The sequence below is a fragment of the Cyanobium sp. Candia 9D4 genome, from assembly GCF_024346155.1.
GTDB classification, from domain to species: domain Bacteria; phylum Cyanobacteriota; class Cyanobacteriia; order PCC-6307; family Cyanobiaceae; genus Cyanobium; species Cyanobium minutissimum.
In genome coordinates, this window is the sequence record NZ_JAGQCK010000001.1 from 327,524 (window position 1) to 438,851 (window position 111,328).

102 protein-coding genes, 2 tRNA genes and 1 pseudogene (2 of these 105 cut by a window edge) are annotated in these 111,328 nt (G+C 69.3%); 52 read left to right on the forward strand and 53 right to left on the reverse strand.

Features of this window, described 5'->3' with window-relative positions; translation table 11 throughout:
- From glgB to KBZ08_RS01685, 6 genes are all read right to left on the reverse strand, one after another.
- A protein-coding gene (gene glgB, locus KBZ08_RS01660; RefSeq protein ID WP_254970843.1) for a 1,4-alpha-glucan branching protein GlgB crosses the window boundary here: on the reverse strand, positions 1-317 show its 5' portion. It extends 1,978 nt beyond the left edge of the window; the window shows 317 of its 2,295 coding nt (coding positions 1-317); it begins with the start codon at positions 315-317; its stop codon lies off the left edge, out of view.
- Positions 318-368: 51 nt separating this feature from the next.
- Positions 369-1,139, reverse strand: coding sequence for a DUF3887 domain-containing protein (locus tag KBZ08_RS01665; protein WP_254970844.1), 771 nt, complete (start codon positions 1,137-1,139; stop codon positions 369-371).
- A gap of 22 nt (positions 1,140-1,161) precedes the next feature.
- Positions 1,162-2,808 (reverse strand): CocE/NonD family hydrolase, encoded by a 1,647-nt coding sequence (locus KBZ08_RS01670; RefSeq protein ID WP_396122362.1) that lies wholly within the window; start codon positions 2,806-2,808, stop codon positions 1,162-1,164.
- 56 nt (positions 2,809-2,864) lie between these two features.
- Positions 2,865-3,239: a hypothetical protein gene (locus tag KBZ08_RS16455; protein ID WP_315861234.1), complete on the reverse strand. Its 375-nt coding sequence runs from the start codon at positions 3,237-3,239 to the stop codon at positions 2,865-2,867.
- Between the two features lie 63 nt (positions 3,240-3,302).
- Positions 3,303-3,704 (reverse strand): DUF4332 domain-containing protein, encoded by a 402-nt coding sequence (locus KBZ08_RS01680; protein WP_254970848.1) that lies wholly within the window; start codon positions 3,702-3,704, stop codon positions 3,303-3,305.
- Between the two features lie 6 nt (positions 3,705-3,710).
- A complete protein-coding gene (locus KBZ08_RS01685; RefSeq protein ID WP_106221248.1) occupies positions 3,711-4,175 on the reverse strand; it encodes a DUF2518 family protein in 465 nt (154 codons plus the stop codon).
- Positions 4,176-4,243: 68 nt separating this feature from the next.
- Here KBZ08_RS01685 and KBZ08_RS01690 point away from each other — a divergent pair, with 68 nt between their 5' ends.
- The 6 genes from KBZ08_RS01690 (at position 4,244) to KBZ08_RS01715 (ending at position 12,740) form a co-directional block, all read left to right on the forward strand.
- Positions 4,244-8,578, forward strand: a complete 4,335-nt coding sequence (locus KBZ08_RS01690; RefSeq protein WP_254970855.1) for a translocation/assembly module TamB domain-containing protein — start codon at positions 4,244-4,246, stop codon at positions 8,576-8,578.
- Between the two features lie 35 nt (positions 8,579-8,613).
- A complete protein-coding gene (locus KBZ08_RS01695; RefSeq protein ID WP_254970857.1) occupies positions 8,614-9,528 on the forward strand; it encodes an ROK family protein in 915 nt (304 codons plus the stop codon).
- Between the two features lie 8 nt (positions 9,529-9,536).
- Entirely contained in the window at positions 9,537-10,868 is a 1,332-nt protein-coding gene (locus KBZ08_RS01700) for a glutamate-5-semialdehyde dehydrogenase (protein WP_254970859.1), read from the forward strand.
- Complete coding sequence (locus tag KBZ08_RS01705; protein WP_254970861.1) at positions 10,865-11,227, forward strand: dihydroneopterin aldolase; 363 nt, start codon at positions 10,865-10,867, stop codon at positions 11,225-11,227. The genes KBZ08_RS01700 and KBZ08_RS01705 overlap by 4 nt, the downstream gene beginning before the upstream one ends.
- 737 nt (positions 11,228-11,964) lie before the next feature.
- A complete protein-coding gene (locus tag KBZ08_RS16575; protein WP_396122363.1) occupies positions 11,965-12,354 on the forward strand; it encodes a PilZ domain-containing protein in 390 nt (129 codons plus the stop codon).
- Between the two features lie 312 nt (positions 12,355-12,666).
- Positions 12,667-12,740 (forward strand) — tRNA-Pro (locus tag KBZ08_RS01715).
- A gap of 404 nt (positions 12,741-13,144) precedes the next feature.
- Here the strand turns inward: KBZ08_RS01715 and KBZ08_RS01720 are convergent.
- Both KBZ08_RS01720 and KBZ08_RS01725 read right to left on the reverse strand, forming a co-directional pair.
- The gene (locus KBZ08_RS01720) at positions 13,145-13,372 is read right to left on the reverse strand and encodes a hypothetical protein (RefSeq protein ID WP_254970864.1); all 228 of its coding nucleotides are present in this window, start codon (positions 13,370-13,372) and stop codon (positions 13,145-13,147) included.
- Positions 13,373-13,777: 405 nt separating this feature from the next.
- Positions 13,778-14,614, reverse strand: a complete 837-nt coding sequence (locus KBZ08_RS01725; protein ID WP_254970865.1) for a YihY/virulence factor BrkB family protein — start codon at positions 14,612-14,614, stop codon at positions 13,778-13,780.
- A 349-nt stretch (positions 14,615-14,963) separates the two neighbouring features.
- Here KBZ08_RS01725 and KBZ08_RS01730 point away from each other — a divergent pair, with 349 nt between their 5' ends.
- From KBZ08_RS01730 to KBZ08_RS01740, 3 genes are all read left to right on the forward strand, one after another.
- Positions 14,964-16,262, forward strand: coding sequence for a cytochrome P450 (locus KBZ08_RS01730; RefSeq protein WP_254970872.1), 1,299 nt, complete (start codon positions 14,964-14,966; stop codon positions 16,260-16,262).
- 112 nt (positions 16,263-16,374) lie between these two features.
- Positions 16,375-16,695, forward strand: a complete 321-nt coding sequence (locus KBZ08_RS01735; protein WP_254970874.1) for an MTH1187 family thiamine-binding protein — start codon at positions 16,375-16,377, stop codon at positions 16,693-16,695.
- 125 nt (positions 16,696-16,820) lie between these two features.
- A complete protein-coding gene (locus tag KBZ08_RS01740) occupies positions 16,821-17,003 on the forward strand; it encodes a metallothionein (protein ID WP_106221230.1) in 183 nt (60 codons plus the stop codon).
- A gap of 12 nt (positions 17,004-17,015) precedes the next feature.
- Here the strand turns inward: KBZ08_RS01740 and KBZ08_RS01745 are convergent, their stop codons facing one another.
- From KBZ08_RS01745 to KBZ08_RS01755, 3 genes are all read right to left on the reverse strand, one after another.
- Positions 17,016-17,831, reverse strand: a complete 816-nt coding sequence (locus tag KBZ08_RS01745; RefSeq protein ID WP_254970876.1) for an ABC transporter permease — start codon at positions 17,829-17,831, stop codon at positions 17,016-17,018.
- Positions 17,828-18,406, reverse strand: a complete 579-nt coding sequence (locus tag KBZ08_RS01750; protein ID WP_315861242.1) for an ATP-binding cassette domain-containing protein — start codon at positions 18,404-18,406, stop codon at positions 17,828-17,830. Before KBZ08_RS01750 ends, KBZ08_RS01745 begins: the two co-directional genes overlap by 4 nt.
- 1,047 nt (positions 18,407-19,453) lie before the next feature.
- Positions 19,454-20,473, reverse strand: a complete 1,020-nt coding sequence (locus KBZ08_RS01755) for a glutathione S-transferase family protein (protein WP_106221227.1) — start codon at positions 20,471-20,473, stop codon at positions 19,454-19,456.
- 352 nt (positions 20,474-20,825) lie between these two features.
- Between KBZ08_RS01755 and KBZ08_RS01760 the strand changes: the two are divergent.
- Positions 20,826-21,872, forward strand: a pseudogene (locus KBZ08_RS01760) (family 10 glycosylhydrolase).
- A 71-nt stretch (positions 21,873-21,943) separates the two neighbouring features.
- Positions 21,944-22,984, forward strand: coding sequence for a DUF3616 domain-containing protein (locus KBZ08_RS01765; protein WP_254970878.1), 1,041 nt, complete (start codon positions 21,944-21,946; stop codon positions 22,982-22,984).
- A gap of 2 nt (positions 22,985-22,986) precedes the next feature.
- Here KBZ08_RS01765 and KBZ08_RS01770 read toward each other — a convergent pair whose 3' ends face one another.
- On the reverse strand, positions 22,987-23,571 hold the full coding sequence (locus KBZ08_RS01770; protein WP_254970880.1) for an EF-hand domain-containing protein: 585 nt from the start codon (positions 23,569-23,571) through the stop codon (positions 22,987-22,989).
- Positions 23,572-23,708: 137 nt separating this feature from the next.
- Between KBZ08_RS01770 and KBZ08_RS01775 the strand changes: the two genes are divergently transcribed.
- From KBZ08_RS01775 to KBZ08_RS01790, 4 genes are read left to right on the forward strand one after another with little or no spacing between them, the layout of a single operon-like run.
- Positions 23,709-23,852, forward strand: coding sequence for a chlorophyll a/b-binding protein (locus tag KBZ08_RS01775; protein ID WP_254970886.1), 144 nt, complete (start codon positions 23,709-23,711; stop codon positions 23,850-23,852).
- Positions 23,853-23,898: 46 nt separating this feature from the next.
- Positions 23,899-24,135, forward strand: a complete 237-nt coding sequence (locus tag KBZ08_RS01780) for a chlorophyll a/b-binding protein (protein WP_106221221.1) — start codon at positions 23,899-23,901, stop codon at positions 24,133-24,135.
- A gap of 14 nt (positions 24,136-24,149) precedes the next feature.
- Complete coding sequence (locus KBZ08_RS01785; RefSeq protein WP_254970888.1) at positions 24,150-24,386, forward strand: hypothetical protein; 237 nt, start codon at positions 24,150-24,152, stop codon at positions 24,384-24,386.
- A 14-nt stretch (positions 24,387-24,400) separates the two neighbouring features.
- The gene (locus KBZ08_RS01790; RefSeq protein ID WP_254970901.1) at positions 24,401-24,844 is read left to right on the forward strand and encodes a nuclear transport factor 2 family protein; all 444 of its coding nucleotides are present in this window, start codon (positions 24,401-24,403) and stop codon (positions 24,842-24,844) included.
- A 9-nt stretch (positions 24,845-24,853) separates the two neighbouring features.
- Here the strand turns inward: KBZ08_RS01790 and KBZ08_RS01795 are convergent, their stop codons facing one another.
- Both KBZ08_RS01795 and KBZ08_RS01800 read right to left on the reverse strand, forming a co-directional pair.
- The gene (locus KBZ08_RS01795) at positions 24,854-25,057 is read right to left on the reverse strand and encodes a Nif11-like leader peptide family natural product precursor (protein ID WP_254970902.1); all 204 of its coding nucleotides are present in this window, start codon (positions 25,055-25,057) and stop codon (positions 24,854-24,856) included.
- 12 nt (positions 25,058-25,069) lie between these two features.
- Positions 25,070-25,465, reverse strand: coding sequence for a hypothetical protein (locus KBZ08_RS01800; RefSeq protein WP_254970903.1), 396 nt, complete (start codon positions 25,463-25,465; stop codon positions 25,070-25,072).
- Positions 25,466-25,598: 133 nt separating this feature from the next.
- Here KBZ08_RS01800 and KBZ08_RS01805 point away from each other — a divergent pair, with 133 nt between their 5' ends.
- The 4 genes from KBZ08_RS01805 to KBZ08_RS01820 all read left to right on the forward strand — a co-directional run bounded on the left by KBZ08_RS01805 (position 25,599) and on the right by KBZ08_RS01820 (position 27,523).
- Positions 25,599-25,991, forward strand: coding sequence for a CopD family protein (locus KBZ08_RS01805; protein ID WP_254970904.1), 393 nt, complete (start codon positions 25,599-25,601; stop codon positions 25,989-25,991).
- Positions 25,992-26,095: 104 nt separating this feature from the next.
- Positions 26,096-26,314 carry a hypothetical protein gene (locus KBZ08_RS01810; RefSeq protein ID WP_254970905.1) on the forward strand — a complete coding sequence of 73 codons (219 nt, stop codon included), beginning with the start codon at positions 26,096-26,098 and terminating at the stop codon, positions 26,312-26,314.
- 65 nt (positions 26,315-26,379) lie between these two features.
- On the forward strand, positions 26,380-27,075 hold the full coding sequence (locus tag KBZ08_RS01815) for a hypothetical protein (RefSeq protein ID WP_254970907.1): 696 nt from the start codon (positions 26,380-26,382) through the stop codon (positions 27,073-27,075).
- Positions 27,076-27,079: 4 nt separating this feature from the next.
- Entirely contained in the window at positions 27,080-27,523 is a 444-nt protein-coding gene (locus KBZ08_RS01820) for a hypothetical protein (RefSeq protein ID WP_254970908.1), read from the forward strand.
- Here the strand turns inward: KBZ08_RS01820 and KBZ08_RS01825 are convergent.
- Positions 27,496-28,542: a magnesium transporter CorA family protein gene (locus tag KBZ08_RS01825; RefSeq protein ID WP_106221206.1), complete on the reverse strand. Its 1,047-nt coding sequence runs from the start codon at positions 28,540-28,542 to the stop codon at positions 27,496-27,498. The two genes, KBZ08_RS01820 and KBZ08_RS01825, sit on opposite strands and share 28 nt — an antisense overlap.
- Before the next feature lie 67 nt (positions 28,543-28,609).
- On the opposite strand from KBZ08_RS01825, the gene KBZ08_RS01830 reads away from it, so the two are divergent.
- A complete protein-coding gene (locus KBZ08_RS01830) occupies positions 28,610-28,804 on the forward strand; it encodes a DUF2256 domain-containing protein (protein WP_106221204.1) in 195 nt (64 codons plus the stop codon).
- Between the two features lie 96 nt (positions 28,805-28,900).
- Here the strand turns inward: KBZ08_RS01830 and KBZ08_RS01835 are convergent, their stop codons facing one another.
- Genes KBZ08_RS01835 through lysA form a run of 8 tightly spaced genes read right to left on the reverse strand, consistent with a single transcriptional unit; the run spans position 28,901 to position 37,069 of the window.
- A complete protein-coding gene (locus KBZ08_RS01835) occupies positions 28,901-30,490 on the reverse strand; it encodes a M10 family metallopeptidase C-terminal domain-containing protein (RefSeq protein WP_254970910.1) in 1,590 nt (529 codons plus the stop codon).
- A 33-nt stretch (positions 30,491-30,523) separates the two neighbouring features.
- On the reverse strand, positions 30,524-31,024 hold the full coding sequence (locus KBZ08_RS01840) for a hypothetical protein (protein WP_254970911.1): 501 nt from the start codon (positions 31,022-31,024) through the stop codon (positions 30,524-30,526).
- Positions 31,021-32,049: a DUF952 domain-containing protein gene (locus tag KBZ08_RS01845; RefSeq protein ID WP_254970913.1), complete on the reverse strand. Its 1,029-nt coding sequence runs from the start codon at positions 32,047-32,049 to the stop codon at positions 31,021-31,023. Before KBZ08_RS01845 ends, KBZ08_RS01840 begins: the two co-directional genes overlap by 4 nt.
- Positions 32,050-32,053: 4 nt before the next feature.
- On the reverse strand, positions 32,054-32,998 hold the full coding sequence (locus KBZ08_RS01850) for a rhodanese-related sulfurtransferase (protein WP_261359143.1): 945 nt from the start codon (positions 32,996-32,998) through the stop codon (positions 32,054-32,056).
- Positions 32,995-33,999 (reverse strand): biotin synthase BioB, encoded by a 1,005-nt coding sequence (bioB, locus tag KBZ08_RS01855; protein WP_254970918.1) that lies wholly within the window; start codon positions 33,997-33,999, stop codon positions 32,995-32,997. The genes KBZ08_RS01850 and bioB overlap by 4 nt, the downstream gene beginning before the upstream one ends.
- Complete coding sequence (locus KBZ08_RS01860; protein ID WP_106221193.1) at positions 33,996-34,784, reverse strand: isoprenyl transferase; 789 nt, start codon at positions 34,782-34,784, stop codon at positions 33,996-33,998. The genes bioB and KBZ08_RS01860 overlap by 4 nt, the downstream gene beginning before the upstream one ends.
- Positions 34,781-35,596, reverse strand: coding sequence for a diadenylate cyclase CdaA (gene cdaA, locus KBZ08_RS01865; protein WP_254970920.1), 816 nt, complete (start codon positions 35,594-35,596; stop codon positions 34,781-34,783). The genes KBZ08_RS01860 and cdaA overlap by 4 nt, the downstream gene beginning before the upstream one ends.
- 48 nt (positions 35,597-35,644) lie before the next feature.
- Positions 35,645-37,069 carry a diaminopimelate decarboxylase gene (lysA, locus tag KBZ08_RS01870; protein WP_254970921.1) on the reverse strand — a complete coding sequence of 475 codons (1,425 nt, stop codon included), beginning with the start codon at positions 37,067-37,069 and terminating at the stop codon, positions 35,645-35,647.
- A 62-nt stretch (positions 37,070-37,131) separates the two neighbouring features.
- On the opposite strand from lysA, the gene KBZ08_RS01875 reads away from it, so the two are divergent.
- The 5 genes from KBZ08_RS01875 (at position 37,132) to KBZ08_RS01895 (ending at position 42,880) form a co-directional block, all read left to right on the forward strand.
- Positions 37,132-37,608, forward strand: a complete 477-nt coding sequence (locus tag KBZ08_RS01875) for a GNAT family N-acetyltransferase (protein ID WP_254970922.1) — start codon at positions 37,132-37,134, stop codon at positions 37,606-37,608.
- A 186-nt stretch (positions 37,609-37,794) separates the two neighbouring features.
- Positions 37,795-40,344 (forward strand): ATP-dependent Clp protease ATP-binding subunit, encoded by a 2,550-nt coding sequence (locus KBZ08_RS01880; RefSeq protein WP_254970923.1) that lies wholly within the window; start codon positions 37,795-37,797, stop codon positions 40,342-40,344.
- Positions 40,345-40,398: 54 nt separating this feature from the next.
- Entirely contained in the window at positions 40,399-41,502 is a 1,104-nt protein-coding gene (locus KBZ08_RS01885; protein WP_254970924.1) for an iron-containing alcohol dehydrogenase, read from the forward strand.
- Positions 41,499-42,410: an alpha/beta fold hydrolase gene (locus tag KBZ08_RS01890; RefSeq protein ID WP_106221185.1), complete on the forward strand. Its 912-nt coding sequence runs from the start codon at positions 41,499-41,501 to the stop codon at positions 42,408-42,410. The genes KBZ08_RS01885 and KBZ08_RS01890 overlap by 4 nt, the downstream gene beginning before the upstream one ends.
- A complete protein-coding gene (locus KBZ08_RS01895; protein ID WP_106221183.1) occupies positions 42,407-42,880 on the forward strand; it encodes a DUF1499 domain-containing protein in 474 nt (157 codons plus the stop codon). The genes KBZ08_RS01890 and KBZ08_RS01895 overlap by 4 nt, the downstream gene beginning before the upstream one ends.
- Here the strand turns inward: KBZ08_RS01895 and KBZ08_RS16460 are convergent.
- Positions 42,831-44,405, reverse strand: coding sequence for an NAD(P)-binding protein (locus KBZ08_RS16460; protein ID WP_315861235.1), 1,575 nt, complete (start codon positions 44,403-44,405; stop codon positions 42,831-42,833). The two genes, KBZ08_RS01895 and KBZ08_RS16460, sit on opposite strands and share 50 nt — an antisense overlap.
- 12 nt (positions 44,406-44,417) lie before the next feature.
- Here KBZ08_RS16460 and KBZ08_RS01910 point away from each other — a divergent pair, with 12 nt between their 5' ends.
- Entirely contained in the window at positions 44,418-44,738 is a 321-nt protein-coding gene (locus KBZ08_RS01910; RefSeq protein WP_254970925.1) for a hypothetical protein, read from the forward strand.
- A 31-nt stretch (positions 44,739-44,769) separates the two neighbouring features.
- Positions 44,770-45,417: a DUF2993 domain-containing protein gene (locus KBZ08_RS01915; protein ID WP_106221177.1), complete on the forward strand. Its 648-nt coding sequence runs from the start codon at positions 44,770-44,772 to the stop codon at positions 45,415-45,417.
- A gap of 49 nt (positions 45,418-45,466) precedes the next feature.
- Here KBZ08_RS01915 and KBZ08_RS01920 read toward each other — a convergent pair whose 3' ends face one another.
- Genes KBZ08_RS01920 through KBZ08_RS01930 form a run of 3 tightly spaced genes read right to left on the reverse strand, consistent with a single transcriptional unit; the run spans position 45,467 to position 48,349 of the window.
- Positions 45,467-46,372 carry a phosphatidate cytidylyltransferase gene (locus KBZ08_RS01920; RefSeq protein WP_106221175.1) on the reverse strand — a complete coding sequence of 302 codons (906 nt, stop codon included), beginning with the start codon at positions 46,370-46,372 and terminating at the stop codon, positions 45,467-45,469.
- A 10-nt stretch (positions 46,373-46,382) separates the two neighbouring features.
- Entirely contained in the window at positions 46,383-46,982 is a 600-nt protein-coding gene (gene cbiT, locus KBZ08_RS01925; protein ID WP_106221172.1) for a precorrin-6Y C5,15-methyltransferase subunit CbiT, read from the reverse strand.
- A gap of 5 nt (positions 46,983-46,987) precedes the next feature.
- Positions 46,988-48,349, reverse strand: coding sequence for an aminotransferase class I/II-fold pyridoxal phosphate-dependent enzyme (locus tag KBZ08_RS01930; protein ID WP_254970933.1), 1,362 nt, complete (start codon positions 48,347-48,349; stop codon positions 46,988-46,990).
- Here KBZ08_RS01930 and KBZ08_RS01935 point away from each other — a divergent pair.
- The 4 genes from KBZ08_RS01935 to KBZ08_RS01950 all read left to right on the forward strand — a co-directional run bounded on the left by KBZ08_RS01935 (position 48,348) and on the right by KBZ08_RS01950 (position 53,886).
- Entirely contained in the window at positions 48,348-50,063 is a 1,716-nt protein-coding gene (locus KBZ08_RS01935) for an AarF/ABC1/UbiB kinase family protein (protein WP_219904215.1), read from the forward strand. The genes KBZ08_RS01930 and KBZ08_RS01935 overlap by 2 nt on opposite strands.
- A gap of 66 nt (positions 50,064-50,129) precedes the next feature.
- Entirely contained in the window at positions 50,130-53,054 is a 2,925-nt protein-coding gene (locus tag KBZ08_RS01940) for a hypothetical protein (RefSeq protein ID WP_254970936.1), read from the forward strand.
- A gap of 89 nt (positions 53,055-53,143) precedes the next feature.
- Complete coding sequence (locus KBZ08_RS01945) at positions 53,144-53,623, forward strand: hypothetical protein (protein WP_159819854.1); 480 nt, start codon at positions 53,144-53,146, stop codon at positions 53,621-53,623.
- A gap of 83 nt (positions 53,624-53,706) precedes the next feature.
- Positions 53,707-53,886: a hypothetical protein gene (locus KBZ08_RS01950; protein WP_106221166.1), complete on the forward strand. Its 180-nt coding sequence runs from the start codon at positions 53,707-53,709 to the stop codon at positions 53,884-53,886.
- A gap of 18 nt (positions 53,887-53,904) precedes the next feature.
- Here the strand turns inward: KBZ08_RS01950 and KBZ08_RS01955 are convergent, their stop codons facing one another.
- Entirely contained in the window at positions 53,905-54,165 is a 261-nt protein-coding gene (locus KBZ08_RS01955; RefSeq protein WP_254970938.1) for a hypothetical protein, read from the reverse strand.
- A 138-nt stretch (positions 54,166-54,303) separates the two neighbouring features.
- Between KBZ08_RS01955 and KBZ08_RS01960 the strand changes: the two genes are divergently transcribed.
- Complete coding sequence (locus KBZ08_RS01960) at positions 54,304-54,594, forward strand: RNA-binding protein (RefSeq protein WP_015107889.1); 291 nt, start codon at positions 54,304-54,306, stop codon at positions 54,592-54,594.
- Between the two features lie 89 nt (positions 54,595-54,683).
- On the opposite strand, the gene KBZ08_RS01965 is transcribed toward KBZ08_RS01960, so the two are convergent.
- Positions 54,684-55,691, reverse strand: coding sequence for an RpoD/SigA family RNA polymerase sigma factor (locus tag KBZ08_RS01965; RefSeq protein WP_254970941.1), 1,008 nt, complete (start codon positions 55,689-55,691; stop codon positions 54,684-54,686).
- An 89-nt stretch (positions 55,692-55,780) separates the two neighbouring features.
- On the opposite strand from KBZ08_RS01965, the gene KBZ08_RS01970 reads away from it, so the two are divergent.
- Positions 55,781-56,500 carry a pseudouridine synthase gene (locus KBZ08_RS01970; RefSeq protein ID WP_254970943.1) on the forward strand — a complete coding sequence of 240 codons (720 nt, stop codon included), beginning with the start codon at positions 55,781-55,783 and terminating at the stop codon, positions 56,498-56,500.
- Between the two features lie 11 nt (positions 56,501-56,511).
- Positions 56,512-57,483: a RodZ family helix-turn-helix domain-containing protein gene (locus tag KBZ08_RS01975; RefSeq protein WP_254970945.1), complete on the forward strand. Its 972-nt coding sequence runs from the start codon at positions 56,512-56,514 to the stop codon at positions 57,481-57,483.
- Here the strand turns inward: KBZ08_RS01975 and malQ are convergent.
- Together malQ and KBZ08_RS01985 are read right to left on the reverse strand one after the other, a co-directional pair.
- On the reverse strand, positions 57,432-58,991 hold the full coding sequence (gene malQ / locus KBZ08_RS01980; protein WP_254970946.1) for a 4-alpha-glucanotransferase: 1,560 nt from the start codon (positions 58,989-58,991) through the stop codon (positions 57,432-57,434). The genes KBZ08_RS01975 and malQ overlap by 52 nt on opposite strands.
- Complete coding sequence (locus tag KBZ08_RS01985; RefSeq protein WP_396122365.1) at positions 58,988-60,175, reverse strand: Coenzyme F420 hydrogenase/dehydrogenase, beta subunit C-terminal domain; 1,188 nt, start codon at positions 60,173-60,175, stop codon at positions 58,988-58,990. The genes malQ and KBZ08_RS01985 overlap by 4 nt, the downstream gene beginning before the upstream one ends.
- 171 nt (positions 60,176-60,346) lie before the next feature.
- Between KBZ08_RS01985 and KBZ08_RS01990 the strand changes: the two genes are divergently transcribed.
- Positions 60,347-61,363 (forward strand): LCP family protein, encoded by a 1,017-nt coding sequence (locus tag KBZ08_RS01990; RefSeq protein ID WP_254970949.1) that lies wholly within the window; start codon positions 60,347-60,349, stop codon positions 61,361-61,363.
- Positions 61,364-61,377: 14 nt separating this feature from the next.
- The gene (locus KBZ08_RS01995) at positions 61,378-62,046 is read left to right on the forward strand and encodes a MarC family protein (RefSeq protein ID WP_254970951.1); all 669 of its coding nucleotides are present in this window, start codon (positions 61,378-61,380) and stop codon (positions 62,044-62,046) included.
- A 33-nt stretch (positions 62,047-62,079) separates the two neighbouring features.
- On the opposite strand, the gene KBZ08_RS02000 is transcribed toward KBZ08_RS01995, so the two are convergent.
- The 9 genes from KBZ08_RS02000 to KBZ08_RS02040 all read right to left on the reverse strand — a co-directional run bounded on the left by KBZ08_RS02000 (position 62,080) and on the right by KBZ08_RS02040 (position 79,122).
- Positions 62,080-64,245, reverse strand: coding sequence for an AAA family ATPase (locus KBZ08_RS02000; RefSeq protein WP_254970953.1), 2,166 nt, complete (start codon positions 64,243-64,245; stop codon positions 62,080-62,082).
- Positions 64,246-64,327: 82 nt separating this feature from the next.
- On the reverse strand, positions 64,328-66,436 hold the full coding sequence (gene brxL, locus KBZ08_RS02005) for a BREX system Lon protease-like protein BrxL (protein WP_254970955.1): 2,109 nt from the start codon (positions 66,434-66,436) through the stop codon (positions 64,328-64,330).
- 8 nt (positions 66,437-66,444) lie between these two features.
- Complete coding sequence (gene pglZ, locus KBZ08_RS02010; protein ID WP_254970957.1) at positions 66,445-68,979, reverse strand: BREX-1 system phosphatase PglZ type A; 2,535 nt, start codon at positions 68,977-68,979, stop codon at positions 66,445-66,447.
- On the reverse strand, positions 68,976-70,382 hold the full coding sequence (locus KBZ08_RS02015) for a type II toxin-antitoxin system HipA family toxin (RefSeq protein WP_254970959.1): 1,407 nt from the start codon (positions 70,380-70,382) through the stop codon (positions 68,976-68,978). Before KBZ08_RS02015 ends, pglZ begins: the two co-directional genes overlap by 4 nt.
- Positions 70,382-70,636, reverse strand: coding sequence for an XRE family transcriptional regulator (locus tag KBZ08_RS02020; RefSeq protein ID WP_254971673.1), 255 nt, complete (start codon positions 70,634-70,636; stop codon positions 70,382-70,384). The genes KBZ08_RS02015 and KBZ08_RS02020 overlap by 1 nt, the downstream gene beginning before the upstream one ends.
- Positions 70,637-70,700: 64 nt before the next feature.
- The gene (locus KBZ08_RS02025; protein WP_254970961.1) at positions 70,701-72,422 is read right to left on the reverse strand and encodes a GTPase domain-containing protein; all 1,722 of its coding nucleotides are present in this window, start codon (positions 72,420-72,422) and stop codon (positions 70,701-70,703) included.
- A 23-nt stretch (positions 72,423-72,445) separates the two neighbouring features.
- Positions 72,446-74,770, reverse strand: a complete 2,325-nt coding sequence (locus KBZ08_RS02030) for a GTPase (RefSeq protein WP_254970964.1) — start codon at positions 74,768-74,770, stop codon at positions 72,446-72,448.
- 4 nt (positions 74,771-74,774) lie between these two features.
- Positions 74,775-78,245, reverse strand: a complete 3,471-nt coding sequence (gene pglX, locus KBZ08_RS02035) for a BREX-1 system adenine-specific DNA-methyltransferase PglX (protein WP_254970966.1) — start codon at positions 78,243-78,245, stop codon at positions 74,775-74,777.
- A 55-nt stretch (positions 78,246-78,300) separates the two neighbouring features.
- On the reverse strand, positions 78,301-79,122 hold the full coding sequence (locus KBZ08_RS02040) for a DUF234 domain-containing protein (RefSeq protein WP_254970967.1): 822 nt from the start codon (positions 79,120-79,122) through the stop codon (positions 78,301-78,303).
- Between the two features lie 228 nt (positions 79,123-79,350).
- On the opposite strand from KBZ08_RS02040, the gene KBZ08_RS02045 reads away from it, so the two are divergent.
- Both KBZ08_RS02045 and KBZ08_RS02050 read left to right on the forward strand, forming a co-directional pair.
- A complete protein-coding gene (locus KBZ08_RS02045) occupies positions 79,351-79,590 on the forward strand; it encodes an AbrB/MazE/SpoVT family DNA-binding domain-containing protein (RefSeq protein ID WP_254970969.1) in 240 nt (79 codons plus the stop codon).
- Positions 79,590-79,997 carry a type II toxin-antitoxin system VapC family toxin gene (locus KBZ08_RS02050; protein WP_254970970.1) on the forward strand — a complete coding sequence of 136 codons (408 nt, stop codon included), beginning with the start codon at positions 79,590-79,592 and terminating at the stop codon, positions 79,995-79,997. Before KBZ08_RS02045 ends, KBZ08_RS02050 begins: the two co-directional genes overlap by 1 nt.
- 5 nt (positions 79,998-80,002) lie before the next feature.
- On the opposite strand, the gene brxC is transcribed toward KBZ08_RS02050, so the two are convergent.
- Genes brxC through KBZ08_RS02065 form a run of 3 tightly spaced genes read right to left on the reverse strand, consistent with a single transcriptional unit; the run spans position 80,003 to position 84,839 of the window.
- Positions 80,003-83,488: a BREX system P-loop protein BrxC gene (gene brxC, locus KBZ08_RS02055; RefSeq protein ID WP_254970971.1), complete on the reverse strand. Its 3,486-nt coding sequence runs from the start codon at positions 83,486-83,488 to the stop codon at positions 80,003-80,005.
- Positions 83,485-84,099: a DUF1788 domain-containing protein gene (locus KBZ08_RS02060; RefSeq protein ID WP_254970973.1), complete on the reverse strand. Its 615-nt coding sequence runs from the start codon at positions 84,097-84,099 to the stop codon at positions 83,485-83,487. The genes brxC and KBZ08_RS02060 overlap by 4 nt, the downstream gene beginning before the upstream one ends.
- Entirely contained in the window at positions 84,096-84,839 is a 744-nt protein-coding gene (locus KBZ08_RS02065; protein WP_254970976.1) for a DUF1819 family protein, read from the reverse strand. The genes KBZ08_RS02060 and KBZ08_RS02065 overlap by 4 nt, the downstream gene beginning before the upstream one ends.
- Before the next feature lie 192 nt (positions 84,840-85,031).
- Here KBZ08_RS02065 and KBZ08_RS02070 point away from each other — a divergent pair, with 192 nt between their 5' ends.
- Entirely contained in the window at positions 85,032-85,880 is an 849-nt protein-coding gene (locus KBZ08_RS02070) for a shikimate dehydrogenase (RefSeq protein ID WP_254970978.1), read from the forward strand.
- 76 nt (positions 85,881-85,956) lie between these two features.
- Positions 85,957-86,259: a hypothetical protein gene (locus KBZ08_RS02075; protein WP_254970980.1), complete on the forward strand. Its 303-nt coding sequence runs from the start codon at positions 85,957-85,959 to the stop codon at positions 86,257-86,259.
- A 90-nt stretch (positions 86,260-86,349) separates the two neighbouring features.
- Here KBZ08_RS02075 and KBZ08_RS02080 read toward each other — a convergent pair whose 3' ends face one another.
- Complete coding sequence (locus KBZ08_RS02080) at positions 86,350-86,916, reverse strand: hypothetical protein (RefSeq protein WP_254970982.1); 567 nt, start codon at positions 86,914-86,916, stop codon at positions 86,350-86,352.
- Between the two features lie 67 nt (positions 86,917-86,983).
- Between KBZ08_RS02080 and KBZ08_RS02085 the strand changes: the two genes are divergently transcribed.
- Both KBZ08_RS02085 and KBZ08_RS02090 read left to right on the forward strand, forming a co-directional pair.
- Positions 86,984-87,991: a ribose-phosphate pyrophosphokinase gene (locus KBZ08_RS02085; RefSeq protein WP_236550555.1), complete on the forward strand. Its 1,008-nt coding sequence runs from the start codon at positions 86,984-86,986 to the stop codon at positions 87,989-87,991.
- A gap of 11 nt (positions 87,992-88,002) precedes the next feature.
- Positions 88,003-89,256 (forward strand): glycoside hydrolase family 10 protein, encoded by a 1,254-nt coding sequence (locus KBZ08_RS02090; protein ID WP_254970985.1) that lies wholly within the window; start codon positions 88,003-88,005, stop codon positions 89,254-89,256.
- On the opposite strand, the gene pepN is transcribed toward KBZ08_RS02090, so the two are convergent.
- The 3 genes from pepN to KBZ08_RS02105 all read right to left on the reverse strand — a co-directional run bounded on the left by pepN (position 89,253) and on the right by KBZ08_RS02105 (position 93,101).
- On the reverse strand, positions 89,253-91,982 hold the full coding sequence (gene pepN, locus KBZ08_RS02095) for an aminopeptidase N (protein WP_254970987.1): 2,730 nt from the start codon (positions 91,980-91,982) through the stop codon (positions 89,253-89,255). The two genes, KBZ08_RS02090 and pepN, sit on opposite strands and share 4 nt — an antisense overlap.
- Positions 91,983-91,989: 7 nt before the next feature.
- The gene (locus KBZ08_RS02100; RefSeq protein WP_219903869.1) at positions 91,990-92,430 is read right to left on the reverse strand and encodes a hypothetical protein; all 441 of its coding nucleotides are present in this window, start codon (positions 92,428-92,430) and stop codon (positions 91,990-91,992) included.
- A gap of 113 nt (positions 92,431-92,543) precedes the next feature.
- The gene (locus KBZ08_RS02105) at positions 92,544-93,101 is read right to left on the reverse strand and encodes a hypothetical protein (RefSeq protein WP_254970992.1); all 558 of its coding nucleotides are present in this window, start codon (positions 93,099-93,101) and stop codon (positions 92,544-92,546) included.
- A gap of 171 nt (positions 93,102-93,272) precedes the next feature.
- Between KBZ08_RS02105 and KBZ08_RS02110 the strand changes: the two genes are divergently transcribed.
- Together KBZ08_RS02110 and KBZ08_RS02115 are read left to right on the forward strand one after the other, a co-directional pair.
- Positions 93,273-94,442, forward strand: a complete 1,170-nt coding sequence (locus KBZ08_RS02110; protein ID WP_106219789.1) for a histidine kinase — start codon at positions 93,273-93,275, stop codon at positions 94,440-94,442.
- Between the two features lie 64 nt (positions 94,443-94,506).
- Positions 94,507-94,579: transfer RNA gene (locus KBZ08_RS02115), tRNA-Glu, on the forward strand.
- A 115-nt stretch (positions 94,580-94,694) separates the two neighbouring features.
- On the opposite strand, the gene KBZ08_RS02120 is transcribed toward KBZ08_RS02115, so the two are convergent.
- Positions 94,695-95,213: an SRPBCC family protein gene (locus KBZ08_RS02120; protein ID WP_254970994.1), complete on the reverse strand. Its 519-nt coding sequence runs from the start codon at positions 95,211-95,213 to the stop codon at positions 94,695-94,697.
- A gap of 230 nt (positions 95,214-95,443) precedes the next feature.
- On the opposite strand from KBZ08_RS02120, the gene petH reads away from it, so the two are divergent.
- The 6 genes from petH to KBZ08_RS02150 all read left to right on the forward strand — a co-directional run bounded on the left by petH (position 95,444) and on the right by KBZ08_RS02150 (position 102,227).
- Positions 95,444-96,616 (forward strand): ferredoxin--NADP reductase, encoded by a 1,173-nt coding sequence (petH, locus tag KBZ08_RS02125; protein WP_254970995.1) that lies wholly within the window; start codon positions 95,444-95,446, stop codon positions 96,614-96,616.
- A 161-nt stretch (positions 96,617-96,777) separates the two neighbouring features.
- Entirely contained in the window at positions 96,778-98,301 is a 1,524-nt protein-coding gene (gene zwf, locus KBZ08_RS02130; protein WP_106219791.1) for a glucose-6-phosphate dehydrogenase, read from the forward strand.
- 70 nt (positions 98,302-98,371) lie between these two features.
- Positions 98,372-99,670 carry a glucose-6-phosphate dehydrogenase assembly protein OpcA gene (locus KBZ08_RS02135; RefSeq protein ID WP_106219792.1) on the forward strand — a complete coding sequence of 433 codons (1,299 nt, stop codon included), beginning with the start codon at positions 98,372-98,374 and terminating at the stop codon, positions 99,668-99,670.
- Positions 99,671-99,707: 37 nt separating this feature from the next.
- The gene (locus KBZ08_RS02140; protein ID WP_254970996.1) at positions 99,708-101,195 is read left to right on the forward strand and encodes a cobyrinate a,c-diamide synthase; all 1,488 of its coding nucleotides are present in this window, start codon (positions 99,708-99,710) and stop codon (positions 101,193-101,195) included.
- Positions 101,192-101,476 carry an acylphosphatase gene (locus KBZ08_RS02145; RefSeq protein WP_106219794.1) on the forward strand — a complete coding sequence of 95 codons (285 nt, stop codon included), beginning with the start codon at positions 101,192-101,194 and terminating at the stop codon, positions 101,474-101,476. The genes KBZ08_RS02140 and KBZ08_RS02145 overlap by 4 nt, the downstream gene beginning before the upstream one ends.
- Positions 101,477-101,540: 64 nt before the next feature.
- A complete protein-coding gene (locus KBZ08_RS02150; protein WP_106219795.1) occupies positions 101,541-102,227 on the forward strand; it encodes a GAP family protein in 687 nt (228 codons plus the stop codon).
- A gap of 4 nt (positions 102,228-102,231) precedes the next feature.
- Here the strand turns inward: KBZ08_RS02150 and KBZ08_RS02155 are convergent, their stop codons facing one another.
- The 4 genes from KBZ08_RS02155 to crtE all read right to left on the reverse strand — a co-directional run bounded on the left by KBZ08_RS02155 (position 102,232) and on the right by crtE (position 105,553).
- Positions 102,232-102,546 (reverse strand): hypothetical protein, encoded by a 315-nt coding sequence (locus KBZ08_RS02155; RefSeq protein WP_146134535.1) that lies wholly within the window; start codon positions 102,544-102,546, stop codon positions 102,232-102,234.
- 63 nt (positions 102,547-102,609) lie between these two features.
- Positions 102,610-104,112, reverse strand: a complete 1,503-nt coding sequence (locus KBZ08_RS02160; protein ID WP_254970999.1) for an AAA family ATPase — start codon at positions 104,110-104,112, stop codon at positions 102,610-102,612.
- Complete coding sequence (locus KBZ08_RS02165; protein ID WP_254971007.1) at positions 104,109-104,654, reverse strand: divergent PAP2 family protein; 546 nt, start codon at positions 104,652-104,654, stop codon at positions 104,109-104,111. The genes KBZ08_RS02160 and KBZ08_RS02165 overlap by 4 nt, the downstream gene beginning before the upstream one ends.
- The gene (crtE, locus tag KBZ08_RS02170) at positions 104,651-105,553 is read right to left on the reverse strand and encodes a geranylgeranyl diphosphate synthase CrtE (protein WP_181279988.1); all 903 of its coding nucleotides are present in this window, start codon (positions 105,551-105,553) and stop codon (positions 104,651-104,653) included. The genes KBZ08_RS02165 and crtE overlap by 4 nt, the downstream gene beginning before the upstream one ends.
- A gap of 220 nt (positions 105,554-105,773) precedes the next feature.
- On the opposite strand from crtE, the gene KBZ08_RS02175 reads away from it, so the two are divergent.
- Positions 105,774-108,584, forward strand: a complete 2,811-nt coding sequence (locus KBZ08_RS02175) for an EAL domain-containing protein (protein WP_254971010.1) — start codon at positions 105,774-105,776, stop codon at positions 108,582-108,584.
- Here the strand turns inward: KBZ08_RS02175 and folD are convergent.
- Complete coding sequence (gene folD / locus KBZ08_RS02180; protein ID WP_254971012.1) at positions 108,564-109,442, reverse strand: bifunctional methylenetetrahydrofolate dehydrogenase/methenyltetrahydrofolate cyclohydrolase FolD; 879 nt, start codon at positions 109,440-109,442, stop codon at positions 108,564-108,566. The genes KBZ08_RS02175 and folD overlap by 21 nt on opposite strands.
- Before the next feature lie 80 nt (positions 109,443-109,522).
- Here folD and KBZ08_RS02185 point away from each other — a divergent pair, with 80 nt between their 5' ends.
- Positions 109,523-111,328, forward strand: partial view of an HDIG domain-containing metalloprotein gene (locus KBZ08_RS02185; protein ID WP_254971014.1) — the 5' portion only. It continues 285 nt past the right edge of the window; the window shows 1,806 of its 2,091 coding nt (coding positions 1-1,806); it begins with the start codon at positions 109,523-109,525; the stop codon falls past the right edge of the window.

Sequence of the window (111,328 nt, forward strand, 5' to 3'; positions counted from 1 at the left end):
ATCCACTCGTGGCGGAACGCCCATGGGTCGTGCTGCTCGTGCTCGATGCCGCCGCGGCTCACATGGACGCGGTAGCCGCAGCCGGGGTCGGCGTCGACGCGGGCCTCGAAGATCCAGGGGTGGTGCGGGTTGGCCATGGCCAGCCGCTCGCTGCCCTGAAGCAGATCCACCGTGGAGGCGTCCGGCATCCAGACCCGCACCGCCCAGCCGCCGTCCTCGAGGGGCTGGGGCCCAAGCACGGAGAAGGGATGGTCATGGCGGCATTCCGCCAGCCGGCGGGCATCCTCAACCATCCATTCGAGGCTGGGCAGGGCCATGGAAGAGGGGGCGTGCATGCGCCGGGAGCTTACGTCGGTGGGAGGGCCGACTCAGCGTGGCGGGGAGGGAGGGGCCGGATCGGTGGGGAAATCCACGCCGATGATCCGGTTGTCCGAATCCAGGGTGACGAAGAGGTTGTCGGTGAGGCGGTTGAACTCGGTGTTGACGATCACCAGACGCATCTCCGGCGTACTCTCGGCCCGGTTGATGCGTTTCACCCGGACGAAGTTGCCGGTGATGCGCTGCAGGTTGAGCCATTTCTGCTGCAGCTGACCCTGGGGGATCTGCTCCTGCATCAGCGGCGACAGGAAGCTGCTGGCGGAGATGAAGTGGCCGCTGGCGAGGGCGGTGATGAAGTCCCGCACCACCTTCTCGGCCGGCTGGTCGGTGACGTTGAAGTGATAGCCATCGATCCGGCCCTGGTCGTCGATCACCATCAGCAGGTCGCGTTCGCCGGCGCTGGTGAACAGGGTGGCCTCCACCGTGCTCGAGTCGAAGCCGGGCTGGATGCTGCGGATGGCCCAGCGCAGCAGCTTCGGCTGGGTCTTCATGGTTTCGGCCACCATGCTGGGGCTGCTGACGCTCTGCAGGGCCGGGGAGAACTGGTTGAAGCGGGCCTGGGCGTCCCCGTTGCGGATCGTGGTCAGGATCCGCTCGGCCGCCGCCCGGGCCTGGGCTTCGCTGAGGGCGGCACTGGGCTGGCCGGTGGCGGCCGGCGCCGGGGTGGCCTGGGCCCAGGCCCCGCGCGGTGCCAGCATGGCCTGGCTGCCCAGCAGCAGCAGCAGGCCGATCAGGGCTCGGCGCGGTTGGGGGCGCGGCATGGGCGGCGGACGTCGGATCGGCTCAGTTTGCCCGAATCAGGGGCTCCAGGCTCAGGTGGGCGCCCGCCAGCTCCAGCGTCAGGCTGATCACCCGATGCCCGCTGCCGCTCCCACCCGCCGGCAGGCTGCCGTCGCCGGGGTTGACGGCGATCTGGGGCCAGGCCGCCGCCGCCAGGGACAGCCGCAGCCGCCTGCCGGCGGCCACCAGCGTGGCCAGGGGCTGCAGGGCCACGGTGCGGGGCCCGTCGACGGCCGCCGCCATGGGCCCGAAGCGGGCCAGGCCGGTGCTCAGCTGGCGCACGGACCCGCCGTCCGCAGACACCTCGGAAAGGGCGGCAAAGAGATCGAAGCTGGGCTGGTCAGCGCTCACCCGCAGCCGCAGGCGGAAGCTGCCCAGCAGCCAGAGGTCCTCCTCGAGCGGGGCGGAGGTGAAGCAGGCCACGTCGCCGCGCCGGTCGAGATCGGCGCGCTCCACCGGTCCGGGATCGGGGCCCAGGTGGCCGCCCCGGCCCGGCACCGGCCGCCAGGGGTCGTGGACGATCACGACGGTGCCGCCTGCGGCCGCGCCGTGCGCGGCCGTGCCGTCAGCCGCCGGATCCGACCCCGGCCTTGCCCCCGGAGCGGCCAGGGGCCGGAGTTCCCCCTCATCGCAGCGGATCGCCGCCAGGCCGCCGGAATGCAGCGACCAGCCGGTGGCCGCCGCCGCTGCGGGGCTGGCGGCTGCCGCCGGGTCCAGGCTGTGCCAGGTGGCCGTGGCGGCGCACTGCAGGCGGATCGGGGCCGCCGCCGCGCCCCGCTGAGCGGTGGGATCCGCCGGGCCCCGGCGGGGCGGTGGATCCTGCAGATGGCGGCGAAAGAAGGCCAGCAGCTCGCGGTCAAGCCCCCCGCCCCAGTCGAGATGGCTCCAGGCGCCGATGACCAGCTCGGGGTCGCCCCCGGCGCCGCGGGCCCGCTGCCAGAGGTCGAGAACGCCCCTCAGATGGGGATCGTGCCAGCCGCCGACCAGCAGCAGGGGCCGCCGCAGCAGGGCCGGTGCCACCGGGTGGACCGTCCAGCCCTCGGGACCGGCGGGGTCGCGCCGCAGCCAGCCCAGGCCCATGCCACGGGGATCGTGGCGTTCCAGCAGGGCCAGTCCCTCCTCGGTGAAGTCCCCGTGCTGGAGGCTGCGGCGGATCTCGCGCCAGCCGGCCCCGTCGCCCCGGCGCCGGCAGCCCTCCGCCGCCAGCTGCAGGGCCCAGCCCAGGCCCAGGGCCCACCAGTGGGCTCCCCCCTCACTGGCCCAGTGGAGTCGTTCATCGAGGCCGCACATGGCCGGGGCGAGGCAGTCCGGCAGGGCGTCGTCGTCGCCGGCCTCGCCGCCGGCGTTGAGCAGCTGGGTCAGGCCCTGGTAGGAGAAGCCGTAGGTGCCCACCCGGCCGTTGCTGCCCTCGAGGCTCCGGGCCCAGCGGATCGTGGCGGCCCCGTCGGCCGCCTCCTGGGCGAAGCCGCCGAAGTCACCCTCCGATCCACCGCGGCCCCGCACGTCCTGCACCACCACCAGAAAGCCATGGCTGGCGTACCAGCTGGGGTGGGCGTAGGTCACGGTGGAGGCGATCGCCCGCCCGTAGGGCTGGCGCATCACCAGCACCGGCCAGGGACCCTCCCCGTCGGGATGCCAGAGCCGGCTCATCAGCCGGACCCCATCCGCCAGCTGCAGGGTGGCGTCCCGGGTCCGGACCACGGGCTTCAGAACACCGTGGAGCAGTGCAGGCCGATGACGTAGGTGGCCAGCACCTCCGCATCCATGGGACTGAGGCCGCGGCTGCTGGCCAGGCTGGCGATCGATGCCTTCGATGTGGCCGAGACGCCCTGGGCGTTCAGCTGGCGGAACTGCTGGCAGAGACTCTGGGCTAGGGCGGGGTTCTGCTTCACCGATTCCAGCAGGGCGGACTGGGCCCGCACGCCGGGAACGGCAACCGCGCCCAGACAGGCGACCCCGAGAAGGGCGGTGAAGCAGCGGCGAAGACGGGTGCTCGAGCGGGTGATCAGGGTGTGGCGGCGGTCGTCGCGATGGGGGTGGTTCGTGGCTCTGGGGGGAGAAAGGCGGGCTGTTCGGGGCATCGCTGCCTCCGTCCGTTTTCCCTATTCCAGTCACCCGTGCCGGGGCGGCGCAGGAGCGGAGGGTCAGTTCGGGGAGCGACCGGAGGCCTGCCGGGCCCGGCGGACCCAGGACAGGACCAGCGGCAGGTCGACCGGGGGGACGGCCGAGCCGGTGAGACGGCGCTGCAGCCGGCCCAGCTGCTGCTGCAGCTGCGGCGGATCGGCGGCGGCGAGACCGGCCGGGCTGGCGATGCCCCCATGCAGCAGAAGGGCCGCCTCCTCGGGGGCGAGGCCCACGGCGCTCACCAGCCGGGCCTGGCCGCGCAGAAGAATCAGGCGGGCCTCGCTGGCCTCCCCGGAGGCGGCCAGGTGGCGCAGGCGGGCATCATCCAGACCGGCCAGCTCCTCCCAGCTGTCAATGCCCGCCCGGCGCAGTCGCTGCGCTTCGCGCTTCAGGTGGGGCGCCGGCCGGAACGGGTGGACCACAGGGGTTCAGGAGGCGTCGCCGGGGCGGACAGCCGCCAGATTCCGGGTGGTTTCCGCCAGCACCACGGGCCGGGCCAGCCCCGGCTCGACGGCCTCGACCCGGCGCAGCCGCACCCGCACCGTGCCGCCGCTGCCGCGCCCGCCCCCGCGCAGGTTGCGGGCCACCTGCTCCAGGGTGGGCGCCACCGCCTCACCCTCGAGGCTCGCCGGGGCGGCGGCGATGACCAGATCGGTGCCGTTGTCGAACACGACCGGCACCTGGACCGCCCCTGGCACGCTCACCCGGGGGTTGTAGCTGATGGCGAAGGCGAGGCAGGAGAGCGACAGCAGCACCGTGAAGCTGGTGATCCCCACGAGGCGGAAGCGGATGCCCCAGCGGGCGAGGAAGCCGGCGATGGTGAGCACCGCCAGCACCCCGCTGGCGGCACCCAGCCAGGTACCGGCCACGAACAGGATCGGATCAGCGGCCATGGGGCTGGGGAAGGCGTGACAAGCCCCCTATATTGCGGCCGCCCATGGACGGCAACCGACCCCGGTGGATGCGATGGAAGCCTGACAGTCGGCCCTGGCCCGCCCGCCGACGTGTGTGGAAGGGGCTTCTCGTCGTCGGTTTCCTGGGGGCGGGGCTGGGGGTCGGGGTCTTCTGGTTCGATCGCATCGTCGCCGGTCTGTACGGCCGTTTCCGGCCCACCCTGGAGCGCCAGGTGGGCAGGGCGATGGGCCGCCCCCTGCAGCTGGGCCCCTACCGGGGTCTGAAGCCCGACGGGCTCTGGATCGGCCCCAGCCGGTTCCTCCCCGGCTCCAGGGACGCCTCCACGGTGTCGGTCGAGGGAGTGCGGGTGCGCCTCGACCCGCTGGCCAGCCTGGCCCTGCGTGGGTTCGCGCTCGACCTGGGCTTCGAGCGGGCCCGGGCGGAGCTGCGCCGCAACGCCAGCGGCCAGTTCTGGGTGCTCGGCTCGGTTCCCCCGGGGCGGGAGCCACCGCGCATCGACCTGCGTCTGGGTCTGCTTCAGCCCGCCGACCTGCGGGTGCGGGGCGCCGGAGCGACGTCCCTGCCCCTCGACCTGAGGCTCTCGGGCCAGGTGGCCCTGCGCCTGCACCGCCGCGAGATCGACCTGGGCCTGCGCCTGACGCCCCCCGCCGGCGAGCGGGGCGGCTCGCTGCGGCTGGATGGGGAGGGCCAGTGGCAGAAGCAGCACTGGCAGGGCCGGCTGACCGCCCGCCGCCTGCCGCTGGCCCTGCTGCGGCCGCTGCTGCCGGCGGGGGATCGGGTCGGGGGCAGCCTCGCCGGGGAGGCCGACGGCCTGGTGGGGCTGCGGATCCGGCGGGGTCTGGCCCGCTGCGAGGGGGGTCTGGAGCTGCGGGACGTGCGCTGGCGCCTGGGAACCGGCGCCACGCCGCTGACGGCGGAGCGGCTGCCCCTCTCCTGCCTTGACCGGGCCCTGATCCTGCCCGCCAGCGTCTGGCGGTTCGGCCCCTGGGGCGGCCGCCTGACGGCCAGGGCCGATGCGGACCGCCGCCTGGCGGTCCAGCTCGAAGCCCAGCCGCCGCCCCGCCATCCGCTCGGACGCCAGCCCATCAAGGCCGATGTGCAGGGGAGCTGGGGGGAGGGCCTGCTGCGCCTCACCCGGCTCGATGGCCGGTTGGGGGGCTCCAGCGTGCGGGCCAGCGGCAGCATCGGCCGCTCCCTGGCCCTGGAGGCCCGCTGGCGCCTCGATCCCGACGACTTCGCCGCCGCCTCCCGCCTGCCGGTGTGGGCGCGCCAGCCCCTGGCCGGTCGCCTGCGGGCGGACGGCCGGCTGGCGACGCCGCGTCTGCGGGTGGAGACGGGCCAGGCCTCCCAGCGCCTCCTGGGGCCCTGGCAGGCGGCACTGGTGTGGAGCGACCGGGTGCTGCGGCTGGAGCGCTTCGGCGCCGATCGTCTCGCGGCCACGGCCCGCCTGCCGCTGGCCTTCCAGGCGGGCAAGGGCCTGGTGGCCGGTCCGCTGCAGGCCCGGGTGGAGGTGCGCAACTACCCCCTGTCCCGCCTGGACCCGCTGCTGGGCACCACCCTCCAGGGCCAGCTGGATGCGGAGGGGACCATCGCCGGCCCTCTGGCGGAGCTGCGTCCCGACCTGCAGCTGCGCCTGCAGCAGCCCGGTGCCGGCCCCCTGCTGCTGCGGGAGACCTGGCGCGGCCGCCTGCGCGACCGGTCCCTTGACCTCACCACCGTGGCCCCGACGCCGGACGGCCGCCTCACCGCCTTGCTCGACCGCCGCTGGCAGCCGGTGCGGGCCGCCATCGAACGGAACGGCGGTGTGTTCACCCTGGAGGGCCGGCCGGCGAACTACCGCTGGCTGGCACGCGCCTTCCCCCTGCGCGGCCTGGCGGTGGCCACCGGCCCGCAGCGCCGCCTGCGTCCGCTGCAGGGGGACCTCAGCGGCAGCGGACGGCTGGGGCTGCAGCCGCTCGGTTTCGATGGCCGCGTGGAGCTGCTCTCGCCTGAGTTCCTGGGGGTCGGAGGACGGCGGATCCAGGCCGACGTGCAGTACGACGAACGCCGCTACCAGGTCAAGGGCGTGATCGAGCCCCTGGGCCAGGGCACGATCGCCGCCACGGTGTCCGGCCGCTGGCGGGGCCCGTTCCGGGCCCGCTTCGAAGCGCGTCAGCTCTCCACGCTCCTGTTTCGCCAGTTCACCGACGCCTGGCCGATCTGGCGCGGCGCGCCGGCCCCGGCCCGCGGGCGGGCCAGTGACCTGGGCACCCTGGTGGTCGACACCATGGCCGGCACGGTCGCCGACCAGCTGCGCGCCCTGGCCGAGGCCGAGGAGCGGGTCGCCGCCCGGGAGCAGGAGGCCAGCCGGGCCAGCCGGGCCGAGAAGCTGGAACGGCTGCAGGCCCGGATCGATGCCGATCTGGTGCTCAGCGGCCCGGACTTCGCCCGCACCCGGGCCGACCTGCGGGCCACCGGCCACCTCTGGTTCAACCAGGGCGACCGGGCCCAGGCCCTCGCCGGCAAGCCCTTCGAGGTGCGGCTGGAGGGGCCGCTCAGCGGCGGCAGCGGTCGCTTCAGCCTCGCCGACCTGCCCCTCTCCCTGCTGGCCCTGCTCACGCCACTGCCGGACAACCTGCGCGGCAGCCTGGCCGCCAAGGGGCGCTACCGGCTGGGCGGCCCCCGTCCCGAGCTGGCCCTCGACCTGGCGCTGGTGGAAGGGCGCCTCGGGGAGCAGGCACTGGAGCTGGAGCGGGGGCGGGTGGAGCTGAGGGACGAAGGGATTGTCCTGGATCTGGCCCTGCGGGCCGAGGGGGCCTCCCGCAGCGTCGACCTGGCGGGCACGATCCCGCTGGTGGCCTCCCAGCAGGGGCTGGAGCTGCGCCTCGCCACCCGGGGCGATGGCCTCCGCTTCCTCACCCGCCTGGGGGGGCAGGCCTTCGAGTGGCAGGAGGGCGGCGCCGACCTGCAGCTGCTGGTGCGCGGCAGCCTCGACGACCCGATCGCCAACGGCTTCCTGCGGCTGCGGGAGCTCCGCTGCCGCTTCATCGGCCAGGAGGTGCGGGAGGTGGACGCCACGATCCTGTTCGACTTCGAGCAGCTGGTGGTGCAGGAGTTCCGCGCCCGGGTGGGGCCCCAGGGGCTGGTGGGCGGCGAGGGCCGCCTGGGGCTGTTCCGGCCCCTCGCCCAGGACCGGACCCTGGTGATGAAGCTGGAACAGGTGCCGTTCAAGGTGCCAAGGCTGGCGGCGGTGGGGGATGGCCAGCTGCATCTGAGCGGCAGCCTGCTGGCCCCGGTGCTCGGAGGCAACGTGGCGATCAGCCGCGGCACCATCAACGTCCAGCCGGGCCAGCTGGCGGCCAGCGAGCCCGTGTCCGATCAGCCGGTCCAGCCGCGCACCATGCCCGAGCTGCTGGAGTCGAAGTGGAACTTCCAGCAGCCCCTGGTGCTGCTGGGCCCCGATGTGGAGTCCACCACCGCCGAAGCCCTGCGCTCCTCGGTGCCCCGTTTCCCCTACCTGGCCTTCGAGGACATGATCCTGCGGCTGGGGCCCGATCTGCGGGTGGTGATCCCCAACATCGCCAACTTCACCACCGCCGGTCAGCTGCGGATCGCCGGCCGCCTGGATCCCTCCCTGCGGGCCTCCGGGGTGGTGCGGCTGCTGGGGGGACGGCTGAACCTGTTCACCACCAGCTTCAGCCTCGACCCCGACGCCCCCAACGTGGCGGTCTTCACCCCCTCTCTGGGGCTGGTGCCCTACCTCGACATCGCCCTGCGCACCCGCATCTCCGACAGCCTCAGCGTGCTGTCACCGTCCGGGGTGGGGGACGTGGGCCCCTCGGTGCAGAACGCCCCCAACCAGGCCGGTCTCTCGGCCCTCAACCAGCTGAACCTGATCCTGGTGGTGGTATCGGTGAGCGGTCCGGCCGACCGCATCGCCGAGAACCTCAAGCTGCGCAGCAGCCCGCCCCTGCCGCAGGAGCGGCTGGTGGCCCTGATCGGCGGCAACTCCCTGGCGGGTCTGAGCGGCGGCGGGGCCGGGGCCGCCCTGGCCACGGTGGTGGGCCAGACCCTTCTCTCGCCGCTGCTGTCGTCCCTGAGCGATGCCTTCGGCCAGCGGGTGAGTCTGGCCCTCTATCCCACCTACGTGAACCAGGCGATCGACACCCAGCAGGAGGGCACCACCCGGCGGCGGGTGCCGCCCCAGCTGGTGCTCGGCGCCGAGATCGGGGTGGACATCACCAACCGCTTCAGCATGTCGGTGCTGGCGGCCCCGAACCGCTCCGATGTCCCTCCCCAGGTGACCCTTACCTACAAGGCCTCCGACACCTTCAACCTGCAGACCTCCGTCGACACCGAGGGGGCCTGGCAATCGCTGCTGCAGGTGTTCCTGCGCTTCTGAGGGACGGCGGGTGCTCCGCTGGGTAGGGTGCGGCGATGGCGTCGTCCCGCGAACGACCTCCCGGTGAGGCCCAGCTGATCGGCATCGATCTGGGGGGCACGGCCATCAAGCTGGCCCGCTGCGACCAGCAGGGCACCGTGCTCGCCGAGGCCGAGGTACCCACGCCCCAGCCGGCGGTGCCGGGGGCGGTCTGCATGGCCCTGGCCGATGCGGTCGACGCGATCGACCCCGACCGCCTCGCCGACCGGGTCGGCATCGGCCTGCCGGGACCCTGCGACGCGGCGGGTCGGGTGGCGCGGATCTCCATCAACCTGCCGGGGTGGCGGGATGTGCCCCTGGCCGCCTGGCTCGAAGCCCGGCTGGGGCGGCGGGTGATCCTGGGCAACGATGCCAACGGTGCCCTGCTCGGTGAGGCCTGGCTGGGGGCCGCCCGCGGTGTGGGCGACGTGCTGCTGCTCACCCTGGGCACGGGCGTGGGCGGGGCGGTGCTGCTGGGGGGCCGGCTGTTCACCGGCCATGGCGGCGCGGCCGCTGAGCCTGGGCTGATCGGCGTGGATCCTGAGGGGCCCCCCTGTCGCAGCGGCAACCGGGGCTCCCTGGAGCAGTTCTGCAGCCTCGGCGGCCTGGCCCGCCTCAGCCCGCTCGATCCGCGCGAGCTCTGTCGACACGCCGACGCCGGCGACACCGAAGCCCTGGCGGTGTGGGAGGCCTACGGACGTCCCCTCGGGGTGGGGCTCAGCTCACTGCTGTATGTGCTCACCCCGGAGCTGGTGCTGATCGGCGGTGGCCTCAGCGCCGCCAGCCACCACTTCCTGCCGGCGGTCTGGCGGGAGGTGGAGGAGCGGGTCCTGGCGGTGAGCCGGGAGGGGTTGGCGATCCGCCGTTGCGCCCTGGGCAACGGTGCCGGCCGGCTGGGGGCGGTGCGGCTGGCGCTGGACCGCTTGGGATGATGGGGGCCATGAGCCAGACCCTCACCTCTCCCGCCAGCGTCGTGCCGGAGCCCGACCCCCAGCTGCTGCAGCGGGCCGCGGCGGTGCGCCGGGCCGCCATGGCCCTGGGCCAGGCCAGCGACGCCGAACGCCGTGGCGCCGTGGCGGCGATGGCCGACGCCCTCGAGGCCGCCAGCGACGGGATCCTGGAGGCCAACCGGGCCGACCTGGCCGCCGCGGCCGCCGAGGGGCTGGCGCCGGCCCTGGTGGCGCGTCTGAAGCTGGATGCCCCCAAGCTGGCGGGGGCGATCGCCGGGGTGCGCCAGGTGGCGGCCCTGGCCGATCCCGTGGGCCGGCGCCAGCTGCACACCGAGCTCGATGACGGGCTGGTGCTGGAGCGGCTGAGCGTGCCCCTGGGGGTGCTGGGGGTGATCTTCGAGGCCCGGCCCGATGCGGTGATGCAGATCGCCTCGCTGGCGATCCGCTCGGGCAACGGCGCCCTGCTCAAGGGGGGCCGGGAGGCCAGCCGCAGCTGCCAGGCGATCGCGGCGGCCCTGCAGCGGGGCCTGGCCGGCAGCGCCGTCGACCCCGGCTGCCTGGAGCTGCTCACCAGCCGCGAGGAGAGCCTGGGTCTGCTGCGGCTCGATGGCCTGGTGGATCTGATCATCCCCAGGGGATCGAACGCCCTGGTGCGTTTCATCCAGGACAACACCCGCATCCCCGTGCTGGGCCACGCCGATGGCATCTGCCACCTCTACGTGGATCAGGCCGCCGATCCGGCCCTGGCCCTGCGCATTGCCCTCGACAGCAAGACCCAGTACCCGGCGGCCTGCAACGCCATCGAGACCCTGCTGGTGCACCAGGCCATCGCCCCCGCCTTCCTGGGGGCGGCCCTGCCGGCCTTCGCGGCGGCGGGGGTGGAGCTGCGCGGCGATGCCGCCGCCTGCGCCCTGGGGGTGGTTCAGGCCGCCGGCCCCGACGCCTGGGACACGGAGTACTCGGATCTGATTCTCAACGTGAAGGTGGTGGAGGACCTGGAGGCGGCCCTGGAACACATCCGCCGCCACGGGTCCCGCCACACCGATGCGATCGCCAGCACCGATCCAGTAGCGGCTGAGCGGTTCCTGCGGGCTGTGGACAGTGCCGGGGTGTTCCTCAACTGCTCCACCCGCTTCGCCGACGGCAACCGCTACGGCTTCGGCGCCGAGGTCGGCATCAGCACCCAGACCCTGCCGCCGCGGGGCCCGGTGGGGCTCGAGGGGCTGGTCACCTACCGCTACCGGCTGCGGGGCGAGGGCCACATCGCCGCCGACTACGCCGACGGGACGCGGAGCTTCAGCCACCGCCCCCTGCCCCTGTGACCGAGGCGATCCACGTGCGGGGCCTGCGGGTGTGGGCCCATGTGGGGGCCTATGAGCAGGAACGGCTCCATGGCCAGTGGTTTGAGATCGCCTTCTCCCTGGGGGCGGATCTGGCCGCCACGGCCCGCAGCGACGACCTCAGCCAGGGCTACGACTACGGCCGCGGCATCGCCGTTCTGCAGGCGCAGGCCCGCACCATCCGCTGCCTCACCCTGGAGCACTACAGCGAGCAGATCCTCGACGCCCTGGAGGCCTGCTACGGGCCGATCCCCCTGGCGGTGGAGGTCAGCAAGTGCCAGGTGCCGGTTCCCGGCTTCGATGGCAGCGTGGCGGTGAGCCGCAGGCGGCGCTGGGGCTGAGAGGGGATCCGGTTGTTCTCCGGAAACGCCGCAGCACCGTGAGGTCTCTCACCTGGACCTGGGCAGCGTGAGCCCTTCCGCTGGTGGCACGTGCGTGAAGTGACGGTTCAACCGCCAGGACGATCTGCCGTGATTCCTGGTTCTGTCGAACCTTGCATCCCTGGCCTGTGGATGGAACCAACCGCGACAGGCCAGGCGCTGGCTGCAGGACTTTCCCCCGACGTCCCCCTGGCCCCATCCCAACGCCTGGCCCTTCCCTCCGCTGGCCAGTTCACCGCCGCGATGGATTCACTCTCACCTGAGCCCTTTGGGTGATCAAGCCATCCTGCCATCAGCAGAACGGCTTCAGCGAAACTGCAGCAGGGCCGCTCAACTCAACAAGGCCAACACTGTGTCAATCCCACCAGGGTTCGTGATGGCTTAGCAGATTGATGCCCTCGCCAATGATTCCGGGGTGCGTTGCTTGACTTCCTGGTTCTCCTCGGCCCCTGCGGTGGGGAGCTTCCAGACCCGGGGCGAGACGGGCGACGTCAACACGTTGGTTGTTGAAGCTGGCGTCACCGTCTTCGACCTTGATGTCGTTGCTCCCTGCAAGGCCGAGAGACTCATCATGAAACGTTAACCATTTCTTTGCCTTGAGGCCTCATTTCTGCATCAGATCGATGGCTCATCGCTCCGTTGTTGACACAGCAGCAAGCGGTGTTTACCTTGAAATTCTGAGGGAGATCCTGGATTTGATGTCATCCACACATGCTGGAGGAGAAAGGCTGTTGTTTGAGCGTCGAAGCTCGCTCCGACAGGCTCTGCCGTCAGGGGTTCCCGCGAGCCTCCATCTGCCCTCCGGGCGCACAGGATTCGTTACCTTGGGCGACATCAGCAGGGCCGGCGCTTGCATTGTTCGACGGGGATCTCTTGACGTTCAGACCAATGACCACGTTTTCCTCAATATCAGCGATTATGGTCTTTTCCAGAGTGTCTACCTCTCCGCTTGTGTGAAGTGGATGAACATTTTGAGTCATCAAATCCTTGTCGGCCTTGCGTTCACCGATGGGCCATTGCTCCCTGGAACAATTCTCGATCAATACTTCGATAAAGCCCTTTTGGCGCCTGAATCCCTTGACGTCTGACTGCCGTTCGCAGGCGTGAGGTGTTGATCCAGAGTCGTTGCGGAACAAGTCGATGTCTCCATGCTGGACCCTGGCGAGAGGGACAGTTGAGCCCTCGTGGATGGATGTCGCGTCGCTCAGCAGGATGGGGCTTCCGCACTGGCGCCGACGTCGGGTGGGGACCGGATGGGGGGGAATCCTTCATGCTGGAAGGCTTGCAGTTTCTGCGGTCACGGAGGCTTTCTCGCCCCCTGGGGACGTCGAGCCCTTGCCGTGTCGGGCTTTCCGTCACGGCAGGCCCACGCGCTCGGTCGTGGACTAAGGTGGAGGTAACGGGGCGTGGCGCAGCTTGGTAGCGCGGGTGCTTTGGGAGCACTAGGTCGCAGGTTCGAATCCTGTCGCCCCGATTGACGGTTCGGGGAATGTCAAACTCCCCCGGTTGGACCGGGGTCTGACAGAGCCTGCCTCCAGATGATTCATTCTCCGTTTTCTGTCGGGCAACTGGAATCTCCTGCCGGAACGAGTTGGCCGAACAGCGGAACCAGCCTCTGACGGACGGGTGAGGACACATCGATCCTGAGTGGCAGGTCAGGCAATGCATCGGGGCTGGTCCGGTCACGGACTTCGGCTGGCGCGAACAGTACCCGCCGGACCGCTGCACTGGCCACGTCCTCTCAGTAGCCTCCGCTCAGGCTCAAGGGGACCATCCGCGAGGCTGCAGCCGCCGCAGGAACGGCCATGCAGCCATCTCATGACTGGCCCCCGAGACTGGCCAGGGCCCTGCCTGGGGGGGCCTTGAAGGCCTGGGAGCCTATGTGCCGCTTTCCTCGACCAATTCATTGGTCATCTGATCGACCTTCTGGCCATCCTCGGCCCTGTCTTGGGTGTTTCCTTTTTTCCCCGTCTGGCCCCCGTCCCCTGTGACAGCGCCGATGGTGGATTGAAGTTTGCTGTCTGTTTCTTGCGTTGAGGCAGGGACTTTGTCTGCTTTGGCTCCGAGCAGTGTCTGAGACTGGACCATTGGATTCGAAAGGGCCATCACCGGAGCTGGAAGTAGCAGAGACGTCATCAGTAGGGCCAACGAAACAATAGACATTATGAAACTCTTCATGTCGGCTCTCCTGGGATGGACAATTCAACCCTAAGTGCTGTTGAAGGCTGCGCCGAATGATGTGCAGCGAACATGCATCGTCACGCAGCGCTGACTCATCGAATGTGTCGTCCTCCCTGCGGCTGTCACTGGCCTTTGCCAGTCATGACGTTGAAGAGCGCACGAGTCATCTGTGGCCATGATGTTTTTCCGGTGTTGTTCTGGCCATTGATTCCAACCAGTGAATGGGGCGCGGGCTTGGCGCTGGCGGTAAGGATCACGATCCCCCTTGCCGATGCGTCAGATGGCATGGGCGCCTTGGCAGCGGAACCGCCGCTCAGCCAAGGACCGTTGTCATGCCTGCCTGAGCTTCCCCTGGTTGCGTGAATAGACCTGGGTGAACTCCGCACCAATCAATAGAATCTGCGTCGAATAGAAGATCCAGATCAGCAGCACCACCAGTGAGCCGGCTGCACCGTAGGTGGAGTCAAAGCTGCTGTTGCCGATGTAGAGCCCGATGACAGTCTTGCCGAGATTGAACAGTATGGACGCGGCCGCCGCACCCACCCATAGATCCCGCCATGGTACCCGCACATCAGGTAAGTACTTGTAAATCGATGCAAACAGAACCGTGATGACGACCAACGCGATCACCAGGTTCAGGGCCTGCCCCAGGATCGGGAGCCCTGGCATCAACCGGTTGAGCGCATCTCCAGCCGCTACGAGAAGACTGGAAAGCAGCAGTGACACCAACAGCAGAAAACCAATGACCAGAACCATGGCAAAGGAAAGAAACCGGGCGATCAGAGCGTCACGCCATCCGTGCCCTGGCTTTGTCTCCACATCCCAGATCGTGTTCAAGGCTGTTTGCAGTTGACCAAACACCCCCGAGGCCCCCAGCAGCAACAGCAGGAACCCGACCACTGAGGCCAGCACGCCTTGCGATCCAGGCCGACTGGCGTTCTCCATCATCGCTTGAATCGCTTCTGCCCCCTCCTTGCCCATCAGTCCCTGGATCTGACGCATCAGCTCTCCCCGGGCGGCCTCTTCGCCGAAGACGGCTCCTGCGACCGCTATGGCGATCAGCAGGAGTGGAGCCAACGAAAAGATCGTGTAATACGCCAAGGCTGCGGCGTGGAGGGGCACGTTGTCCTTCTTCCATTCCGCCATGGTTTCCTTGATCAGGCGCATCCATCTCCTAGAGCGCATGGCCCATCCTCGGTTCCATCGCTACGTCTTGAGGGTTGAAGTGTAAGGGTGTCTGCTGCTTCGAGATGCCCTCTTGCCTGCAGCTTGTCTGCATCCATTGAGCCCATCCTGATTCACGTCGTTGGTAAGGATCGCCTGTCATCCAGTGACGGTCTCTGGTAGGCGGGGCCACCCGGTTGGTCCCGTTGTCCATCGCCGCCGCGGCAGGCTGTGGCGCTTGCCGCCAGGTCTCGCACCGCCATCACCTGGCTGCCAGCCTGGGGACCACTCCAGATGACGCGGCTTGCTCCCCGATCCCGCCAGCCTTCGACCCCTCCCCAGCACAGCAGCCGTGAGCGGCGTGCTCGAAACCCTCGCCTTCTTTCGCGATCCGGATTTCGCCCGCTCCCGCTTTGAGCGTTATGGCGATGTCTACGAAACCAGCCTGCTGGGGCAGCGGACCGTGTTCATCCGTGGTGGGCAGGCCATCGCCGACCTGTTCGCCCAGGCTGACGCGGTCGAGGGCTGGTGGCCGGACAGTGTGAGGCAACTGCTGGGGCCGCTGTCGCTGGCCAACCGCAACGGCGCCGATCACAGGGCACGCCGTCGGGTGGTGGGCCAGCTGTTCGCCTCCGCCGCCCTGAGGCGCTACAGCCCGGCGATCGCGGCGTTGGTGGAGGGTCTCAACCAGGAGCTGCTGGATGCTCCAGCGCCCGTGGCCCTGGTGCCCCGGTTGCGGCGATTTGCGTTCACCGTGATCGCCACCACGGTGCTCGGCCTGGATGGCGCCGATCGCGACGCCCTGTTCGGGGACTTCGAACTCTGGTGCCAGGGCCTGTTCTCCCTCCCGGTCGCCCTTCCCGGCAGTCCTTTCGCCCGCGCCCGCCAGGCTCGGCAGCGCCTGTTGCGGCGCCTCGGCTCCGTGCTTCAGAAGGCCCAGGTCGCCTCGGCCTCCGGAGCCCCCCTCGTGGCTGGCGGCCTCGACCTGCTGGCCGGCGGCCTCGATGAAGCCGGCCTCCCCCTGGCGGACGACGATGTGGCCGAGCAGTTGCTCCTGCTGCTGTTCGCCGGCTACGAAACCACCGCCTCCGCCCTCAGCTGCCTGCTGCTCACCCTGCTGCGGCATCCCGCCGAGCTGGCCTGGCTGCGGGAGGAACTCGACGGCCTGTCCTGGCCCCCTGCCGAGGGGGACGGCATGAGCGCCTACGACGCCGTGCGGGCCCCCCGGCTGGATGCGGTGGTGAAGGAGGTGATGCGGCTGACCACGCCGGTGGGGGGCTTCTTTCGCCGCACCCGGGAGTCCATCGCCCTGGCCGGTGTGCTGGTGCCGGCCGATCGCGTGGTGCAGGTGAGCATCACCGCCAGCCATCGCCACGGCCCAGACCCTGAGGATCTGGCCGCCTTCCGGCCCCGGCGGCATCTGGGTGGTGCCGAACCCATGACCCTGCTGCCCTATGGCGGTGGTGAGCGGGTCTGTCTGGGCAAGGCGCTGGCGGAGCTGGACATCCGTCTGCTGGCGGCGGGGCTGCTCAAGCAGCTGAGCCTTGCCCTGGAGCCGGATCAGGACCTGACGCTGCTGGTCATTCCCAGCCCCTCCCCGAAGGATGGCCTGCTGGTGCGCCCTTGCCGGAGAGCCACCCCAACGGTGTGAAGCGGCATGGCCACCCCCAGAATCCTGACCTTGGCCACCAGCCCATGGCGTCCGATGGCCGGCAACGTCACCCGAGGATGGACCCCATCCACAGGGCCTCCGGGGCATTCCGATGAAGGTGATCGTCGATCTCTGCGTTGTCCCGATCGGTGTCGGCGTCAACCTGGCGCCCTACATCGCGGCCTGTGAGCGGGTGCTGCTGGAGGCCGGCCTCAAGGTCCAGCTGCACCCCAACGGCACCGCGATCGAGGGTGAGTGGGCGCCGGTGTTCCGGGCGATCGAGGCCTGCCATACGGCGGTGCATGCGATGGGTTGTCCGCGCATCTACACCACCGTGAAGGTCAACACCCGCACCGATCGGGACCAGACGCTGGAAGACAAGGTGGCCAGCGTTGAGGCGCTGCTGCAGGGGATGCCGGAAGGGGGCCATTGAGCAGGGCGCCGGGGTCTTGCAGCCATTGATGGATCCTTCAGCCACGGTGGTCATGACGAGCCGGTGTTCCTCTCCGGCGTTGCCGGCATCAGACTGAGGCCAATGGTTTGCCACCCGGAGATCCCATGACCGCCACCCTGGAGAAACCCGCCACACAGCAGTGCGCCTGCCCTGACTGCCACTGCACGGTCCAGCTGGATACCCCGTTCCGTAACGGTGCCCTGCTGTTCTGCAGCGACGCCTGTGCCAAGGGCCATCCCAACCAGGAGCCCTGCCACGCCGGCTGTGGCTGCGAGTGCCACGGTTAATGCCTCAGATCATCACTTCCCCCGCGCCCGCACCAGTCGATCGAGTCGCAGCTGATGGTCGGCACTGGTGAGTCGTGCGTAGGCCAGGCCCACGACACCGAACACCCCCAGCGCCGTCGCCGACGCGACCATGAACAGGATCACGATCTGGTAGCGAACCGCCGCCGCCGGCGCCGCCCCCTGGAGGATCTGTCCGGTCATCATCCCGGGCAGGCTCACCAGGCCCATCACCATCATCGAATTGATCGTCGGGATCATGGCCACACGGATGGCGTCGCGCACCACCGACTGGCACGCCTCCCAACGGGTCGCCCCGAGAGCCAGATCCGTTTCGACCTGATCGCGTCCGCTGCGCAGCCCTTCCATGAAGCGATCGAGACCCAGGGAGAGGCCGTTGAGCGTGTTGCCCAGCACCATCCCCAGCAGGGGGATCAGATACTGGGGGTTGTACCAGGGCTGGGGCCGGATCAGCCCTGTCACCGCCAGCCCCGTGACCAGCGCCGAAGAGGCCATCACCGACAGCAGGCTGTTGAGGTAGATGCCGGCAAAGCGATGCCGGGTGCGCTGCACGGCGGACACCCCGGCGATCATCGCCATGGCCGCCCCCACCAGCACAATCAGAGGCGCCTGGTCCTGGCGGAACAGCCACTCGAGCACAAATCCCACCAGCAGCAGCTGCACCACCATCCGCACCGACGCCACCAGCAGGCTGCGGCTCAGGCCCAGGCGCAGCGCCGCCGACAGCCCCACATTCACCAGGATCAGCAGGGCGGAGAGGACCAGGCGGCCATCGCTGATCGACAGGGCGCCGGCGCTCGAGGGGGTCATCGCGGCAGCTCCAGGGTGCAGGTGGCAAAGCGCCCGATCTGCTCGCCGTCATGGCTGATGAGCACGCAAGCGCGCGGACCTGCAGAGAGCCAGGCGATCAGCAGGGCCTCGACGGCGGCGGTGGTGGCTCCGTCGAGGGAGGCGGTGGGTTCATCCAGCAGCAGCACGGTGGGATCGAACTGCAGGCCCCGCAGCAGGGCCAGCAGCTGCAGCTCGCCACCGGACAGCCGCTCGGCGTCGTAGTCCAGGAACGAGGGATCGCGCCCCAGGGCCGCCAGCCAGCCGGTGATGCGCTCGGGGCTCCAGCCTCCCTGCCCGCGTCGCTCCCGGAACCGCCAGGGCCCGCGAAGATTCGCCTCAACCGTCCCGCCAGTGGCGACGGGCCCCTGGGCCAGATACTGCACCATGGCCCGCCAGCGTGGCAGACCCCATGCCGCCGGAGACCGTCCCAGCAGGCGGATCGTCCCCGCCTGCTGGGGATCAAGCAGGGCCAGAGTGCGCAGCAGAAGGGTCTTGCCCGACCCCGAGGGCGCCACCAGTCCCAGCCGATCACCGCCGGCCAGAGCGAGATCCAGCTGGCTTCATAGCCGCCGTTCCCCCAGCTGTCGCTCCAGACCCGTGGCGCTCAGCAGCAGGGGGTGGTCCAGGGGAACGGGATGGCTGGGCACCCCTCACTCTGACCCCGCCCCGAACGGCGAGTGCCGTTTTGCAGCGGGTCCCTTTCGATGCCAGCCAAAGTTCCATGGAGCCGGCGGGGGCGGAGCGCGCGTTCGTCCATGCGCTCAGGTCGATGGGAGTGATTCCCGGCTTTGTGTTGCCGGATCCGGCCAGAGAGGCACCCACCGGTGTTGAGGCCGGTCTGAGGGTGTCGATCTGGGCGATCAGCCTCCTGGCCAGGTCGGTGCCGCTCTTGTGGAAGATTTGAGCGGGGGCGTCCACGGAGGGCTCGCCATTGCTGCCCTTGCCTTCCTCCTGCTTGCGCAGCGCTTCGATCGCCAGGGAGCCGGCTTCCCCGCCATGGGCCTAATGGCGGAGGCCGGGGTCAGTTTCTTGCCGCCGAGCTTCAGATGGAGATGGAAGACCTGCTGTTGGTCGCACGCATGACAGGCCTCGCTGGAACTCTGGACCAGGCGATTCAGCACCTTTGCAGCTTGGTCGACGCCATGGTTGAACGGCGTCTGGGTGGTGGATGCCAGGCGGGAATTGCTGTTCTGGGCATGGATCGACTCTTCTCCGGATGAGCCTTCCATCTGCACAATCGAGATTTTCGCCAGCAGTCATTGGTCCCTCGGTGCCTTTCCCTTCCCAGGCTCCATGTTGAGCCCAGGCTCCATGGCCAGCAGGGAGATGCCTCGGCCGAGTTGATTTGAGGTGCATTCATCGGAGAGGTCGTCAACCAGCTCGCCCTGTGTGATGGCTGCGACAGCTTGTTGACTTCGTTGTTCAGTCGTTGATCAGTCGTTGATCAGACTCTGCCATCCCCGTTGACCTGAGGCCATCGCTTTCAAGCCAGTCTCAAGGGCACTTCAAGGCGCCCAGGAGGCCTCCCAAATTCGTGACTGATGCTGTGTTTGTGAGATCGATGGCCCGGAGAGCGACTGCCGCGATTTCAGTCGCTTCCATCAGTCGCTTCCATGCGACCGATCCGCAGGATCCGTCGCCACTCCCACCAGCTCCCGGCCATGGGGAAGCAGAAAGTCGATCTCCGGGCCCACCGGCACCACGCCGGTGGGATTGATCATGGTGTGGCTCTGGTAGTAATGGCGCTTGATGTGCGCCATGTTCACGGTTTCCGCGACCCCCGGCACCTGGTAGAGATCGCGGGTGTAGGCGAACAGGTGGGGGTAATCCACCAGCCGCTTCAGGTTGCACTTGAAGTGCCCCACGTAGACCGGATCGAAACGCAGCAGGGTGGTGAACAGGCGCCAGTCGGCCTCGGTGATCGCCGATCCCAGCAGATAGCGCCTGGTCGCCAGGTGCCCATCCAGCCAGTCGAGCGTGCCGAACAGCGGACCCAGCGCCTCCTCGTAGGCCTCCTGGGTGGTGGCGAAACCACAGCGGTACACCCCGTTGTTCACCGTGCCGTAGATCCGCTCATTGAGGTGGTCGATCTGCTCACGCCACTCCACCGGATAGAGGTCGCCCTCCCGTGCGCCCAGATGATCGAAGGCGCCGTTGAACATCCGGATGATCTCGGAGGATTCATTGTTCACGATCGTGCGCCGTTGCCTGTCCCACAGCACCGGTACGGTGACGCGCCCGGAATAGCGGGGATCGGCCACCGTGTACAACTGGTGCAGGGCTTCAGCGCCTTCATTGGGATCCGGCACCACCCCCTCCCCCGCCTGGAAGGTCCAGCCCCGCTCGCCCATGAACCAGTGCACGACGGAGAGCGGGATCAGCTCTTCCAGCCCCTTGAGGGCGCGCACGATCAGGGTGCGATGCGCCCAGGGGCAGGCCAGCGACACGTAGAGGTGGTAGCGGCCGGCCTCGGCGGCAAAGCCGGACGCACCGCTCGGACCGGCCGATCCGTCCGGGGTGATCCAGTTCCGGAAGGCCGCCCGCGAGCGTTCGAAGCGCCCGGCGCTGCTGCCGGTGTCATACCACTGGTCTTGCCAGACCCCGTCCACGAGCAGGCCCATCACGGTTGCCATGACGCCCACGGACCCTAACGGGCCCGTGGCGCCACCTGATCGCCCGGCGGCGCCCGGCCGCTGCGGGACGGATCCGGCCCCATCGTGGAGAGCACAGCAGCGCTGATCCCCCGATGCCATGGCCGGCTTGAACCGACACGGCCCCCTCCGCTGGATCAGCCTGGTCCTCTGCGGGGCCCTGCTGGCCGTCGTCCTGTCGGGTCTGCCGGCGAGCCTGCCGCTCCTGTTGCCGCCCGCGAAAGCCCAGGTGCCGCCCGCGACAGTTGTGGAGCCGCCCGAGGAGCTGCGGGGGGTGTGGCTCACCGCCAACGACATGCCGGTGCTGCGGGACCGTGACCGCATGCAGGCCGCCGTGGACCAGCTGGCGGAGCTGGGCTTCAACCGGCTCTATCCGGTGGTCTGGAACGGCGGCTTCCCCTACTACCCCAGCCGGGTGAGCTAGGCGCGCCAGCTGCAGGACTTCACCTTCCGCGGCCTGCAGGGCCAGGACATCCTGGCCGAGCTGATCAGTGCCGGCCGCCACCGCGGCCTCAAGGTGATCCCCTGGTTCGAGTTCGGCTTCATGGCGCCACCGGAGTCGCCGCTGGCCCGGCGGCACCGCAGCTGGCTCACCCAGACCCGCGACGGCGGGCTCACCTCCACCAGTGCCGCCGGCCGGGTGGTGTGGCTCAATCCCTTCCGGCCGGAAGTGCAGCAGCTGATCACCGACCTGGTGCTGGAGGTGGTGAACGACTGGGGAGCCGATGGCATCCAGTTCGACGACCACATGAGCCTGCCGCGGGAGTTCGGCTACGACCCCTTCACCACGGCGCTTTACCGCAAGGACACGGGCAAGGATCCACCGGCCAATCCCGAGGACCCGGCCTGGGTGAAATGGCGCGCCGACCGCATCACCGCCTTCCTTGAGCGCCTCGCCCAGGCGGTGCGGACCGCCCGCCCCGGCGCCCTGATCTCGATCTCCCCCAACTACTACGACTTCGCCTACAAGCTGCAGCTGCAGGACTGGCGCGAATGGGTGCGGCGCGGCATCGCCGATGAACTGCTGGTGCAGATCTACCGGCCCGATCTGGAGAGCTACCACCCCCACCTCGGCCGGCCGGAAGTGCAGGAGGCTCGCCAGCGCATCCCCACCGCCATCGCCGTATTGAGCGGCCAGCGCAACCGACCCACCCCCCTGGCGTTGATGGCCCAGAAGCTGGCCGCCAACCGGGCCCGGGGCCTGGGGGTGGCGTTCTTCTACTTCGAGAGCCTGTGGAGCCTGGGCCCCGAGCCGCCCCAGGAGCGCATTGCCGGGCTGGCCCAGATGCTGGGCCCCCGTCAGCAGCCGCTGGGGGCCTCCGGGGGGCGCGGAGCTACATCGCCGCCCCTGCCGCCGCCGCCTCCCTAGCGAACGCCGGGAGCTGACGTTGACACTCCCCAACGCCCCACTACCAAGGAAAGAAGCTCCCGCCTTCCCCCATGCCCGAGCCGGCCGCCGATCTGCCCCTGGCCGTCCCGACCCACCAGCGCCTCCTGGATCTGTCCCCCGCGAAGGACACGGAAGCCGAGGAACTGCGGCAGAACCTCTCCGCCCTGGTGGCCCTCGACCGGGTGCTGTGGCTGGGGGGTGATGAGGGACGCAGCCTCTACCGGTTGGACCGCCTCGGCGATCACCACTACGGCAACCTCAGCGCCGTGAAGCTGAGGGACTTCGGTCTTGCCGGTGGCAAGGACGACGGCGAATCGGACCTCGAGGGCCTGGCCCGTGATGGTGATCGCCTCTGGATGGTGGGCTCCCATTCCCTGCGCCGCCGCAAGTACGACGCCACGGCAGGATCCCTGAAGCTCCACGACAGGCAGAGCCGCAACGCCCATGTGCTCGGCTGCCTGCGGCTGGCCTTCGATGCCGCCGAGGGCCGCGATGCCCTCACCCAGGCCCTGGCGAGCGACCGGCGGATCGCCCCGTTTCTGGCGATCCCAAGCAAGGACAACGGACTCGATATCGAAGGCATCGCCGCCCGGGGCGAGCGGGTGCTGGTGGGGCTGCGTGGACCGGTCCTGCGGGGCATCGCCCTGGTGCTCGACCTCCGTCTGGGCGGCCTCGATGGCGACGGCCCCACCTTGAGCCTGGAGGCCCATCGCTGCCGCTACCTGTCGCTCAGCGGCCTGGCGGTGCGGGATCTGGCCGTGGTCCCCGGCAGCGACGACGTGCTGGTGCTGGCCGGGCCGACGATGGACCTGGCGGGCCCCTGCTACCTGCACCGCTGGCGCAACGCCCTTGGCCCGCAGGGTTCACCCCCGAAGGACGGCGTCACCCTGGAGACCACGGAGCCCGTGCTGTGGATCCGGGATGGTCGCCCCGGTCGCCCCGGCCAGGGCAGCGACAAACCGGAGGGCCTGGATGTGCAGCGCCGTGGCGACCAGCTGCTGGCCTGGGTGGCCTACGACGATCCGGTGGCCGCCAGGATTGGAGCGAAGGGAACCAGTACCCGCCTGGATGGCTATGGGCTGCCGGACTGACGTCAGCCCAGGTCCACCCCATCGAACAGGTGGCGGCCGGGGGCGTCCGGCGAGGGATCGAACCAGTACTGCTCCACCAGCGTCAGGAAGGCCTGCCGCGGCAGGCGGCCGTGGGGCAGCCCCAGGGCGGTGAGCATCCGATCGAGGTTGGCCGCGATGCCGGTGGTGGGATGGCCGTAGGCGGCGGCGAAGGCGGCCAGGTCGTTGATCTCGAGCTGGCCATCGCCATCGAGGTCGAGCACGTCGAAGAAGCCGCCGGCGGAGCGGGCCATGAACTCCCGCGCCGCCTGGGGATCGGCACCGAAGGCGGCGAACACCCGGCCATGGGAGGCCAGGAACTCGTCCTCATCCACCGTGCCGTCGTGGTTCCGGTCGCGGCGAGCGTTCTCGTGCCGGTAGGTGTCGAGCAGCAGCCCCAGCAGATCCGGGAAGCGGCTGGGCCGGCCCTGCCAGCGCCGCGCGATCCGCACCGCCACCGGTTCGAAGTCACCCTCCAGGGTGTGGCGGCCGTCGCCGTCGCGGTCGTAGAAGCTGAACAGCCGGCGGTAGCGCCGCACCAGTTCGGCCGGCAGGGAGGCGCTCGACATCCACCGGGAGGCAGAGGATTCCGATGGTACGGGGCCGCCGTTGACTGCGCCTCTTGCCCCCGCTACCTGCCCTTGCGGCCATGCTTGACGCAAACCTTTACAACCTGTTACAATCTACGAAACAAACTGAAACACTCATGACCGACTCTTCCTCCCGCTTCGGCTTCGTCACCTTCGCCGAAACCTGGAACGGCCGTCTCGCCATGCTCGGCTTCGTGATCGGCCTCGGCACCGAGCTGCTCACCGGCCAGGGGATCCTCACCCAGATCGGCCTCGGCTGATCGACCAACGGCCCAGCCCTTTTCCTTTCCTTTCCCTGCCCAACCCATGACCAACACCCCCGCCAACGACGCCTTCCTCCAGGGCGACACTGAGCGTTCCATCCACATGGAGCAGCTCAAGCGCGTCGAACTCTTCAACGGCCGTGCTGCCATGCTCGGTCTGGTGATCGGCGTGCTCACCGAAGCCATCACCGGCTCCGGCATCGCCCACCAGATCGGCCTCGGCGCCCTGACCGACGGCTACGCCGCCTGCCGCACCCAGTTCCTGCCCTTCTGCTTCTGATCGCTCTGCTGCCGATGCTGCTCCCGCCCCCCTTGTGCCCCTTCACGGCGGCCCGGATCGCCGGCCTGCAGGCCACGGTGCTGCTGCTGCTCACCCTGCTGATCAAGGCCCGGGTGCAGATCAAGGCCGCTTCGGCCCTGGGCCTGTTCCTGCAGACCCTGGTGTTCCTGGCCGCAGCCGGAGCCCTGGGCCTTGTGGCCATCGGCGGAGCGGCCCTGGCCCTGACCCGGCCCCGGGCGGTCGCCTCCTGAGAGACCCCCCTTCCATGACCGCCCTGCTGCAGCCACCGCTGGGGGAAGACGCCCTCCGGGCTCTGTTCACCAAGCCCTACGGCGCTCCGGGGCCCACGCCGGAGCAGTGGCGGGCGCTCTACGACGAGAACGTCCACTTCACCGACCCCACCCAAGAACGGCAGGGCCTCGAGGCCTACATCGTGGCCCAGGAGGGCTTGCTGCAGCGCTGCGATGACGTCTTCCTCGAGCCTGGTGCCGTGGCCCTCAGCGGCGATGTGGCCTTCGTGGAATGGACGATGGGCCTGAAGATCAAGGGCATCGAATTCCTCTATCCCGGCACCAGCCGTCTCCGCCTGGGCGCCGACGGCCGGATCGTCGACCATCGCGACTACTTCGACTTCGTCGGCCCCACCTTCACCCCGGTGCCGCTGGTCGGAGGGTTCGTGCGCTGGCTCTACGGGCGCTTCGTGGCCTGAAGGTTCCGATCAGCGGGGCCGGCGCATGACGTAGCCGGTGCAGACGGCTCGATGCAGGGTGGTCACGCCGAAAGCGAACCCCTCTTCGGCGGCGATGGCAACCACCTGGTAAGCATCCATCCCGCTCAGCCGCGTCCGTAGCGTCTCCGAAGCTGCCGCGTGCTCCAGAAATCGCTCCAGCTGGTCCTGCTCATCCTGTTCGCCGCTGTCCATGGGATGGCAGCCTCAGCGGCCGGAGCCGGCGAGGGGGAGCTGACCCGGCCTCGCCGATCGGTGACGCCTGGACATGTCTGCCGGGCGACGCCCGGTGAAGCGCGCCAACCGGGCCAGAGGCGTGCTGGCACGGCGCAAGGCCTCCCGTTGCCGCTCGCGGTAGAGGCGATCCACCGCCTCCATGGCCGCCGGGTCGTCATGGTCATGGACGCCGTAGAGCAGGCCGGTGATGCGCTCCGCGTCCATGGCCTCCGCGGCGGCTTCCTGCCAGAGGCGCTCGCTCAGGGAACGGTCGCCCCGCCGAAACTGGGCGTCGGCCAGCTGTCGGGTGAGCGCGAACACGAGCTGCCGCTCCTTGAAGGCTGAGAAACTGCCTTCGAACTGATGGGGAAAGCTACCGCTGGCCATGGGGGGTGTCCTGCCTCTGAAGTTCTCCCCTCAACTGTATCTACTGCTACAGATTTTGACGCCACTGCCCGTCGCTCCTCGCTCGTCGGGGCGCCCGCGCCACCAGGGTGGGAGCTCCTCCTGCGTCGAGGCCATGGCCCCCTTCCCGTTTCTGGTGATCGTCCACGCCCTGGCCGCCACGGTGTGGACCGGCGGCCACCTGGTGCTGGATCTGGGTGTGCTGCCGAGGGCCCTGCGGGAGCGGAGCGCTGAACGCATCCGCGATTTCGAGGCGATCTTCGAGCCCCTCGGCCTCACGGCCCTCGCCATCCAGGTGATCACGGGCCTCTGGATGGGCTCAATCCTGCTGCCTGGTTTCGATGGACTGTTCAACCCAGCGAGCCCAATCGGCGTGCTGGTGGGCACCAAGCTGCTGCTGCTGGGCGCCACCGCCGCCCTGGCCTGGCACATCCGTGCCATCACCGCCCTCGCGATCGCCTTCGTGGTGGTGGGTGCCCTGATCCGTCTGGGTGGCGTGCTGGGCTGAGCGGGTCCATTCGTTCTTCGCAGGAGAATGGACCCCAATTCCCCATGCTCGGTGGAAGGTGGCTGCAGAACGACGTCATGTCCTTGCCGCCCATGTCCATCCCCATGATCGATCTCCCTTTTCTGGCGGAACTGCTGGTGGCCCTGTTCGTGGTCGCCACCCTGGATGGCCCGCCGCCGGTGGAACCCGCCCAGGAACCGCCTGCCAGGGAGCTGGAGCCGCCTGAGCCGCTACCGGGTGGCTGGTCGGCGGAGACCGACCTCCACGCCCAGCGCCTCCTGCGGCTCGAGAGACGCCGTGACACGTTTGCTTCCCAGCCGTGACCGGCCAAGCGGATCAGGTTCCTAAAGTCTTTCTGCGATCGGCCACGCACCAGGGAGTGGGCGCCATGCTCGAAGCTGTCGACCAGAAGGCTCTTTTCGATTACTGGCACGATCGTGTCCGGCTGAAGAACCTGCCGCGCATCGGCGCTCAGGAGCATGTGCCGACCCAGGTGTTGCGACATGAGTGCACCAACTACGACGATCTCAGACGCCTCAAGGCCGTTCAGGACCTTGATGAGCTTGAGCGCTGCCGCGTCATCGCCATCATCAAGTACGAGTGCACCGCCAAGGTGCTGCAGCGGCGCACGGGACTGCTGAGGGACTACGCCCGGCAGTGCGAAGAGAACACACGCACCCAGCAGAAGGACCGTTCCCGACTGCGCGCGGTGCTGCACCAGCTCAAAGAGGTGTTGCGGGGTAAACAGGTGATGATCGATCGCCTCGAAGCCCGCCTCCAGGCCCTGGAGGCAGAGAATGCCGCGCTGTGCTCCGAGCAGCAGCAGTCCAGGGCCGAGCTGCAGTTGCAGAAGGAGCTGCTGGCCCTGCAGCGGGCCCTCGATGCCGAGGTGGAACGTCGCCGGCAACTGGCCAGGAATAACCAGAGCCTCGGCGGCCGTGTCGCCCACACCGATCGTTACAGGCGCCAGCGCGACGAACTTCAGGAGGCCCTCAGGGCCGAACGGCAGACCACCCGGCAGCTGCGTGGGGAGCTGGAACGGCTCCGGGCCGGCGAGCAGCTGGGCCTCGGCCTGGCCGAGTAGGGCCATGGCCAGACCCCCATCCCCCCGCTCCACGCCGGCCCGACCGAAGCCTCCCGCCATCAACGAGCTGAAGCGCGAGGTCCTGACCCTGGCCGGGGTCTCCAGCACCCGGGAGCTCAAGCGCACCAACCAGGACCTGCGCCATCTCGATTTCCGCCGCAAGGCAAGTTGGCGTACCGCCCTGGAGGTGCTGCAGCAGGCGGCGGCCGCCTATCCCGACTGGGAGGCCCAGCCACCGGAGGAGTTCAGGGAGCTGTTCGCGGCCATCGATGAGGCCAGTGAGGCCTATGGCCAGTCGATCGAGGAGGGCCTGAGGCTCAGCGCCCAGCTCCAGAAGGCGGCCGACGATCTGGAGTCCCTCTCCGGCGAATTGCTGGAGGAGGCCGACGAGCTCAGGACTGTCCAGGCCGCCTCCCGCCGTCAGGCGCGCCAGCGCCGGCTCAACTGAGGGCGCCGCGTCGCGATGCGGTTCCGGTCCAGGCGGCTGAGAAAGACATAACTGGCGAAGCCGATCACGACCATGGCGAGCATGAAGCCCGGATAGGAGACACGCCAGTTGTCCGGGCCTGTGATCATCGTCCACTCGGACATGCCGCCGATGCCCGCCAGCAGGGTCAGCGGCATGAAGATCGTCGTGATCAGGGTCAGGCGCCGGACCGTGGCGTTGGTGTCGTTGGCGGCCTTGGCCATCTGATTGTTGAGCATCGACAGGTACATCTCCATCAGGCTGGTGACGATGTCCCGGTAGGACTCGGTGACCTCGTAGAAGCGCACCAGATGGTCGTAGATGTCGCGATAGTGGTAGATCGCCTTCTTCGACACCAAGGGGAAATCGCCCCGGCAGATCTTGCTGAGGATCTCCCGTTCGTGAAACAGGCTTTTGCGCAGCCGCAGAAGATAGCGCCGGAAGCGGATCAGCTCGGCCGGCTGGAAACTCGCCGGATCCGCCATCAGGGCTTCTTCCACTCCATTCAACTCATCCTCGAGCGCCTCGATGGCCACGAACTTCTGATCGACGACCTGATCGAGGATCAGGTGCATGAGGTGGGACGGACCCTGGCGGGCCTCCTCAATCCCCCTCTCCACCATCGTCTCCACCCCATCGAGATAGGAGCGATGCCTGGCATCCAGATGGCTGATGCTGACCAGAAATCGCTGGCCGAGGAAGAGGTTGATCTCACCCACCTCCAGGACGCCACGGTCGTACCGAAACGTGTTGAAGAGAATGAACGTGTTGTTGGGGAAATCGTCGATCTTGGGAATCTGATGATCATCGAAGCAATCCTCGATCGAGAGCGCGTGCAGGCCCAGCAGACCGACGAGGTGGTCCAGTTCGTCCCTGCTGGCTTCGCGGTAATGCAGCCAGGCAAACCCGTCCGCTTCGCTTGTGCCCACAGCCTCCTCGGCTGACGCCACACGCAGCGCCGGGCCGGTGCGGCCGATCCGATAGAAGCTGGGGTCAGCCATTGGCTCCATCGTGTCACGGGGGCGGGTTCACTTTTGTCAGGCTGGTGTCCCCCATCCCCCTGGCCGGATGCCCCATCACCTGGATCGCCCCACCAAGATCTGCCCGGTCTGCGGACGACCGTTCCAGTGGCGCAGGAAGTGGAAGGATGTCTGGGACGAGGTGCGCTACTGCTCCGAGCGCTGCCGCCGCAACCGCAACCGCGCCCGCCCGGATGCTTCCGCTCCCGTTCCGATCTCGAAGCGCGCCACCAGCGCCGCATGATCCGACCCCGGGTCCACGCCACGCCGATGCTGCCTTGATTCACCGCCGGAACCCCTCGGTGCCCAGCGCAGGTCTCCTCGGTTGTTCTGCTCAGCCTCAGGCCAGGATCAGGTTGGAGGCCGAGAACTGGACCGTTCCCATCAGCATCACTTCGAAGTCGCTGCTGCCGTTGCCGTCGAGATCCCCCTGCAGGAGGGCGTGGTTCTGGCGGCGGTTCTGCTCCAGCCGCAGCTGGCCCGCCTCCCCGTAGAACGCCCTGGAGCCGATCCAGTTGAAGGACTGGAGGCCAGCCCGGCGGCTGTCGGCGTCCACCCTCGAAAGATCAATCCTGTCGTCGGCGGCGAAGTCGGTGATCACATCGCGCCACTGGGGGCTGCTGAGGCTGCTGTCGGCCCGGACATAGACGAAGGTATCGCGGCCACCGCCCACCAGACCTTTCCACTGGGCCGGCACTCCGGGCAGACCGAAGAAGGCCAGGTCGCGGAAGTTGTTGGGGGCGGACCAGTTCGGGGCCAGGGGGGCGCCAGCCAGCCAGTCGGCTCCGTAGCCACCCGAGATGATGTCGTGGCCGCCAGTGCCGACGATGCTGTCCTGGCCGCTGGTGCCGATGCTGGACGGGGCCAGGGCTCCGATGGTGAGGCTGACATTGGCGATCGCGGCGACCGTGAACGTGCCGTAGTAGTCGTCCTTGGACGCCGTATAGAAGCCGACGAAGTTCGGGTTTCCGGCCGTTGGTGATGTTCCGGCGGTGTCGGGGAGTCGGCCGGCTGCCTTCTCCCGCGCCGCCTGGGAGCGGAGGATGGATGTGTAGGCATTCGATTCAAAGGAATAGTTCGGATTGGGTTTGTCCGCACTGGGATCGGCGTCGGTGTAGCCATAGTTCCATACATTCCAGTTGTGGGCATAGTATTTCTCACCCGTTGGCTGGGGCACCTGCGCACCCTGCCCGCCGTTCATGGCGCCCCAGGAGGTATTGATGGAGAAATCGAAGCCGAAGGCGGGATAGGTCTGCTGGGGATTGAGGCTGCTGGCGCCGGCGGAGCGCGGGTAGCCGAAGGGGGATGGCCCGTAGGGGACCTCCTCGAGGAACTGGATCCAGCCCGCGGGAGCATTCGGCGGCCAGTAGGCCGGTAGCCCCTTCTGCACGGCGTTGGCCATGATCACCTGCTGCTGCCAGAGCCGCATCGGGCCGACGAATCGCCGGTTCGGGGCATCCCAGAGATTCGATGCTGTCCCGACACCCTTCCCAGAGGCGGCACTGGTGGTGAATCCGCCCGGTGGCATGGCGGCGAAATCCATGGCGATCGCGGCCGCGTTCAGAAAGCCGAAATTGTGGACGCTTCCGCTGCTGTCGGTGATGCTGGTCTGGATCGGATAGGCCCAGTCATCGATATACGACATATCAGCGGAAAAGCCGCTGCCATCGATCGTGTATTCGTAGAAGGAGAAGGGCGCTGTGATGTTCCAGCCGATCGGTTCCTGGCCAGGGTTGGCGAACAGTGTGGCGGAGCTCGAGACGTAGATCCTCATCTGAGGAGCCGCCAGGATCGGAACATTGTTCAGACCCGGGGAGAGGCTGTTGCTCTGGCCGGGCTGGAGCGGCTCAACGCTGAACCCTGGCCCGACGACGTAGTAGTAGAGGCTGCCTCCCGACTGGTTGTTGATGGTCAGGGAGGCGGTGGCCATGGTCCAGCTCGATACCCGGATCCAACGTAGATGTCACCGGAGTGACGTCAGCCAGCGGGCGCTGCGGCGCAGGCCTTCGTCGCAGTCGCCCCGCATCAGCAGCCCCGCCCCGCCCCAGACCAGCCGCGGGGCCAGATCCAGCGGGCCGCCGCCCAGCTCCCGCAGCGGCGTGAAGCCGAGCCGCCGGAAGTAGCGCACCAGCCGCCGATGCTGGCGCTCCCCATCGCGGATCGCCAGCAGGCGCGCCGAGCGGCAGGGCGTTTCCTCGAGGGACCAGGCGAAGGTGGCGGCCCAGATCAGCGGCCCCACGGCTTCGCTGCGCTCCCCCTGCACCCGCATCGTGTCGAGCCGCAGGCCATCGGCCAGCGGCAGGCACCACCCCTTGAGCTCCCCCAGCAGCAGGGGCGGCTGCTCCGGCCGGGGGCGCGCCACCGCCACCCGCAGTCCCCGCACCCCCGCCATCCCCTGCACCTGCAGCCGCAGCAGCAGGCCGCGCTCCCGGGCCTGCCGCTCCAGAACCTCCAGGTTCATCATGGTGCGCTGTCCGGCGGCGGTGGGTAAGGCTCGGCGGCCAGCACCGCCTCCAGCGGCAGCGGTCCGTGGATATGGGGGAAGCTTTCGCCGCTCTCCGGGGCCGGCTCCCAGCGCAGCGGCGTGGTCAGGCGCCGCGGGTCGATGGTCAGCAGCAGCACCTCCCCCGCATCGGCGTAGAAGCGCCCGTGGGTGCCCTCCACCTGGTCGGCCCCGCTGGCATGGATGAAGCCCACCTCCTGCAGCGACTGGCCGCGGGTCGAGCGCTCGTACACCCCGCGGGTCTTGGCCTCCCGCCAGTCGTCGGCCAGGGCCAGGTGATAGATCCACTGCCCGGAGCGCCAGGGCCGCCGGGGCGCCCAGGCCCCGGCCATCACCGCGGCCAGCTCGGGTCCCTCAAGGAAGCGATGCAGCCAGCACTGCAGCGGAGCCAGATCTCCCAGCTGGTCGAACCCCTCGGGATCGGCGAGACGGAACTGGCGCACGAAGGGCAGCAGGGCCAGGTCGGCCAGGGATGGCCGCCCCCCCACCAGCCAGCCCTCCGGCCCAAGGGCGGCGCTCCAGTCCCGCAGGATCGACAGCGCGGCCCCGCGATGCTGCTCCCGGTCGGCGCCGGGATGGCGGTGGGCGTACTTGAAGCGGTCGAGATGGTGCTTGAAGGCCCCATCGTTCTGCTCGATCAGGGTGGCGATCCGGGCCCGCTCCTGCCCAGCGGCCTTGCTGCTCCCCAGGCGCCGCAGGTCGCCGGGATCGTGGCGGTCCAGGGCCCAGGCCATCACCGCCAGGCTGTCCGGCAGCACCCGGGCGCCGCCCTGGGGATCGGGGCCGGCGTCGTGCGTCAGCACCAGGGCCGGCACGGTCGCGGCGGGGGAGGCCTCCAGCAACTCGGGGGGCTTGCGCCCCAGGTGCACCTCCCGCAGCTCCAGATCCAGCCCCGGCGTGAGCCCCGCCGCCGCCAGGGCCAGCCGGGCCCGGATGGCGTAGGGGCAGCGGCGGAAGCTGTACAGGATGGGCAGGCGCGGCGCCATCCGCTCAGCCGCCCACGGTGGGCATCACCCGTCCGATATGGGCCACACCGGAAGCCTCGGCGCGCCGCATCTGGCGCTGGCGTTCGGCGAACCGCTCCCGGTCGGCGTCAGAGAAGCGATCGATGCAGTGGCGGCAGCTCACCCCGGCCACGAAGCTCTCCAGGCCCAGGTCGGCGGGAGCCAGGGGCAGGCCGCAGGCATGGCACACGTGGTAGGTCCCCGGCTGCAGGCGGTGGTCGAGGGCGACCCGTTGGTCGAACACGTAGCACTCGCCGTGCCAGCGGCTCTCCGCTTCCGGCACCTGCTCCAGGTAGTTGAGGATCCCCCCCTGCAGCTGCAGCACGTTGTCGAAGCCCTGGTTCAGCAGGTGGGCGGTGGCCTTCTCGCAGCGGATGCCGCCGGTGCAGAACAGGGCCAGGCGCTGCGGCCGCCGCTGGGCCACCAGGGGCCGCAGGTGCCGCTCCACCCAGGCGGGGAAGTCGCTGAAGTTCTCGGTGCCGGGGTCGATGGCGCCGGCGAAGCTGCCCAGGGCCACCTCGTAGTGGTTGCGGGTGTCGATGGTCAGGGTGTCGGGGTCATCCAGCAGGGCGTTCCAGTGTGCAGGGGGCACCGGGATTCCCGTGCCCAGGGCCGGTTGGGCCGAAGGTTCGGCCATCGTCACGATCTCGCTTTTGAGGCGCACCTTGAAGCGGTGGAACACCGCTCCGGTGGCCTCACTGCGCTTGACCTCCAGGCTGGCCAGGCGGGGATCGGCCTCCAGCAGCGCCAGCAGGGCGGCCACGGCGGAGGCCGGTCCGCAGACCGTGCCGTTGATGCCCTCGCGCGCCAGCAGCACCGTGCCCTTCAGGCCGGCCTCGCTGCCCAGGGCCAGCAGCCGGGCCCGCCAGAGCGGCAATTCCTCGCTGCCAAAGGGGACGAACCGGTAGAAGCTGGCGACCTGCACCCTCAGCGGCCGGCGATGGCGGTGGCGGGAGCGGCCGGGGCGGCCGTGGCGGGCTGCCCCTCCAGCTGCACCCGCACCCCGGCGGCCCGCAGCAGCTCCCGGTCGCTGGCTACCGCCGGGTTGGAGGTGGTGAGCAGGGTGTCGCCGTAGAAGATCGAATCGGCCCCCGCCAGCAGGCAGAGGATCTGGGCCTCCCGTCCCAGCTGCTCGCGCCCCGCGCTGAGCCGCACCCGGCTGTGGGGCATGAGGATGCGGGCGGTGGCGACCATGCGTACCAGCTCCAGGGGGTCGACCGGCGGCCGGTTCTCCAGCGGAGTGCCCTCCACGGCCACCAGGGCATTGATCGGCACGCTCTCGGGATGGGGATCCAGGCAGGCCAGCACCTGCAGCAGGGCGGCCCGGTCGTCCGGCGTCTCGCCCATGCCGATGATGCCGCCGCAGCAGAGGTCGATGCCGGCGCTCCTCACCCGCTGCAGGGTGTCGAGCCGCTCCTGGTAGGTGCGGGTGGAGATGATCCGGTCGTAGTGCTCGGGGCTGGTGTCCAGGTTGTGGTTGTAGGCGGTCAGTCCCGCCTCCGCCAGTCGGGCCGCCTGGCCGTCCGTGAGCATGCCGGCGGTGACGCAGGCCTCCAGGCCCAGCTCCCGCACCCCCCGCACCATGGCGAGCATGGCCTCGAACGGGGCACCATCCCGGATCTCCCGCCAGGCCCAGCCCATGCAGAAGCGGTGGGCGCCGGCCGCCTTGGCCTGCCGGGCGCGCTCCAGGACCGGCTCCACCGCCAGCTCCGGCCGGCCGCCCACGTCGCTGGGGTGGTGCATCGACTGGGGGCAGTAGGCGCAGTCCTCCTCGCAGCCCCCGGTCTTGACGCTCAGCAGCGAGGCCAGCTGCACGTGGTAGCCGGGGTTGGCGCGGCGGTGCACCGCCTGGGCCTGCCAGAGCAGATCCACCAGGGGCAGGTCGAGCAGGTCCTGGATCTCCTGGCGGGACCAGTCGTGGCGCAGGGTCATGGGGCGTTCTCCACACCGTTCTGGACGCCACCGAAGCGGCGCTGGCGCCCCTGATAATCCAGCAGCGCCGCCAGCAGGGCCTCGGTGTCGAAGTCGGGCCAGAGCACCTCGGTGATGTGCAGCTCGGCGTAGGCCAGCTGCCAGAGCAGGAAGTTGCTGATGCGCTGCTCGCCGCTGGTGCGGATCAGCAGGTCGGGGTCGGCATCGCCGGCGGTGAACAGTTCGGAGGCGAACAGCTCCTCGTCGATGCTGGCGGGGTCGAGCTCGCCGCGGGCGGCCCGATCGGCCAGGCGGCGGGCCGCCCGCACCAGCTCGCTGCGGCCGCCGTAGTTGGTGCAGACGTTGAAGTGGATGCCGCTGTTGCCGGCCGTGCGCTCGGTGGCGTCGTTGATCAGGACCTTCAGACCCTCCGGCAGGGGCTCCAGATCGCCGAGGAAGCGGATGCGCACCTGCTGACGCTCGAGGGCCTCGAGCTCCTTGGCCAGCACCCGTTCGAACAGGGCCATCAGGAAGGCCACCTCCTCGCCCGGCCGGGTCCAGTTCTCGGTGGAGAAGGCGTAGGCGGTGAGGGCGCCGATGCCCCAGTCGCTGCAGTGGCGCAGGGTGCGTTTCAGCACCTCCACCCCGGCCCGGTGGCCCATGGCCCGGGGCAGCCCCCGCTGACGGGCCCAGCGGCCGTTGCCGTCCATGATCACCGCCACGTGGCGGGGCAGCCGAGCCGGATCCAGCTGGGCGGGCAGCTGGTCGGGATCGGACGATGGAGTGGTCGCCAGGGCGCGACTCATCCGCGATGTTCCGGCGGGTCCGACGCCACGCTACGCCCCGTGGGAGCGGAGGCCAGGGCGTCGGTGAGCAGGTCGTGAAGGCGGCTGCTGGTGATCGGCCGCTCCAGCCGGCCCTGGGAGGCGAGCGACAGGGTGCCCGTCTCCTCGGAGACGACGATGCAGAAACAGCCGTCGTGGCGCTCGGTCAGTCCCATGGCGGCCAGGTGGCGGGTGCCGTAGCGGTTCAGGCCCTGGCGGGAGAGGGGCAGGATCACCCCGGCCGCCACGATGCGGTTCTTCTGGACCAGCACTGCCCCGTCGTGCAGGGGGGTGTCCACCGCGAAGAGGTTGAGCAGCAGGTCGACGGAGAGCTGGGCATCGATGCGGATGCCGGGGTTGAGGAAGTCCTCGGGGCGCAGATCACTGCCCAGGTCGAGCACGATCAGGGCCCCGCAGCGCGCCTGGGACAGACGCCCGGCCGCCTCGGTGAGCAGGCTCACCGACCCCGACGCCAGCTGGTCCCGGCTGCGGTCGGCGAACAGCACCCCAAGGCGGCCGGTGCCCAGCAGTTCCATCAGGCGCCGCAGTTCCCCCTGCCACAGGATCGCCAGGGCGAGGCTGCAGGCCAGCACCAGCGCATCCACCAGGCTGCTGGTGAGGGGCAGGTTGGCGTAACGCTGCACGAACCAGGCCAGCGCCACCAGGAACAGGTAGCCGCGCAGCAGCCACAGGGTGCGCGCTTCCGTGACCCGGCCCAGCAGGAGCAGCCCGAGCAGGGAAGCGAACAGGAGATCCAGCAGCAGGCGGAAATCGATGAGCCGCAGCCAGATCACAACACAAGGGAGGGGCAGGCCGGTTCAACGGGTGGCCGCCTGACGCGGTCAGGATACCGGCAGGAGCCGGTGGGGCAGGACGTCGTAGCGCAGTAGGTCTTCCGGCTGCTCGCGCCGCTGCACCACCTCGGCCACGCCGTCGTGGACGAGCACCGCCGCCGGCCGGGGGATGCGGTTGTAGTTGGAGCCCATCGACGCGTTGTAGGCGCCGGTGGCGAACACGGCGAGGACGTCCCCGGGGGCGGTGGCCGGCAGACGGACGTCGTGGAGCAGCACGTCGCCGGACTCGCAGTGCTTGCCGGCCACGGTGACCGCCTCGGTGGCCTCCGCCAGCGGCCGGTCGGCCAGCACCGCGGTGTACAGCGACTGATAGGTGATCGGCCGCGGGTTGTCGCTCATGCCGCCATCCACCGAGAGGTAGGTGCGCAGGCCGGGGATCTCCTTGCGGCTGCCCAGGGTGTAGAGCGTCAGCCCCGCCGTCGCCACCAGGGAGCGGCCGGGTTCGCACAGCAGCCGCGGCAGGGCCAGCTGGCGCTGGCCGCAGGCCTCGGCCACCGCCGTCGCCACCACCCGCACCCACTCCTGGATGCTCGGCGGATCATCGGAGCCCACATAGCGGATGCCGAGGCCGCCGCCGACGTTGAGGTCGCCGCAGGGGTGGCCGAGGGAACGGGCCAGGCCCAGGGCCTCGGCCATCACCCCGGCCAGGTCGCGGTGGGGTTCCAGCTCGAAGATCTGGGAGCCGATGTGGGCATGCAGGCCATCCACCCGCGCCCAGGGGCAGCCGGCCAGGTGGCGCAGCACGGCCTCCAGCTGGTCGGGGTCGAAGCCGAATTTGCTGTCGAGGTGGCCGGTGCGGATGTACTCGTGGGTGTGGCACTCGATGCCCGGGGTGAACCGCACCAGCACCCGCACCGGCGCGGGCCGCCCGGCCGCCAGGGTGGCGAGCAGGCTGATGTCGTTCCAGTTGTCGAGGATCACCGTCACGCCGCGGTCGACGGCGAGCTGCAGCTCCTCGGCGGATTTGTTGTTGCCGTGGAAGACGATCCGCTCGGCCGGCATGCCGCCCTGCAGCGCCGTGAGCAGCTCCCCGGCCGAGACCGCATCGAGGCCCAGGCCCTCGGCAGCCACCAAGGCCGTGATCGCCAGGGAACTGTTGGCCTTGGAGGCGTAGAGGGCCAGGGCCTCGCCGGGGTAGTGGGCGTCCAGGGCCTCCCGGTAGGCCCGGCAGGTGGCCCGCAGGCTGGCCTCATCGAGCACGTAGAGCGGCGTGCCGTAGGTGCGCGCCAGGTCGCTCAGCAGGCATCCCCCCACCTCCAGGCGGCCCAGGGCATCGAGGCGGGCGGTGAGCGGAGCCAGGTTGCGGTTGGGGCTGAGCGGATCGGCTCCCTGCTCGAAGGGACCTCCGGAGGCGATCGGGGCCGCGGAAAGGGGAGCGACCGGATCGGTCGCCGGGGAGGCGCTGGTCACCATGGCGGCCTGTTCGTCGGTGGGGTCAGGATGTCCGATCGTAAGGATGTTCTTGTCCAACGGCCGTGCCGGCGCCACCTCCGCCACCGCTGCCCGACCCGACCCTGTCTCCGCTGGTCCCGGCGGACGCCGCGGCCTGCCTGGCCCTCGACCGGGCCGCCCTTGGCGGCCTCTGGAGCCTGGAGCAGTGGCGCCGGGAGCTGGAGGAGGAGGGCCGGCCGGGCCTGGGGCTGCGCCGGGGGGCCGACCTGCTGGCCATGGCCAGTGGCTGGCTCGTGGTCGACGAGCTGCACATCACCCTGGTGGCGGTGGCCCCGGACCAGCGCCGCCGGGGGCTGGGGCGTCGGGTGCTGCAGGCGTTGATGGCGGCCGGCCGCGAGCGCGGCGCCCGCCACGCCACCCTGGAGGTGGCGGCCGGCAATGGCCCGGGGATCGCCCTGTACGAAGCCCTGGGGTTCCGCACCGCCGGCATCCGTCATGGTTACTACCGCAATGGGGAGGACGCCCTGATCCAATGGGTCAACCTGACCCTGGGAACCTGACAATGTGACAGGGGTGTGGATAACCGTAGATTCCTATACCTATTTCTTGTCAATCCTGGCCCTTCGTTTGTGTTCTGATTCGTCTGAGCGCCTGCGGCACGTGGGTTTCTGAGGAGTGTGCTCCCCACCTCCCACACGGCCCTTCAATCCTGATAGGTTGGTGCCACTTGCATCTGGTCCCGCCCCATGTTCGAGCGGTTTACCGAGAAGGCCATCAAGGTGATCATGCTGGCCCAGGAAGAGGCCCGCCGCCTCGGCCACAACTTCGTCGGCACCGAGCAGATCCTGCTGGGCCTGATCGGCGAGGGCACCGGTGTCGCCGCCAAGGTCCTCAAGTCGATGGGGGTCAACCTCAAGGACGCCCGGGTCGAGGTCGAGAAGATCATCGGCCGCGGCTCCGGCTTCGTCGCCGTTGAGATCCCCTTCACCCCGCGGGCCAAGCGGGTGCTGGAGCTCTCCCTGGAGGAGGCCCGCCAGCTCGGGCACAACTACATCGGCACCGAGCACCTGCTCCTGGGGCTGATCCGTGAGGGCGAGGGCGTGGCCGCCCGGGTGCTCGAGAACCTCGGCGTCGACCTGGCCAAGGTCCGCACCCAGGTGATCCGCATGCTGGGCGAGACGGCCGAAGTGGCCTCCGGCAGCTCGGGCAAGGGCTCCACCAAGACCCCCACCCTCGACGAATTCGGCAGCAACCTCACCCAGCTGGCGGCCGAGTCCAAGCTCGACCCCGTCGTGGGACGACAGAACGAGATCGACCGGGTGATCCAGATCCTCGGCCGCCGCACCAAGAACAACCCCGTCCTGATCGGTGAGCCGGGCGTGGGCAAGACCGCCATCGCCGAGGGCCTGGCCCAGCGGATCACCCAGGGTGAGATCCCCGACATCCTCGAGGACAAGCGCGTCCTCACCCTCGACATCGGCCTGCTGGTGGCCGGCACCAAGTACCGGGGTGAGTTCGAGGAACGGCTCAAGAAGATCATGGAGGAGATCCGCTCCGCCGGGAACGTGATCCTCGTGATCGACGAGGTGCACACCCTGATCGGCGCCGGTGCCGCCGAAGGCGCCATCGACGCCGCCAACATCCTCAAGCCGGCCCTGGCCCGGGGTGAACTGCAGTGCATCGGCGCCACCACCCTCGATGAATACCGCAAACACATCGAGCGCGACGCCGCCCTGGAACGCCGCTTCCAGCCGGTGATGGTGGGCGAGCCCTCCGTCGTCGACACGATTGAGATCCTCAAGGGGCTGCGGGAGCGCTACGAGCAGCACCACCGCCTCAAGATCAGCGATGAGGCCCTCGTCGCCGCCGCCACCCTCGGCGACCGCTACATCAGCGACCGCTTCCTGCCCGACAAGGCCATCGACCTGATCGACGAGGCCGGCAGCCGGGTGCGGCTGCTCAACTCCAAGCTGCCGCCGGCGGCCAAGGAGGTCGACAAGCAGCTGCGCGGCGTCCAGAAGGAGAAGGAGGATGCCGTCCGCCAGCAGGACTTCACCAAGGCCGGTGAACTGCGCGACAAGGAGGTCGAACTGCGCGACCAGATCCGCACGATCCTGCAGGCCCGTCGCGACGACGAACCAGCCAGTGCCTCCGGCGAGACCGACACCCCGGCCCTGCTGGGCGGCCCCGTGGCCGATGACGCCAGTGAGGAAAGCCGCTCCCCCCTCGTCACCGAGGAGGACATCGCCCAGATCGTCGCCTCCTGGACCGGCGTGCCCGTCCAGAAGCTGACCGAGAGCGAGTCGGTGAAGCTGCTCAACATGGAGGAGACTCTCCACCAGCGCCTCATCGGCCAGGACGAGGCCGTCAAGGCCGTGTCCCGGGCCATCCGGCGGGCGCGGGTCGGCCTCAAGAACCCCAACCGCCCGATCGCCAGCTTCATCTTCTCCGGCCCCACCGGCGTCGGCAAGACGGAGCTCACCAAGGCTCTCGCCGCCTACTTCTTCGGCAGCGAGGACGCCATGATCCGGCTCGACATGAGCGAGTTCATGGAGCGCCACACCGTCAGCAAGCTGATCGGTTCGCCTCCGGGCTATGTGGGCTTCAACGAAGGCGGGCAGCTCACCGAGGCCGTGCGCCGGCGTCCCTACACCGTGGTGCTGTTCGACGAGATCGAGAAGGCCCACCCCGATGTCTTCAACCTGCTGCTGCAGCTGCTGGAGGACGGCCGGCTCACCGATTCCAAGGGACGCACGGTCGACTTCAAGAACACCCTGATCATCATGACCTCGAACATCGGTTCGAAGGTGATCGAGAAGGGTGGCGGCGGCCTTGGCTTCGAGTTCGGCGGCGGCGACGTGGAGGAGACCCAGTACAACCGCATCCGCTCCTTAGTCAACGAGGAGCTGAAGCAGTACTTCCGCCCCGAGTTCCTCAACCGTCTCGACGAGATCATCGTCTTCCGTCAGCTCACCCGCGACGAGGTGAAGCTGATCGCCGAGATCATGCTGCGGGAGGTCTTCGCCCGCATGCAGGACAAGGGCATCGGCATGTCCGTCACCGAGGCCTTCAAGGAGCGCCTCGTCGAGGAGGGCTACAACCCCAGCTACGGCGCCCGTCCCCTGCGCCGTGCCGTGATGCGCCTGCTCGAGGATTCGCTGGCGGAGGAATTCCTCTCCGGCCGGATCGGTGAAGGCGATGCCTGCCTGGTGGATGTCGACGACGACAAGCAGGTGGTGATCCGCAAGCAGTCGGTCACCCCATCCCTCCCGGAGCTGGCCAGCGCCAGCGCCTGATCGATCGCGACCCGGATCGGCCGACTTCTACATTTCTTTGATGAGATGGCGGCCATGACGGATCCTCTTCAGACCCAGGCCATCGCCCCGGCGGTGGTCCTCCGTGGGGAGGGAGCCTGGCGCGAGGCCCTGCCCCGCATCGTTGACCTGGGCCGGAGGCCTCTGCTGCTGGGCCGCAGTGCCTCCACCTACGGGCTGCGTCAGCAACTGGCCGCCGACCTGGAGCAAGGCGGGGCCTGTCCCGTGGTCAGCCAGGACCTGCGCGACTGCTGCGACGACGACCTCGGCCCCCTGGCCCGGAACGCCGCGGCCGCCGGCTGTGATGCGGTCATCGCCGCCGGTGGCGGCAAGGTGCTGGACGCGGGCAAGCTGCTGGCCCACCGGCTCGGCCTCCCCTGCATCACGGTGCCCACCAGCGCCGCCACCTGCGCCGGCTGGACGGCCCTGGCCAACCTCTACACCCCCGAGGGCGCCTTCCTCGGGGATGTCGCCCTCGACCGCTGCCCGGCCCTGCTCGTCTTCGACCATGCCCTGGTGCGACAGGCCCCGCCGCGCACCCTGGCCAGCGGAATCGCCGATGCGGTGGCCAAGTGGTACGAGGCCTCGGTGAGCAGCGGCAGCAGTGGCGATGGGCTGATCCAGCAGGCGGTGCAGATGGCGCGCCTGCTGCGCGATCTGCTGCTGCTCGAGGGGGAAGCCGCCCTCGCCGACCCCTCCGGCGAGGCCTGGGTGCGGGTGGCTGAGGGCTGCGCCCTCACCGCCGGCCTGATCGGCGGCATCGGCGGGGCCCGCTGCCGCACCGTGGCCGCCCACGCCGTCCACAACGGACTCACCCAGCTCGCCGCCACCCACGGCTGCCTGCATGGCGAGAAGGTGGGCTTCGGCGTGCTGGTGCAGCTGTGGCTGGAGGAGCAGCTGGCGGGTAATCGCCTGGCGGCCCAGGCCCGGCGTCAGCTGCTGCCCTTCTTCCGCCGGCTGGGCCTGCCCACTGATCTGGAGGACCTGGGGCTGGCCGGCGCCAGCCTCGAGCAGTTGCGCCAGGTCTGTCGCTTTGCCTGCCGGGAGGGCTCCGACCTGCACCGGCTGCCCTTCGCGGTGGCCCCCGAGGATCTGCTTGCCGCCATGGTGGGCGCCACCGCCGAGCGGCAGCAGGCGTGACGGCCGGCCCCCCCAGTGGCCGCGAGCTGGTCGCGACCGCCGCCGCGTCGTTGCTCGATCCCCTCGGCCGCGACCTGGCCGCCCGGGTGGAATGGTGGGAGCTGCCGCAGCACCCGGGGCACTGGCCCGTGGCCGTGCTGGGGGAGGGTCCGCCCCTGCTGCTCCTGCATGGCTTCGACAGCTCGTTCCTGGAGTTCCGCCGCCTGGCCCCCCTTCTGGCGGCCCATCACCGGCTGCTGATCCCGGACCTGCACGGGTTCGGATTCTGTCCCAGGCCCGTGGAGCGGGAGTACACCCCCCAGGCCGTGCTGGCCCACCTTGAAGCGCTGCTGGAGGAGCTGGAGCGGCGTGAGTCCTGGGGGGGCCGCCGCCTCGGCCTGATCGGTGCCTCGATGGGGGGTGCGGTGGCGGTGGAGCTGGCCCGGCGCCATCCCGGACGCTTCGAGCGCCTGCTGCTGCTGGCCCCGGCCGGTCTCACGGGCCGGCCCATGCCCCTGCCGCCCCTGCTGGACGGGCTGGGGGTGCGTTTCCTGGCCCTGCCCTCGGTGCGGCAAGGCCTCTGCCGCAGCGCCTTCGCCGACCCCGAGCGGGATGTGGGTCCGGCGGAGCTGGAGATCGCCTCGCTGCACCTGCAGACGCCGGGCTGGGCCGCTGCCCTGGGCCGTTTCGCCCGCAGCGGCGGCTTCGCCGGCTGCGGCGACCCCCTGCCCCCCCAGCCCCTGGCGGTGCTCTGGGGGGCCGACGACCGGATCCTGCGGGCCCCCCAGAAGCGCGCCGCCCAGGCCCTGCTGGGTCCCCGCATCACCGAACTGGCGGCCTGCGGCCACCTGCCCCACATCGACCAGCCCGAGCAGGTCGCCGCCGCCTGGCTGGGCGTTCCCTGCGCCCCGATCCCCACCCACCCATGACCTCTGCCCCTCGCCTTTCCCTGCCGCGTCTGATCGCCGGCCTGCTGCTCGTGCTGCTGCTCGGGGTCCCCGCCCTGGCGCTTCCCGGCCGGGCCGAGGCCTCGCTCCTGCACATGGAGGGGCCGGTGCCGGAGGACCTCGGCGTGCACGGCGGCTCCCTCTCCCCCTGTGGGGCGCCGGCCCACTGCGCCAGGGTCGACTGGCCGCTCGCCGACCCTGAGGCGGCCCTGGGCGCGCTGGTGCCGATCCTGGAGACCACCGAGGGGCTGAGGATCCTCGAGCGGGACGGCGCCTATCTGCACGCCACCGCCACCAGCCGGCTGTTCGGCTTCGTCGACGACCTCGAGCTCTACGCCCCGCCGGCGTCTGGTGTGCTGCAGGCCCGTTCCAGCTCCCGGCTGGGGGATTCGGACCTGGGCGTCAACGGCCGTCGGCTGGCGGCCCTGCGGCAGGAACTGCCTGGCAGCTGAAGCTCTCGATGGCGCCGCGGCGGTGCAGGAAGCGGGGCTGGGCCGGATCCTCCAGGCTCCACCACCAGATCCCGTCGGTGTAGCTGGGCGGACCGGCGTTGTTGGTGCGCGGCAGCTGCAGGCTCAGGCCGCGCCACTCCAGCAGCACGGTGGCGCCGGGCACCGTGCCGGCGACAGTGTTGGGGATGCCCGGGGCATCCACGGCCCCGTTGTCAGCGGTCGCCAGCAGCAGGTCGCCGTCGCAGCGGTAGGGGATGGTCGTGGTCGCGGCTGCCGCCGTGGCCGTTGCCGGATTGCCCAGGGCAAGGCCGAGCAGCAGCACCAGGGCCAGCAGACGGCCCGCCAGGGCCTGGGCGCTGCGCAGGGCCCCCTCAATGCGGCCGAAGCCCGGCCCCGCGATGAAGTCGCCGCAGAAGGCCACCCGGCTGCGCCGACAGACCGTGGCGGCGGACGGGAGCCCGGGGCCCTTGGGGAAGGCGGCCCCCCAGCGCATCAGCTGACGCCGCTCCACCCCCACCAGCGTCTCGGCAGCGCCGGCCCCATCGCCCAGCCAGGGGGCCAGGGCCCCGGTGACGGCCCGCTCCAAGGCGGTGATCGCGGCGGCGTCATCGGGCTCCGCCAGAACCCCATGGGCCACGACGGCGCAGCGGCCATCGGCCAGGGGCTGGATCGACAGCCGCCGCAGCCCCCAGCGTCGCTGGGCGGGGCCGTTCAGGCCCAGCAGCCGGAAGGGCATCACCAGCCAGCGGGCGGCGGCGGTCGGCTCGATCGTCAGCATCAGGTTGGTGCGCGCTTCCATCTCCATGCTGGCGATGGCCGCCAAGGCCGCCTCGAGCTCCGCATCGCCGAGGCCCTGCGCCGCGCTCTGCAGCGGCACCTGCGGCCAGCCGAACCGCTCCCGGGCGCGGGGATGGGCCAGCAGGGTGCCGCTGAGCACCAGCCAGTCGGCCTCCCCCTGCACCGCCCCGGTGGCGTCGGCCAGGCGCCAGCCCCCGCCGGGCCGGACCTCCAGGTGGTGGATCAGGGTGCCGTAGCGGCAGGACAGGCTCCCGGGCGCCGCCGGCACCACCGCCGGCACCACCGCCGGGGCCTCCGCCAGGGCCAGCAGCCCGCGGCCAAGGTCGTCCATACCCCGGCGGCCCCGATACAGGCGGCCGCTCAACAGGGGATCCCCATCGGCTGGCCCCAGGGCCCCCTCAGCGTCGAGCAGCGCCGCCGGCTCCCGCCAGGGCTCGATCCAGCCCCCCGCCAGCAGCGGCTCCACCAGCTCCGGTTCGGGCCCCTCGCTCAGGTTGAACAGCGGTGCCCCGTGGTCGATGTGCCAGCCGGGGTCGTGGCGGGAGCGGCGGGTGGCGGCCCGGCCGCCGGGGCCCCGGCCCGCCTCCCAGAGGACGATCGATCCTGCCCAGCCCCCGCGCCGCAGCCCCGCGGCCAGGGCGCAGCCGGCCACCCCGGCGCCGATCACTGCCAGCGAGGGCGCCGGCCGCCCCGGTGGCTGGCCAGACTCGGTGCCGGATCCAGCCATGGAGCGACCCCGATGACGCCTGACGATCGAACCATCCTGGCGGCGTCCGCGCCCTGGCTGGGGGCCCTGCTCAACGTCGTGCCCGGCCTGGGCAGCGGCTACATCTACCAGCGCCGCTGGCGCGCCTACTGGATCACCACGGCCCTGGCCACGGGTTGGTTCCTGCTCGGGGCGGTTCTGGGCGGCGGCGGCCCCGGGGCGGACCCCACGGCCGCCGATCCCACCGACCAGCTGATCGGCCTGGGCGGGCTGCTGCTGCTGGCCGCGATCACGGCCGCCGAGGCCTTCCGTGCCGCCCGCCAGGCCCGGACGGAAGGGCCCCGGATGGAGTGAGAATCTGGGGAGCCCTGTCCCCTGGTGGCGGATGAGCGAGACCCCGGACGGCGAGAGACCCACCGAGGGCCCGGTGATGGGCCTGCTGGCCCGGGGGCTGGAGCTGTGGCTGCGCCAGCAGTGCGACGCCATCGAACGGCTGGAGATCCGCCTGGAGGGCTCCGGGCTGCGGCTGCTGCGGGGGCGGCTCGACGGCGTGCGGCTGCGGGCCCGGCGGGTGGTCTACCAGGCGATGGAGATCGAGGAGGTGGAGCTGCGCTGCGACGGCATCCAGGTGCGCATGGGTTCCCTGGTGCGCAACCAGGCGGTGAAGCTGGAGTCGCCCTTCCGCATCCAGGGGCAGGTGAGCTTCAGCGGCGATGGGCTGAGCCGTTCCCTCAGCACCCCGGCCTGGCGCGGCCTCGGCGACGGCCTGGCCGACGATCTGCTGGGCCTCACGCCCCTGGCGGGGCTGCGTATCCGGGAGGACCGGCTGCTGCTGCGGGCCTTCGCCAGCGGCGACCGGGATCCGGTGGAGCGGGAGGTGGTGGTGCGGGCCGACGGCGGCACCGTGGAACTGCGCTGCGCCGAGGGGACGCCCCAGGCCCGGCTGCCGATGGACCCCAACATCCGCATCGAGCGGGCCGAGCTCGGCGCCGGCCTGCTGCATCTGGAGGGGGAGGCCCGGGTCTCCCCCTGAGTCCGGAACCTGAGGGGGTCCGGCGCCCGTGGGGTTCCGTGGGAAAACTTCAGCCCCGCTGCAGCAGGGGCAGCACCAGGGTCACCAGGGAATAGACCACCGCCGGCACGAACAGGTAGCTGTCGATCCGGTCGAGGATGCCGCCGTGGCCGGGGATCGCATCGCCGGAATCCTTCAGGCCCGCATCCCGCTTCATCATCGATTCGGTCAGGTCACCCACCAGGGCGAACAGGGAGACCACCGCCCCCAGCACCGCGCCGATCAGCCAGCCCCAGCGCCAGCCCAGCAGCACCCCGCCCAGGCCCCCCACCAGCAGGGCGCAGACCACCCCGCCCAGGGCCCCCTCCACCGTCTTGCCGGGGGAGATCGGCGAAAGGGCGTGACGCCCCAGGCGCCGGCCGATCACGTAGGAGCCGATGTCGGTGGCCACGATCATCAGGCAGGCCAGCAGGGTGAGGGCCATGCCCGGGCTCCAGGGCCAGCCCAGGCCGTCGAGGGCGGGGGCCAGGGCGGGATCGGTGAGATCGCGCAGCTTGATCCAGTGGCTGGGCAGGAAGCCCAGATAGAACAGGCCGAACACCGACGCGGCGATGTCGGCGATGGTGCCGGTGACGGGCTGCAGCAGCAGCCAGCCGCAGATCACCGCCCCGGAGGCGGGCAGCACCGCCGCCGCCACGTCGCCCGCCATGCCGCTCCCCCCCCAGAGGCTGCCGGCGGCCACCTGCGTCGAGACCAGCAGCAACTGCACCGCCACCAGGGTGGTCTTCACGGCCGGCCGGATGCCCTTGAACTGGGCCATGCGGAAGAACTCCAGCAGGCCCAGGTGCACGATCACCCCCACGGCCACGGTGAACCACCAGCCCCCCAGGCCCACCACCACCAGCCCGAAGCCGCCGGCCAGCCAGCCGCTCAGCAGGCGCGGGAGGGAGGTGGCGGTGCGGGGGGCGGGAAGCAAGGGCTTGGACTCAGCGCTCGGCGGCGATCACGAACAGCGGTTCGGCGGCCGCCAGCTTGGCCTGGCTGCCGCGGCGCTGCATGCGGTGCACGGTGGCCTGCACCACCTGGACATCGTGGGCGCCCAGCTGGGCGAGGGTGTCCGTGGCCTTCACCAGGCCCTCCAGGTTGACGGTGCTGATCACCAGCCGTCCGGAGGGCTGCAGCGCCTCCCAGACGGCCCGCAGCACGTCCTCCAGGGGCCGCCCCACCTCCAGCAGCACCCGGTCCGGGTGGGGGGGCAGCAGGGCCAGGTCCTCCGGTGCCTCGCCGGCGTGGATGTGCAGGTTGTGGATGTCGAAACGCTGCCGGTTGCGCTCCAGCAGCTCGATCGCCTCCGGATCCCGCTCCAGGGTGTGCACCGCGCCACCGGGCATCAGCCGGGCGATCTCCAGGGCCAGGGCGCCGGTGCCGCCGCCCACGTCCCAGACGAGGGAATCGGCCCGGGGCCGCAGGTGGGCCAGCAGCATCACCCGCAGCTCCAGCGGCGTGGGGCTGAAGCCCGGGGCGTCCTCGAAGGCGCTGTCCGGCAGTCCGGGGGTGACGAAATCCCAGTGGAAGGGGTTCGGCAACGGGCTCACGAACCGGCCACGACGCTCACCGTATCAGCGATCTGACCGGGCCAGAGACGCCGTTGCTCCAGCAGCCAGGCGGCGCGGGCCGGATCGATCCGCTCCCCCGGCACGAGCAGCGGGATCCCCGGCGGATAGGGGCAGAGCGGTGCCGCCGCCAGCCGGCCGGCAGCCTCCTCCAGGGGGATGGCTACGGCGGGGCTCCGCCAGGCCACGCCGATCGCCAGCTCCGGCGACGCCAGCAGCGGCAGGGGGGGCGGGGTGAAGGGGGGCAGGGGTGGCCCGCCGAGGGCCCGGCGCAGATCCTCCAGCTGGCGCGGCAGGCGCCGCTCCACCCCCCGGGGCGGGTTCAGCCCCAGGCAGAAGGTGAGGGCGCCGGGTTCCGGCAGCTCGGCGATCACCCCCCGCTCCAGCAGCCAGGTGTCGGCCTCCAGGCCGTTGATCCCCAGCGGGGCGGTGGCCACCACCAGGCGCAGGGGATCGCGATTGGCCACCAGCGGCAGGCCCAGGCCCTCCAGCCGCCGGCGCAGCCGGCCTGCCCGGGCCTCGGCCCGCTGGCGCTGGCGGCGGCCGGCACAGCTGGCGCCGTGCTCCAGGGCCGCAGCCGTCGAGGCCAGCAGCAGGGCGCTGGGGCTGGAGGTCTGGAGCCACAGCAGGGCCCGCTCGATGGCGGCGGGACCCACCCGTGCGCCCTGCGCCAGCAGGGCGGCGCTCTGGGCCAGGCCGGTGCCGCTCTTCTGGACGGAGAGCACCACCAGATCGGCGCCGGCGGCCAGGGCCCCGCCGCCGCCGTGGGCCTGGTCCACCAGCACCGGCAAGCCCGCCCGGTGGCCCAGGGCCACCAGGGCCGGCAGATCGGCCGCCAGTCCCTGGTAGGTGGGATCCACCAGCACCAGGGCCGCCACGGGCCCGCCGGGGAGGGCGGCCGCCGCCGCCAGCACCCGCTCCAGCCGCTCGGGCTCCGGCGGTTGCCACAGGCCCGTGAGCGGATCGCTGGCGAGATCGAACAGCAGCGGTTCGAGGCCCCCCAGCACGCAGCCGTGCAGCAGGCTGCGGTGCAGGTTGCGGGGCAGCAGCACCCGGGAGCCCGGCGGGCCGAGGGCAAGCAGGGCCGCCTGCAGCAGCCCCGAGGCGCCATTCACCCCGAACCAGCAGCGATTGGCCCCCAGCAGGGTCGCCGCGCGCCCCTGGGCCTCGGCCACCGTCCCTTCCGGTTCCAGCGGCCCCCCGAAGCCGGGCAGTTCGGGCAGATCCCAGCGTCCGGGAGGCTGGCGCAGCAGGCGCCGCAGGTCGGGGGCCAGGGCCCGGCCGCGGCCGTGGGCCGGCAGGTGCAGGGCCAGCGGCGCTGGCCGCCAGAAGGGGCCCATGGACCGGGGAACGCAGTTCCTAGAGTCTGGCCATCGATGGGGCAGGACCCTGGCCGAGGACGTTTCCCCCACCCCCCGCTACGACCCCAACGCCGACCTGCGCTGGCTGCTGCGGCGACCCTGGGTTCTGGTCAGCCGGCTGATCGTGGTGCTGTGGCGCCTGGCGGGGCTGGGCCTGCGGCTGGCCGTGCAATCCAGCAGCACCGACGCCCGGGTGCAGCAGCGGTTGGCCCGCGCCATCCTCGAAACCCTCAACGACCTGGGTCCCTGCTTCATCAAGGTGGGCCAGGCCCTCTCCACCCGCCCCGACCTGGTGCGGCGCGACTGGCTGGAGGAACTGGCCCGCCTCCAGGACGACCTGCCCCCCTTCCCCCACCCGGTCGCCCTGGCGCTGATCGAGGAGGAGCTCGGGGCCCCCGCCCACCAGCTGTTCGAGGAGTTCCCCGACTACCCCATGGCGGCCGCCAGCCTGGGGCAGGTGTACCGGGCCCGCCTGGCGGAGGGCCACTGGGTGGCGGTGAAGGTCCAGCGGCCCGACCTGCCCTTCATCCTGCGCCGCGACCTGGTCATCATCCGCTCCCTGGCGGTGCTGGCGGCCCCCTTCCTGCCCCTGAATCTGGGCTTCGGGCTCGGGGCGATCATCGACGAATTCGGCTCCACCCTCTTCGAGGAGATCGACTACCGGCGCGAGGCCGACAACGCCGAACGCTTCGCCAGCCTGTTCCAGGACCATCCCGAGGTGACCGTTCCGGCGGTGGTGCGGCCCCTCAGCAGCCGCCGGGTGCTGACCACCAGCTGGATCAACGGCACCAAGCTGCAGAGCCGCCGCGAGCTGGAGGCCCACCACCTGGATCCGGCGGCCCTGATCCGCACCGGCGTGATCGCCGGCCTGCAGCAACTGCTGGAGTTCGGCTACTTCCACGCCGATCCCCACCCGGGCAACCTGTTCGCCCTGCCGGGCAAGACCAACGGCCTGGGCCATGTGGCCTATGTCGACTTCGGCATGATGGATTCCCTCAGCGATGCCGACCGGCTCACCCTCACCGGGGCGGTGGTGCATCTGATCAACCGGGATTTCGACGCCCTGGCCAGGGATTTCGTCGCCCTGGGCTTCCTCAACCCCAGCACCCCCCTGGGGCCGATTGTGCCGGCCCTCGAGGAGGTGCTCGGTGGGGCCCTGGGGGAGAACGTGGGCAGCTTCAACTTCAAGGCGATCACCGATCGTTTCTCGGAGCTGATGTACGACTATCCCTTCCGGGTGCCGGCCCGCTTCGCCCTGATCATCCGGGCGGTGGTGAGCCAGGAAGGCCTGGCGATGCGGCTCGACCCCGACTTCCGCATCATCCGGGTGGCCTACCCCTACGTGGCGAAGCGTCTGCTGGCCGGTGACACCGCCGAGATGCGCGAGAAGCTGCTGGAGGTGATCTTCGATCGTGACGGCCGCCTGCGGGTGGAGCGGCTGGAGAACCTGCTGGCCGTGGTCGAGAACGGTTCAGCCTCCACCGATCTGCTGCCGGTGGCCCGCGACGGCCTGCGCCTGCTGCTGGGCAAGGAGGGCACCAGCCTGCGCCAGCGGCTGCTGCTGAGCCTGGTGAGCCACGACCGGCTGCACACCGATGATCTCCAGGCCCTGCTGGGACTGGTGCGGCGTACCTTCTCGGCCCGCAAGCTGGCCACCGGCCTGCTGTCCCGCCTGAATCCGCTCGCCGCCTGAGGCCCCACGGTGCGCTGAGCGCCGGGCCAGGCGAAGCTGGGTCGTCCCCCCACGTCCGCCGGCCCCTTGAACGAGGCCCTGCTGCTGATCCTCTTGGCCCTGCTGACGGGGGGCTGGATCCTGCAGGTCCGGGCCCTGGAGCGGCGGATCCGTCGCCTTGAGCAGCAGGCCGCCTCCCTGAGCCAGCGCTTCTTCGCCCTGTCGCTGTGGAGCGAGGTGCTCCAGCAGCGGCTCGATGGCGACACCACGCCCGAACCGGCCCGGCTCGCCGCCGCTGAGGAGCTCCCTCCACCGACCCCCGAGGCCGAAGCCGAAGCCGAAACCGAAGCCACGTCCCAACCCGAGCCGGTGGCGGCGGCGGTGGCCACCCCCGCGCTCCGCCCACCGGCGCCTCCGGCAGCTCCGCGGCCCCGCGCGACGAAAAGCGGCCCCTGGAAGCGGATCGAGCGGCTGCTGGTGGAGAACTGGAGCGGCCTGCTCGGCGTGCTTGTGGTGGTGGCCGGGGTCACCTTCCTGACGATCAACGCGGGCCTGCAGCTGGGGCCCCGCGAGCGCTTCCTGCTCACCCTGCTGGCGGGCGGGGCCCTGGCGCTGCCGTCTGTGCTGTGGGGCCGGCGCCCGCGCTGGCGCGACCTCACCGACGCCATGCGCAGCGGTGGCGGCGCCCTGGTCCTGTTCGCCTGCGCCGCCGCCGGCGGCCTGCCCCAGCTCGGGCTCCAGTGGATCGATGACCCGATTCCGGCCCTGGCCCTGCTGGCCGCGGGCGTGGCCGCCAACCTGGCCCTGGCCGCCATCGCCCGCACCGCCGCGATCGCCTCGCTGCACGTGGCCGTGAGCCTGGTGCCCCTGGCCATCGGCCCCCAGGGCGGCCCCGCCCTGGCCATCGCCAGCGCCATCGCCCTGGTGGGCTCGGAGCTGCCCCTGCGGCACCGCTGGCCGCGGCACCGGCTCGTGGTCAGCTGGCTGTTCGGCGCCTTCCAGGTGGTCTGGTTCCTGCGCAACGGCCCCGCCCTGGCGGCCTCCCCCGCCCTGGCCGCTGGTGCTGTCCTGGCGGCGGCGCTGGTGTTCGGCCCGGGGCTGCTGCGGCTGCACCGCCCGGGGGCCGCGCCGGCCCGGCCTCAGGCCGTGTCGGTGGCCCTGCTGATCAGCCCGTGGGCCGGCCTCGGCCTGGCCCTGCTGCTCTATCCACCCGCGGCGGTCGTTCGCGCCGGGGCCCTGGCGGCGGCCGCCGGGGTGGCGCTGCTGCTGGGCCGCGGCGCCCGGCAACGGGGACCGCGCTGGCTGGCCCTGGGCGACGGCCTGGTGGGCCAGACCCTGGTGCTGGCGGCCCTGCTGAGCCTGGCCCCGCTGATCGCCGATGGGCCATTGCTGGCCGGGGTGGTGCTGCTGGAGTCGCTGCTGTTCCTGGCCATCGCCGTGCGGGAGGGCTCCGGGCCCCTGGTCCGCGTCGGCTGGTGGCTCAGCGCCGCCGCCGCTCTGGTGCTGGCCCTGAGCGGCCTGGGGGCCGCGCTGCTGCGCGGCGACCCGGTGCATCAGCTGCAGACCGGGGCGGTGCTGACGGTCGGGGCGGGCCTGACGGTGGGGATGCAGGTGTTGCTCCAGCGCCGCGCCGTGCCCCTGCCGCTGCCGCCCCTGCCGGGTTGGCTGGCGGGCAGCCTGGTGGCGGTCGGGACCGCCCTGGTGGTGCCGGAGGACTGGCGGTCGCCCCTGAGCCTGGTGGTGATGGGCGCCTTTCTGGTGGCGGCGGGTCGCTGGCGCCCCCCCGGCCTGCTGAGCGCCATGACGGCGGCGATCGCCCTGGCCCATGGCGCCGGCTGGCTGACCCTGCTGATCCAGGCCCCCTGGCCGCCGCTGCCCCTGCTGGCCCGCCTGCTGCCCCTGGCGGTGCTGGCCCTGCTGCTGACGGTCGCCGCTGGCGGCGGCCGCCGCCAGGGCCTCGGGCTGGCGCTGCTGGGCGTCGATGCGGGCCTGGGTGTGCTGTGGCTGCTCGAGCCGATCTCGCCGCTGCTGCCGGGGGCGGCCTGGCTGCTGCTGTCCGCCGGGGCCCTGGCCGGCAGCCGCTGGCTGCGGGGGGGCGCCGTGCGGGTGGCGCTCGGGCTTTCCCTGGCGTACCTGGCGGCCTTCGCCGCGGCGTTCCTGGTGGTGATCGGACCCAGCCAGGAGCTGGTGACGCTCGGGGTTCTGCAGGTGCGGGGCCGCCTGCTGATCGAGCTGCTGGCAATCGCCGTCGGCCTCCACGGCTGGTTCTTCCGGGCCGGACCTGACCTGGCGCGGCTGCCCAGCTGGAAGGCGGTGCAGCCCTGCTTCCTCGAGGGATCCCTGCTGGGGGTGGTGGTGCTGCTGCAGGGGGAGATCAGCGCCCCGTGGCGAGCCGTCGCCTGGACCCTGCTGGCCCTGCTCCTGGTCTGCCCGGCGCTGGTGCGGTGCTTCGCCATTCGCCTGCAGGTCTACGGGGTGATCGTCTACTGGCTGGCGGTGGGGACCCTGCTGGTCAGCCTCAGCGTCGGCCTGCCGTCCTTTCCCCCTGCCACCGGCGCGGCCCAGACCGCCGGGCTGGTGGCGATCGCCCTGCAGACGGCCTTCGTCCTGGCCTGCCGTCGCTGGCTCGACCTCGAACGGCTGCCCGAGCCAGGCGGATGGCCGCCCCTGGCCTGGGTCGGCGGGCGGGTGGCGCGCCGCCGCAACCTGTGGCTCGGCCATCCCCTGTTCATCGCCGTGGCGGTGGTGCTGGCCAGCGGCTACGACCGGGCCCTGCTGACCCTGTTGTGGACGGCGGAGGCCCTGGCCGTCTACCTGCTGGGGGTGGTGCTGCGGGAGCCCCAGTTCCGCCAGGTGGCCCTGGTGGGCCTGGGGGCCTGCCTGCTGCGGCTGCTGGCCATCGACATGGCCCAGGCCGACCTGGGGCTGCGGGGTCTGGTGTTCGTCGGCGTGGGAGTGCTGCTGCTGGCCCTGAACGCCCTGGTCCATCGCTTCCGCAGCCGTTTCGGCTGAGGGGTTCCGTCGACGGCGTCCGCTGAAGGTGCGGCTCCGGCGCCTAGGGTCGGGCGCGATCGCCCGTCCCCATCTCCGCCGTGTCCCTGCTGCTGGCCGCCCTCGACGCTGCTCCCGTGACCCTCCGGCAGGCGGGGCTGGACCAGGCCAGCGGCGACTACGGCGATCTGGACGCCCTGGAGATCCTGCTGGAGTACGCCCCGCTCACCTACCCGCCCTACATGCTGGCCGGCATCGGCCTGGCCATGGCGGTCCTGTGCGGCCTCACCTTCGCCCGGATGGTCCAGAACCGGCTGGAGGGCTGGAAGCAGGACCGGCTGGCCCTGCTGCCGATCGCCAACCTGGAGACGACCCTCCCCTACGCGGGCCTGGTGATCGGCGTCACCCTGTTCATCGGCGCCAGCCTGCAGGTGTTCGGTTTCGCCGCCGGTGCCGCCCTGCTGGTGGCCTTCGTGCTGTCGCTGCTCACCGGCGGTGCCCTGTGGGTGCAGCTGGAGCGCCTGATGGCCCAGGTGCAGGACGGCACCTTCAGCGCCGTGGACTTCGACAACTTCGACCAGTTCTTCTGAGCCCGGTGCGGATAGCCGTTCGGTCAGCATCCACCCGCCAACCGGCAACTGCTTGTAACGTTCTGATACAACGCAAGCAGGACATGCAGGCCTCCCTTTCCCTCAACCGCCAGTTCTCGATCGCGGTTCACTCCCGCGCCATCGACAGCTGCAACGACATCGAGGAACTCCGCAAGGTCGCCAAGACCCTCCTCACGGCCTGGCAGCACCAGGCTGAGTTCAGCGAGCACTACGGCGCCCAGCTGCTCGGCATCCGCAAGTAAGCCGGACTTTCGGCGGTTTCAGGGAGTTCCCGTTCCTTTGCTCCCGTCGTCCTCGCGACCGGCATTGGCTCCGCCGCCCACCCTGCGGCGCCACAGCCTCAGGCCGGCGCCACCCCACAGCAGGCTCCAGAGCAGGAAGGTGATCAGGGTTCCCTGCTGGCCCCCATCCAGGTCGTAGACGCCGGCGCCGATCAGGCCGGCATCGATCAGCGAGCCGCCCACACCCCAGCCCAGCACCCAGAGCGCCACCAGGGCGATGGCCGTTGCCTGCTCCTTCATCGGTCCGCCCTGCAAAGGTTCCCAGCCTGCCAGCCCACCCAGGCTGTACGCTTCTGGTGATTCAAAGATTTCTCTTCGGCGAGTGACAACGTCCAGTAAGGGCTTTCGACGAATCCGTTCATAATTGTTTCTCTGTTCATGACGATTTACGTTGGAAATCTCTCCTTCGATGCGGAGGTGGATGATCTCAACCATTTGTTTGCGCAGTATGGAGCGCTGCGTAACTGCAGCCTGCCCCTCGACCGGGAAACCGGCCGCAAGCGCGGCTTCGCCTTCGTGGAAATGGCCAACGAGGCCGATGAAACCAAGGCCATCGACGACCTCCAGGACGTCGAGTGGATGGGGCGGATGATCCGGGTCAACAAGGCCCAGCCCCGCACCGGTGGTGGTGGCGGCGGTGGCGCCGGCGGCGGCCGCGCCCGCTACTGAGCTGTACCTAAACGGTCGGCAGCCCCCGGAAACGGGGGCTTTTTCATGGCCGTGGCCCTGGCCTTGCCGGCGGCTGGGCCCCCGGGGGCTCAGGCCACCAGGTAGGCCTCCAGGGAGCGGGAGTGGTGGCGGATGCCTTCGAGGGCGCGCCGCTCCAGGTTGCGGGTCTTGTCGCGGCTCATGCCCAGGGTGCGGGCGATGCCGGTGAGGCTCATCGGCTCCTCGCCGTCGATGCCGTAGCGCATCTTCAGCACCCGCCCCTGCAGTTCCGGCAGCTGCTCCAGCAGCGCCCGCAGGTCCCCCTTGAGGCATTCGCCGTCCACCAGATCGGCGGGCAGCAGGTCGTCGCCGGCCAGCAGATCCAGCAGTTCGGTGTCCTCGCCGTCCCCCACCTTCGTCTCCAGGCTCACCGGCTGGCGGGCGCGGCAGAGCAGATCCTTCACCTCCTCCTCGGGCAGTTCCACCGCCACCGCCAGTTCGCTCAGGGTGGGGGTGCGGCCGAGCTCCTGGCTGAGCTCCCGCTGGCCCTTCTTGAGCTTGTTGAGGGTTTCGGTGATGTGGATCGGCAGCCGGATGGTGCGGCTCTTCTCGGCGATCGCCCGGGTGATGCCCTGGCGGATCCACCAGTAGGCGTAGGTGGAGAACTTGTAGCCGCGGGTGGGATCGAACTTCTCGACGCCCCGCACCAGGCCGATGGTGCCCTCCTGGATCAGGTCCAGGAGCTCCATGTTCCGCTTGGTGTACTTCTTGGCGACGCTCACCACCAGGCGCAGGTTGGCGGCCACCATGCGCTCCTTGGCGCGGCGGCCGGCGTGCAGGCGCTTGCGCAGCATCGCCGGGGTGAGGCCCGCCTCGGCGGCGAGCAGCTCGGGGCTGGGCTCTTCCCCACCGGAGCGCAGGGTGAGTTCCTCGCGCAGCTCCTCAAGGGTCATCAGCTCCTGGACCTGGCGGCCCAGGGTGATCTCCTGCTCATGGCTGAGCAGCGGCACGCGGCCGATGTCCCGCAGGTAGGAACGCAGCGAATCGCCGGTGGGGACCAGCAGGGACGCTGAGGCAGCCGTAACCGTGGAAGCAGCCGTGACGGTGATCGAAGGCATCGTCCCTTGTTACGAAACCATTTGGTTTCGTAAATCTACCATCACTTCACGGACTCGCTCCGACCTGGAGCGGTGCCCACAATGGAGCCATGGGCGCCGAACGGCTTCAGAAACTCGTGGCGGCCGCTGGGCTCTGCTCCCGCCGACAGGCCGAGGCCTGGCTGCGCGACGGCCGGGTGCGGGTCAACGGCGAGCGGGCCCGGCTCGGCGACCGGGCCGACCCCGCCTGCGACCGGATCAGCGTCGACGGCCAGCCTCTGGAGCTGCCCAGCACCACCCTGACCCTGCTGCTGCACAAGCCGGTCGGGGTGCTCAGCACCTGCCATGACCCCCACGGCCGCCCCACCGTGCTGGAGCTGCTGCCGCCGGAACTGCGCCTTGGCCTGCACCCGGTGGGCCGGCTCGACGCCGACAGCCGCGGCGCCCTGCTGCTCAGCAACGACGGCGCCCTCACCCTGCGCCTCACCCATCCCCGCTACGGCCATCGCAAGACCTACCGGGTCTGGGTGGAGGGGCTGCCCCGCACCGCCACCCTGGAGCGCTGGCGGGCCGGCGTGCCCCTCGACGGCCTGCCCAGCCTGCCGGTGGAGCTGCGGCGGCTGCGCCACCACCGCGGCGCCACCCTGCTGGAGCTGGTGCTGCGGGAGGGCCGCAACCGCCAGATCCGGCGCACCGCCGAGATCCTCGGCCACCCCGTGCTCGACCTCAGCCGGATCGCCATCGGCCCGGTGTCGCTGGGGGATCTGGAGGAAGGGGCCTGGCGCAGGGTCGAACCGGGAGAATGGGGCCCCCTGGCCGTCGCTCCCTGAGCCCCCCTTCCTTGCCCACTCCGGCCAAGCCCCTGCTCCAGCGCCTGCGCGAGCGCCTGCCGGGCCAGCGCCCGTCGCGTCCGGTCGTCGAGGAGCGGCCCCAGGATCCCCTCCTGGTCGCCGGCCAGCAGCTGCGGGAGGCCCGCGAGAGCCGCGGCCTCGGCCTGCGCCAGCTTGCCCTCGACACCCGCATCAGCACCGCCGTGCTGGAGGCCCTGGAGCGGGGCTGGCGGGACCGGCTGCCGGAGGCGGCCTATCTGCGCACGATGCTGCCGCTGCTGGAGCAGCACCTGGAGCTGCCCGGCGGGAGCCTGGACGGCGTGCTGCCACCGGAGCAGGACCGCCACCACGGCCGGCGGCGGGACACGGTGCTGCTGCGCTTCACCCCGGGTTCGATCGATGTCTTCACCACCTGGCAGGGCACCGTGCTCTACGCGGTGCTCTGCGGCGGTCTGATCTATGGGCTCAACCTGCAACAGCGCCGGCTGGCCGCCCAGGGGCTGCATGTGCTGCGGCCGATCCCGCCCCTGAGCGCCGAGCAAAGCGACCGGGCCGATCTGGAGGATGCGGACCGGGCCATCCTGGGGGCCTATCCCGACCTGCGCCCCCTGGGCAAGGCCGCCGCCGGCCAGGGGCTGCAGCGGCTGCGCCGCGAGACCAGGCAGAACCGCCCCGATCTCGCCCTCGGCCTGCTGCGCCTGGAGCTGGCCAGGCCCACCCGGCTGTCCCTGCGCAGCGACCGGGGCGTCGAAACCCAGCTGCCGGCGGTGCAGGGCAGCCTCAGCCTGCCGGTGCTGCCCCCCTTCAGCCTGCGGCTCGAGCCGGCGCCGCCGGCCGGGTCCGTGCGCTGGAACGGCCAGCCGCTGGCTCCGGCCGGGGCCGCCGAACCCGGCGGTGTGGCGGCCACGCCCCAGGGCCAGGCCCAGTTCCTCTACCCGCCCCCGGCTCCGGCTCCGGCCGCCGCCCCGCGCCCCCGCCCGTAGCGGGCCGCCATGGCGCCGAAGCCCTGGAGGGGCCCCGCCAGGGCGGGGACGGGGCGCGACAGCCGCCAGCTCCAGTTGCCCTCGATGGTGCCGGGGGTGTTGAAGCGGGCCTCATCGCCCAGTTCCAGCAGGTCCTGCAGCGGCACCACCGCCAGATCGGCCGGCGAGGCCAGCGCCACCTCCAGCAGCTGCCAGCTCGGCGCCCGCACCTCAGCCCCCACCACCGCCGCCACCCGGCCCCGGGCGCCGTCGTCGAGATCCCGCCACCAGCCGAGGCTGGTGGCGTTGTCGTGGGTGCCGGTGTACACCACCCAGCGGCTGCCGCTGTAGTTGGCCGGCAGGTAGGGGTTGTCGTCGTTGCCGTCGAAGGCGAACTGGAGGATCTTCATCCCCGGCAGGGCGAAACGATCCCGCAGGGCCTCCACCGCCGGGGTGATGACGCCCAGGTCTTCGGCGATCAGCGGCAGCCGGCCGTCGGGAAGCAGCCGTCCCTGGCGGCGGCAGCGGGACCGCAGGCCGCCCAGCAGGGCGGCGCCGGGGGAGGGACGCCAGGTGCCATGTTCGGCGGTGGCATCGGCGCCGGGGACGCTCCAGTAGGCCTCCAGGGCCCGGAAGTGGTCGAGCCGCAGCAGATCCATCAGCTCCAGCTGCCGCTGCAAGCGCCGCAGCCACCAGCGGAATCCCGTGAGCCGGTGCACCCACCAGCGGTAGACCGGGGTGCCCCAGAGCTGGCCGGTGGCGGAGAAGTAGTCCGGCGGCACCCCGCTCTGCTCCACCAGGCCGCCGCCGGCGCGCAGGGAGAACAGGCGCCGCTGGCTCCAGACATCGGCGCTGTCGTGGGCCACATAGAAGGGCAGATCCCCCACCAGGCGCACCCCCTGGCGGTGGGCCCGCTCCTGCAGCCGGCCCCACTGGACCTGGAGCTGCCACTGCAGCAGGGCCTCCTCCTGCAGGGCCTGGCTCCGGGCGTCGACCAGGGCCCGAAGGGCGGCGGGCTGGCGCCGGGCCAGGGGTTCGGGCCACTCCCACCAGGGCCGGCCGTCCTGGAGGCGGCGGATCACCATGAAGCGGCAGTGGTCGACCAGCCAGAAACGCTGGCGCTCCTCCCAGCGATCGAAGGCCGCCCGTCGCTCCGGCGGCTGCTCCGCCCAGCGCCGGCCCAGGGCCGTGGCGATGGCGGCCGCCCGCGCGCCGGCTGCCCCTGGATCGAGGTGATCCTCGGGTCCGGTGGGCAGGGCGTCCCGGTCGGCGGCGGTGATCAGGCCGTCGACCACCAGGTCGTCGGCATCGATCAGCCAGGGGTTGAGGGCCGAACCGCTGGGGGAGCTGTAGGGGGAGCCGGTGCCGTCGGTGGGGGCCAGGGGCAGCAGCTGCCACACCCCCACCCCCTCGGCGGCCAGCAGGTCGATCCAGTCGCGGGCGGCGGCCCCGAAGCTGCCGCAGGCCGGGGTGCCCGGCAGGGCCGTGGGGTGGAGCAGCACGCCGCAGGCCCGGGGGTCGCCGCTCACGGTGTCGGCAGGCGGTAGCGGGCCACGATCCGGCGGGCGAAGGCCGGGATGTGGGCGTCCACCTTCTCCGGGTGGTGGCGCTGCAGCCAGAGGGCGTTGCGGGTGAAGTGGGAATCGATCGAGAAGCGGCCGTACTCGAGCCCCTTCGGCCCGAAGCGCTGCACGAACACCCCCACCAGTTCGGCGAGCCACATGGGCAGCTTGAGGGCCTTTTCGTAGGCGTCGATGCCCTGCTGCACCGCCTGGCGGCGGTCGCCGGAGCTGGTCACCGGCGCCAGATCGAGCTCCGGTTCCACCAGATCCAGCAGTTCCTGGCCGAGGGGGTTGCGGACGGTGACCCACTGGCGGCCGAAGCTGGCGCCCATGTAGCCCACCACCAGATCGGCGCCGGCATTGGTGTAGTCGAAGCAGCTCAGGCAGCTGGGGGCGAACACGTCCTTGAGGGCGGGCGTGTCGAGGCCGAAGAAGGGAACGGTTTCCTCCTGTCCGTCGCTGTGGCGGAAGTGGATGCGGAAGTCCTGCATGAACTCGTAGTGCACCACCGTGTCGGGGGAGCGGCTGGCGCTCTCCAGGAAGGTCTGCAGCCCGTCCCGGCTGACGTTGTCGACGCAGGGCAGGCCGAGCACGTAGAGCTTCTGCAGGGGCAGGGTGGCCTGGACGGCCCGCAGGGCCTGGATCTGACAGCCCACGCCGATGGCCAGCAGCCGTTCGATGCCGCTGCCTGGCAGCTGCTCGAGCACTTCGAGGTTGGGGGAGAGGGTGGGCTTGTTCACCCGCGCCGCCAGCACCTCCTGGGGGGTGCGGGCCAGCACCGGCACGGGCGTGAAGCGGTCGTCCGGGCTCTGCTGCACGCACAGCACCGCATCCACCAGCCCCGTTTCCAGGGCCCGCACGCCGATGCGGCTGACGATGCCGGTCCACTGGGCCCCCTCGATCGGCTGGCGCAGGCGGGCGGTGACCATGCGCTGGTGCACGCCGAAGTAGAGCTCGTCCTCGTCGTCGAGGCGGCGGCTGCGGCCGTGGGCCTGCTCCTCCATGGCCTCGAAGCGCTGCTCGAGGAAGGCGCAGGCCCGGCGCACGTAGGCCACCCAGCGGCTGTCGCAGAGCCCGCAGTCGCTGCAGAGATCCTTGGCCGGTTTGGGGCTGCCCTTGGCCAGGGGTCGGGCTCGATCGTGCGGCGCCAGGGACGACGGCGCCGGTGAAGGAACGGAGGACAAGCGGTGGTGGGCGCAGGAGCTCGACGCTCAAGCTATCCGTCGTTGCGCTCCCATGCCGCCGCTCTGCGATGGCCTCCGGGCCGATGGGCGGCGTCGCCTGCGCGAGAGTGCCCCCAGCCCCCCTCCGTTTCGGCCCCGATGCCCGCCCGCCGGAAGCCCCGCCGCCCCGACGAACCCCCGGCCCCCGGCAACGGGACCCCCACGGCCCAGCCCCCGGCTGCGAAGCGGCGCCTGGCCACCGGACGGCTGCTCAAGAGCCTCGGCATCACCGCCGCCGGCGCCGTGGTGGGGATGGGCGTCCTGGGGCTGCTCTGGCCGATGCCTGACCGGGCCCTGGCGCCCACACCCGAGGTGGGCCCGGCCAGCCTGGCCGCCCCGCCGGCGCGGGCCATCACCCTGCTGGTGATCGGCAGCGACGCCGAGACCATCGGCGCGCCGGTCAACAAGGCCGCCCCCGCCGGGCCGGCCAACGCCGATGCCCTGCTGCTGGTGCGGGTCAATCCCGAGGGGCCCCTGCAGGTGCTCAACCTGCCCACCGAACTGGCGGTGAACCTGCCCGGGCAGAAGGGTCCGAAGCGGCTGGGGGAGGCGTTCCGCCTCGGGGGTGTGGCGCTCACCGCCGATGCGGTGCGGGAGCTGGTGGGGCTGGAGCCCCCTGCCCCCGACCGCTACCTGGTGCTCTCCCGGGGGGCGCTGCGGGATCTGGTCAACGGCCTGGGGGGGCTGGAACTCAGCCCGCCGCGGCGGATGAGCTACACCGACAGGACCCAGAAACTGACCATCGACCTGGAGGCCGGGCTGCAGCAGCTGGGGGGCAACAAGGTGGAGCAGCTGGTGCGCTTCCGCGATCCCTGGCTGGGCGACACCGGCCGGCGCAGCAACCAGCAGCTGGTGGCCAGCAGCCTCCGGGAGCGGATGCTGCAGCCGGAGCGGCTGGCGAAGCTGCCGTTCCTGGTGGGCCAGCTGCAGCCGAAGGTCCAGACCAACCTGTCGCCGGGTGAGACCCTCAGCCTGCTGGCGGCCGGGCTGGATGGCAGCAAGCCGGTGCAGTTCGCCAGCCTGCCGCTGAAGCCCGCCGAGGAGAAGCACAAGGGCCTGCGCCAGCTGGAGGCGGGTGCGCCGCCGCCCCTGTGGAAGCCGCCGGCCGCTCCCTAGCGATAGTGGGCACCATGGCCGTCCCTCCCGAGCTGCTGGTGCCGAGCACCTTCCAGCACTACCTGCTGGGGTTGTTCGCCGTGGCCAACAACTTCCCCGCCATCGGCCCCTTCCTCACCCTGAGCCAGGGGTTGCCGAGCAGCCAGGTGCGGCGGGTGATCCGCATCACCACCCTCTCCAGCCTGCTGATCATGCTGGGGGCCTTTGTCCTGGGCACGGCGGTGCTCCAGTTCTTCGGCATCAGCGTCAGTGCCTTCCAGATCGCCGGCGGCCTGCTGCTGGGCTTCAGCGGCCTGAGCATGCTGAACGCCACCGATCCCGGTGACTCCCACGAGAAGAGCTTCGATGTCTCGCGCATGGATGTGGGGCAGATGACCTCCTCGGCGATCGTGCCGATCTCCCTGCCCCTCACCACCGGCGCCGGCACGATGTCGACGATCACGGTGTATGCCGAGGCGGCCCGCACCCTCGACCACCGCCTCGAACTGTTCGGGGCCATCGTGGCGATGGCGGCCCTGATCGGCGTGATGTTCACCTTCGCCACCCGCCTCACCCGGCTGCTGGGCCATGTGGGCATGACGGTGCTGATCAAGGTGATGGGCCTGTTCACCCTGGCGATCGGGGTCCAGTTCATCGCCACCGGCGCCAGCACCCTGCTCAGCCGGGTGACCCTGAAGATCTGAGGCCGGCCGGTGGCCTCTCTCGGACCCTGACGTTCAGTCGGGCCGGGCGCGCCGGCGGAAGCTGAATCCCGCGGGCTGGGCCTCCGGGGTGCCGTTGGCCTCGATGGTTTCCCGGCAACGCTGCAGCAGCTCTTGGCGCATGGCCTCTGGGCTCTCGATGCGGATGCCGCCGCCGAAGGCGAACAGCCAGCTGCGCAGATCGATGTCGGCGGCCACGGTCCAGGGCGGCAGGTCGAGCTCCACCGGGTAGGGGTGGCTGCTGCCGGCCGGGCCGGGCTCGAGCACGTGGGGGGCTTTGGGGTGGTGCCACCAGGTGTCCCCCGGGAGCGGCCGGGAGAAGCGGGTGTGCTCGATCGGGTAGCGCTGCAGGCCCTCGCGGATGAAGGCGAAGGACCAGGGGGCGCAGCAGAAGCGCAGGGTCACCAGCGCCTGGCTGCGGCGCTGGGCCGACGGGCCGGCGATCTGCCGCTGCTGCTCCAGGTCGATGCCGAAGTAGATGCCGCCGCTGTGGTGCAGCAGCCGCTCCAGCCGCCTGAGGGCCGCCCCGTGGCTGTCGGCGTTGCGGCGCAGGTCGCCCCGGGACTGGACCAGGGCGAGGCGATCGAGCCGCTCGCAGCGGATCAGACCCTGGTCGTGGCCGAGGTGGTCCTCCTCGAACAGCAGATACCAGCCGACGTTGTGGAAGATCAGCTGCAGCGGCCAGACCCGCAGCTCCCCGCTGGGGCCGTCGGCAAAGCTCCCCATCTCCGCAAAACGCTTCAGCAGCACGCGGCGGTGCTCCACGATCGCCGTCTCGATCGCCTCGGCGCGGCGCGGCGCGGCCAGCGAATCGCGCCGCACCAGGGCCATGTCCACCACGGCGTGGCGGGCGTAGCTGCGCACAGGTGCCTGTTCGGTGGCGCTGATGCCCGACCAGCCCAGCCGCTCGTCCAGCTCGGTGAGCAGGTCCTGGGCGGAGGGGTCGGCCAGGCGCCCGGCGGTCTGGCGCACCACGTTGTGGAGCTCCCGCAGCCGCGGCGGCGAGAGCACGGCGGTGCCGAGGCAGTAGCCGTGGCGCACGTTGTCGTTGCGGTGGCGGAAGCCGTAGGGGGTGAGGATCTTCTCGAGGTCCTTGCGCAGGGTGGCCGTTTCCCCCGGCAGGTAGGCCCCCGGGATCGCCTCGGTGGCGGCGATCAGGTGCTGGTGCAGGTTGCCGCCGCGCTCGGCCGGCCGGTCGAAGGGCTCCTGGAGCAGGTGGCGCAGCAGGGTCATCACCCGCTGGAACACCGGCCCGTCGCCCATGGGCGGCAGGCCGCCATGGACGGCCCCGTGGGAGGTCCGGGCCAGGGGCGCCAGCTGGATCGGCGTCGTGCTGGGCACGGCGCTGCAGAAGCCGTTGGCCTCCAGCCAGGCCAGATCCCGCCGGATCGCGGCCGCATCGGCGTAGGCATCGCCATGCAGGCGGCCCAGGAAGGCCGCCGCTCGATCGGCCAGATCGCCCTCCGGCAACGGGGAGAGGATCGCCCCCAGCTCCTCGGCGCCGGCGGGATCACTGGCCGCCAGGTCGGGCCAGGTGCTCAGCAGCCGGATCAGGAACAGCAACCGTTCCTGATCCAGCAGGCGGGAGTAGCCGTGGCGCTGCACCTGGCGCTCCCGATTGGTGGCCGAGCGGATGCGCCGATCCAGCGCCGCCAGCTCCGCCTGCAGCACCGGCGTCAGGTCGTCGTGGTGGGTGGGCACCACGCTGCAGAGGGCGGCGAAGCCCTCGGCACGCATCGGCCCGAAGTGGGGATCGGCCAGGGCGGCCGCCATCTCCTGGATCACCGGCACCGGCACCGGCCGGCTGCGCCGGGCGTTCCACGCCAGCGAGGTGGGCAGGTCGGTGTACAGCCACCAGCCAATCCACTCCACCGGTGCCGGCAGGGGCAGGGCCTGGGTGATCGCCAGCCGCCAGGCCCGGCGGGCGTGGGTGGCATCCACGATCACCGGGATGCCGGCCGCCACGGCCTCCACCAGGCGCTGGTGCAGCCGCTGCTGGATGTCGACCCAGGGGCCCTGCACCGCCGCATCCCCGAAGACCTCCGCCCGGATCGCGTCGGTGGAGAGCACCAGGGCGGGGGGATCCCCAGGGCCGGCCAGCAGGGGCGCCAGGGCCCGGGCGAGGGTGGTCTTGCCGCTGGCGGGCTGGCCGATCAGCAGGTGGCAGCGCAGGGGCGCCATGGCGACAGCAACCGGGGAGACCCCACCACTCTTTCGCACGAGGGGTGCGCTGGTGAGCGGCTGTATGGCCCTGACACTGCCCTCAGGGCTTCACCGCGATGTAGTTGATCTCGCAACCCTTCACCAGCCGGGCCTCCTGAACAACGGCGGCGGCGTTGAAGGCGTTGAACTCAAACCACTGGAAGAGGTCGAGCCCCCGATCCAGGGTGATTTTCCAGCCTGTGCTGGCGGTGATGCTGCGGGCGTGGAAGTTGGGGCTGGCATCGATCTCCCAGGTGAAGGGGGTGCTGGTGCCGGCAAAGGAGTCCTGCACCTGGCCGAGGTTTTCGACCTGCTTTTCCATGGATTCCTGGTCGGAGCCGGTGATCAGATGCACGTTCACCTCGTCGCCGATGGGGGTGATCTCGTTCACCATGCGCAGGAACTCCACCAGGTTGCGGATCTGGTGGAAGGCACGGATGTAGGGATCCCGAATGATGATGCCACTGGCGCCGATGAGGTAGTCGCCAAACAGGCGCCTGTAACTCCAACCCCTGGAGTTTTCAGGGACCACCAGATGGCGCTCCTTGAGAGAAGGTGTGGAAAGCTCCGGTGTTTCCTGCGGGGCCTGTTCAACGGGGTTTGGGGCATCGGGCTGCTGATGGCTAGGTGATTCGGTGATGTCGTCAGCGGTGGTCCTGGACGAGAGAGGCCGGAGCCCCGAGAAGGCTGGGTACTGCTGCTCTTCCGGCGTCAGCACCAGCACCTCAATGCCGGATTGCTGATCCCTGTAGGCGAAGTCGTTGGGTTTGAAGGTGTCGTCGATCCGCAGGATCTGCTCCCGCACCCGGCGGCGACACTCCATGGCGAAGTCCAGCAATTCACCGATCTCCTGCGGGGTGGCCTTGCCGTTGGGATGAAGGATCTTCATCAGCCCGGAGAAGGTCTTCTCGAAGCCGGTCTGGTCGCGGGTGGAAACTTCGGAGGTGACCTCAAAGAAGGGCTTGTAGAGGCCGGTGTAGTCCTCGGTGCGCAGGCGCTTGAGAACCTCGGCGATGTAGTCGACCACGAAGCCATAGCCTGTGCAGAACAGCTCGTGCCGAACCGGTGCCACCTCCCAGCCGGGGTTGAAGGCATGGATGCGATCGAGAAAGGCTGAATCGATGTACTTATCGGGCAGGGGCTCGTAGAAGTGGGAGTGCTTGAGCATGTAGGCCACGGATTTCTGGGTGTTGCCCATGAACACCATTGAGGCTTCCGCGGTGAGCTGCTCGATGCCGCGCGAAAAGGTGCGGTTGGCCATGTAGTTCTTCATGATATCCACCAGCGTCTTGTCAACCTTTTTGTCTTTGCCAGCGAATTCATCGAAGCAGATGCAATCCCAATACCCCACCAGGCCGATCTTGCCGTTGGCATTGCTCACGAACAGCTTGGGGGCGGTGACCTCCGATCCGGAGATCAGCATGCCGTGGGGGGAGAACTCGGCAAAGATGTGGGATTTACCGGTTCCTTTGGGTCCCAGCTCCAGCAGGTTGTAATTGCGCTCGCAGTAAGGAATCAGCCGGATCAGGGTGAGGAGCTTGGCGCGGCGGCTGAAGTGCACGGGATTGAAGCCCACGCTCTGCATGAGCACATCCATCCATTCATCGGTGCTGAATCGAGCGCGGCCGGCGAGGAAGGCATCATGATCGACACCCGCCACCTGAATCGGTTTGACACCGGCGATCTGCCATGGGCTGGCCTTGGGGTCAACGGGGAGCTCGTACTCCACATCGGTGATCGCCCAGATGCCACCCACCAGCAGTTTGGGGTACCGCTTCACGTAGGAATCGTCGATCGGTACCTTCTTGATGCCGAGGTTGGTGAACTCCACCTCGTGGAACCCTGCCTTGTCGTTGAAGGTCACGGTGAGCTTGTCGATCACCTTATGGGTGCCCTTGTCCTTGATGGTGGATTTCACCAGCTCCGCCTGGTTGCGGTGCACGTAATGCTTGGCCAGGATGCGACGTACCGACTCCAACCCCTCGGCGATCAGGGTGGGGTCATCGGTGGCGCAGTGCTGTCCGAGCAGGTACTCGAGCACGTAGGTGGGCACCACGGCGTTCTGCTTGAGTTCGGTGGTGAGGTCCTTGCGCACCACCAGGCCATGGAAGTGCTCAAGAATCTTCTGATCCAGGGGGCTATGGGCTGCAGGGACAGTGGTGAGGGTCATGGAGAGGATCAGAAATCGTCGAAGTCACTGCCGAAGGGCCGCTGCAGCTTCATCTCGACAGTCTTGTAGGGAACGGGCGTGGCGACACCCTCAAGCTGCTGCTCCAGGCGGAGCTCCAGCACCTGGTTGTTGTAGTCGGCAGCGGCGTTGGAGAGCTCCAGGATCACCTGCTGCTCCCGCTCGCGGGCCTCGCCGGCCGCTGAATCGAGCAGCACGCTTCGATGGGCGCAGAGCAGGGCCCCATCCGCCTTGGCGTAGAGGCCGATGCGCAGCTTCAACGGCAGCCGCTTGCGAGGCTCCACCGGCTCCAGCTGGAACAGGCCGAAGGACAGCCTGCCGGTGGTGACCTTGGCGGGCACCCGCAGCAGCTCGGCTTCCACCACGCGGGTCTCGACCTTGCGCTCGCGCCTGAGCCGGATCACCGGCACCACCACCTCCTGGAGGGAAGTGCCGCCATGCACGAAGCGTGACCCCGAACCCGAGCGGGGGTAGCGATCGAGCCCGAGGGGGAAGACGGCCTCCCAGCTTGCGCCCAGGCCCAGTGCGGCGGCGCTGAACACCTTGTGGCCGGCACTGGCCTGGATGCCGGTGCCGAGGGCAAAGCGTCGGTTCTTGAAGGTGAGCTCCTTGGCGGCGGGGAACTGGGAGCGGTCGTTGGCGGCGACGGGCTCCTGCTGAAACAGGAAGCCGTGATCCGCCGTGATCACTGCCTGGCTGCCCTTGAGGCTGGCGATCTTGCGCAGGATCAGCTCAAGATCCTCGAAAGCGTGCTCCACCGCCAGGCAGGTGTCGGCTTCGCTCTCGCGCTTGTCGCCGATGCGGTCGATGCGGTTGTGATAGATCACGATCAGGTCGTGGTCGCGGGTGAGCTCGGCCCCTTCCTTGGAGGAGGTGAGGTTGAGGAAGTCCTCCGCCAGGATCGCCCTGGCGCGACCATTGGCGTAGGACTTGAGGATCTTGCTTCTGTTCTCGGTGCCGGTGGCGCTCTGGCCATCCACCAGGGCCGTGGCATCGGCGGGGTTGAGGCCCAGTTGCGCCCCGGGCAGCAGGGCCGCCATCCCCAGCTGGGTGAAGGTGGGCAGTGCTCCCAGAAGGGCGTCCACCTCGGCCTGCCAGCCCTTGCCGGCCTGGCTGGTGAGGCGATCGGCGAAGTCGCGGGCTGCCTCGTAGCGCAGGGCGTCGGAGATCACAACAAACAGGCGCTTGAGCCCCTGGGAGCTGAGGGGAGCATGCACATAACGCATGTGGAACTCCTTCTGCCGCGGCAGCACCTCGCTCCCCCAGCTGCTGAGCCCGGCCACCTGATCGCTCCAACGATTGGTGAGCGGCAGCAACACATTGTTGACGTATTGAGCCTCCAACCAGTCGCGGAGCGGCTTGAGCAGCCCGGGCTGTTGATAGGCGCGGGCGTGGTGGATGCAGCGGCGGTAGGCCTGATCCAGCCGCCACCAGCCGTTGCAGTAGCGCTGCAGGCCCTCCTCGAAACTGGGCACCTGCAGATCGGCTTTCGCCAGCAGGCCCCGGAAGGTGATGGCCAGCTCCAAGGCGCGATAGCCGTGCTGGTGCTTCTCGAACCAACACGAACTGCTGCGGTTGCGGATCGCCTCCAGCAGGTTGGCGTCTGAGGCGTTGCTCTGGAAGCGCTGCAGGAGGCGGCTGAGCACAAAACGCTCGATCAGCTCGTAACTGTCGTCGTCGTCCGGGTCGTAACTGTCGGGCGCATCGTTGAGCTGCTCCTCCACCCGCAATACGCCGGCAAGGTGGTCACTCCATGTTTCGAAGGCTTTGCGAGCGCTCAGGCTGTCCTTCCAGATGCTCTGGAAGACGCGGGCGTGGGGCAGCAGCTCGCCTGAGGGGCCGATGCCGCTGACACTGTTGAACAGGGCAACGGCGAAGTCGCGCAGGTTGGGCTCAGGGCAGCGGTAGCCGAACTTCTCGCCGACGGCCTGCCAGAAGTGGCGGCTCAGCTGATGGCTGCCGTAGAGGGCCTCCACGGGGTCATCGGCGTCGGGATTGGCCGGATCCAGCTGGCTGAAAGCGTGCAGCAGCAACTTGTCGATGTCGGGCGGCTGCTTGGCCAGCACGGCCAGCATCTTGAGCCGCACGGCCACGTCGTCGTCGTTGGGACGCAGCAGTTCCTTGAGCTTGCTGGTGCGAACCGGCGAGCGGAAGAAGGCCTTGTGCTGCTGGGCGAGCTCCTTGAACTCCAGCGTGAGTCCGGCGTCCTGGATGTCGAGTGAGGCGCGGTCGGCGGTGAACTCATGGCCGGCCAGCAGCAGATCCAGGAGCCAGTTCTGGGGCTCCGGCGGTTTGGCGGAGGGGAGGTAGAGGAGGAAGTGTTGGCTCAGCGGAGCGCGGCTGATTGCCACTTTCACCGAGAACTCGATGCCCACCACCTTCAGCTTCTCGGCGCTGGCGGGCTGATAGCTCTCGAATTCGGAGGCCCATTCCCCGTTGGGGTCGTACCAGAGCACCACGCGCCTGCGGGAGAGCGCGGCGTCGAGGCTGTCCTGGATCCTGAGGCTCGTGGGAGTGATGGTCATGGGTGGGGCTGGCCTGCCTCGGAAACCAGGTGCCGGTGGCCCGCAATCCCTGCGTTGGAGGGCATTTTATGGCTGCTGAGCTGAACCGCGGAGGTGCGCAGCCCTTCGAAGATCGGCTCTGAGACGGCCACCGGGAAATCCTTTGGAAGCTGGGCGCTGACTGCGGCGATCGCCCCTGGGGTCCTGGCGATCAAGGACTCCAGCAGGTCATCAGCACGGCCGGCCAGCCCCATGCGAGAGGCCGTGGCGATCATGTGACGTCGCTGAATCTGCAGGGGTTTGTAGGTGCGGCTCTTGGTTCCATGCCAGGCCATGGCCATGCGGATCTGCTGCTGGGCATACCGGCCCTCGCCTTTACCAATGACGGGCCAGGCCGAGAGGACGTCGTAGAGAGGGGTGAGCTGATAGCGGCCTCCCGCCTGAAGAAAGAGACTGAAGTTCTTGGCGTGGCCATCGATGGCACGCAACATCCAGAACAGCACCTGGGCCGAGAAGAAGGTTTGCAGATCCTTCTCCGGGGTGGCGGACTGGGCGAGCCATTGGCTGATTGTCACCATGCCAGGGCCCCCTTCGCTTTCGTATTTGTACCGGGGTGGGGTGGCGGTGGCCTGGCAGAAGTCTTCTGTTGGAAGCCGCAGCCAGTGGGTGCCGCTGGGATGGAGCCGGCGATCGAAGCGCTCCACGATCAGGCAGCGCTGCCCTTCAAACGCGGCGATCTGAGCGCTGGCCACATCAAGGCCGTAGGCCGCCAGCAGGCGGCCGCACAACCATTCGTTCTCCACCGAGGTGCTGAGATCGATCTGGCCGGTTCCCACCACTCCGATGGGGAGCTTGAACAGATGGCTGGTGGGGGTGCTGCGCAAGGGGCGGCACCAACGGCCGTTGTGAAACAGCAGCGCCGTTTTCTCCTGGGCGCCGGCCACCGAAAGCCGCAGCTCCTCTTCCGCCGGCCCGGCCAGTGCTGAGGCCGTCGGCGAAGCGACACCCCTCAGCAGGCGCCCGATGGCCCTGTCGGTGAGGGGATCCGCTTCGATGCGATCCAGTCCGGAGGGCTGCTCGCCAGGGGGCAGGAGTTGAACAGCCCCTGCGCAATCACGACCAACAGCCTCCAGGAGATCGAAGGCACCGGTGCTGGCGGCCTTGAAGCGCTGCTGTACGCGCTGGCGGATGGAGGCGCTGTCGGGAAGAAGATTTTCGAACCAGGCCTCCACCGCAAGGCCTCGCAACTCCGTGGCTCCGGGCACGGGCTGGAGCGAGAGGGACAGGGGGCGATGGTTCGGGGATGTCAGCCAACTCTCGGCGTAATGGAACTCCTGAACACCGCGCCCGGGCAGCACCCAGGTGCCCACCCGCTCACCATTCATCCATACCGACAGCTCACGCGATTGCCTTGGCCGCCCCATCACCACTCCGCCACGGGCTCGGCCGCACTTCTGGGGCGGACCACAAGTTCCAAGTCGAGCGCGGCGGTGATCAGCAGCAGGCGATCGAGGGTGAGGCGCTCGGGATGGAGCTCAAGGGCCGACATCCGCGCCTGGCTGATGCCGCCAGCGCTCTGGGCCAATTCCCGCTGGCTGAGGTGCCGCTGGCGCCTGAGGGCCTGCACCAGCTGACCCAGCTGGGCCGGTGAACGGATGACCGCCTCATCTCCGCCCATGCTCACTCGGATTCCGAATAAACGCACAATACTTGATTTCCGAATATTCGGCGGTTACTCGTTTTCAGAGTGCCGAGGAGCTGGGGCTGGGCTGGCCATAGAGCTCGCCCAGGCAACCCTTGAGCTCCGTGCGGTACCCGGAGAGGGCCTCCACCAGCTCCTTGTTGCTGGTTTCAAGGGCCAGCACCTCGTCGCGGGCGGCGTTGAGGCGCTCCAGGATGACGCCGATCACCGGCAGGTCGTACTCCTGTTGATAGGTGTCCTGGAGCTGGGCAGCCATGGCTTCGGCTAGCTTGCGGATCTGCGAGCGGGCCTCACTGAGCTGGTTATCAGCCTGGCGCTGGCGCTCCTCCGCTTTCGATTCCTCATTGACATGGTCATAAACCGAATAGGCAGCCAGGGCGATGCTCAGAATCCCAACCACCTGCCCGAGGCCCTTGGCGATGTTCACCGCTTCCCACGGCCGGAAATCTTTGCCAAGAAACTTTCCAACGGTGTAGACAAGCTGATGCCCGGTAGTGCCTGCGACCTGACTTGAGCTGGAAAGAATTCCACCAGGCAAGGAAAACTTTTCTGCTCCCCTGCCAAGGAGATCCTTGGCAATATCATTGATGGGATTGCTCTTCGTACCTGCTGCCTCGGCTGGCTTGGGCACAGATCCGGCGGTGCCGGCCTCGACGCTGGCAAAGTACTCTGCCACAAAGGGTTCACGCGCGAAGTCGTCGAGCTTGGTCTGGAGTTGTTCATAGGCTTCTTGGAGAATGCCGTTGAGATCATCAAATGCCGACTTGTTGATCGCTTCACATCCGGTCCGGAAGCCCGATTCGGCTTTGCTCTCCTCTTCTCCAAGCTCACCACTGAGAAGTTGTTCGCCTAGCAACCGCACGTGCTGCACCACGCTGGTGGCAATCCTGCTCACTTCTGCGGCGGTGCGTCGTTGCTGGCTCTGCACGATGCGCAGCTGCTGATTGAGCAGGAACAGTTCCGGGTTCTGCTCGAAGGTCCCATCCGGCAGGGTGGCCAGGGCCTCATCGATGCAGCTCAGTCCGAGGCGGATGGGTGGGTCCAGCCGTGCCAGCAGACCCTGCTGTTTCACCCAGTCATTGAGCCGCTGGACGAATCCTTCGAAACGACTGGAGCTCAGCAGGCCTTCATCTTCATCCGCTACCCCTTCGCGAAACTCCTCTGCATCCATGAAGGCGTGGTGGAAGCCACTCAGGTGATGGGGGGCGAGGGTGCGGTCGATCGAAATGGTCAGGTTGGCGATGTAAGCATCGGTGTCCTCCACATCCACCATCGAGAGTTTGTTGACCACCAGAAAGATCTTGGGGGCAAAGCCGTTCTCAAAGGCAAGCCGCCGGAAGTCGGCAGCAGTGACATTGTCGAACAGGTTGGTGGTGAGGCAGTAGACGATCAGATCAGCTTCACGCAGCGCTTTCTCGGCCTTGGCGGTGTGATCCGGACGATCAGCAAACAGACCTGGCGTGTCCCAGAGCTCGATGTCTCGCCAGCGGTAGGCCTGCACCTCATCGGTGGCCACATCGGCGGAGATGTGGATGTCGCTGCGGCCGGTGAGGGCCGAGATGATGGTTGATTTTCCGGCGCTGTACTGGCCGCTGAAGGCAAGGCTGAGTAATGCCCTCTCGCCCAGGGCAAGGCGCTGCTGTTGCAGGGCGTTGGCCTTCTCCTGAAGGGCGGTTTCACCACGGGCCAGCAGGAAGGCCTGGAGGCCATCGAGGTTGGATTGGATCCGGTGTTGCAGTTCGGGGAGTTGGAAGCTGGCCATGGAAAAAGTGGAAGAGGGAGTGGTCAGTCGAGGGAGGTGAGGCTCTGCAGCAGCTCGGCTTGGGTGATCAGAAGCTGCTCGCGAAAGGCCAGCAGGGCAGTCCTGCTGCCACCCAGCCCCTGGGCAATGGCTGCGGCCACCTGATCGCGCTGACTCCAGAGAGCCTCATCAAACTGCTGGCCGAGCTGAGCCCTGGGAATCCGGAGACTTTCCAGGAGCTTGTCCTTCAGAGCCCTCTGGGCCTCCCTGCGCCGTTGTTCACCGCCGGGGATGAGCCAATCCATCAGCATCGGCGCGAAGCCTGCCAGCAGACTCCCCAGCCAGGCAAATGGCTGAATCGGGCTTGGGATAAACATGAAGACGGCCATGAATCCCGACAAAATCTTGAATCCCAATTTGACGTTGCTGCGCAGAGCTTCTTCGAAGCCGATGTCCAGATCAAACTCCAGGCGGCTGCGGAGTGTTGCCGCGCCCACCTGAAACTGCAACCTGTCACGGATGTCGTTCTGAAGGGCGTCCAAGCGCATGGCCAGTTCCTCCTTGAGCCAGGCCGCCAGATCATCAACCCTGCTGGCAAGGCCGAAACGATCAAGCTCTGCTTTCCAGCGGCGCTCGATCTCCTTGCCGTTGCGGCGGTAGTTATCGGCACTGAAGCTCGTGGCGCATACGTCGAGCGCCTGGAAGATGGCTTCGATGCGGTTGCGCACCTCACGCTGCAGGTCGGCGAAGATCTCCTGCACCTGCTTGGCCGTGCTGTTCTGGGTTTCCAGGAACACTCGGGCCTGGTTCGCGAGGGACGTTTCCAGCGTTCCCAGGTCGTGGGCAATGCGTTCCAACTCCTGGCGCGGGTTGGCGCGAAGGGTTCGGCGCCGTAGCTCCGGTGCTTGTTGGGTGATTAACCCATCGAGGTGTTCGAGCACCTGATCGAGACGGCTGAGCTCGCGCCAGCTCTCCGCTTCGATGGGGTCTGCGGATTGCTTGGCCTTGAAGGCCGCCTTGGCGTGGATGGGAAGGATCGGAACCCTGGCGGCCTCTTCTTCCCCGATGGCCAAGGCGAGATCCCGCCGGATGGCGGCGATGTTGCCGCTGATCGATTGCTGACCTTCCTTGGCGAACTTGGCCTCCAGGCGGCTGCGCAGCCGATCGATTCCCCCCTGAAGGCCCACCTTCACGTTGAGCAGCACGAGAAACGCCTTGCCGCGTCGATGGAGCTGCTGCATCAGCTCCCTGGTGCACGGCACGGTGGAATCACTGTCGATCACGAAGCAGACGAGATCGGTTTCGGGGAAGATGGCGCGGGCCACCTCCGTATCGCGGAGGGCGGCTTGCTCGAAGTTTTCACCCTGCCCGCCAGCTGCACCGATGCCGGGGGTGTCGATCAGCCGGAGGCCATGGAAGTTGTAGGCGCGGTTGTAGCGGGTGAAGCCCTGCTGTCCATTGCCAATGGCTCCCTGATCCCGGCCCGTGAGGGAGGCGATCAGGGTGCTCTTGCCTGCCATGGTGCGGCCGATGGCGGCCATGCAGAACTGTCTGAGGCTGCGCTGCTTGGCGAGAAGGTCGTTGCGGAGGCCGTCGAGATCCTGCTGAACGATGCGCTCCAGGCGCTCCCGCACCGTGATGAGCAAGGCTTCGAGTTGCTCCTGGCTGTCTTTCGGCAGCTCAGAGGCCAGGAGAGTGCTGGTGATGCCCGCGAAACCCTCCTGCAGCGATTGCAGGGATTGCGCGGCGCTCTCCAGGGTTGTCTGGGTCTGGGGCATCAGCTTGGCGGTGAGCTGGCGCATCTGCTCCAGACTGGATCTGTAGGCACCGTGATTGAACAGGGTCTGGCGGCGCCAGAGTTTCACCCGCTGCCCCTGGCCAGCCTTGGCCGTGACGGCATCCACGGCGGCCACGCCGATGGTCCGCTCGGCAAATCGAAGCAGCCGCACCCGCGTCCTGGGTGGCGGCTTGGGCTGGTTGAGCTGGTCCCGTAGCGCTGTTGTTCGTTGGCGGGCTTCGCTCAGCCGGGTGGCCACTGAGGGGGGGAGCCGCTGTAGGCCTTGGGCCAGGCGGGCAAGCACCTGCTCTTCGCGTGGATCGGTGTGGTCGTCGATGGCGGCAAGGTCGGCCAACAGACACAGCAGGGATTCCTGCTCATCGCTTGTGAGGCGCCGGAGGGCCTGGATGTCTACGGTGGGATCGTCGTGGGCCGTCATCAACCGAGCGCTGAAGTCCTCGGGGTCGAGTTCGCGCCGCTGTTGGTAGCTGTGGAACCAAGGGTGCTCTGTGAGCACTTCAAGCTCATGGACATCGACCAGCTGATCGGCGAACACCATCTCGGCGATGGCTTCCTGTACTGGGTCTGTCATGGGATCAATCCTCCTTGGCGGCCAGGCCAGGGATCGGCGCCAGCACGTCCTGGAGCTTGAGGTAGTTCACCTTGACGCCGTCATCGAGATCGAGCTCGATGCGTTGTTGGGCCAGGGGCAGCAGAGAATCCTGTTCCCAGGCCTGGCATTCTTTCAGCACCTTGGCGATCTTCTCGGCTTCCTTGCGGGCGGCGGTGCGGTCGCGGGTGGGCAGGGCGTCGTTGAGCTGATCGAGGCCGAGCTGGGCCAGGCGGGCTTCCAGTTTCTGCAGGTAGGGACGGAAGTAGTTATTGAGAACGAGATTGAGTGTGTCTTTGGTGTAGCGGTGCAGGTAGATCAGACATGAAAAACCTTTCTTGGGGCTCTGCACCAGCCAGTAGATCGGGCGTTTTTTGTAGGTTTGCAGGTGATCTTTGTAGAACTCGGTGCAGAAGTATTTGCGGATGTCCTTACCGAGGGACTCCTCGATGAAGCGCAGGTTTTCGGCGAGGCTGCTCTCGGGGAAGGTAACGGCCAGAAACTCACGGGTGCGGGCAACGATGTCATCTTCAAACCACTCGCCATCGAGCACGGGGAGGATGCCGTCGGGGTCGGGATTGAACTGGACTTCGCTGAGGGGCTTGACGACTTTTTCTTCGTAGGCGGCGAGTTGTTCAGATTGGCTGGAGCGTGAGTCGGCCAGGATCAAGCCAGGCTGATCGAGGCTGTAGCGGCCCATTATGCAGCCGGTGGCGTAGGAGAGAAAGGCCGCCACATCCTTGCGCTGATCGGCGCGGGCGAGAGTGATCTGATCCTCAGGTACTTCGGGCTGCAACTCGCCCTCCAGGCCATAGGCAGCAATGAAGAGCCGATTATTCTCCGTCTCAAGATCCTGCATCAGGCGAATAGCGGCTGTACTCCGCGCCTGCCAATTCAGCCAGCTGGTCTCCAACGTGGCGCGATTCACCCGTGAATCTAACAGTGGGTGGGCGCGGAATCCGTGTGAAGTCTCAAAGTTATCCCAGTCGCCCTGCGCAAGCTCGACACATTTTTCAACGATCTTTGAGACATTAGGCAAATTATCTGCGATGGGCAAGGCTTTTACGTCGATAAGCTGTACATGAAGCGTTGGATTCAGCAAAGGTAGCACTGATCTGGCGTATGCCGAATTCAGCAACCCAAGCAACTCCATTCGGTTTCGTTCGGCTGAGACGAAAATCGTCAGCCCGGTAGCGTCAAACGTTGTATTCGGTGGCAGAGATCGAAATGCGGTGCCTGCCGAGGTGACGTCTGTCCAAGTGATCCCTTCGCGGTACCAGAGATCTTCTGGAATAATCCTCGCCACGTGGTTGACTTTATAAAATCTCCTGGCCTCCTCGGACCAGTCGACAACGTGATCAAGATTTCCTGACCACTTTCTGAACGATCCTCCCTTGGCGTAGGCCAACCACTTTTGGCCAATGCCAACCTGTGAACTATTTACTTCCCAACAGAAGCGAACAAATCTTTCGTTATCCGATGTAACGTTCTTGCCTTCGCCATCGGTAAAGCATCTGAGCTTTGCGTATCTAAATGTGGACAGGATGGCCGGGCTTATCCAGTAAGCAATTGGGGCTCCCGGAATTTCAGACAATGCCAGAGTGGTGACCTGATAGCCAGGATACTCTGCCTCATTGGCAAAATTATTCTTGATGGCGATATTGTCCTGAACCTCGCCTTGCTTGAGAAAAAGTCTTCTGTAGACTCCGGCAAATGACTGATCGCCACTCCGCAGCAGCACAAAAGCGCAGCTCCCGAAATCAGCTCCCCACAAACCTCTGCCGTTATGCAAGAGATTCATTATGGAGCTCTCTCGGAGCAGCTTTGCTCGTAGCTTCGAAAAAGTGCTAAGGAACATCCAATTGGGAATAGTGATCATCCCAACCTTTCCTGTCTCATTTGCGAACAGAAGATTTCTGGCAATAAAGCAGCTATACAAGTCTGCCGCTGCTTCTGAATATTCTTTTTTGGCGAATAGCTTCAAGGACTCGTTAAAGTACTTGTTTCCCATGTAAGGGGGATTCGCGACAACCACGTCGTAGCGACGAGCCAAGATCGCCGCCAGTCGCGCCATCACTTCAAGTTGGTGGGGGTCATCCGCAGTAAACAGATCATGGCTCGTTTGCTCCGCCAGGCGGCTCAGCGCCGGTAGTTTTTTGGCAAGAATTCTTGGTACCTGGATCAGCGAGCCAAACGTGGTGGCATGGGCAAACAGCTCCACCAACATCCGCAGATCGGCTCGGCTGACGCCCGCTGCAGGCAGATCCATGCTCTCCGCTAACCGTTCCACGTTCAGCCCCGTACTGTCCTGCAGCGCCATCACGTTCAGCTGGATTCCCCGATCCAGCAGCCGCCGATCGTCCTCGCGGCCCTTCATGAGCAGCGAAAACACCGAGAGCTGTGCGGCCCTGGGGCAGATGTCGAGCCCGTAAAGGTTCTTGGTGAGGATCAGCTCAGGAATGTCGCGCTGCCGATAGCCCCGCTCCAGGTAGATCGCTTTCAGAAGGTCGTAGGCCTCCACCAGGATGTGGCCCGAGCCGCAGGCCGGATCGATCAGAGTGAGTTCTTCTGGATTGAGGCTCTCTGGTGTGATCGCCGCCAGCTGCGCCTGTACCTCAGGAGTCTGCTCTGCAGGCTCGATGTAGAACTCCATCTGGCCCTTGAGCGGGCTGTTTGGATAGGTGGCCAACCAGGTGGCGCCGAGGGAGTTCTGCACCATGTACTTCACGATCCAGTTCGGCGTGAAGAGCTGGGTAGCAGCTGGGATATCTTCGCTTTTGACAACCTTGCCGATCACCTGATCCTTCTTCTCGGAGATGTAGAACTGGTACAGCCAGCCGATGATCTCCACGTCTGCGCAGTCTTCGTCGCTGATCGCACTGCGGAATCCACCAGCGATCGAGCCTTCGCTAAGCAGGTCGTCAGGCAACAGCAACTCACTGGCGTCATCCAGTCCTTCGAACAGTTCAGGAAGCAGCTGGTGATAGGAGCGGCAACTGGCCAGCACCAGCTCCCGATACACCTCCCCCTGCGGATCTGCCCCGGCAACCGCTGGCGGGATCTGGCCATCAAGCAACCTATGCAGGCGTGCTTCGTTGGTGTGGGCCTTGAGCTCCGCGGGCAGGCTGCCGGCTCGCATCAACTTCAGCAGTTCCGGCTGGGTTTCGCCCTCAACAGCCGGCATCAACACCCTGCATCCGAAGGGGTGCCAGCCCTTGGCGTCCAGATAGCGCAGGGCACACAGTCGGTTGAACCAGGTGTATGCCACCTTCTCCTGCAGCTGCTCGCGGTTCTCCCCCTCCTGTTCACGCAGCTCAGCGATCTGCTTGGCGTAGGTGCTGAGAGTGTCGGGCGTCTGGCTGTTGAGCAGCAGATCCAGCTTGCGGCCCACCGCCTCCAGCAGCTGCCGCCGCATTGCCGGAGCAAAGGTCTTCAGGGCAGCGGTGTTGACGGGCATGGCGGTGGGATTGGGTGGAACCAGTCGGGACGGGGTCAGGCAGCTGGCTGCGCCGTCAAGGGCCGGCGCCTGAGTTGGTTGGCAGCAGTTCTGCCGTGAGATCGATCAGGGACTGCGGCAGGTAACCGGCTTCTGCAATGGCCTGGCGGGCCTCGGGCGATAGCGAGGGGGCGATGGCCACCTTCTCCACCTGCCAGGCCTCAAACCGCGGGAAGGCCTTGAGGAAGCGGGCCACATGGCCATCGAAGTTGGCCAGATCCTTCACCAGCGCCAGCTCCGATCGCTTGCAGCTGCCCAGCCGCAGCCGCTGCGAGGGTTCATCGAGGGCCACCAGGTCGATCTCGGTGTCGCGGCTGTCCCACCATCCCTGGGTGCGCGAGCTGAGCGGGAAATCCCCAAGGCCGAGCCGGCTGCGTTCCTCATACAGCTGTCCCACCAGCCGCTCCAGGGCATCCTGCCAGCTGCGCAGGAAGTTGTCGCGGATGGTGTAGTGCCCCTTGCGAGCCTTGGGCTTGGCGAACACTGGCAGGCGCTTCTCCACCATCTCGTAGCGCTCTTCCAACGTCTTGAGGTAGCCGCCCACCTGGCTGCCGATCTCGGGGGCGACCGAATCGGCATTGGCCTGCAGCTCGGCATGGGTGCAGCCCGGATGGCGGGCCACGTACTTGAGCACCAGGTCGTAACGCCCACGGAATTCGCGCAGGAACCAGTTGTCGGCCTCGGTGCGTAGCGGGGAACTGCTGCTGAAGAACATCCGCTCCAGCAGAGAGGCGATGTCGAGGTGGGCGAGGCTGATCGTGTCGGTGAGGCGTTGGTAGAGAGGGGCACTGCGGTCCTCCAGCAACGCCTGCATCCCGGTGTGCAGGGAGCCGAGCACCTGAGGCAGCTCCGCCCGCTTGCGCCTCCTGCCGTAAATGCCCCACCTGGCCATCGCGCTCATAACTTAATTGCGCTTAAGTTGGTAGGCTGGTTCAGTCGTGGCCTGGGTTCTGGGGCCATCACAGGCTGATCTGGTGCCCCGGCTCCCAGGCCTTCAGCCCACGTGCGAGCTGGCTCAACGGCAACGCCAGTAAGATTCTTACCAGTGCTGCTTACCGTTCTGGTCATGCGGATCACCAGCAAGGGGCAAGTCACCATTCCCTTGGGGATCCGCGAGCAGTGCGGCCTCTTGCCCCACACCAGGGTGCGCTTCGTGGTGGAAGGCGGCCGGGTGGTGATCGAAAAGGAGGCCCAGGAGACCTCACCCGGCAGTGAAGGGGTGCAGCGCCTCAGGCGGGCCCGGCTGCGCACTCGACTCAGCACCGATGAACTGCTCGCCCTCACCCGCGGGGAAGAGCAGCCCTGATGGTGTTCGTGGATTCCAATGTGATCCTCGATGTGATCACGGCGGACCCCCGCTGGCTGGCTTGGAGCGAGGAGCAACTCCACCGCTGGCTGGACGTCGGACCGGTACTGATCAATCCGATCGTCTACGCCGAGATCGCCTTCGCCTGCGACACGATCGAGGCCGTGGACGACCTCCTGCCCGCCCATCTCTACGACTACCGCCCCATACCCCGTGAGGCCGCCTTCCTGGCCGCTCGCGCCCACGCCGACTACCGGGCCCGTGGCGGTTCCCGGCAGACCGTGCTGGCGGATTTCCTGATCGGCGCTCATGCCCTGGTGGAGCGCGTTCCCCTGCTCACCCGCGATCGTCGCCGCTACATCCAGGCCTTCCCCGGCCTGAAGCTGACCACACCCTCGACCGGCTGAGCGATTCACAGGCTGATCCGGTGCCCCTGATCCAGCTCGGCTTGGGCGGCTGCGCGCATAGCCTCCAACCACTGCCCCAGCTCCGCCTCGTTCGTGATCTGGCTCAGGAGGCAGTTCACCCTCAGGGCTGAGGCCGCCACCACCGTGATCGGCGCTGCCGTTGATGTGTCCGCCGGGGCTGCCAGCGCCGCCATCCGTTGCAGCTGCTTGGGCACCTCCTCAGCTCGGTAGCGGTTCACCCGCAGCAAGGCTCTTCCGGGCTGGCTCGCAGCCGCCACATCGCTTTTGGCAGCTGCCGTTGCTGCCAGCACCTGATCCTGTTGGCTCGTGTCGAGCTTCTGGAAGTCGGCCGTGGCCTTCAGCCGGCCTTCCTGCTCGCTGATCTGCTCCAGTGCCTTGGCTTTGGCTTCGGCCAGCCGCTCAGCCAGCTGCCGTTGCAGCTCGACTATCGCGCTTTTGGCCTGGGGGATCAGGCCGCCGGCGTAGGGCTTGTCGCTCTCCAGCAGCATCCGCAGCGGTGCCACCTGTTCGGCCGGCAGGTCGGCGAACTCATCGCCGTAGCGGAGTTCAAACGCCCGCACCTCGTCGTACACCGCTTTTTGGTTGCCATTGAGGAACTGTTTCAGGGGAGTGAGCAGGTCTTCCTCGGCATCCAGCCAGCTGTTCTTGAAGGTGCCCAGCTGGTTGAGGAGGTAGCCGTCGTCCTTCCTGGCCATCGCCTCGGCCTGCTCGGCCCAGGGCTTCACCGCTGCCAGGAAGGGATAGCTGGCGGCCTGGGCTGCGATCTCGCGCAGGTCCTGGGCCTCCTCACGCATGGCCATCCGGAAGGCTTCGCAGGTGCTGCGGGCATCGGTGCCGATGCTCTGCACGTTGAACAGCTCCTGGTGGAAGCGCTTCAGCGCATTCACCGTGCTCGTATCGAACTGCTCCTGCTTGCGCACGCTCACACCCCCCAGCCGGCGGCTGTTGGTGAGCGCTTCGATCACCTCCACGCTGCTGAGCAGCTCCTTCTCCCGCAGCTCCAGCTTCCCGAGCCGGTACAGCCGGGCGATGAAGGTGAGCGTGGCCCAGTTGCTCCAGCCATAGGGCCGCGCCTCAAACTTGCGCACCAGCTCTTCTGCACTGAGCCGCTCGCCCAGCTTCTGTTGTCGCTCCACATCCACCAGCACTTCCTGCTCCGCTTCCGAGAGCTGGATCGCCGATCCCTCCAAGAGGTCGTCCTGCTCCCTCACCACCTGGGCCACGGTGGCTTCGCTGAAGTTGCCGCGAGTCATCTTCAGCTTGGGGAAGGCCGAGCGGATCAGCTCCTGGTAGGCCTTGCTGAAACGGGTCTTGGGGTCGCCTTCGCCCACTGAAAGGGTCTGGCCGTTCACAACCAAGGGGGCGGTGCGCAGGAGCTCCTCGGCTTGGCGGGTGATCTCCTGGCGCCGGGCACTGTTCTGCTTGGCGCGCACCGCCAGGATCGCGTTCAGCGCTTCGTCTTCGCTGCCGCTGTTCTGGCGGATGTAGAGGTCGGTCTTGAGGTGGCTGCGGATCTGATCGAGCAGCCGGTCCTTCGCCGGCAGGATCGCCATCAGCTCGGTGCCGCCCATGTTGCGGCTGTGGAGGATCCCCTCACTGCCGTAGTTGGGGTGCTCCGGCGTCACCAGGTTCACCACCACGTCGCTCTCCTTGCCCTTGATCAGGCCGTCATCGATCTTCTGGGAGAAGGGGTAGTCGTTGCCGTTGTCTTCGAAGCGGATCTTGTTGCTGCGCAACACGTCGTCGAACACCACACCGTGCAGGGTCTTGACCACCACCGAATCCGACACCTCCACCCGCTTGATCTCCTGCTCCACATCCTTTTCCTTGTCGGTGAGGAACTCGTACACCTCGCCGCTGCGCTGCAGATAGCTCTGGCTCTCCAGGTTGATCAGGGCCTCCTTCACTGCCTGCTCATGGGCCCGGATGTCGAAGTTGGGCTCATTGATCAGCAGGATGGCGATATTGCGCGCTGTGCTCTTGAACTGGGGCACCCACTTGAGCAGGAACAGGGCCTTGAGGATGCGCAGCTCCAGCTCCCCCAGCTGGTTCTGGGCCGTCACCATCGTCTGCTGCTTGTCGGCCCGGATCACGTCACGGATACCGTCGTACAGCTGATCGAAACTGGCCAGGCGGCCCACCGGCAGCTCCTTGATCGCCTTGGCCACCTCCTGGAACACCGAGAGCATCGAGCGCTCGCCCACGGCCATGTTGCGGCCCTCAAAGATGCTGTGGGTCGCCAGGCTCTGGATCGCCTGCTGGAACAGGCTCAGCTGATAGGGGTGGAAGGGGTACAGCCCGCAGAAGCCCTGGCAGTCCAGCCACCCTTTGAGCTGAATCGAGCCATCCCCGAAGCGGAACAGGGTGGTGAAGTTCTCCTTCTCCTGCTCGTAGATTCCGATCAGCTGTTCCGGCTCATCCGGCGTCTTGGCCAGCAGGCGCCGCTGGATCACCTCCTGGACATCGGCACTGGCCAGGGTCAGCTTGGTTTTAAAGCGGCCCTGAATCTTGCTCAGGTCGTCGGCCTGCTCAAACTTCACCTGGCCCAGGATTCCCTCCAGGTCGGCCTGGGAGGTGATGAACACCGTGGCCCGCCCATCGGTGGCGGTGGCCAGGCTCTCCACCACGGTCTGCAGGTTGAGCAGGCGGCTGCGCTCCTGGCCGATGAACTGACCCGCCTCATCCACGAAGAAGTTGAGCCGGAAGCCGGGGGGCTGGCTGTCGAGGTACTCCTTCACCCGGCCGGCGAAGCCCTCGATCGAGAGGCGGTAGCTGTCCTTGGCGTCATTGATCACCTTGATGGCGTCGTCTTCGCTGCCGCCGAACTGCTCGGCATAGGCCTTGGCGAAGCTGCGTTTGGTGACGGTGGCCACGGCGTCGCGGTCGTGGGTCCAGCTGCGGCCGTTCACCCGCTCGTAGGTCTGCTTGAAGTCCTCGAACTGGCCGCGCTTGTCCAGGTCGTGCTCGAACTGGGCCACGTAACCCTGGTTGCCGTAGTAGCCCTGCAGCTCGTTCAACACCTTCATGAACACCTCCAGAATCGGTGCCTCGTGGGTGCCGCCGATGCCATCGAACTTCTGATCGATGTTGAACAGCAGGCTGCGCGCAGGGATCGCCGCCGCCTTCTTGAGGTCGGCGCGGATGATCTCGTCCTCCACCTTCGGCAGCAGGATCTCCACCGGCCGGGTGTCCTGCGCGCCCACCCTCTTCTCGCTGTCGAGCATCAGCGAAAGCATCTTCAGCAGGTGCGACTTGCCCGAGCCAAAGAACCCCGAGATCCACACGCCATTGGCGGTGGGGTTGTGCAGGTAGGCGTCGGTGAAGGCCCCCAGCCCCTTGCTCACCTCCCGGGTCACCACGTACTCATCGAGTTCGATCTGGAGATGCCGCTCGTCGTCGGCCTTGATCACCCCGTCGATCGGGCGATCCACCGGTTTGGCGAAGAGCTCCTGGATGGTGTGGGCAGTCATGAGCTCTTGATGGCGAAGTAGGCGAGGTTGGTGGCGCGGTAATGCGGGTTTTCGATCTTGCTGGCCGTCGTGGTGCCAAACAGGCGCAGGTAGGAGCCGCCGTCGGCGTCCTGGGAGTACTCGCCGGGGAAGAAGATCACCACCGGGTGCCGCACCATCGCCGGCTGCAGGGCCTCAAGGATGGTGTGGGTGCGCAGGAACGGGTACACCCGCCCTGAGCCGGTGATCAGGCTGATCTGGGTGTCATCCCCCAGCGCCTCCATCAGCTTCGGCACCAGCGCCGATGTGGGCTCGGCCACGTTCTGCAGGGTGTCGAACAGGTCGCTCTTGCTCCAGCTGGCCTCCTCCTGCAGCACCACATCGAGGTAGCCCTTGGCCTCAAGAAGCTGCAGCACCAGCTCAAAAAGATCCACGTGCTTCACCCGCAGCCCCTGCTTACGCAGAAACTGCTCGGCGCCCTTCACCACCACGCGCAGCTGGTCTTCGTCAGCCGGGCTGTAGGTCTGAATGAAGATCGGCACCTCCTTGGCCACCCCCCGCATCTCCAGGAACTCGGGGCGAGTGAGCACCTGCTGCAGGCGTTTATCGAGACCGGTGACGCTGCTGTTCATGCCGTTATCCGTTGCGCACGGCGTACCGGCTTGGCTGCCGGTTTGACCGTCGGCGCTGGACTGAGCAGAAAGCCACCCAGTAGCGCCGGGCCTTCCTGCTCCACCAGCCCATGGGCCTTCGGTGAGAGCTGGGGACGCTGCACCGTGCCGAGCGTTCCTCCCTTGCCGGCTTTCCCTGCCAACAGGCCTGCATCACGCAGCATGTGCAGGAGGGTGGAGCGGATCTTCTGCTGGGAGGAAGGAGACAGAGCTGCCACCTCGGGGTGTGCACGTTCGCAGGCCTCGTAGAAGCCGGCCATGTCGGAGCGACGCAGAACTGGATCGAGGCTGCTGAGCTTCTTTGCCAGGACTTCGTGGGTCAGGTCGAGTGCGATCGTGATCCGCTTGAGCACGGCCAGCCAGGCCATGGCGTTGCGCTCATCGCTGCTGCCCCGCGCCAGCAGCTCGAGTTGAGATGGGTTGAGCTGTTGCAACCGCTGCCGCAGTTCGGACTCCAGCCGCTTGGCCGTGCTGGCCGAACGCGCCTGGAGGGCATTCCGCTCCAGCACAACCGCCTTGGTCTTGCGCCAGTCCCCCTGCTCTAGGTGAACCTGGGCGATCAGGCTGGCCAGTTCGGGCCTCAAGCTGGCGGCGGTGAAGCTGAGGCAGTAGCGGCTCGCCTGTTCGGCGGTGCGGGCCAAGGCGATCAGCATCAGGCTTCGACGCAATCCTGGCACCGGGATGGGGGGCTTGGGGGTCAAGGGGTGTGGCGCCCTGGGCTATCCATGGCCCGGAAGCTAGGGGTCCTGGCCACCTTCATGCCTCCCCCACGTGCGAAACAGCAGAGCGGGGTGAAGTCAATGCAGAGGCTGCAGGAAGCGATCGCGTCAACGAACCATCCGGGTGCCGCATCTCCCCACCCCTGCCACCCTGGGGCCTCCCGCCGGCCCGCCTTGATCCCTCCCCAGAAGCAGATGACCGGCATGCTCGGCCATCCGGTGGCCGAGAACCCGATCGATCGGATGTTCGATGCGGTGTATGCCCACCACGGGCTGTGCTGGCAGTTCTGGAAGAACGACATCGCCAACACTGCGGACCTGGCCCTGGCGGTGCGGGCCCTGGTGCCCCTGGGCTACAGCGGCATGGCCATCACCGTGCCCTACAAGGTGGCGGTGCTGCCCCTGCTCGATGAGGTCGATGACGACGTGCGGGCCATCGGCGCCGCCAACTACCTCACCATCGAGGCGGGCCGCCTGATCGGCCACAACAACGACGGCAAGGGGGTGGTGAAGGCGATCGAGAAGCTGGCGCCCCTGGCGGGCCGGCGGGTGGTGATGCTCGGGGCCGGCGGTGCCGGCCGGGCGATGGCGGTGGAGATGGCCTGGGCCGGCGCGGCCCACCTCACCCTGATCACCCGGCGGCAGGAGCAGGGCCAGGAGGTGGCCGACACCGTCACCCGCGCCTCCGGCGTGCCGGCGGTGTGGCAGCCCTGGCAGGGGGAGGTGGTGGTGCCGGCGGGCACCAACCTGCTGATGAACGCCACCCACCTGGGCTGCGCGCCGGAGCTGGAGCCCGTGCCCGTCCGCTGGGACACGGTGGATCCGGCCTGTGTGGTGGTGGATGTGATCACCAACCCTCGCATCACCCCCTTCCTGGCCACGGCCCGCAGCCACGGCTGCCCGGTGGTGGATGGCGTCGAGATGCTGGTGCAGCTGGCCAAGCAGATCTTCGAGCAGTGGACCGGCGTCACCCCAGAGGAGGAGGTGTTCCAGCGCGCCGTGTCCGAGGCCCTGGGGGAGTGAATCCGGCCGTGCCCGCCCTGTCGCCGGGGCGGACCTGAGGGCCCTTACGTTGTCCGCCGTTCCCTGTGACATCCCCATGACCCGGGTTGTGCCTGCCGCCGCCCTGCTTGCCCTCGGCCTCCTGGCCGGCTGCGGTCGCCCCGACGGCCGGGCCCTGCAGACGATCGCCTGCCAGCAGGTGGCCAGCACCATCGACCTCCAGTCGGTGGGCCAGATCGATGCCCTGCGCAAGGCCCTCGGCCTGGCACCGGGCGTCGATCCGATCGGCACCTGTCGCGAGCTCGGCGTCACCATGGAGCCCGCGGCCTCGGGGGCCAGCGGAGCCGGCGGCTCCGGGGGCGAGGCCGAAGAGGGCGAGGAGGCCGAGGGCGGCGAGTGAGCGTCCGGGGCGGCGCGTGAGCCCGGCTGGGCCCGCCCCGCCAGCGGCTCGTCGAGCAACTCCGCTGACGACCCTGGCGGGACACGAGAGCTAGGCCGCCTGCAGCACCCGCCAGCGGCCCCGCAGCACCTGCCGCAGCGCCGCCATCGCCTGCTCGTTCCGCTCAATCGCGGCGATCTCCGCGATGTCAGGTTCGCCACTCTCCGGCAACCAGCCCAGCCAGGGCAGGCCATCGCGGCGCCTTTCCGTGGGCTGCCAGTCGCCGCCCACCTGCACCAGCCCCGCCAGGGGCACCCGCCAGCGCTCCAGCAGGGCGGCGCCGGCCGCCGGCAGCCCCGTGTCCAGCTGCTCGCCGCGCACCACCAGCAGGCAGGGCTGGCGCCAGGCCCCGAGCGCCTCGGCCCAGCTGCCGCCCCGCTCCAGCGGCAGGCCGGGGTCGACGGACAGGGCCGCCAGCCACGGGCCCGTCGCCGCCCCCGTCAGGGCCGCCAGGCCGGCATCGGGGTCGCCGGCGCCGGCCAGCTGCCGCACGGCCACGCCCTCGGCGGCGGCCAGCCGCGCCGCCACCGCCGCCAGGCCCTCCAGCTCCTGCTGGCGCCCCAGGCCCACGAGCAGCAGGCCGCCCTTCGGCCCCGCGCCGAACCCTGAAACCGACATGGTTGTTTGCACTGTCTGGGCCGGCTCGCTTCTACCATCGTGCTGCGAAGCATCGCCGCCTGCGCCCTTGTCCACTTTCTCGACCGCTGAACGGGTGGAGCAGAGCGGGCACCCGCCCCTCACCAGCCATGACCCCCGGCGGCTGCGGCTGTTCTGCGGCAATGCCAACCCCGATCTGGCCCGGGAGATCGGCGCCTATCTCGGCGTTCCCGACGGCCCGCGGGTGATCAAGCGCTTCGCTGACGGCGAGGTCTACATCCAGATCCAGGAGTCGATCCGCGGCTGCGACGTCTTCCTGATCCAGCCCACCTGCGCTCCGGTGAACGATCACCTGATGGAGCTGATGATCATGGTGGACGCCTGCCGTCGGGCTTCGGCGCGCCAGATCACCGCCGTCATCCCCTACTACGGCTACGCCCGCGCCGACCGCAAGACCGCCGGCCGCGAATCGATCACCGCCAAGCTGGTGGCCAACCTGCTGGTCAAATCCGGCGTCGAGCGGGTGCTGGCCATGGACCTGCACTCCTCCCAGATCCAGGGCTACTTCGACATCCCCTGCGACCACATCTACGGCTCCCCCGTGCTGGTCGACTACCTCGCCACCCGCGATCTCGGTGAGGTGGTGGTGGTTTCCCCCGACGTGGGCGGCGTGGCCCGGGCCCGGGCCTTCGCTAAGCAGATGAAGGATGCGCCCCTGGCCATCATCGACAAGCGCCGCTCCGGCCACAACGTGGCCGAGAGCCTCACCGTGATCGGCGATGTGGCCGGCAAGACGGCGATCCTGATCGACGACATGATCGACACCGGCGGCACCATCTGCCAGGGAGCCCGGCTGCTGCGGGCCCGCGGCGCCGCCCGGGTGCTGGCCTGCGCCACCCATGCCGTGTTCTCCCCCCCGGCCATCGAGCGCCTTTCCGAGCCGGGCCTGTTCGAGGAGGTGGTGGTCACCAACAGCATCCCCCTGGGCCCGGATCTCCACTTCCCCCAGCTGCGGGTGCTGTCGGTGGCCAACATGCTCGGTGAAGCCATCTGGCGCATCCACCAGGAGAGCTCGGTCAGCTCGATGTTCCGCTGAGCGGCCCCGCCATGGTCGCTCCCGAACCACCCGTCCGTCGGGTGCCCCTGAAGCGCTTCGCCCACCTCAAGCGCCACCTGCCGGTGCCCCTCACCGTGCTGGTCACAACCGTGCTGGCCCTCACCGTGGGAGCGCCCGCTCTTGCCGTCCCCCAGGGCCGCCTGCCGAAGAGCTTCGAGCGCCGCGTCGGGGTGTGGCTCACCAACAGCCCCAGCCCCCTCTACTACGACGCGACCCGCATCGAGACCGCCGTGGCGCAGCTCGATGCCGCCGGCTTCAACACCCTCTACCCCAACGTCTGGAGCCGGGGTGCCACCTTCCACCGCAGCCGCTGGGCGCCGCTGGAGCCGGCCCTGGCCCGCTCCAATCCCGGCCTCGACCCCATCTGCCGCTTCACCAAGGCCGCCCATCGCCGCGGCATGCAGGTGATCCCCTGGTTCGAGTACGGCCTGATGGAGCCGGCCGATGCGGAGGTCGTTGAGCGGAACCCGGAATGGGTGCTGCGCCGCTCCGACGGCAGCGCCCTCTACGCCATGCATGGCGCCAACCTCAAGACCTCCCCGCTCAGGGACCTGCGGGTGTGGCTGAATCCGGCCCACCCCGGGGTGCGGGCCCGCTTCATCGGACTGATCAAGGAGATCGTCCAGCGCTGCGGCGTGGACGGCATCCAGCTCGACGACCACTTCGCCTGGCCGGTGGAGCTGGGCTACGACCCCTACACCCGCGCCCTCTACCTGGCGGACACCGGCCGGGAGCCGCCCACCAACTTCAACGACCGCTACTGGATGAAGTGGCGCCGCCAGCAGCTCACCGCCCTGCTGCGGGAACTGCGGGCCACCCTGCAGGAGGTGGGCGGTCCGCGGCGCACGGTGATCAGCCTCTCGCCCGGCCCCTTCCGCTTCGCCTACAACCACTGGCTGCAGGACTGGGAGCTCTGGGCCCTGGGCGAACTGGTCGACGACCTGATCGTCCAGAACTACGCCTACTCAGTGAAGGGGTTCGCCCGCGACCTCGACCAGCCGGCGCTGGTGAAGGCCCGCCGCTGGGGCATGCCCGTGGAGATCGGCATCCTCTCCGGCTTCGGCGGCCGCACCCCCGACATGGCCACCCTGGAGCAGAAGGTGCGTCTCTCCGCCGCCCGGGGCCACGGGGTGATCTTCTTCTACTGGGAGGGGCTCTGGGGCCAGCACGCCGGTCCGGAGGGGGCCGCCTTCCGCCAGGCCGCCTTCCGGCGCCTCAACCGCGAGGTGTTCGGCGGCCGCTAGCCGTCCCCGCCGGCCGCTCCAAGGCATTGGCCCACCACCTCACGGGTGTTGGTGGAGAGCTCGGCGGCCGCCAGCCCCTCCAGGGCCTGCCGCATCCGCTGCCGCCGGTCGGGGCTGTAGCTCTGCCAGCGGCTGAACACCTTGGCCATGCGCGAGGCCGTGATCGGGTTGCGCTGGTCGAGGGCGGCGATCTGGCCGGCCATGAAGCGGTAGCCGCTGCCGTCGGCGGCATGGAACACCGGCGGATTGCCCGCCAGCCCCCCCAGCACCGCCCGCACCGCGTTGGGCGCCGCCGGATCGAAGCGGGGATGGTCGAGCAGCCGCTGCACCCGCTCCAGCCCATCGGCGAACGGGGCGGACGCCTCCAGGGCGAACCAGGAATCGAGGATCACCGGCTTGTCCTCCCAGCGGGCGTAGAAGGCGTCCACCGCCTCCTGGCGGGCAGGAATCGGATGGTCCTGAAGCGCCCGCAGGCCCGCCCGGGCCAGGGTCATCGAGGGGCCATCCACCACCGCGCGGGCCGCCGCGATCGCCGCCGGTGACCCGGCCGCCACCCGCCAGCTCCAGATCGAGCCCGTCAGCATCCGGTCGCCCACCCCCTCGGGCCACGCCAACGACCACTGGGCGCTGACCCGCTCCAGGGCCCGCTCCAGGGGGTCGGCCAGGGCCTCCCCGAAGCGGCGGCGCAGGGCCTGCAGGGCGGCGAACAGGGCCGGCGGATCGGGCTCCGGCGCGCCATCCTCCAGTTCGGCCAGGCCCGGCAGGGCGAGCAGCACGCTGCGGCTGGCCTCCGAGAGGGAGGGATCGGCCAGGATCCGCCCGAAGGCGTCGATCAGGGCGTCCTCCAGCCCCCCATCCACCCGGCCGGCGGCCCGGCGCAGCAGGGCGCGGCGCAGCAGCACCTGGCCCGCGTCCCAGCGGGCGAAGGGGTCGCTGTCGGCGGCCAGCAGGTGCACCAGCTCGCTGGAGGGACGCCCCAAGGCCATTTTCACCGGCGCCGAGAACTGGCGCAGCAGGGAGAGGGCCGGTGGCGGCGCCTGGGCCGGCAGCCCCTCGAAGCGGAACACCTGCTCCTCCTGATCGATCAGCAGCAGCCGGGTGCCCGCCCCCCAGCGGCGGCCCAGCAGGGGCGCCGCGCCATGGTCCGGGTCCTCGGCCACCAGCCGCATCGGCAGGGGCTGGCCCGCCTGGCCCACCAGGCCCACGGCCAGGGGGATCACCAGGGGCTGCTTGTGGGGCTGGCCCGGGGTGGGCGGGGTGGACTGGCGCACGAACAGCTCCAGGGTCCCCGCCGCCTTGTTCCAGCGGCGCCGGATCCGCAGCACCGGCGTGCCCGCCTGGTGGTACCAGCGGCGGAACTGCCCGAAATCGAAGGGCGGCAGGCGGCAGCTGTCGTCCAGTTCGCCGGCGGCATCCTGCATCGCCTGCACGAAGTCCTCGCAGGTGGCGGCGGTGCCGTCGTGGCGCTCCACGTACAGCGCCATACCCCGCTGGAAGGTCTCCTCCCCCAGCAGGGTGTGCAGCACCCGGATCACCTCCGATCCCTTTTCGTAGATCGTGGTGGTATAGAAATTATCGATCGCCTGGTACTGGTCCGGCTGCACCGGATGGGCCGTCGGCCCCGCATCCTCCCGGAACTGGGTGTTGCGCAGCATCGCCACGTTCTCGATCCGGTTGAGCGCATGGCCATGCAGATCGGCCGAGAAGCTCTGATCCCGGAAGACGGTGAGGCCCTCCTTCAGCGAGAGCTGGAACCAGTCGCGGCAGGTGATGCGGTTGCCCGTCCAGTTGTGGAAGTACTCATGGGCGATCACACTTTCGATCCGCTCCAGCTCGCCATCGGTGGCCGTGGCGGCATCAGCCAGCACCAGCTTGGAATTGAAGATGTTGAGGCTCTTGTTCTCCATCGCGCCCATGTTGAAGTGGCGCACCGCAACGATGTTGTATTCGTCGAGGTCGTAGGCCAGGCCATAGACGCGCTCGTCCCACTCCATCGCCCGCTTCAGGGACGCCATGGCGTGGGCGGTGAAGGGGGCATCGCCCGGCTCCACGTGCAGACGCAGCTGCACGGTGCGGCCGTCAGCGGTGAGGAACGCGTCGCGCACCTCCTCCAGCCGGCCCGCCACCAGGGCGAACAGATAGGAGGGCTTGGGGAAGGGGTCGTCCCAGACGGCGTAGTGACGGGCTTCTCCGCCTGTCCCGGGCGGCAGGTCGCCGGCCTCGATGCCGTTGCCGTTGGAGAGCAGCACCGGGCAGCTGTCCCGGTCGGCCTCGATCCGCACCCGGAAGCGGCTCAGCAGGTCGGGGCGATCCGGGTGGTAAGTGATGCGGCGGAAGCCCTCCGCCTCGCACTGGGTGGTGACCATCCCCCCGCTCACATACAGCCCCTCGAGGCTGGTGTTGGCCCGCGGATCGAGCCACACCGTGCTGGTGAGCACGAACGGCCGTTGGGGCGGCTGCAGCACCAGCAGGCGGTCGTCCTCCAGCCGATAGGCCTCGGGGGGCAGGGGCACGCCATCGAGCGCCAGGGCCCGCAGCTCCAGATCCACCCCCCGCAACTCCAGCGGCTCAGCCGCCACCTCCGGCCCCTCCGGCGCGCCGGGCCTGGGCAGGAACGCCAGCCGCGCCTCCACCAGGGCATGGTCGGCGAACAGGCGCACCGTCAGGTCGGTGCGCTCCAGCAGGTAGGGCGCCGGACGGTAGTCGGCGAGGCGGACGATGGTCATCCCAGGCTTACCTGGGGGCCGCCGGAGTGGCAGGAGCCGGGGCCCCAGGCCGGGCCGCGCCCTGCTGCTTGATGGCGTCCTGAACCTTCTTCATGACGTCGGCCGGCACCTCCTTGGGGCAGATCTCGGCGGCACCGAGCACGGCCGAGTTGATGGCGCCGCGGCGCAGCTCCTCGATGGTGAGGGCCTTGGTGCCCACCTGCTGGATCTCGCCCTTGTGCTGGCCGAGGATCAGCTGGGCGATGGTTTCGCCGGCGATGCCCACCGATTTCTCGAAGTCGACGCCGGCGGCGCGGGAGATGCAGACGTTCACGGCGCCGATGCGGGTGTAGAGCCCCATCTCGGCGGGGGTGGCCGGTGCCGCCTGGGCGGCCAGAGGTGCCAGCAGCAGCGGCATGGCGACCAGGGGCGCCAGCAGCGGCCGGGAGCGGCGGAGCAGGAGAGACAAGGGGTAGGGGATCCGTGAACCACCATCGTGCTGCATCGCAGCAGCCGCCACACCCGCCGCTGAGACCGCTCCGCGAGGCGGCCCAGTCGCCGGGGCCCCGGCCCTGACAGCGATTAACCGATCGGCTCTCCCGCCGCCTCCAGCCGGATCTCGTGGTGGTGCTCCACCAGCTCGAGGCTGCCGTGGCGCCAGGTGTGGATCGAGCGGGAACGGTAGCGGTCCTGGTCCACCAGGCGGATCTGTTCCAGCACTTCCCAGTCGTCGTAATGCGACTGGAACGCCATGGTGTGCTCATCGATCTGGCGGATCTGGCTGACCGTGGGGGCCCCCGCCAGGTAGCCGCAGCTGCGGCGCAGCTGGTGACCGCACAGCCAGGCCTCCATCGTGCCCTCGGGCCGGTAGTCGGGCTTGGTGTCGAAGAACGGCTGGTGGCCCTCCGCCCACCAGGTGAACCGGTAGCCCTCATCCCCGTCCACCAGTTCGCGGTGGACCTCGATGCGCAGGTTCATGTCCACCCGCAGCACCGCGTCGTCCTCGGTGAAGAAATAGGTGCGGCGCGAGCGCCAGAGCCCCAGGTTGCGGGCGAACCAGCGCCGCAGGCTGGTGTCGAGGCGGATGCGGCTCTGCACGGCAGGAACCCTGGAGAGACCGGGCTGGGTCGGTGTGGTCATGGCGGGCCCACCCAGGCGTACGGACGCGATCCCTGAAGTGCTAGCGACGTTTCCGGGTTCTGCCCAAAACCCCATAAGGTTGGGGGCGTTGCCGCATCCCTGCCTTTGCCGGTCCTGGGGGAGCCCGATTTCCCGCCCTTGCCGTCGTCGCCGTCGCCGCCGCCCCCGGCGGTGGCCGAGGCCGGCCCCGTCACCGGTGAGGCCCAGAAACCGCTCAAGCTGCTGCTGGTGGCGGCCCGCCATCACATGGCCTCCGCCGACCTGCGGGCCCTGCTGGCCTTCCTGCAATCAGAGGACTGCACCTGCAAGGTCTCCCTCCAGGTGGCCGATCCGGCCGACCATCCCGAGCTGCTGGAACTGCACCGGCTGGTGGCCACCCCGGCCCTGATCAAGCTCGATCCCCTGCCCAAGCAGGTCTTCGCCGGCAACACCCTGGCCCAGCAGCTGCGCATCTGGCTGCCCCGCTGGCAGCAGATGGAGGTGGTCACCACCCTGGGGCTCAGCCTGCGGCCGGCGGAGATGGATGGCAGCCGCAGCCAGCGGGAGGTGCAGCTCGAGGACCAGCTGCTGGTGCTGCGTCAGGAGAACGAAACCCTGATCGAGCGGCTGGGCGTCCAGGAACGGCTGCTGCGCATGGTGGCCCACGAGCTGCGCACCCCCCTCACCGCCGCCAAGCTGGCCCTTCAGAGCCATGCCCTGGGCCAGATCGACGAGAGCCGCTTCCGCGACGTGCTCAACCGCCGGCTCGATGACATCGAGGCCCTCTCCCGGGACCTGCTGGAGGTGGGCACCACCCGCTGGGAGGCCCTGTTCAACCCCCAGCGCCTGGACCTGAGCCAGGTGGCCGCCGAGGCCATCCTGGAGCTGGAGAAGCTCTGGGTGGGCCGGGGGCTGCAGCTGGTCACCGACATCCCCGCCGACCTGCCCGACGTCCACGCCGACCAGCGGCGCATGCGCCAGGTGTTCCTCAACCTGCTGGAGAACGCCCTCAAGTTCACCCCCGACGGCGGCAAGGTGAGCCTCAGCCTCATGCACCGCACCAGCCAGTGGGTGCAGGTGAGCATCTGCGACAGCGGCCCGGGGATTCCCCGTGAGGAGCAGCACCGCATCTTCCAGGACCGGGTGCGGCTGCCCCAGACCTCCGGCACCACCTCCGGCTTCGGCGTGGGCCTGTCGGTGTGCCGCCGCATCGCGGAGGTGCATGGCGGCCGCATCTGGGTGGTGTCCGAGCCGGGTGAGGGCGCCTGCTTCAACTTCACCGTGCCGGTCTGGACCGGCCAGAGCTCCCCGGAACCGGACCGTTCCGCCCCCGGTCGGCCCGCCGCCGAGGACCTTCCTTGACGAAGGGTCCCTCCGGCCCGTAGCGTCCAGCACATCAGATCGGCGCTGAGCCGGCTGTGGCCTCGCCCCCATCGTCTAGAGGCCTAGGACACCTCCCTTTCACGGAGGCGACAGGGGTTCGAATCCCCTTGGGGGTATGCATCGGTTCCGGGCTCGGGGCGGTTTCGTCCTGACCCGCGCCACTTTTTTAGAGCTGCTGTTCAGCAGCTTGCACGCCATGCCGTTGGCAGGAGGGCCGTATGGGGAAGAGCCTCAGAGCAGCTGGGCGCGGCGCTGGGCTTCCCGCTGCACACCCCGCAGGTTGCTGGCCAGATCCTCCTTCAGCCGCTGCTCGATCAGGCCGATCGGCATGCCCGGCTTGCCCTGGACGGTGAGGTCGTAGAGGAGCCAGGTGCTGGTGGCGTCGACGCCCACCTGCCAGATGCCCTGGAAGCAGCGGAAATCGCCCTCCAGCATCCGGAAGGCCAGGCGCCCCTGCTCGGGTTCCTCGCTGAGCTCCAGCTGGACACGGGCACTGAAGCGCAGACCGCAGAACTGCTGGGTGCCCACCTGCTCCAGGGCCACCAGGTTGCCGCGGCGCCAGAGCTGGCGGGAGCTGGCGAGATTGGGAATGAAACGGTCGAGGTGGTCGTAGTCGGTGAGCACCGCCCAGATCCACTCCGGGGCGAGATCGAGGCGCAGCTGCACCGCCAGGCGCCGGGTGCCCTGGGGGAGACGCTCCATCTCCTGCTGAATCGTGTCGAGGGCGCAACTGGCCTCTCTGGCGACCATGGCCTCGGTTGACGGGAGGTGCACGGGGCTGGGAAACGACGCCAGAAGCTGTGCCAAGACGGATCGGAGCTCGCTCGGGGCTTGCGTGAGGGTGGCAGCGGTCGGCACCGGGAATGGTGCGACGGAACACAAACTAACCGGTGTGTCCGGATTCCGGTCAACGAATCCGCACCGAGGGGGTGTGGGGCGAGTTCTCTATGATCGGCCCGATTTTCGGCTCCGACGCCCGCATGCGTGTTTCCACCGGCAAGGCCACCCAGTCCGACGGCCGCATGTTCACGGTTGTGGTCGAAGGCTTCGGCGTCGGCGTGCAGCGGCGGGCCGAGCGCCGGATCACCGTGCCCTTCCCCCAGCTGCAGCGCCTGATGCAGACCATCGCCCAGCAGGGCGGTCGCATCAAGGCCGTGACCGCCGAGGAGGTGCCCGAGGGCCCCCCCACCCCAGTCGCCGGTGACGCAGCGGTCTCCGACGCCCCGGCCGCCACCCCCACCCCCGCCAAGAAAGCCCCCGTGAGCCACGCCGACGTCCCGGTCAACCTCTACAAGCCGAAGGATCCGTTCATCGGCACCGTCCTCGACAACTACAGCCTCCTGGCCGAAGGGGCCATCGGCCGGGTGAACCACATCACCTTCGACCTCTCGGAAGGCAACCTCCACTACGTCGAGGGCCAGAGCATCGGCATCATTCCCGATGGCGAGGACGCCAACGGCAAGCCCCACAAGCTGCGTCTGTACTCGATCGCCAGCACCCGCCACGGCGATAACTGCGAGGGCGGCACCGTCTCCCTCTGCGTCCGCCAGCTCCAGTACGAGAAGGACGGCACCACCATCAACGGGGTCTGCTCCACCTTCCTGTGCGACATCGAGCCCGGCGCCAAGGTGAAGATCACCGGCCCGGTGGGCAAGGAGATGCTCCTTCCCCCCGATGAGGATGCCAACATCATCATGCTGGCCACCGGCACCGGCATCGCTCCGATGCGCGCCTACCTGCGCCGCATGTTCGAGCCGGGCGAGCGCGCCAAGAACCCCGAATACCAGTTCCGCGGCAAGGCCTGGCTGATCATGGGGGTTCCCAAGACCCCCAACCTCCTCTACGAGGACGACTTCCAGCGCTACCTGGCCGAGTACCCGGAGAACTTCCGCTACACCAAGGCCATCAGCCGCGAGCAGCAGAACCCCAGCGGCGGCCGGATGTACATCCAGGACCGGGTCACCGAGCACGCCGATGAGATCTTCTCCCTGATCGAAGATCCCAGGACCCACGTCTACATGTGCGGTCTGCGCGGCATGGAGCCCGGCATCGACGAGGCCATGACCGCCGCCGCCGCCGCCAAGGGCCTCGACTGGAGCGAGCTGCGGCCCCAGCTCAAGAAAGCCGACCGCTGGCACGTGGAGACCTACTGAACCCCACGCCCCCAAGGGGCCGTCGACCCAGGGCCCGCCACCGGCGGGCCTTTTTCATGGGGGACGATCCGAGAATGCACACACCGGCAGGGTCCCTGTGGCGGCGATGCAGCGGGAGGCCTGCGCCGCCGTTAAACCAGGGGTGACCGGACGCCCTCCCCATGACCGCCATCCTCACCAACCCGCTGCGGGTGGGCCTGCGCCAGGAGCGGGTGATCTCGCCCCAGTGCATCGTCATCTTCGGGGCCAGCGGTGATCTCACCCACCGCAAGCTGATCCCGGCGCTGTTCGAGCTGTTCCGCCAGCGACGCCTTCCCAGCGAGTTCGCCGTGCTCGGCTGCGCCCGAAGGCCCTGGAGCGATGAGGAGTTCCGCGAAAAGATGGGCGCCGCCCTGGCCGATGAGATCGCCTCCCATCGCACCGCCTGGGAGCAGTTCGCCCAGGGTCTCTTCTACGAGCCGGTCGACCTGCAGCAGCCCGAGCACCTGGTGCGCCTCGGCCAGCGGCTGGAGAGCATCGACCGGCTGCGGGCCACCCGGGGCAACCGCACCTTCTACCTCTCGGTCTCGCCGGAGTTCTACGGCAGCGGCTGCCGCGCCCTGGCCGGTGCCGGCCTGCTGGCCGATGCCGAGCGCAGCCGGGTGGTGATCGAAAAGCCCTTCGGCCGCGATTACGCCAGCGCCCAGGCCCTCAACAAGGTGGTGCAGGCCTGTGCCAAGGAAAGCCAGGTGTTCCGCATCGACCATTACCTGGGCAAGGAAACGGTCCAGAACATTCTGGTGCTGCGCTTTGCCAACACGATCTTCGAGCCGATCTGGAACCGCAACTACATCTCCAGCGTCCAGATCACCGCGGCTGAAACCGTGGGCGTGGAGGAGCGGGCCGGCTACTACGAGTCGTCCGGCGCCCTTCGGGACATGGTGCAGAACCACCTCACCCAGATCCTGGCCCTCACCGCCATGGAGGCCCCGGGGCGCTTCGATCCGGAGGCCATCCGCAACGAGAAGGCCAAGGTGCTGCAGTCGGCCAGCCTGGCCAACGAGGAGGAGCCCTGGAAGTGCTGCGTGCGGGGCCAGTACGCCGCCGGCGGCAGCATGGCCCGGCCCCTGCCGGGCTACCGCCAGGAGCCGGGGGTGAACGCCAACAGCACCACGGAAACCTATGTGGCCATGAAGGTGGCCATCAACAACTGGCGCTGGCAGGGGGTGCCCTTCTACCTGCGCACCGGCAAGCGGTTGCCGAAGCGCCTCAGCGAGGTGGTGCTCACCTTCCGGGAGGCCCCGGTGCACCTGTTCGACGCCGCCGGTGGCGCCCCCACCCCCAACCAGCTGATCCTGCGCATCCAGCCCGACGAGGGGGCCGAGTTCAAGTTCGAGGTCAAGGCCCCCGGCTCCGGCATGCGCAGCCGCCCGGTCGACATGGCCTTCAGCTACGACGAATCCTTCGGCGAGCCCTCCGACGAGGGCTACGTGCGGCTGCTCGCCGACGCCATGCTCGGCGATCCCACCCTGTTCACCCGCAGTGATGAGGTGGAGGCGGCCTGGCGGCTGTACACGCCGCTGCTGGCCCTGATCGAGGAATCCCCCTGGCAGCTGCCGGTTCAGCCCTACGAGGCCCGCACCTGGGGTCCCGCCGCCGCCGATGGCCTCCTGGCCAGGGACGGTCTGATCTGGCGGCGTCCCTGACGCACGGCCCCAGGGCCCCGCGCCCCCTTCCCCTTCCGCAGCCCCGCGATCCCCGCCCCCTTCCGCGCCCATGGCTCCCCAGCTCACCCTCCAGGCCCCCCTCGATCTGCCTCCCGAGGAGGTCAATCCCTACCTGCACCGCCTCTGGACCCACGATCTGGAGGGCTCGACCGGGGCCGCCACCTTCACCCTGGTGGTGTGGGAGCCGTCCTGGCTGGAGCAGCAGATGGTGCGCATCGGCCGGGTCGATGGCCCGATCACCGGCCTGCTGAGAACGGAGTTGCTGGAGGCGGCCCGCCAGGCCGTGCCGGAAACCGGTCTGCCCTACAGCACCGCACCGATGGATCCCCGCCTGGCCTGGGCCATCGGCCAGAAGGAGGGGAACCATCGCACCGAAGACCTGCGTGGCCAGTTCGTCGAGAGCGCCATCAGCGCCCACATGCCCCGGCGCCTGATCACCCTGGCCCCCACCCTCGATCCGGGCCATCCGCTCGAGACCCTGGTGGCGGCCTACTGCCCGCTGCCGGAGGAGGGGGGCGCCGGTGCCGCCTGCGGCGACGTGGTGGTGCTGCGTGGCGGCATGGGCGCCCTGAAGCAGAGCCTCGATCTGATCGGCTCCCTGGTGGACGACACCCTGCCCTGCTGGGTGTGGTGGAACAGCAGCCTGGATGAGCCCTCCGAGATGCTCGAGGCCCTGGCGCCGGTCCCCCGGCGGCTGGTGATCGACAGCTCCCTCGGGGAGCCGCGCCGCTGCCTCGACCTGATGCTGGCCCGGATCAGCGCCGGCCAGGCCGTCAACGACCTCAACTGGCTGCGGCTGCGCACCTGGCGCGAATCCCTGGCCATGGTGTTCGATCCCCCGTCCCGCCGCGATGCCCTCGGCCACGTGGTGCAGCTCGACATCGACGTCGAGGGGGACCACCCGGTGAAGGGGCTGCTCCTGGCCGCCTGGATCGCCGACCGCCTCGGCTGGCACCTGATCACCAGCTACGCGGTGGAGGTGGACGGGCCGGGCCCGGGGATCACGGCGGAGTTCGAGCGCACCGACGGGGTGGCGGTCCAGTTCACCCTCATGCCGGTGCCCATGGGCGCACCCAAGACCCACCCCGGCGCCATCGTCGGCATGCGGCTGATCTGTGAACCGCAGCAGCGCCCCCCCCTGTGCGTGATTCTCTGCTCGGAGTCCGGCGGCTGCATGCGGCTGGAATCCGGTGGCATGGCCAGCATGGAGCTGGCGGAGGGGGTGGTGCCCCTGCCGGAAGAAAGCGAGGAGATGGAGATGGCCCGCCTGCTTTCGGGCGGCCACGACTCCACCTCGCCGCTGCTGGCGGCCGCCGCGCCGCTGGCGGCGAGCCTGCTGCCAGGCTGAGGCACCTCCCGCCGGAGCGGCCGATGCCGCCGATCGCATGAGCTGCCTGATCGCGGCCCCCTGCAGCGGCAGCGGCAAGACCCTGCTGAGCCTCAGCCTGGCCGCCGTGGCCCGGGCACGGGGGGAGACCATCCAGCCCTTCAAGGTGGGGCCCGACTACCTCGACCCCCAGCTGCTGGGGGCGGTGGCCGGCCGGCCCTGCCGCAACCTCGACCCCCTGCTCTGCGGCGAGGAGTGGGTGCGGCGCAGCTACCGCTGGCACGGCGGCCGGGCCGGACGGGTGCTGGTGGAGGGGGTGATGGGCCTGTTCGACGGCCGCGGATCCGGCAGCGAGGGCAGCTCCGCCGCCGTGGCCGCCCTGCTGGGGCTGCCGGTGGTGCTGGTGGTGGAGGCGTCGCGCCAGGCCGGCAGCCTGGCGGCCCTGGTGCGCGGCTTCCGTGACCACGGCCCGCCCCGGGTGACCCTGGCCGGGGTGGTGCTGAACCGGGTCGGCAGCGAGCGGCACCGGCTGCTCCTGGCCGAGGCCCTGGCCGCCATCGAGGTGCCCCTGCTGGGGGTGCTGCCCAGCCACCCCAGCCTGGAGCTGCCCTCCCGGCACCTGGGGCTGCTCACCCCGGGGGAGCTGGGCGACCTGGGCGAACGCCAGAGGATCTGGGCCGCCCTGGCCGAGGAGCACCTCGACCTGGCGCGGCTGTGGCCGCTGCTGGCGCCGCCGGCGCCGGCGCCGGAACGGCGCGATCCGATCCGCTGGTGCCTCGACCAGGTCCCGCCGGAGCGGGCCGCCGCTGGGGCTGGGGCGGGATCCGCCCTGGGGCAGGGAGCCGGCGGCGCCGCCCCCCCCCTGCCCGTGGCGATCGCCGGCGATGCGGCCTTCCACTTCCGCTACCCCGAGGCCCAGGAGCTGCTCCAGGCCTGCGGCCTCAGCCCCATGTCCTGGAGCCCCCTGGCCGACGATCCCCTGCCGCCCGACTGCCGGGCGGTGCTCCTCCCCGGCGGCTACCCCGAACTCCATGCCGCCCGGCTGGCGGCCAGCCGCCGCAGCCTCGGATCCCTCCGGGCCGCCGCCCGGGCCGGCCTGCCGATCGTGGCCGAATGCGGCGGTCTGCTGCTGCTGGGCCGGGAGCTGGAGGACCCGGACGGCCTGCCCCACCCGATGGCGGGCCTGCTCCCCTTCCGTGCCCGCCGGGGGCCCCTCAGCCTTGGCTACCGGCAGGCGCTGCCGATGGAAGACGGGCTGCTGGTGCGCCGCGGTGAATCCCTCTGCGGCCATGAGTTCCACCGCTGGCAGCTGCTGGCCCAGCCCTCCGGCGGCGACGTGTTGGCAGAGGCCCAGAGCCTGTGGCAACTTGAAGGATGGGGATCACCCGGGAGGATCGAAGGATGGAGCGCGCCGACCGTTCACGCCACCTGGCTGCACCTCCACTGGGCTGGATGCCCGGCGATTCCCTCGAGACTGGCCAGATCCGCCGCCAGCGCCGCGCCGCTGCCGAGGAACGCCGTTTCCTGCAACCCAGTCTCCGGGTGACGGCCACGCCCCAGGAGCGCTGGCGCATGAGCGTCCGCGGTCTGGTGCAGGGGGTGGGGTACCGGATGGGCTGTCGCCAGAAGGCCATCGACCTGGGCCTCAGCGGCTGGGTGCGCAACCGTCCCGACGGTTCGGTGGAGGTGGAGGCCGAGGGGCTGCCGGACCGCCTGGTGGAACTGCGGCTCTGGTGCGAGAAGGGCCCCCAGGGGGCCCAGGTCAGTGGCGTCACCAGCGGCCAGGTGGCCGTGGCGGGCACCGACTGGTTCGAGATCCGCCCCTGAGCACCGGCCGCCGCCGGCCAGTCGCGTCACGGCACCGGACAATGGGGCGTCACGGACCGCAGCGATGCCGACCCCCAGCCTCTGGAGCGAACTGTTCGGATTCGGCCTGGCGATCAGCTTCAGTCCGCTGCACATCGGCCTGCTGCTGTTGATCCTGCTGGGCCCCAGCCCGCTCCGCCGGGGCAGCTGGTTCGTGCTCGGCTGGCTGCTCACCTCCGCGGCGGCCATCGCCCTGCTGCTGAGCGTGGGCCACGGCCTGCTGCTCACCATGGAGCGGGGCACCGACCAACGCACCGGCCTCGACCTGCTGGGGGCGGGCGGACTGCTGGCCCTGGGCCTCAACGGTCTGCTGAGCAGCCGCCAGGGGGGCGGTCCCCCCGGCTGGACCCGCCGGTTGGACGGCTTCTGCGCCCTGCCCCTGCCGCTCCTGCTCGGCCTCAGCGCCGCCGTGCAGGTATCGAGCCCCGACGACCTGTTCCTCTACGCCCGCACCGCCGCCAGCCTGCTCGAGGCCGGGCTCAGTCGGCCCCGGGAGGTGCTGACCACGGTGGTCTTCAGCCTGTTCTCCGGCACCCTGCTGCTGCTCCCGCTGGCGGGGCTGGTGCTGGTGGGGCAGGAGCGGCTCCTGCCGGTGCTCCAGGCGGGCAAGCTCTGGCTCTTCGACAACGCCGAACTGATCGTGGCGGCCATCTGCTTCGGCCTGGCCGCCTACCTGGGCTGGCAGGGCATCGAAGGCCTGCGGGCGGGGTGAGTGCTCAGGGGCCCGTCGGGGGCTCCTCGGCCTCCAGGATCCGGCCCAGATACTTGGGGTCGTGCAGGGTGCCGTGGCGGGAGAGGGGCAGCACGCGCTCCTTGGGCAGGCCGGGCAGGGGCTGGCGGGAGCGCAGCATCAGCCAGCGCCGCACCAGGACCACCACGCCCACCAGGGCCGCAGTGATTCCCAGGGCGCCCACGTCCGTCAGCAGCTCACCGCCGCCCGATCCCGCGTGGCCGCCGGCGTCGGCCGGCTTGGCCTCCGGCGCCGGGGTGGTGCCGATCCACTGGAAGGCTCCGGCCTGGGGAGTGGCCATGCCGAACGGTGCGGACAGGGGACGGGATTCCAGCACGAATCGGACGTCCACCACGCATCGTCGTCAAGAGGGTAACGGGTCGGGGCCTTTTTGTGCATCCCCGTTTCCGGTGCTGCCGGCGGCGGCGCCGGTGTCGCGCAGCCAGCGGTCCCAGTGCTCCCGATCGCCGGCGTCCGCGGCGGCCGCCATCAGGGTCACCGCCTGGCTGGCCCGACTCACCGCCACGTAGACCAACCGCTGGCGCAGGGCGAGGTCGCGGGGCCAGAAGACGTCCTCGTCGATGAACACCTCGCCGAAGGTGCTGCCCTGGCTGCGGTGGACGGTGAGCACGGCCGCCGGTCCGAGGGAGGCGAAGGCGTCGCGCACCAGGAAGAAGCGGCGCCAGAGGGCCTTGCCGTCCTTCTGGCCCGCCTCCCGGGCCTGCAGCCGCAGCCGCTCCAGCACCCCATCCAGGCAGGCCCGCGCCGTGCTGCCGATCGGCGGCAGCAGGCGCAGGTTGAGCTGGGATTCGCCCGCCTCCACGGTGGCGTTGAGGGTGTCGATCACCGCCGCGCCGAGGGAGGCCTCGACGCCGAATTCGGCCAGGTCGCAGCGGTCGGGCCGCACGTCCCGCACCAGGAGCTCCCGGTTGCTGCCCAGCAGCAGGTCGGGCTCTTCGGCGGCGGCGTCCCCCTCCCGGCAGGCCGGCGCCATCACGGCCGTGCGGGTGATCAGCACCTCGCCGGGCAGCACCGGCAGCTGGTCGGCCATGGCACCGTGCAGGGCACGGCGGGCAATCGGCACCAGCCGCTCCAGGGACCGGTTGGTGTAGCAGAGGATCCGCGCCAGGTCGGGATCGTCGGCTTCGGCGCTGCGGCGCAGGCCCGCCTGGGCAGCCTCCAGCCAGTCGCTCCGCCCCAGCAGCGACACCCGGCCCTCCGCGGTACGCACCGGATCCAGCAGCGGCGGCCGCCGGCAGGGCAGGGCCCCCTCCCGCAGCCCGCCGGCCAGCCGCAGCACCGGGCCCCCGTGGCGGACCACACGGGTCAGGGCCACCCGCCGGGCCCGCCCCAGGGCGAACACCGGACTTCGCTCCTCCCCCACCGGCGGCAGCTGGGCCGGATCCCCCACGAACACCAGCCGGGTGCGGTAGGCCTGGGCGCAGCGCAGGGTGATCTCCAGCAGGCCGCCATCCACCATGGAGGCCTCGTCGACCAGCACCAACCCGAGGTTTTCCAGCGCCAGGGCGGTCTGCAGGGTCTCCTCGCAGCGCTCCCGGTCCCCCTGCCGCTTCAGCTTCAGCCGCAGCAGCCGGTGGATCGTGGAGGGGTACCAGGTGGGGTGCAGACCCGCCAGGGCGAGGTGGTGGCGCAGCACCCCCACCGCCTTGTGGGTGGGGGCGACGACGGTCCAGCAGAGGCCGGCCCGCTCCGCCTGGGCCAGGAACCGCATTGACAGGAAGGTCTTGCCGGTGCCCGCGTAGCCCTCCAGCACGAACGGCACCCCGTCGGCCGGGGCCTCCAGCCAGGCGGCGAAGGCGGCGGCCGCCTGCTGCTGGTCGTCGCTCAGGCCGGTGTGATCGCTCACCCCAGCGGCAGCCAGCCGGCGCCCCGGGCGATCTGCAAGGGCGATCCCAGCAGGGCCAGGCCCGGCAGCGCCACCAGGGGGCCGATCAGGCTGCCGACCAGCACCTCGGCGCGGGTGTGGCCAAGGTTCTCCTTCAGGGGGCGCAGCACCGGGTCCGCCTCCGGCGGGCCGTCCTGGGGATGGGTGTCCCAGAGGCCGTCGGGGAGCCCGTTCACCCGCTCGGCCGTCAGTCCGGCGGCCCGCCGCACGCCGCTGGCGTCGTAGAGAACGATGAAGCAGAGCACGGCCGCCAGGGCGAACAGGGGGTCGGCGAATCCCAGCTCCCAGCCCAGGCCCGCGGCGGTGCCCGTCATCAGGGAGGAGTGGCTCGACGGCATGCCGCCCGTCTCGACCAGCACCGCCGGTCGCCAGCGGCGGTGCACCACCAGCTCGATCAGCAGCTTGGAGAGCTGGGCCACCCCGCAGGCGGCCAGACCCCAGGCGAGCACACCGTTGTCCAGCAGCCCGCCGAGGGCATCGAAGGCGCCGATGGCCTCGCTCATCGGTCGCGACTGGTGATGTAGTCGGCCAGGGCCAGCAGGGGCGCGGCCTTGGCGCTCCAGGGCTCCAGCACCGCCTTGGCTTCACCCACCAGGGCATCGGCGCGCCGGCGGGATTCCTCCAGGCCCAGCAGCTTGGGGTAGGTGGTCTTGTCGGCGGCCAGGTCCTTGCCCGCCGTCTTGCCCAGCACGTCGCTGCTGGCGGTGACATCAAGGATGTCGTCGATGATCTGGAAGGCCAGGCCGATGCCGCGGGCGTAGGTGCGCAGGGCCGCCAGCAGCTCCTCGGAGGCTCCGGCGATCAGGGCACCGGAGATCACGCAGGCGCGCAGCAGGGCGCCGGTCTTGTGGAGGTGGATGTACTCGAGGGTGTCGAGATCCACCTGGCGGGCCTCGCACTCCAGATCCACCACCTGGCCGCCCACCAGGCCGGGGGCGCCGGAGGCCAGGGACAGCTCGCCCACCACCTGCAGCAGCCGCTCGGGGGGAACCCCCGGACTGCGCAGGGCCACCATCTCGAAGGCGCGGGTCAGCAGGGCATCGCCGGCCAGGATGGCCTTGGCTTCTCCGTAGACCTTGTGGTTGGTGGGCCGGCCGCGGCGCAGGTCGTCGTTATCCATGGCGGGCAGATCGTCATGGATGAGCGACATGGTGTGGATCATCTCCATCGCCACCGCCGTGGGCATGGCCAGATCGGCGTCGCCGCCCGCCAGTTCGCAGGCCGCCAGGGTGAGGATCGGCCGCAGGCGCTTACCGCCCGCCAGCAGGGAGTAGCGCATCGCCTCCCGCAGCGACTCGGGCCGCTCGGGACCGAGGGAACTCTCCAGGGCGGCCTCCACCCGCCAGCGGGCCGCCTCCAGGTAGGCGGTGAAGTCGAAGGCCGTGCTCACCGCCGAGGTCATGGGGTCCTGAGTCTTCGCGCGGATTCTCTCAGGCCGATGGTGGCAGGTGCCGGGTGTGCGCAACAGTTTGGGATCGGTTGCGCTGCACTGGGATGCATTGGAGAGGCTTTCGGGATCGGATCCCTGAAAGCTCTCTAGGCTGATCTATCCATCCTTAGTGACTTCTCAAGGTGAGACATTCCAGGGTGCGGCTGCCGATCACCCAGGCGCCCCTGCGCCGTTGGGCCGCTTCGCCGGCATGAGGGGTCTCGGCTGGGCCTGGCCGCAGGTGGCCCTCGTTGTTGGCCTGATCCTGGCCAGCGGGGGTGTGGTCACGCTCTGGACGGCCAGTCTGCGCAGACAGGTGGGGCGCCGGACCCAGGCGTTGCAGCGGGACCGAGAGGACCTCAGCGCCATCATCCACTCCATTCCCGACCCCCTGATCGAGATCTCCGCGTCCGGGGAGATCCTGGCGATTCACAGTGCCCAACGGGGGCTGTTCCATCTGCCGGAGAACCCGGACGTCCGCCCCCATCTGGAGGATGTTCTCTCCCCTGCGGCCGCCACCACAATGCTGCAAGCGCTGGCGTTGGCGGACGCGTCCGTGGACGGCCGCTCCCCCAGGCGGCAGATCGAGATGGCCAAGCCCGGGGGCGTCAACTGGTTCGAGCTCTCGATCGCGAGAAAGGAACAGGAGAACCGGAACGATCCCCGCTACCTGATGCTCTGCCGGGACATCACCGAGCGCAAAGGCTACGAGGCGGGAATTCTGCGCCTCAACCAGCTCTACGCCACCTTGAGCGCCTGCAACAAGGTGGTGGCCAGAGTACGGGACCCTTCGGAGATGCTGGCGCAGATCTGCCGCCTGGCAGTCACCTCGGGGGAGATGCGACTGGCCTGGGTGGGGATGATCGAACCCTCCAGCCGCCGGATCAGGCCGGCGGCCTGGTTCGGCGACGACAGCGCCTATCTGGATGGATTGGAGATCAGCCTTGATCCGGAAGACCCGAAGGGGCAGGGCCCCTTCGCGAGCGCCCTGCGGGACAACCACCCCTTCTGGATCAGTGATTTCATGACGGATTCCTCGTGCGTGCCCTGGCACGAGCGGGCCCGCCCCTATGGATGGGGGGCTGCCGCTTTCCTGCCCCTGCATCGCGACGGGGTCGTGATCGGTGGTCTGGGGATTTACGCCAATGAAACCGACCGATTCGATGTCAAGAGCCAGCAGTTGCTGCTCGACTTGGTTGGTGGCATCGATGTCGCCCTCGACCGGCTCAGCCTCGAGGCCACCCGTGAAGCGCTCGAGGACGCGGTCAAGGTCAGCGAGGAGAAGTTCAGGGAGATCACCGAGTCCACCCATGAAGTGATCTGGTCATTGGATCCTGAGACGCTTCGCTACCTGTATGTGAGTCCCTCCGTGCTGCGGCTGCAGGGATTCACGGTCGAGGAGGTGATGGCCAGGCCGTTCGGTGAGGCCTTCGGTGGGGAGGCCGCCGAGCGGCTGAAAGGGCAGATCAGCCAGGATCTGGCCCAGTTCAGCGCCGGATTGCGCAGCAGTGACGTCGTCTCGATCGACGAGGCCGAACTTCTGTGCAAGGACGGCTCAAGGGTCTGGACCGAATCGGTCTCCAAGATGGTGCGCAACAAACGCACTGATCGGGTGGAGCTCCACGGGGTGACCCGTGACATCACTGAGCGCAAGTTCGCCAAGGAGCAGATCGAGCGACTGGCCTATTTCGACCCCCTCACGGGCCTGGCCAACCGCACCCTGCTGCAGGATCGTATCCGCCACGGCCTTGATCTGGCCAGGCGATCCAATCTGCCTCTGGCCCTGCTGGTCCTCGATCTCGATAACTTCAAGCAGGTCAACGACAACCTGGGCCATGCCATCGGCGACAGGGTGCTGCTGGAGATGGCGAAGCGCCTGAAGGCCAACCTGGCGGACGGCGACACCCTGGCCCACACCAGTGGAGACGAATTCGTTGTGGTGCTCCCCGATTCGGATACCACGGCCACCCTGGCGATGACGGAACGCTTGCGGAACTCCGTCGCCAAGGCTTTCAGCCTCGGCGCCGAACCCCTGTTCCTCACCGCTTCGGTGGGCATTGCCAACTTCCCCGACGATGGCATCACACCAGAGCAGCTGATGGGCAACGCCAACATGGCACTCCACCAGGCCAAGCTTGCCGGCCGCAACGGCCTCCAGTTCTTCACTCCCAGCGTTCAGGAAACGAGCATCCGCGCCCTGCGGCTCACCAACGCCCTGCACCAGGCCATCCAACGTGGAGAACTCAGAGTGGAATACCAAGCCCAGCTCGATCTCAGCAGCAACCTCATCTTCGGGGCCGAGGCCCTGATCCGCTGGACCCATCCCGATCTGGGTCCGGTACTGCCGTCCGAATTCATTCCCCTGGCCGAAATGTGCGGTCTGATCTTCCCGGTCAGCCAGTGGGTGATGTGCTGCGCCCTTCGAGATGCGCACTGCTGGACGGACATGGGATCGACGCTGTTGACCGTCTCGGTCAACATCTCTGCGGCACAGTTTGACCATGGGGATCTCATCCAGATGGTGATCGAACAGCTTCAGGCTGAAGGGTTTCCGCCCGACCGGTTGGAGTTGGAGCTCACGGAATCGGTGACACTCACCGATCCGGAGAAGGCCCTGGCCCAGATGGAGCAGATCTACGCCCATGGCATCCGCCTGGCCATTGATGACTTCGGCACCGGCTATTCCTCCCTGAGTTATCTGAAGCGGATCCGGGCCCATCGGCTCAAGATCGACCAATCCTTCATCCGCGATCTGGTGGCCAGCGAAGACGATCGCGCCATCGTGGTGACGATCATCAATCTGGCCCGCTCGATGGGCATGCGTACGCTCGCCGAAGGGGTGGAAACCCTTGAGCAGCTGGCCCTGCTCCGCGCCCTCGGCTGCGATGAGATTCAGGGCTACCTGCTGAGCCGGCCCCTGCCCCAGATGGCCTTCCTGGAGTTCCTCAAGACCCCCGTTCCCTTCACCCTCCTGGAAGCGAACTCAGTGGAGCAGATCGCCTAGGTCATGCTCCAGCCCGTGGCGCTCGCACCAGGCCAGCACGGTGTTGACCAGCAGCATCGCCACGGTCATCGGCCCCACCCCTCCGGGCACCGGCGTGATCGCCGCCGCCAGCGGCTCGACCGTTTCGTAGTTCACATCACCGCAGAGCCGGCCCTCCAGCCGGTGGATGCCCACATCCACCACCACCGCCCCCGGCCGGACGTGCTGGGCGCCGATCAGCCGGGGGCGGCCGGCCGCCACCACCAGGATCTCGGCCTCCTGGGTCACCTCGGCCAGGTGATGGGTGCGCGAATGGGCCATGGTGACGGTGGCATCAGCGGCCTGGAGCATCAGGGCCATCGGCTTGCCCACCAGGATGCTGCGGCCGACCACCACGGCCCGGACGCCGGCGATCGGCACGGCGGCATTCCTGAGCAGGGCCATCACGCCGGCCGGCGTGCAGCTGCGCGGCCCCCGCTCCCCCTTGAGCAGGCGCCCCAGGTTGAGGGTATGCAGCCCATCGGCGTCCTTGTCCGGGTCGATCGCCGCCAGCAGCGGCCCCTCATCGAGGCCCGGCGGCAGGGGCAGCTGCAGCAGGATGCCGTCGACCGTCGGGTCGGCATTGAGGCGCCCGATCAGGGCCAGCACCTCCTCGGCCGGGGTGTCCGCCGCCAGATGGCCCCCATGGCTGCGGATGCCGACACGGCGACAGGCCTTCTCCTTGTTGGCCACGTAGACGCCGCTGGCGGGGTCATCCCCCACCCGCAGCACCGCCAGACCGGGGGGCCGTCCCGCCATCGCCAGCCCATCGGTGATCACGGCGTTCAGCCGTTCTTCGATCGCCGCCGCCAGTCGCCTGCCATCGAGAAGGGTGGCCATGGGGGGGAAGCGTTGCCGGACCCCAGCATGCACCGACACCCTGCGAAAAGGGTGCCGCATCCGTTGGCTAACCTGGACCGATGAGATTCGGGCTGCGGCGGATCAGGGGACTGTGGCGCCACTTGCTGCGGCTCGAGCGTCCCCGCCAGGCCCTGATGGCCTGGCGCCCCGGGGGCGGTCTGCTCGTGCTGCTGCTCTGCCTGCTGGTGGCCCTGCTCTCCAGCTGGCCCTGGCTGGTGGAGCCCAACCTGCGTCCCGGCATGCCGGCACCCTTCACGGCCCGCGCCCCCACCGACGCGACGGTGATCGACAGCACCGACCTCGAGCAGCGCCGCAGCCAGATGCTGCCCCGCAGCCAGATTCAGGTGGTCGACCCCCAGGCCAGTGAAGCCCTGGTGCAGCAGCTGGAGCTGCGGCTGCAGCGGGTGCGCCAGACGGTTGCCGACGACCAGCCCCGGCCCGATTCCCTCAATCTCACCGAAGAAGAACGCCGCTGGCTGACGGGGCTGACTCCCCCAGAGCTGATGCGCTGGAAGGTGTCCCTGCGACGGGCCCAGCAGCGGATGCTCAGCCAGGGCGTCGTCGCCAGCCTGTCCGAGGGCCAGCTGCTCACGGCCGCGGAGCTCCAGCTGCAGGACCTCTCGCCCCCCGCCCGCAGCCTGGGCAGCCGCCTGCTGGCCGCCAGCCTGCAGGGCCGCACCAACCTCCGCAGCGACAGCTTTCTCAGCCAGCGCCGCATCGAGGACCTGCTCACCCGCCAGGGGCTGCCCACGATCCGGGTGCGCAAGAACGACCTGATCACCCGGCAGGGGGAACCGATCAGCCCCCAGGCCTTTGATGTGCTGGAGCACTTCGATCTGGTCAACCATCGGCCCCGGCCCGTGGCCTGGCTGGGCCGTTTCAGTGAGGCCCTCGCCGCCTGCGGGGTGATGCTGCTGGTGATGCGCCGCTGGCGCGCCAGCCTCGAGCCGCGCCAGGCCCTGCTGACCCTGGCGATGCTGGTGCTGGTGCAGGGGTGCAAACTCTGGCTCGGCAGCCAGGTCAGCCCCCTGGCCCTGCTGGTTCCCCCCACCCTGCTGCTCTCCCAGGGGCTGGGCACGGCCGCCGGCCTGGCCTGGCTGGCCGTGGCCGCCATGCTCTGGCCGGTCCCCGTCGAGGGCCTGCTGGTGCCCCAGCTGGGGGTGGCAGCGGTGGTGGCCGCCGTTGCGGCGGTGCTGGCGGGGCGGCAGCGCAACCGGGCCCAGCTGCTGCAGCTGGCCCTGCTCCTCCCCGTTGGCGCCGTGCTGCTGCAGTGGCTGCTGATCCACCTGTTCCATCTGCACAGCCTCGAGACCTCCGCGGGGCCGTTCAGCGGCACGGACCTGCTCCAGGAGGCCCTGCTGGTGGCGGGACTGCTGATGGCGGGACTGCTGCTGGCACCGCTGGTGGAAAGCTTCTTCGGCCTGCTCACCCGGGCCCGGCTGATGGAGCTGGCCGACCTGGAGCGGCCGCTGCTGCGCCGCCTTTCGATGGAGGCCCCGGGCACCTTCGAGCACACCCTGATGATCTGTGGCCTGGCCGAGGAGGGGGCCCGCGCCATCCAGGCCGACGTGGACCTGATCCGCACCGGCGCCCTGTATCACGATGTCGGCAAGCTGCACGGCCCCCAGTGGTTCATCGAGAACCAGGAGCAGGGAGCCAATCCCCACGATGAACTGGACGATCCCTTCGCCAGTGCCGCCATCCTCCAGGCCCATGTCGACGAAGGGCTGAAGCTGGCCCGCCGCTACCGGCTGCCCCGCCCCCTGGCCGATTTCATCCCGGAGCACCAGGGTCGGCTGAAGATGGGCTACTTCCTCCACCAGGCCAAGGAACGGGACCCTTCCGTGCGGGAGGAGCAGTTCCGG

Coding starts and splice junctions, on each gene's coding strand:
- petH (WP_254970995.1), top strand. CDS start 95,444: ATGCGTGTTTCCACCGGCAAGGCCACCCAGTCCGACGGCCGCATGTTC.
- KBZ08_RS01800 (WP_254970903.1), bottom strand. CDS start 25,465: ATGGCCAGCGGTAGCTTTCCCCATCAGTTCGAAGGCAGTTTCTCAGCC.
- KBZ08_RS02155 (WP_146134535.1), bottom strand. CDS start 102,546: ATGGCCACTCCCCAGGCCGGAGCCTTCCAGTGGATCGGCACCACCCCG.
- KBZ08_RS01930 (WP_254970933.1), bottom strand. CDS start 48,349: ATGGGCCCCTTCTGGCGGCCAGCGCCGCTGGCCCTGCACCTGCCGGCC.
- KBZ08_RS02015 (WP_254970959.1), bottom strand. CDS start 70,382: ATGGGGCGGCCAAGGCAATCGCGTGAGCTGTCGGTATGGATGAATGGT.
- KBZ08_RS02150 (WP_106219795.1), top strand. CDS start 101,541: ATGCCGACCCCCAGCCTCTGGAGCGAACTGTTCGGATTCGGCCTGGCG.
- KBZ08_RS01690 (WP_254970855.1), top strand. CDS start 4,244: ATGCGATGGAAGCCTGACAGTCGGCCCTGGCCCGCCCGCCGACGTGTG.
- KBZ08_RS01955 (WP_254970938.1), bottom strand. CDS start 54,165: ATGAAGGAGCAGGCAACGGCCATCGCCCTGGTGGCGCTCTGGGTGCTG.
- KBZ08_RS01765 (WP_254970878.1), top strand. CDS start 21,944: ATGCCCGAGCCGGCCGCCGATCTGCCCCTGGCCGTCCCGACCCACCAG.
- KBZ08_RS01745 (WP_254970876.1), bottom strand. CDS start 17,831: ATGACCCCCTCGAGCGCCGGCGCCCTGTCGATCAGCGATGGCCGCCTG.
- KBZ08_RS01670 (WP_396122362.1), bottom strand. CDS start 2,808: ATGAGCCGGCTCTGGCATCCCGACGGGGAGGGTCCCTGGCCGGTGCTG.
- KBZ08_RS02030 (WP_254970964.1), bottom strand. CDS start 74,770: ATGACAGACCCAGTACAGGAAGCCATCGCCGAGATGGTGTTCGCCGAT.
- KBZ08_RS01740 (WP_106221230.1), top strand. CDS start 16,821: ATGACCGCCACCCTGGAGAAACCCGCCACACAGCAGTGCGCCTGCCCT.
- KBZ08_RS02165 (WP_254971007.1), bottom strand. CDS start 104,654: ATGAGCGAGGCCATCGGCGCCTTCGATGCCCTCGGCGGGCTGCTGGAC.
- KBZ08_RS01990 (WP_254970949.1), top strand. CDS start 60,347: ATGCCCGCCCGCCGGAAGCCCCGCCGCCCCGACGAACCCCCGGCCCCC.
- KBZ08_RS01995 (WP_254970951.1), top strand. CDS start 61,378: ATGGCCGTCCCTCCCGAGCTGCTGGTGCCGAGCACCTTCCAGCACTAC.
- KBZ08_RS01885 (WP_254970924.1), top strand. CDS start 40,399: ATGACGGATCCTCTTCAGACCCAGGCCATCGCCCCGGCGGTGGTCCTC.
- KBZ08_RS01780 (WP_106221221.1), top strand. CDS start 23,899: ATGACCAACACCCCCGCCAACGACGCCTTCCTCCAGGGCGACACTGAG.
- KBZ08_RS01665 (WP_254970844.1), bottom strand. CDS start 1,139: ATGCCGCGCCCCCAACCGCGCCGAGCCCTGATCGGCCTGCTGCTGCTG.
- KBZ08_RS01910 (WP_254970925.1), top strand. CDS start 44,418: ATGACGCCTGACGATCGAACCATCCTGGCGGCGTCCGCGCCCTGGCTG.
- KBZ08_RS01830 (WP_106221204.1), top strand. CDS start 28,610: ATGCCCCATCACCTGGATCGCCCCACCAAGATCTGCCCGGTCTGCGGA.
- KBZ08_RS02135 (WP_106219792.1), top strand. CDS start 98,372: ATGGCTCCCCAGCTCACCCTCCAGGCCCCCCTCGATCTGCCTCCCGAG.
- KBZ08_RS02025 (WP_254970961.1), bottom strand. CDS start 72,422: ATGGCCAGCTTCCAACTCCCCGAACTGCAACACCGGATCCAATCCAAC.
- KBZ08_RS02120 (WP_254970994.1), bottom strand. CDS start 95,213: ATGGTCGCCAGAGAGGCCAGTTGCGCCCTCGACACGATTCAGCAGGAG.
- KBZ08_RS01835 (WP_254970910.1), bottom strand. CDS start 30,490: ATGGCCACCGCCTCCCTGACCATCAACAACCAGTCGGGAGGCAGCCTC.
- KBZ08_RS02050 (WP_254970970.1), top strand. CDS start 79,590: ATGGTGTTCGTGGATTCCAATGTGATCCTCGATGTGATCACGGCGGAC.
- pepN (WP_254970987.1), bottom strand. CDS start 91,982: ATGACCATCGTCCGCCTCGCCGACTACCGTCCGGCGCCCTACCTGCTG.
- KBZ08_RS01845 (WP_254970913.1), bottom strand. CDS start 32,049: ATGGCGCCGCGCCTGCCCATCCTGTACAGCTTCCGCCGCTGCCCCTAC.
- KBZ08_RS01685 (WP_106221248.1), bottom strand. CDS start 4,175: ATGGCCGCTGATCCGATCCTGTTCGTGGCCGGTACCTGGCTGGGTGCC.
- KBZ08_RS02000 (WP_254970953.1), bottom strand. CDS start 64,245: ATGGCGCCCCTGCGCTGCCACCTGCTGATCGGCCAGCCCGCCAGCGGC.
- KBZ08_RS02075 (WP_254970980.1), top strand. CDS start 85,957: ATGACCCGGGTTGTGCCTGCCGCCGCCCTGCTTGCCCTCGGCCTCCTG.
- lysA (WP_254970921.1), bottom strand. CDS start 37,069: ATGGTGACCAGCGCCTCCCCGGCGACCGATCCGGTCGCTCCCCTTTCC.
- KBZ08_RS02090 (WP_254970985.1), top strand. CDS start 88,003: ATGGTCGCTCCCGAACCACCCGTCCGTCGGGTGCCCCTGAAGCGCTTC.
- KBZ08_RS01720 (WP_254970864.1), bottom strand. CDS start 13,372: ATGGCCCTTTCGAATCCAATGGTCCAGTCTCAGACACTGCTCGGAGCC.
- KBZ08_RS01785 (WP_254970888.1), top strand. CDS start 24,150: ATGCTGCTCCCGCCCCCCTTGTGCCCCTTCACGGCGGCCCGGATCGCC.
- KBZ08_RS01700 (WP_254970859.1), top strand. CDS start 9,537: ATGAGCCAGACCCTCACCTCTCCCGCCAGCGTCGTGCCGGAGCCCGAC.
- KBZ08_RS01735 (WP_254970874.1), top strand. CDS start 16,375: ATGAAGGTGATCGTCGATCTCTGCGTTGTCCCGATCGGTGTCGGCGTC.
- KBZ08_RS01755 (WP_106221227.1), bottom strand. CDS start 20,473: ATGGGCCTGCTCGTGGACGGGGTCTGGCAAGACCAGTGGTATGACACC.
- KBZ08_RS01805 (WP_254970904.1), top strand. CDS start 25,599: ATGGCCCCCTTCCCGTTTCTGGTGATCGTCCACGCCCTGGCCGCCACG.
- brxL (WP_254970955.1), bottom strand. CDS start 66,436: ATGACCCTCACCACTGTCCCTGCAGCCCATAGCCCCCTGGATCAGAAG.
- crtE (WP_181279988.1), bottom strand. CDS start 105,553: ATGACCTCGGCGGTGAGCACGGCCTTCGACTTCACCGCCTACCTGGAG.
- KBZ08_RS01825 (WP_106221206.1), bottom strand. CDS start 28,542: ATGGCTGACCCCAGCTTCTATCGGATCGGCCGCACCGGCCCGGCGCTG.
- KBZ08_RS01960 (WP_015107889.1), top strand. CDS start 54,304: ATGACGATTTACGTTGGAAATCTCTCCTTCGATGCGGAGGTGGATGAT.
- KBZ08_RS01695 (WP_254970857.1), top strand. CDS start 8,614: ATGGCGTCGTCCCGCGAACGACCTCCCGGTGAGGCCCAGCTGATCGGC.
- KBZ08_RS01725 (WP_254970865.1), bottom strand. CDS start 14,614: ATGCGCCTGATCAAGGAAACCATGGCGGAATGGAAGAAGGACAACGTG.
- folD (WP_254971012.1), bottom strand. CDS start 109,442: ATGGCCACCCTTCTCGATGGCAGGCGACTGGCGGCGGCGATCGAAGAA.
- KBZ08_RS02140 (WP_254970996.1), top strand. CDS start 99,708: ATGAGCTGCCTGATCGCGGCCCCCTGCAGCGGCAGCGGCAAGACCCTG.
- KBZ08_RS01770 (WP_254970880.1), bottom strand. CDS start 23,571: ATGTCGAGCGCCTCCCTGCCGGCCGAACTGGTGCGGCGCTACCGCCGG.
- brxC (WP_254970971.1), bottom strand. CDS start 83,488: ATGACTGCCCACACCATCCAGGAGCTCTTCGCCAAACCGGTGGATCGC.
- zwf (WP_106219791.1), top strand. CDS start 96,778: ATGACCGCCATCCTCACCAACCCGCTGCGGGTGGGCCTGCGCCAGGAG.
- KBZ08_RS02080 (WP_254970982.1), bottom strand. CDS start 86,916: ATGTCGGTTTCAGGGTTCGGCGCGGGGCCGAAGGGCGGCCTGCTGCTC.
- KBZ08_RS01810 (WP_254970905.1), top strand. CDS start 26,096: ATGATCGATCTCCCTTTTCTGGCGGAACTGCTGGTGGCCCTGTTCGTG.
- pglX (WP_254970966.1), bottom strand. CDS start 78,245: ATGCCCGTCAACACCGCTGCCCTGAAGACCTTTGCTCCGGCAATGCGG.
- KBZ08_RS16575 (WP_396122363.1), top strand. CDS start 11,965: ATGTCATCCACACATGCTGGAGGAGAAAGGCTGTTGTTTGAGCGTCGA.
- KBZ08_RS01795 (WP_254970902.1), bottom strand. CDS start 25,057: ATGGACAGCGGCGAACAGGATGAGCAGGACCAGCTGGAGCGATTTCTG.
- KBZ08_RS01965 (WP_254970941.1), bottom strand. CDS start 55,691: ATGCCTTCGATCACCGTCACGGCTGCTTCCACGGTTACGGCTGCCTCA.
- KBZ08_RS16460 (WP_315861235.1), bottom strand. CDS start 44,405: ATGGCTGGATCCGGCACCGAGTCTGGCCAGCCACCGGGGCGGCCGGCG.
- KBZ08_RS01820 (WP_254970908.1), top strand. CDS start 27,080: ATGGCCAGACCCCCATCCCCCCGCTCCACGCCGGCCCGACCGAAGCCT.
- KBZ08_RS01970 (WP_254970943.1), top strand. CDS start 55,781: ATGGGCGCCGAACGGCTTCAGAAACTCGTGGCGGCCGCTGGGCTCTGC.
- KBZ08_RS01935 (WP_219904215.1), top strand. CDS start 48,348: ATGGACCGGGGAACGCAGTTCCTAGAGTCTGGCCATCGATGGGGCAGG.
- KBZ08_RS01815 (WP_254970907.1), top strand. CDS start 26,380: ATGCTCGAAGCTGTCGACCAGAAGGCTCTTTTCGATTACTGGCACGAT.
- KBZ08_RS01895 (WP_106221183.1), top strand. CDS start 42,407: ATGACCTCTGCCCCTCGCCTTTCCCTGCCGCGTCTGATCGCCGGCCTG.
- KBZ08_RS01950 (WP_106221166.1), top strand. CDS start 53,707: ATGCAGGCCTCCCTTTCCCTCAACCGCCAGTTCTCGATCGCGGTTCAC.
- KBZ08_RS02105 (WP_254970992.1), bottom strand. CDS start 93,101: ATGACCACACCGACCCAGCCCGGTCTCTCCAGGGTTCCTGCCGTGCAG.
- KBZ08_RS02060 (WP_254970973.1), bottom strand. CDS start 84,099: ATGAACAGCAGCGTCACCGGTCTCGATAAACGCCTGCAGCAGGTGCTC.
- KBZ08_RS02020 (WP_254971673.1), bottom strand. CDS start 70,636: ATGGGCGGAGATGAGGCGGTCATCCGTTCACCGGCCCAGCTGGGTCAG.
- KBZ08_RS01860 (WP_106221193.1), bottom strand. CDS start 34,784: ATGAGTCGCGCCCTGGCGACCACTCCATCGTCCGATCCCGACCAGCTG.
- bioB (WP_254970918.1), bottom strand. CDS start 33,999: ATGACCCTGCGCCACGACTGGTCCCGCCAGGAGATCCAGGACCTGCTC.
- KBZ08_RS01790 (WP_254970901.1), top strand. CDS start 24,401: ATGACCGCCCTGCTGCAGCCACCGCTGGGGGAAGACGCCCTCCGGGCT.
- KBZ08_RS16455 (WP_315861234.1), bottom strand. CDS start 3,239: ATGCCCCGAACAGCCCGCCTTTCTCCCCCCAGAGCCACGAACCACCCC.
- KBZ08_RS02045 (WP_254970969.1), top strand. CDS start 79,351: ATGCGGATCACCAGCAAGGGGCAAGTCACCATTCCCTTGGGGATCCGC.
- KBZ08_RS01880 (WP_254970923.1), top strand. CDS start 37,795: ATGTTCGAGCGGTTTACCGAGAAGGCCATCAAGGTGATCATGCTGGCC.
- pglZ (WP_254970957.1), bottom strand. CDS start 68,979: ATGACCATCACTCCCACGAGCCTCAGGATCCAGGACAGCCTCGACGCC.
- KBZ08_RS01775 (WP_254970886.1), top strand. CDS start 23,709: ATGACCGACTCTTCCTCCCGCTTCGGCTTCGTCACCTTCGCCGAAACC.
- KBZ08_RS01915 (WP_106221177.1), top strand. CDS start 44,770: ATGAGCGAGACCCCGGACGGCGAGAGACCCACCGAGGGCCCGGTGATG.
- KBZ08_RS01840 (WP_254970911.1), bottom strand. CDS start 31,024: ATGATGAACCTGGAGGTTCTGGAGCGGCAGGCCCGGGAGCGCGGCCTG.